Below are 115,343 nucleotides of genomic sequence, written 5' to 3' on the forward strand. Positions count from 1 at the left end.
CGCCCGGCGACGACATCGGCTGGAGCGTGCCGAGCGACGAGCTGTTCCAGTTCTGGTCCGACCAGTTGCAGGCGACCGACCTGACGCTGTACGGGCGCAAGCTGTGGCAGACGATGAGCTCCTACTGGCCGACCGGCGACCGGCGGCCCGACGCCACCCCGGCGGAGATCGAGTTCGCGCGCCGCTGGCGGGACATGTCGAAGGTGGTGTTCTCCTCGACGATCGACGAGGTCGACTGGAACACCCGCCTGGTCACCGGCGACGCGGTCGCCGAGATCACCCGGCTCAAGGCCGAGGAAGGCGGCCCGATGGACATCGGCGGCGCGACGCTCGCCGGGGCGGCCGTGCGGGCCGGGCTGATTGACGAGTACGTGCTGGCCACCGCGCCGGTCCTGGTGGGCGGCGGCACGCCGTTCTTCACCGCACTGGACAACTGGGTGAACCTCAACCTGGTGGAGACGCGGACGCTCCCCTGCGGCGTGGTCCTGACCAGGTACGAGACGAGGCGCTGAGCGCCCGTCCCCGGCGACCCGGGCTACCGCCCGAACCACCCACGAGTGAAGCCCTGAACGGCAGGTCTCATGGCAGTGGCACATCTGCCGTCCATCTGCCGAGTGCCGTGAGATTCTGCCGGGGCTTTGGGGACCCTGCATCGGCGAGGGGCCCGGGTCAGGGGCGGGCGTAGAAGTCGGGGGTGCCCATGATCCAGAGGCTGGCCTGCTTGATCCGCGTGCCCGGGCGGGGGGCCTCGATCATCTGGTCGTCGCCGATGTACAGACCGACGTGGTGGATGTCGGCCGCACGACCGGTGGAGCTCCAGAAGACCAGGTCCCCGGGACGCAGCTGACGGTAGGTGATCGGGGAGGACTGCGCGTACTGGTCGGCGGCGAAGTGGTTGAGCGGCTTGCCGCCCTGACGCCAGGCCATCATGGTCAGCCCCGAGCAGTCGTAGCCGCCCGGCCCCTCGCCGCCCCAGACGTAGGGCAGGCCGATCCTGGACTTCGCGAAGGCCACCGCGGCGGCGGCGCCCTCGGCCGACCAGGGCCGGGCGGGCGGCGGGGCGGCGGCGGGCGCGGCGGGCCCCTTCGCCGCCCCGGAGGCCTTCTCGGCAGCGGCCTTCTCGGCGGCCGCCCGATCGGCAGCCGACTTCTCCGCCGCGGCCCGCTCGGCGGCTGCCTGTTCCGCCGCGGCCCGCTCCGCGGCCTCCCGTTCCGCCGCGGCCTTCTCGGCAGCGGCGCGGGCGGCGGCCTCGGCCTCCCGGGCGGCGATCGCCTCCAGTGCCTCGCGCCGTTGCCGCTCCATCTCGACGGTGGTGTGCCGGGCGGCGGCGAGGTCGGCGAGCAGTTGCTCCCGCCGCAGTCCGACCGCGACGACCTGCTCCTGCTGCGCCGTCAGCCTGGCCTCGGCCCGCTCCCGGGCCGCGCCGACCTCAGCTGCGGCCCGGGCGGCGGTCTCGGTGGCGACCCGCGCGGCGCTGGACGCCCGGCCGGCGGCTTCCGCCGTCGAGACCGCCGCGTCGAGGATCTGCCGGGTCCGGTCGCTGGCGACACCGACCACGGCGGCCTGGTCCCCCGCCTCGCGCGGCCCCCGGGCACCGAGGAGCGCGTTGACGGCGGAGAGCCCGGCGCTGGTGCCCTGCCGGTACGTTTCGGCGGCCAACTGGGCGGCGCTCTCGGCGGCCTCGACCCGATCGGCCTCGGCCGCCGCGGCCCGGTCGACGGCGGCGGACTCCTCGACGCGGGCCCGGGTGAGGCCGAGCTGCGCGCCGTTGTAGGCCTCGACGGCCTGCTCTGCGGTGCGGCCGGCCTGGTCGAGTTCGCCCTTGGCCGCGGTGAGGCCGGCCTCGATGGCCGCGACCGAGCCGGCCCGGCGGTCGGCCTCGGCCCGGGACTCGTCGATCTCCTGGGCGGACGGGTACGCCCCCTCCCCCGGCCCGGCTGCTACGGGGGCGGCAGCGCCCGGTTCGGCGGAGGTGGCCGGCTCGGCTGGGGCGGCCGGCTCGGCTGGGGCGACCGTCGCCGCGGGAAGGAGACCGAGCAGGGCGGTGAGGGCAATCAGGAGGGTCGGCAGGATTCTGCGCGCCACGGGTCACCCCTTCGAACGGTCACGGGGGAGGACGGCCCGCCGTACCCGGCGGCGGCGGAACCACGCCCGTTCGGCGAGATCCGGCACCGGCCCGGCGACGGCCCGACGACCGGGCGGCCCGACGACCCCCGTCCGCCGATGACAGCCGGACGAACCATCCCATTGCGTGACAAGACGGTCACTGACCGCCATGTTCTCAAGCCGGGCGGCTTTCACACCTGAAGCCCGCACCCGCCGGCCGGGTGACTATCGGATGATCTGACCGGACATTGGCCCCGACCCGATGGCCTCGGACCTGCTCCAACGCAAGGTACACGCACTACCGGCGGATCCGTGGCGTGTGCGTCCGCAACCGGCGCGGGCGGTCGGGCCGGGCCTCCAGACCGGTCGGACGGGCCGCGTACGTCCGGCTGCGGCCGGCCCGGACGGTGCGCCGGCGCTGCCGCGCGCCGCCCTCCCGGCCCGGCGGGTCCACCGGAGCGCCGTACCCGCCGAAGCCGCCGGCCCCCCGGCCTCCGGCCCCGTGCTCCGCCGCGCCCGCCGCCGAGCGGCGGTCGGCCAGCCGGGCGGACCGGCGGGCCAGTGCCCGGGCGGTGTGCGCGTCGAGGTGGGCACTGGCCCGGGCGGCCATCCGCTCGGCCACCCGGTGCGCGGCGGGATGGTTCGCCGGCACCTTGTCGGGGGCGCCCGCGATCAGGTCGAAAAGCCAGGTGCGGGCGATGTCCGCACGCCGGTGCAGTCGGCGCTCGCGCCGGAGCGCACGCGCCCGTCGGCGCGGGCGCGTGGCGTAGCGCCAGCGCGCCCAAGGACTGCTCGGCCGCCCCAGCCGGATCGCACCGATCCAGGAGAGGCCCGGCACCATGATCCCGAGCAGACCGGTCCACACCTTGCCCTTGAGGAGGGTCACGATCGAGGCCAGCGCGTTGATCGAGATCACGGTGACCAGCCCCCACCTGGTCTCCTCGCCGGGGACCACACCCAGCGGCACGTACCCGATGAGCAGCAGGCCGGTGAAGAGGATCCCGAAGATCACCGCGTCCACCGACTTGCGGCCCTGCTCGCTCCAGTACACGTCGTCGAGGTGCAGGATCAGCGCGAACTCGTCCAGCACCAGACCGCAGCCGATGCCGAAGAGCAGCCCGAAGACGTCGATCCACGGGTGCCCGCCGTAGGTGGCGAACACCCCGATCCCCCCGGCCAGCAGGAAGCCGAGACCGAACACCATGTGGTGGATGTGGAGCCCACCGGGGGTCACGTTGCCGGGCCACCAGCGCACCTGGGCCCTGATCATCCGCACGCTGAACCGGATGAAGACGAAGGACGTGATGAACCCGACCAGCAGCAGGAGCAGCGGTTGCTTGTGCGTGGCGACGATGTGGTCGCGGTAGCCGTCCAGCAGTGTGGTCATGCGTCTTACCTTCGTTCCTGGTACTGCGTCCGCTCTGCCACGACATGGCCCGGGGGCCAACGGCGTCCGAACCCGTGCCCGTGGGGGCGTCAGAAGCCCCGCGTGCGCTTGGCCGCCCGCCGGGGGACGACCGGGGCCAGCGACGGCCGCTCGACACCGACCGGCAGCTTCATGAAGAGACGGGCGATCTCACCGCCCAGGTTCACCCCGATCGCCAGCGCCAGGGCGATCGCGGCGGCCCGGGTGATCTGGACCAGACCCCCGCTCGCGTGCCCCTGGGCGAAGGAGAGCATGCCGAGGTAGAGCGCCGAGCCGGGCATCAGCGGCCCGATCGCGGCGGTCACGTACGGCAGCGCGGAGCCGTTGCGGTAGCGGGCCATCAGCTGCCCGAAGAGGCCGACCAGGCCGGCCGCCACGCCGGTCGCGACGATCGGCGAGATGGCGGCGTTGTAGACCAGCACGCCGTAGCTGGCCCAGCCGATGCCGCTGTTCAGGGTGACCAGGGCGAGCGAGCGGCGGTCGGTCTGCAGCAGCATCGCGAAGGCCAGCGTCAGCACCAGCGCGGCGATCATCTGGACCGGCGGGTAGTTGACCCCGACCAGCGACTCGTCCGGCCGGAGCTTGGCCTGGAACCCGACCCCGAGGTACAGGATCAGCATCACGCCGATGACGATGCCCGCCACCAGGTAGATCACCTCCAGCAGCCGGGCCGCTGCGGTGATGTAGAAGCCGGTCAGACCGTCCTGGACGGCGGCGACCAGGGCCCGGCCGGGCAGCAGGGCGAACAGCCCACCGGTGATCACCACGGATCCCCGCAGGCCCAGGTCGTTGAAGGAGAGGATGAGGCCGGAGGCGGCGGCCGGCATCGCGGCCAGCACGAACTGGTAGAACTCCGGCAGCCCGCGGCGGGCGATCGTCGAGGCCATCCGGTCACCCAGCACGGCCGCGACGAAGGCGCTGATGAAGACCAGCCAGGCCTTGTCGTCGATCCGCCCGCCGACCAGGAAGGTCGCCGCGCCGGCCAGCAGACCGGTGTTCAGCGCGAGCAGCCAGGCCGGGTACGGGTGCCGGTTGCGGCGGATCAGCGCCAGCCTGCGGTACGCGTCGTTGACGCTCACCTTCTCGGCGGTGATGTCGGCGACCAGCTCGTACACCGCGTTGAGCCGGGTGTAGTCGGAGGTCCGGCGGCGGACCACGCGGTCGGCGGTGATCGGCGGCTCGACCAGCGACGGCTGGTGCGAGATGCCGATCAGGGTGAAGGTGACCTGCGGCTCGCAGCGGTCCAGCCGGTAGGCGTGCGCGATGCCGAGCATGGCCGCCTCGACGTCCTCGGCGGCCTCGCCGCTGGCGAGCAGCAGCTCGCCGATACGGAGCGTCAGGTCGAGGATGCGGGGGACGTTGCGGCCGGCGGAGGGGTGCAGCTCGCGGGCGGTCCGCTCGAAGGACGGGCGCTCGGACATCGGGATGCGCAGCAGGGTGCGCATCCGGTCCGGCCAGGGTGCCTCGCCCGGGGCTCCGGGCATGAGCGCGGGGACGGCGACGCCGGTGGGCGGCGTGTAGCCGGCGGCGCGCCACTCCTCGGGGGTGAGGGTGTCCTCGGCACCCGGACGCCGGCGGTACGCCGCGGCCCGCGGCTGGTCCGGCCCGGGGAGGGGCTCGGGTCCGGGCTCCGGCTCGGGAAGGGGCTCCGGCGCGGGCTCCGGTGCGGGCTCCGGCTCGGGCGTCAGCAGGCCCTTGGTCTCGGGGGCCGGCAGGAGGAACGGCACCAGCACGGTGTGCTCGGCGACGGGAGCGGGGTGACCGAGCAGTCCTTCCGTGGGCGGCGCCTCCGACGGGTGGACCGGCTGCGCCCCGGGCGCCGGACGGGCCTGCCGCTGGGGCCGGGCCGCTCGGCCGCCCCTGGCCCTCTTGCCGCCACCCGACCGGCCCCGCTTAGGCACTTCCACTCCTTGCCGCCCCTGACGGCGCCGGGCCACCCCGGGCCGCCGTTCGATCTCCGGATACACCTTGCCTGATCGAACTGCCGGACGCACATGTACGCGGCGGCGAGCACGGCCCCGCCCGGGCTCCTCCCCGGCGGGGTGGGCGCACGAGGCGGGGTGGTGCGGCGGCTGGCGGCGGGAGCGGCAGGGCGGCGGCGCGGCGGCGGCGGGTGCGCGGCCGGGCGCGGGGTGCTACCGGGCGCGGTGTCGGCCGCCGGCCGACACCGGCGGGGCGTGCTCGGCGGACCCGGCCTGCGCGGCGGACGGCACCGGCCCGGCCGACGGCCGGGACCGGCGGGCGCGGAGCAGTTCGACGGCCACGGGGACGACCGAGAACAGCACGATGCCGATCAGGATCGCCTCGATGTGCTCCCGGACGAACGGGATCTGCCCGAGGAAGTACCCGAGCACGGTGACGCCGCCGCCCCAGAGCACGCCGCCGATGACGTTGAAGAGGACGAAGGTGCGGTAGTTCATCCTGCTCACCCCGGCGACGATCGGGGTGAAGGTCCGGACGATCGGCACGAAGCGGGCCAGCACGATCGCCTTGGGCCCGTGCCGGTCGAAGAAGGCCGCCGCCTTCTCCACGTTCTCCTGCTTGAACAGCCGCGAGTCGGGGCGCCGGAACAGGCTCGGTCCGACCTTCCGGCCGAACAGGTAGCCGACCTGGTCCCCCGCCACCGCGGCGACCACGATCAGCGAGCAGACCAGCCAGAGCGGCTGCTGCAGGTAGGTGTCGCCGGCGACCAGCAGGCCGGCGGTGAAGAGCAGCGAGTCCCCGGGGAGGAAGAAGCCGATCAGCAGGCCGGACTCGGCGAAGACGATCGCGAGGATGCCGATCAGCTCGAAGGTGGAGATCAGGTAGGTCGGATCGAGCCAGGACGGGCCGAGGGCGAGGCTGGTCACGGGGCGGACTCCTGAAGGGTCGACTCTTGGCAATGAAACAGTAAAGCATTCACCAAGAACTCCCCCTACCGTCAGGTCCGCCCCGTGGCCGCAGGGGCTCCGGACTACAGCCCGTACCGCTCGATCACCTCCCGGTGCGCGGCGGTGTCCGCACCCGCCGCCTCGGCCAGCTCCAGCCAGGCCAGCGGGTGCGGCCAGGAGTCGGTGAACCGGTGCAGCAGCGCGTCGGCGTCGGCGGCGTGCGCGGTGGGCGGCACCGCGAGGGCCGCGTAGATCCCGGGCAGCACGGCGTCCTCGTCGGCCGGGTCGGTGATGGTGTACTGGTCGCCGCTGTACGCCCAGACCGCGTAGCCCTCGCCCCGCAGCTTCTCGCGCAGCTCGGCCCACGCCTCGTCGCCCGGCCAGCCGCCGTCCACCCAGTAGGTGGTGTAGCCGGCCGGGTCGAGCAGAGTGAGCAGGGCGAACACCGGCGGCCGGCCACGCCGCTCCTCCTCCGGGGCGGACTCGGCGGGCGGCTCCTCCAACGGGGCGGGGGCGAAGACCACCACGTCGCCGTGGTTGAGCGGCACCTCGTCACCGAGCACCGGGAGGATCCGGGCGGTGGCCGGCCCGGTCCGGACGGCGGGCAGGTCCGCGGTGGAGCCGTCCCGCCGACCGGCCCGGACGGTGACGATCTGCCACTCCTCGTCCACCGGGCCCTCGGGCTCGTCGAACTCGATGCCGAGCCGGGCGCCGGCGGAACGGACCACCGTCCAGTCCCGGTTGGCGGTGGCGGCGGTGATCAGGTGCCAGAGATCGGCCGGCCGGACCGTCCGGTGCAGCTCCTCCTCGGACGCGGTGTCCGCGGGCAGCGCATGGACCAGGAGGTCCTGGTAGAAGCGCTGCGCGGCGACGTGGTCGCCCAGCTCGGTGGCGGCGCCGGCGGCCAGCCGACGGGTGTTGACCCGGTCCGGCTGCGCCGCCAGGATCGCCTCGCACTGCTCCACCACCTCGGCCCAGCGCCCCTCGGCGGCGGCCCAGCGGGCCCGGACCCAGTGGCCGTCGGCCGGGCTGGTCTCCGCCAGCCGGTCGGCGAGCCGGCGCACTCCCTCGGCGTCGCCGGCCTCGATCAGGAAGGCGCCGAGCGTGCCGGGCAGTTCCTCGCCCGCCGGGTCGGCGTCCAGCTGCCGCCAGAGCAGGTCGGCGGCGGCCCTCGGGTGGCCGAGGCCGCCCAGCACCCCGGCCTGCAGGAGGACCAGCGCGGTGGCGCCGGACGGCTCGCCCCGGTACTGGTCCAGGGCGACGGAGAGCAGGTCGGCGCCGGTCTCGAACGGCACCCCGCCCTCGGCGAGGTGGCGGGGCAGGTCCTCCGCCGGGACCGGCAGCCCGGGACGGGGCAGCGCCTCGGCGGCCGCCCGGAGCTCCGCGACCTGCTCGGCGACGCCGTCCCGGCGGCGCAGCGCGCCGAGCTTGCGCTCGCCGGTGGCGGCGAGCGTGAGTGCGACCGTCCGGGCGCCGCGGGCCAGCGCCAGCCGTCCGGCGGCGAGCAGCAGGTCGACGCACGGCCGGTGCGAGCCGGTGCCGTCGAGGTAGCCGACCCAGCCGGCCAGCGTGATGCCCAGCTCGGCGTCGTTCTCCCGGGCGCCGGCGGCGACCAGCAGCTCGACGGTGGTGGTCCAGGCCGGCCGGAGGTCGGCGTGACGCTCCGCCTCGGCCGCGCCGGGCAGGAGGCCGGTGGCCTCGTCGGTGCGACCGAGCGAGGCCAGGGCGCGGGCCCGCAGCAGGGCGCCCCAGCGCCGGTCGCTCTCGTCGACCTCCCGGCCGCGGGCGCGCTCGGCCTGTTCGGCGGTGTCGAGGAGGGCGAGCACCTCCTCGTGCCGGCCGAGCAGGTGCAGGGTCCCGGCGCGGGCGTGGTGGAAGTGGAGCGAGAGCTGCTGGCCGGACGCACGCATCCGGCCGGCGGCGGCGTCCAGGTAGGTCAGCGCCTCGGCGGGGCGGCCGTCGTCCTCCATGGCGTCCGAGTACTCCCGGGAGAGGCAGTCGAAGCAGGCCCGGGCCGGCTCGATCCGCTCCAGGGTCTCGCTGAGCACGGCGAGCCGCTCGGGCACGTAGCCGGGGCCGTCGACCCGGGCGTGGCAGATCGCGAAGTCCTGCACCACGCAGACGGACTGCGGGCAGCCGGCCGTCTGCTCGCGGTGCGCGAACTCCAGCAGGTCGACCGCCTCGGGCAGCGCCTGTTCGCCCTGGTGCCGCTTGTTCAGCAGGTTCTGCATCCGCCAGTGCCGCAGGTAGACCTCGACCCAGGGCAGGTCGAGGGCCCGGGCGGCGGCGACGGCCTCGGGGTAGACGGCGTCGAGCTGCTCGTTCCGCCCCTCGTTGGCGTGGCCGGGGAGCTCGTAGATGGCGTCGGCCAGCCGGTGGTGGCCGGCCTCGGCCAGGCGGCGGTGGGTGTCGTGGACCCAGGCCCAGATGTCGGTGCTCATACCGCTTCCGTCTCCCCCTGCGGGTGGTGCGTCGTACTGGTGGGCAGTGTGGCGGTCGCCACTGACAAGTCGTTCACTGACGGTGCTTCCGCCGACGGGCCGAGCGCGGGCGCGGCGGGCGCGGCCGAGGCGGGTACGGCAGGCGGCGGGGTGCCGGCGGGATCCACCCGTCAGCCCTCCCCGGCGAGTCCGTCGAGGGTGTCCGGGACGGCGGGCAGGCCGGGCGGGACGGCCGCGGTCAGTGCGGAGACCGCGGTGCCGATCCCGCCGAGCGCGGCGGTGAGGTCGCCGGACGCGCCGCCCGGCGCGGCGCCGGACGAGGCGGCGGCCATGATCACCTTGAGCGAGCGGAGCAGCCCGGCGGCGGTGGCGCTGCCGGTGTGACCGGCCCGGTAGGCGGTGAGCAGGTCCTGGACGGCCGGGCAGGCCAGGTTGAGGTAGAGCCGGGCCTTGACCTCGCCGTCGGTGCGGGCGGTGAACGACCTGGCCAGCCGGAGCGCGGCGGACGGGATCCGGGCGTCGGCCTGGTCGTCCTCGATCCGGGCCTTCAGTTCGGCCTCCCGGTCCGGCACCAGGACGAGCGGCAGCCCGGCCGGGTCGAACCGGGCCGGGACGAGCTGCTCGCCCGGATCGGTGAGGGCGGCGGCCAGCCAGCCGCTCTCGTCCGCGGGGAGCGGGCGCTCCGGGTCGCGGAACAGCTCGCGGTTGCCGCTCTCGCTGCCGAGTTCGACCAGCCGGCAGTCCCGCAGCCCGGCGTAGCGGCGCAGGAAGGGCAGCACCGCGTAGCGGTCGCCGCGGGCGATCGGCACCTGCATGGCGCGGTAGAGCATCTCCTCGAAGCCACCGCCGGAGCCGAGCGCGACGTGCACCGCGCCCCCGCCGGCCGCCCGGAGCGCCCCGGCCGTGAGGTCGCCCTGGGAGGTGGGCACCGGGACGTCGTCGGCGAGCAGGGTGAACAGCCGCTCGTCGCAGAGCGCGGCGCCGAGCAGGTCCTGGCCGTGCCGGGCGAGGATCCGGCGCCAGACGGCCGGCCGCAGCCGGGCGGTCTCGTAGAGCCCGTCCACCACCGCGTCGGTGAGCGCCCGCTGGAGGGCGCGGTAGTGGTCGTCGCGCTGGAGGTCCTCGCGGCTGGCGGTCGGGGTCAGCCGGCTGGACTCGACCACCCCGCCGATGAACCCCGCCCAGCCGGGCAGCAGGTCGCGGGCGTCCTCGGTGAGCAGCATGCCGCGCAGGTAGACGGCGAGATCGCGGTTGTCGCTGCTGCCGTAGGTGCCGCCGTCCTGGACCCAGAGCAGGCCGACGGCGTCGGTGCCGCCCTCGGCGGGATCGCCGTCGACGGGACGGACCGGGAAGGCCGTGAGCGGTTCGAAGCGGCGGCCGAAGGCGGTGGCGAACCGCATCCGGGCGGCGTACCCGTCACCGCCGGCCGTCCTGCCGTCGGACCGGCCGGTCGCGCTCCCGCCGTCCGCGGCAGGGCCGCCGCCGCTGCCGTCCCCGCCGGCCGCGCCGTCCTGCCGCCAGGGCACCGGGACGTCGTTGACCGGCCGCTCGTCGTCGCCGACGTAGACCGGGACGGGCAGCAGTACGCAGTACCGGCCGAGCACCTCGCGGAGCGTGGACTCGTCGGCGAGGTGGGCGTGTTCGGCCTTCAGCGCGAGCTCGACCAGGGTGCCGGGCACCGGCCTGGCGGGCACCGGTTCGACGCTGTACTGCTCGCCGCCCCGGCTGCGGTAGCGGTGACCGCGTCGCGGTTCGCGGTGCGAGGTGGTGGTGACGGTGACCTCGTCGGCCACCGAGAAGGCGGAGAGGAAACCGAGGCCGAAGGCGCCGATCAGCTCCTGGTTGCCGGTGAGTTCGCGCAGCATCCGGGTGTAGCCGGTGCCGACGGTGGCCAGGTAGGCGTGGATCTCCGGTTCGGTCAGCCCGGCCCCGGTGTCCTCGATGCCGACGGTCCGGCGGCCGGCGTCCGCGCGCACCCGGATCAGCGGGCGGTGGCCGCCGGCCGGGTCCTCCAGCCGGCGCCGGGTGTGCGAGTCGTGGGCGTTCTGGACGAGTTCCCGCAGGGCGACCAGCGGGGTGGAGTAGAGGTGGGTGGCGAGGACGTTCACCAGTCCGCCGAGATCGACCTCGGTCGTACGCAGATCCTCGGCGGGGGCATGGTCGGGCGGGAGACCTTCAGACATGGGTCCCCAGTGTGCCAGTGCGACTATCCGGCGACCATTTCTTTCTAGGGAAAGGGGCCCGGTCAACCCCGAGTTGACATCCGGGCGTCAACGGATCGGTTCGACGCCCTTCCAACTATCGTCACCTGAAAGGAAGTTGAAGGACCGACCGGCAACCGTCGACGCCCTGACGAAGAGCGCGGAAATGCCCGTCAGATGACACCATCGGGCGAATTGCCACCCATTCGGTGGAGTTCGTCCGCGGTGCTGGTGAATGCTGGTCGTGCGACGTCAGGCAACGGCGCTTCGGAGCGGCCACTCCGGAACGCGCCACCATTCGCACTCCACCCTCAGGAGACCACCGTGTCCCGTATCCGCGCAGCCGCCGCCGTCACCGCCCTCGGGGCCTTCCTCCTCGCCGGCATCGGCACCGCCCACGCCGACAACGGCGCCGGCGCGGACCACCACTCCAACAGCAGCGTGGTGAACAACACCGGCTCCAACAACATCATCGGCAACGTCCACGGCAACGTGGTCACGACCCAGCAGACGGCCACCGGGTCCGGCGCCAGCAACCAGAACAACGGCCTCGCCGTGGCCGGCAACTCCGGGAACGTCGGCGCCCTGCAGGGCAACGGCAACCTCGCCGCCCTGATCGCCCCGCGCTTCGGCGGCTGATCGGCACTCCTCCCCCGGGCGCACCGGCCCGTGCCGAGGCCGGGTGCCCGCCCCCAGCACGGGGCGGGCACCCGGCCTCGGCCGTCGGGTCCCGAGCCCCGGCGCCCCGCCCGGCCCGACTCAGGGGCCGAGCCCCAGGACGGCCCGGCCCAGCCGCACCAGGCAGTCGTCGAGATCCGGACGCGCACCGGACGGACGGTTCCGCACACCGTCGTTGACCAGCGAGAACAGCGCGTGCACCCGAATCCGCGCGGTCACCGCGTCCTCCTCCGGTCGGACCCGGCCGAGCAGGTCGACCCAGGTCCGCAGGAAGTCCCGCCGGAAGTCGACCGCCGCCCGCCGGTCCGTCGGCGCCAGCCGCTCGGTCTCGCTCAGCATCACGCCCAGGTAGTCCCCGTTGCCCAGCGCGAAACCCACGTAGGCGGCCAGGCCCGCCGCCAGCTCCGCCTCCGGCCCGCCCGGTGCGGCCGCGATCGCGCCCCCCACCTCGTGCCACAACCGCTCCCGGCCGCGCACCAGCGCCACCGCCAGCAGTTGCGCCTTGCTGTCGAAGTGCCGGTACACGCTGGGGCCCGAGATGACCGCGGCGGCGCCGAGCAGGTCGGTGCTGACGTTGTCGAACCCGCGCCGGTGGAACAGCCGGACGGCCGCGGCCAGCAGCTCCTCCCGGCGCGGCTGCGGCCCCGCCCCGCCCGCGCCGCCGGGCGGACGGGGAGCAGCCGGCCACGGCCCGGCCGCGGCGGCGGCGTCCAGCCGGACCGCCAGCACCGCCCCGAGCAGGTCGCGGAGCAGCCGCTCGGCCCGGCGCGGCTGCGGGGCGGCCGACAGGTAGGACAGCCCGGCCCCGGCCGACAGTGCCGACCAGCAGATCACCTCGGCATCGCCGGCGGCGAGTTCGGGACGCCCGGCGCGGAGCACGACGACCATCCGCCCGACGACCGCACGGAGTTCACGGCGGAGCGCCACCCGCCGGTGCGGCGGCAGCAGTCGGGCGTCCCGCTGCACCAGCGTGCCCAGCGACCGGTGCCCGACCGCGACGGCGGCCAGCGCGGCGCTCAGGGAGGCCGTCGAGTCCGCGGCTCGGACCCCCTCGGCCAGGGCGCCGAGGCCCACCCGGACGGCGCGGTCGAGCAGTTCGGACTTGCTCCGGAAGTGCCGGTAGAGCGCGGGAGCGGTGATGCCCACCCCGGCGGCGACCTCCGCCATCGAGACCCGGTGGTAGCCGTCACGGTGGAACCGCTCCGCGGCCACGGCCAGGATCTGCGCCTGCCGGGCGCGGGCGGGCGGTCGTCGCACCACCACGGCCTCCCGCCCTCCACGCCTCCCCGCACTGCCCGGCGCCACTCCGGCCCGGCCGGTAGGTCTGTCTGTCTGTCTGTCTGTCTGTCTGTCTGACGGACGGACGGACGGACGGACGGACGGACGTTCGGACGGTCGTTCGACCTCGACCGGGGAGGCTAGCAGGGATTCACTTCCGGCCGCCCCCGGCCCCGCGCCTCCGGCCCCGGAAGCGGGCCGGACGCTCCCGTTCCGGCCCCACGCCGACCCTGGACAGTCGAAGCTACCGGGGATTAACTTGTGGGGCGATCACCGGGCCACCCGACCCATCGGCGCCCGGCTCCGCAGCATCCGGCCCACCGAAGGGAGCGCCGTCGTGCGCCGCACCGTGTTCACCGAGGACCACGAGGCCTTCCGGGAGACCATCCGGGACTTCATCGCCAACGAGGTCGTCCCCGTCTACGAGAGCTGGGAGGCCGCGGGCCACCCGCCGCGCGACTTCTACCGCAAGCTCGGCGAACTCGGCGTCTACGGCATCGAGGTGCCCGAGGAGTACGGCGGCGCCGGCGAGAGCGGGTTCAAGTTCCAGGCGGTGGTCGCCGAGGAGACCGCCCGGGCGGGCGTGAGCTTCGGCTCCTCCGGCGTGCACACCGGCCTCGTCCTCCCCTACCTGCTGGAGTACGCGACCGAGGAGCAGAAGGGCCGATGGCTGCCCGGCTTCGTCTCCGGCGACATCATGACCGCCATCGCCATGACCGAACCGGGAGCCGGCTCCGACCTCGCCGGGATCGCCACCACCGCCCGGCTCTCCGAGGACGGCACCCACTACGTCCTCAACGGCGCCAAGACCTTCATCACCGGCGGCGTCCTCGCCGACCTCGTCCTGGTGGTGTGCCGCACCGCGCCGTACGACCCGGAGAACCGCCGGGCCGGCCTCTCCATCCTCTGCGTGGACACCGACGCCCCCGGCTACAGCGTCGGCCGCAAGCTGGAGAAGATCGGCCTGCGCACCTCGGACACCGCCGAGTTGGCGTTCAGCGACGTCAAGGTGCCGGTGGAGAACCTGCTCGGCGAGGAGGGCCGGGCGTTCGCGTACCTGACCCACAACCTGGTCCAGGAGCGGCTGGCGATCGCGGTCGGCGCGTACGCGGCCGCCGCGGCGGCGGTGCGGTTCGCGGTGCAGTACGTCAAGGACCGCAAGGTGTTCGGCAAGGCGGTCGCCGAGTTCCAGAACACCAAGTTCACGCTGGCCGACTGCGAGGCCCAGGTGGTGGCGCAGCAGTCGATGGTCGACCGCGCGCTGGAGCTGTACCAGGACGGCGAGCTGACCGTCGCGGACGCGGCGGCGGCCAAGCTGTTCTGCACCGAGTCGGCGTCCGTCGTGATCGACAAGTGCCTTCAGCTGCACGGCGGTTACGGGTACATCCTGGAATACCCGATCGCCCGGCTCTACACGGACAACCGGGTCTTCCGGATCTACGGCGGGACCAGCGAGGTCATGCGCAGCATCGTCGCCAAGTCACTCGGGCTGTAGCCGGGCCGGGCCCGGCGGAACCGGGCGCAGGCCGGACACCCGGCCCGCCCGGCCCGCCCGGGCCGCGATCCACCCGGCCTGCCCGGCTCAGTTGGGCGAATGGTGCTCGGTGCGCCACGCCTCCCAGCCGGCCGCCGAGGCCACCTTGGCCTCGCGCAGCGCCCGTTGGGCCAGCGCGGTCGGCGGGGTCTCCAGACCCCGCACCCAGGTGCGGCCGGCCGTGGCCAGCGCCGCACACACCATCACCGCTCCGGCCGCCCCGAGCAGCGCGCCGATGCCCGTGAGCACCGCGCCGCCGGCCAGCAGCGAGCGGTTGACCTGGAATCCGCTGAGAAAACGCTCGTTGGTCACCATGCCTCCACCATGGGTGCAGCCGACGGCCTCCGCACCCCGAGTGGTCCCGTACGGTGACGACCCGGCGGCTCTCCGGGTGCGGGCGCCCGGCGCGTCCGCGACGCTGGGCCGGAGGGGACGGGCACTGCCCGGTCCCCCGGCACGCCCGCCGGACCCCGGCACGCCCGCCGCAGGAGGACGCGTGATGATCGATCTCGAACAGCTCGTCGCGGAGCACGCGGCGCTCGCCGCCGAGAGCCCGCACGGGCGCAGTGCCCACCTCGTGCTGCACGACGGCGTCCTGCGGCAGACCGTGATCGCGTTGACCGCCGGCACCGCACTGGACGAGCACAACGCGCCGACCGCCGCCAGCCTCCAGGTCCTCCGCGGCCGCGTCTCGCTGACCATCAGCGGACGGCGGGTGGAACTCTCGGCGGGCCAGCTGCACCCCGTGCCGCAGGAGCGGCACGGGCTGCTGGCCCACATCGACTCGGTGGTACTGCTGACGGCCGTCACCGTCTGACCACCGGCAGGACGGTCAGTCGGCAGGTCCGCCCGGGGCCGCGGCGGGGCCGTGCCGGCCCGGGCCTGCCCCGCCCCTGAGGACCGAACCGCCGACCAGCTCCAGTCCGCGCAGGAAGTCCCGGCCGCCGGGGGCGAGTTCCGGGGCGGCCAGCCACTGCCCGGCCATGCCCACCAGCAGGGCCTGGTAGAAGACGCCGCGGGCCATCTCCTCCTCGGTGTCCGGCACCTCGGTCAGCCCCTGGAACAGCGCGGACAGTCCGAGCCGTCCGCGCCGCTGCGCATCGGCGAGCGCGTCCCGCAGCTCCGGCACCCGCTCCACCTGCACCATCGCCTCGAACTGCGCGGCCCAGAGGCCGCGGTGCTCGGCGACGGTCTCCTTCACGCCGTCCCAGACGGCGACGAACCGCTCCTCCGGGTCGTCCGACGCGCTGTTGGCCCGTTCCACCACGGCGGCCAGCCGGGCACCCCACTCGCCCGTCGCCTCGATCAGCGCCGCGTTGAGCAGCGCCTCCTTGGAGCCGAAGTGGTAGCCGATGGCCGCCAGGCTGACGCCGCCCGCGGCGGCGATGTCCCGGGCGGTGGTGCGCCCGTAGCCCTTCTCGTACAGGCAGCGCTTGGCGCCGGCCATCAGGTCCTCGCGATTTCCCATGCCCCGATGCTACGTCCCTCCTGGACAGATGTCTTGCACGATTGTCTGGCTCGCTCGTCTTGCACAAGTGATTGAGACGAACGTACTAGACAAGCGTCTGACACGTCCGTACTGTCGTCCCCATGACCGCAACCACCGGCCGCGCAGGCCGCCGCGAATGGATCGGGCTCACCGTCCTCCTGCTCCCGACCCTCGTCCTGACCATGGACATGGGCGTGCTCTTCTTCGCCGTCCCCTACATCTCCACCACGCTGGCGCCGAGCGGCACCGAGCAGCTGTGGATCATGGACATGTACTCGTTCCTGCTCGCCGGGCTGCTCCTCACGATGGGAGCGCTGGGAGACCGGATCGGCCGCCGCCGGCTGCTGATGATCGGCGCCGCCGGTTTCATCGGCGCCTCGCTGCTCGCCGCCCACGCGGACGGCGCCGGCCAGTTGATCGCCGCCCGCGCCCTGCTCGGCGTGGCCGGGGCCACCGTGATGCCGTCGACCCTCGCGCTGATCCGGAACATGTTCCACGACCCCAAGCAGCGCCAGATCGCCCTCGGCGCCTGGGGCGGCATCCTCACCACCGGCGCCACCCTCGGCCCGGTCGCCGGCGGCCTGCTGCTGGACCACTTCTGGTGGGGCTCCGCCTTCCTGCTCGCCGTCCCGGTCATGGCCCTGGTCCTGCTGGCCGCGCCCGCCCTGCTGCCCGAGTACCGCTCCCCCCGGCACGGCCGCTTCGACCTGTCCGGTGCGGCGCTCTCGCTCGCGGCCGTGCTGCCGCTGGTCTACGGGGTCAAGACGATCGCGGTGGACGGCTGGAGCCCGCTCCCCGTCCTCGCCGTCCCCGCCGGTCTGCTCCTCGCCGGCGCCTTCTACCGGCGCCAGCGCACCGCCGCCAACCCGCTGCTCGACCTGAGCCTCTTCCGGATCCGCGCCTTCAGCGGGGCGATCGGCGTCAACACCGTCGCGATGTTCGCGATGATGGGCTTCACGCTCTTCACCTCCCAGTACCTGCAGCTGGTCAAGGGCATGAGCCCGCTGACCGCCTCGCTCTGGTCGCTCGTCCCCAGCGTGGGCGTCGGCGCGGCCGTCGGCGTGAGCTCGGCGCTGGCCGGCAAGGTCCGCCCGGCGGTCCTGATGGCCGGCGGCTTCCTGATCGGCGCGGCCGGCTTCGGGATGATGACGCAGGTCGGCGCGGACTCCCCGCTCGCCCTCGTCCTCACCGCGGCGGGCGTACTGGCCGCCGGCACCGTCGGCACCATGACCCTCACCGCCGAGATGGTGGTCACGGCCGCCCCCGTCGACCAGGCCGGCGCCGCCTCCGCCACCTCCGAGACCGCCGTCGAACTCGGCAGCTCCCTCGGCATCGCGCTGCTCGGCGCGGCCGGTGCCGCGGTCTACCGCTCCCGTCTGGAGGGCACCCTCCCCGACGGTCTGGACGGCGCCGCCGCCGACACCGCTCGGGACACCCTCGGCGGTGCGGTCACCGTGGCCGCCCGCCTCCCCGGCCGGCTCGGCACCGACCTCCTCGACACCGCCCGCGTCGCCTTCACCGACGGCCTGCACGTCGCCGCCGTGGTCGGCCTGCTCTTCGCGGTCGCCGCCTCCTTCCTCGCCTACCGCCTGATGCGTCACCTTCCGGCCCGCCCCGCCGTCTGACACCGCCGGCACCGACCCACCCGCACGCGCGTCATCAGGAGCCCCCGCCCGGTCACCCGGGACGGGGGCTCTCGCCGTCGCCGCACCCGCCGTCGCCGCGCCCGCCCCGGGGCCGGAGCCGGGGCCGGAGGCCGTCCGGGTGCACCCGGCCGAACGGATGTGCCAGGCTGCCGCCATGTCGGACGAGGTGAACCACGGTCGGGTACGGGCGAGTTACGACGCCGTCGCGGAGGAGTACCGGGAGCGGATCGGGGGCGAGCTCGCGTACAAGGTGATGGACCGGGCGCTGCTGGGAGCGGTGGTCGAGGAGGCCGCGGGCGGCGCGGTCGCGGATCTGGGCTGCGGCCCCGGACACGTCACCGGGTGGCTGGCCGAACACGGCGTGACGGCGGTGGGGGTGGACCTCTCGCCGGCCATGGTGGCGGTCGCACGGCGGGACCACCCCGGGGCGGATTTCCGGGTCGGGGACCTGCTGCGACTGCCGGCGGCCGACGGCGAGTTCGCCGCCGGGGTGGCGCTCTACTCCGTGATCCACCTGGAGGCGGCCGAGCTGCGGCCCGCCTTCCGGGAGATGCGGCGGGTGCTGCGGCCGTCCGGCGTGCTGCTGGTCGCGTTCCACCTCGGCAGCGAGGTGCGACGGCTGGACGAGTGGTGGGGGCACCCGGTCGACGTCGACTTCCACTTCCTGGATCCGGAGGCCGTCGCCGGGTTGCTGACCGAGGCCGGGTTCACGGTGACGGCCCGGCTGGAACGCGGCCCCTACCCGCTGGAGGCGGAGACCCGCCGGGGCTACCTGCTAGCCCGCCGCGACTGACCGGGGCCGATCGCGGGTGACCGGACCGGCCACCCGGGCCGGCCGTCGCCGGTTTCGGCCGTCGCCGCTGTCGGCCGCCGCCCGAGCTGCGGCGGGGCAGCGCCCGTCCTAGGGTCGGCGGGGAGCGCCCGCCACGGCCGCGCACGGTCGGGGCCACGGTCCGGAACCGGCCAACGTGCGGCGCGGAACGGAGGCCCGATGCCGCAGCCGGAGGAGCCGCCGGTCCGTCCACCGCACCGTCCGGCGGACGGAGGGTCCGCCGACGACCTGGACGACGGGCCGGGCGCCGACCTGGACGACGGACCGACCCCCACCGGAGCGGCGGGCGGCCAGGAGCCCGACTACCGGTTCACCCTGGCCAACGAGCGGACCTTCCTCGCCTGGATCCGCACCGCGCTCGGCCTGCTGGCCGGCGGCATCGCCGTGGACCAGCTCACCCCCGACGTCGCACCCGCACCGCTGCGGATCGCACTGGCCGTGATCTGCGCGCTCGGCGGGGCGGCACTCGGCGCCGCCGCGTACCGGCGGTGGGTGAAGGTCGAGGCGGCGATACGGACCGGCTCCCCGCTGCCGAGGACTCCGACGCTGCTCGTCCTCTCGGTCGGGGTGACCCTGGTGGCGGCGGTGTTCTGCGGGTTGATCATCGGCTACGCGGACTGACCGGACCGGCGCGTCCGGGCACGCCGGCGCGCCCCCACCACTGTCCCTGGGCCGTTCCCGCAACATCTGGTTTTTGACCAGCGTTTCCCGGCCGGTGTATACGTTCGCCGGTACGGCCAGGCATACTGGCCAGGTCGGGCGCTTTTGCCCAACTGTGACGGACGCCTCTAGACAAGAAGGGACCGGTGGCCAGGGATGCTGCGGAACGGTCTTGAGCCCTGGCACGTACTCGTGGTGCTGGCTGTCGTAATCCTGCTGTTCGGATCGAAGAAGCTGCCGGAGATGGCCCGCGGCCTCGGCAAGTCGATGCGAATCCTCAAGGCGGAGACGAAGGCGATGCGCGAGGACGACACCCCCGCCCCCGCCCCCGCCGCCGACGCCGCCCCGGGCACCGCGCAGAGCACTGCCGCACCGGCCCAGCCCGCGGCCCAGCCGGCGCAGCCCGCCGTCACGCCGACCCACGTGACCAAGGCCACCGAGCAGCCCCGGTCCACGACCACCGCCTGAGACCGGCCCCGTACCCGGGCCGTCCGAGCGTCGACGAAGCCCCCGCCATCACGGCGGGGGCTTCGTCGTGTCCGGGCCCCACCACCGGGCCCCACCACCTGGCCCGGGGCCGTCTGGCCCGAGTGGCCGACCCGACTGGCCGACCCTCTTGATCCGTTATCTCCTGAAATGCACCACCGGAGGAACGGAGTTGAGGGATGCCGACGAACGAGCCGGCCGACCGCCCCGGCGATCAGCCCGACCAGCAGCCCGCCGGCCGGCCCGCCCCACCCCCCGGCGACCGACAGCCCGACGCCCCTCCCCCGGGAGACCGGCAACCGGACGACCGGCCCCGCGGCGACCCGTCACCGGGCGTCCGGCCGCCCGGTGACCGGCCGCCCGGTGACCGGCACTCCGACGAGCTCGCCGAGCTGCGCGCCCGCCTCAGCGCCGTCGAGGACCACGACGCCCGGCTGACGGCCCGCCTGAAGGCGCAGGCCACCCAGCGGCACCACCGCGTCCGGTCGTCCTTCGCCGTCCTCCTCGTCCTGCTGGCCTGCGTGCTGACGCCGCTGAGCGTGGCCGCCGCCTGGACCAAGTCCCAGATCACCGACACCGACCGGTACGTCGCCACGATGGCGCCGCTCGCCCGGGACCCGGCGATCCAGGCGGCCGTCACCGACCGGGTGACCACCGAGATCATGAAGCACATCCCGGTCGAGTCGCTGCTGGAGTCGGTCGCGCCCGACGACCGGCCCCGTCTGAGCGCACTGCTCGGCCCCGTCAGCCAGGCGCTCACCAGCGGACTCACCGGATTCGTGCACGACCGCGTCGAGCAGCTGGTCGGGAGCGACGCCTTCGCCACCGTCTGGACGGAGATCAACCGCAACGCGCACGCGGCCGTCGAGAAGATGCTGACCGGGCACGGCGGCGGGGCCGTCGCGATCAAGGACGACACCGTGGTGCTGGACCTCGCGCCGCTGATCGACCGGGCGAAGACCCGACTGATCGACAGCGGTCTGTCGGTCGCCTCGAAGATCCCCGAGGTGCACACCGAGTACACCCTGGTCCAGTCGGACGCCATCCCCAAGGTCCGGACGGCCTTCCGGCTGCTGGACCTGGCCGGTTTCTGGCTGCCGGTGCTGACGGTGGCCTGCGCGGTCGCCGGTGTCCTGCTGGCCGTCCGACGGCGCAGGGCCGCCGTCACCGTCGCCCTGGGCATCGCCGGCGGCGCACTGGTCCTGGGCATCGGGCTCTCCGTCTTCCGGGCCGTCTACCTCGACAAACTGCCGGCCGGTGTCGACCAGGCGGCGGCCTCGGCGGTCTACGACGCGCTGGTGCGGTACCTGCGGTCGGCCGTCCGGGTGGTGATCGCGCTCGGTCTGCTGGTCGCCCTGGGTGCCTGGCTCAGCGGCCCCGGGCGCTGGGCCAGGACGGTGCGGGGCATGTGGGCGTCCGGGCTGGCCGCCGTCCGGCACAGCGCGGAGCGGGCCGGGCTCCGGTTCGGGCCGGTCGGCCGGTTCGTGCACCGGTGGAAGACGTGGCTCGGCTGGGTGGCGGTGGCCGGTGCGGCGCTGGCGTTCCTGTTCTGGAGCTACCCGACCGCCCTGGTGACCCTCTGTCTGGCGCTCGCGCTACTGGCGGTGCTCGCGGTCCTGGAGTTCCTGGACGAACCGGGCGGCGGCGCGGGACACCCGGCCTGAAGGAGGAGGCCCGGGATCGGCCTGAGGGACGATCACCCCGGCCGCCCACCGTCCTACGCTCGACACCGTGTGGGGAACGCGAGGGATCGGACTCCGGCTGCTGCGGCCCGCGCTCGTGGCGTCCGGGCTCGGCTATCTGCTGCTGGCGGGCGGGGCGGGCGGCCCGGGCCTGCTGGACGCCGTCGACCGGGCGGTGGGCGTGGGCGCGCTGGTGCTGGCCACGGTCGGCGGGCGGTGGCCGTTCGCCGTGGCGCTCGGTCAGTGCGCGCTGATGGCGCCGCTGGTGGCGCACCCCGTCCAGATCGAGGTCAAGGTCGGCGCCGCGGCGGCGTTCTTCGAGCTGGCCGTCCGCCAGTGGGGCCCCCGGGTCGGGTGGGCGGTCGGCGTCCTCCTCGCCGTGCAGCTGGCGCACGCCTGTACGGGGCTGCCCGGCGGCGTGGTGGGCGCGTGCTACCGGGCGGCGGTGGTCGGCGGCGTGCCGGTCCTGCTGGCCGGCTACATCCGCTCGGCCCAGCAGGCCACCCGGGCGGCCCAGGCGCGGGCCCGCGAGGCCGAACGGAACCGGGACCTCGCCGAATGGGGCGCCCGGATGGGCGAACGCGCCGCCATCGCGCGCGAGTTGCACGACATGGTGGCCCACCACCTGGCCTCGACGGTGCTGCGGGTCGGGATCGCCCGACACGTCCTGCCGTCCGCCGACCCCCGGATGACCGCCGTCCTGGACGACGTGCACGCCTCCGCCACCACCGCGCTGACCGACCTGCGGCGGCTGCTCACCGCGTTGCGCGAGCCCGACGCCGGACAGCTGGCCCCCCTGCTCGCCGACACCGCCAACCTGCCGGCCACCGTGCACGGCGTGGTCGAACGGTCCCGGCAGGCCGGCCTGCGGATCGACGCGGACATCGGCGGGCGGCTCGCGGAGCTGGACGCGCTCGGCGGCCTGACGGTGCTGCGGCTGGTGCAGGAGGGCCTGGCCAACGTCGCCAAACACGCCGGGCCCGCCGCCCGGGTACGGTTGCGGGCCACCACGGAGGGCGCCCGGGTGCGGCTGGAGCTGGAGAACGAACTACCGGACGACACGGCGGAGAAGGGGCGGACGGACATGAACGGCGGGCACGGGCTGCTCGGCATGCGCGAGCGGGTGGCGCTGGTCGGCGGGACGATCGAGACCGGACCGGTGCCGGGCGGATGGCGGCTGGCCGCCTCCTGGCCGTTCCCGGAGGGAGCCGGGGCTCCACCGGCACCGTCACCCGTACCGGCGCCGTCACCCGTACCGACCCCGGCGGCACCGCCCCGGGTCCGCGGAGGAGCCGCATGACCGGCATCCCGAACGGCCGCCCCGCGGCCACCGGCGCCGCGACCGCCGATCCCGCGCGCCCCGGCCCCACGGCCGTCGGCGGCCCCGCGACCATCGGCGTCCTGATCGTCGACGACCAGCAGCTCGTCCGGGCCGGTGTCCGGATGCTCTGCGAGTCCGCCCCCGACCTGACCGTGACCGGTGAGGCCGCCGACGGCGCCCACGCCGTCGAGCTGGCCCTGCGGCTCCGCCCGGACGTCGTGCTGATGGACCTGCACATGCCCGGCACCGACGGCATCACGGCCACCCGCGAACTCCATCGCCTGCTCCCCGCCACCCGGGTCGTCGTCCTCACCACCTTCGACGACGACGACCGCCTCTACCCGGCGCTCGCCGCGGGCGCCTGCGGGTTCCTCGCCAAGGACGTCGAACCGGCCGCCGTCCTGGACGCGGTGCGGCGGGCGGCGGTCGGGGAGAGCCCGTACAGCCCCGAGGTGCTGCGCCGGGTGGTGGCCCGGGCCGCCACGGACTGGACCGGCGAGGACGGCCGGCGGCAGCCGGTGGCCCGGTTCACCGGGCGCGAGCACGAGGTGCTGCGGCACATCGCGGGCGGGCTGTCGAACATCGAGATCGCCGAGCGGATGCACCTCGGAGTGACCACGGTGAAGACGCACGTCTCCAACCTGATGGCCAAGACCGGCAGCCCGAACCGGGTCCGGCTGGCGGTACTGGCGATCCGGCAGGGGCTGGCGGGCTGACCCGGACCACGCCCCACGCCCCACGCGCCACGCCCCCCGCCCCTCGGACGGAGCAGCCCGGCGGGCGGGCACCGGTCGGCGTGCGGCACGCTGGCGGGGATGTCCGCCGACCAGCCTCCACCGCAGCCACCGTCGCAACCGACCCCACGGCAGCCGCCCGTGCAGCCGCCCGGGGACCGCGTCGACCGACGGGCCTGGGGCCTGCTGCTGGGCTCGTTCACCCTGCTGATGATCGGCTACTTCACCCTGCCGCTGCGCACCCTCGGCGACGACCGGCCGGTGCTCAGCTGGTTGGTCTTCGCAGCCGCCCTCGTCCTGCTCTCCGCCCTCCTGCTCGCCAGGATCGCCGACATGCTGCGCGGCACCGGCCACCACCCGGGCGTCTGGCTGGTGTTCCTGATCTGCCTCGCGCTGACCGTCTTCGCCGGCAGCTACTACGTCCTCGCCGCCCATGCCGGCGAGTTCGACGGCCTGAACACCCGGCTCGACGCGCTCTACTTCACGATCGTCACCATGGCGACGGTCGGGTACGGGGACATCACCGCGGAGGGGCAGGGGCCGCGTCTGGTGGTGATCATGCAGATCGTCTACAACTTCGTCTTCCTGGCCGCGGCCGCCGGAGTGCTGAGCAGGCACATCCGCAGCGGCGTCGAACAGCGCGTGCGGCGGCACGGCCCGGGCTGACACCGCCGCGGCCACCCAGGCCCGGGGGCTCACCGCCGGCCCGGGGCTCAGCGGCGGCCGGGGCTCAACGGCTCGTGTCGATGACGCAGAACCTGTTGCCGTCCGGGTCCGCCAGGACCACGAAATCCGGGTCCTCCGGGTAGAGGTCCCAGTCCACCCGCTGCGCGCCGAGCCCCACCAGCCGCTCGACCTCGGCCGCCTGGTCCGCCGCGTCGTCGGCGTACAGGTCGAGGTGGACCCGGGGGTGCTCCTGGACGGCCGACTCGCTGCGCCCGAGCGCCACCTGGACACCCGCCCCGCCGGGCGCGACCAGGACCACCCAGCGGTCCCCGACCTCCTCGCCGCCCCGCGGCGCGTATCCCAGGGCCTCGCCCCAGAACGCCGCCGCCCGCCGTACGTCCGCCACTCCGAGCACCACCGAACCGATCTTCAGCATGCGGGCGATTTTGCCAAACGGTCGACCGATCGGGGGCCGGATCCGGCTAGCGTCGAGACATCCACCGACCCGAGGCGAGAGCCTCCACCGGAGAGAGGCATGCCATGAACCCGGTCGACCTGTTCCGCACGGCGTCCGCACTGCCGCAGGCCTGGAGTTCGCGCGCGCTGGGCGACGTGGGGACCGCCCGCGTCAAGGTCCTGCGGATGGACGGGACGGGGGTGGCGGAGGAGGTGCACGATGTCGCCGAGGTGCTGCTGGTCCTCGACGGCCGGTTGGAACTGACCGTCGAGGGCGCCGACCTGTCCGTGCGGCCGGGCGAGCTGTGCGTCGTGCCGGCCGGCGCACGCCACACGGTCCGGGAGGGGAGCCTGGGGACGCTCGTCATCGTGGAGTCGACCGCGGCATGACGGCGGGGTGCGCTCCGCCCCCGCCCACCCGTCGCGGCCTGCCGACGCCCGCTCCCCGAATCGTCATCGGACGATCACCACGCACCCCGGCCCTGCCGACCACCCCGTGTCGGCCCGTGTGGCCCGGCGCCCCCTCGTGGCGTCGAGGCGGCTCCTGCGGGACTTCGGGGCGAGGTCCCGGCCTGCTAGTCCTCCTCGTCGTCGGCGGTGGCGTTGAGGGAGGTGATCAGGGAGGAGAGCCGGGAGTTCCAGTTCTGGTAGGTCTGACCGTCGATGGCGTGCTTCCGGGCGAGGTCGCGGACGGTCTTCTGGGCGCCCTTCAACTCGCGGACGGCGCTGTCGGTCTGCCCCTCGTTGAGCCGGGCGGTGGCGTCGTCCAGCGTCCGGAGCAGGTCGACCTGACGGCTGCGGTCCTTCTCCACCTGGGTCTGGGCGATGCTCTGGCGCAGGGCGTTGATCTGGACCAGTGGAGCCGGGTTGTGCGGCGCCGGCGTGGTGGGGCGGGCACTGGTGGGCGTGCTGGTGGGTGTCGACGACGGGGTCGGGGTCGCGGTCGGCGTCTGGGTGGGCGCGGTCGGCGTCGGCGTGGTCGCCGTCGCGCTGGCGCTGACGCCGGGTCTGGCACCCGCGGCCGGGGCTCCCGGGTCGTCGAAGGCCGTGAGCGCGATCATCGCGGCGCCGGCGATCCCCACCAGGCCGAGGGCACCGAAGATCAGCGGCTTGCGCCGGTCCTCCTGGACGGGCTCGGGCATCGACCGCGGGGCCGGTACGGGCGCCATGACCGAGGTCGCGGCGGGCGGCCGGGGCGCCGGGGGCTGCGGCGGAAGGAACGCGGTGTGCTGCTGGTCCGCGACCGGGTAGGCCTGCGGCACGGGCACCGCCGCGAGGAGTTCCGTGGTCGGGTCGGCGACCATCAGCCCCGGTATGCAGGAGAGCAGTTCGGCGCGCGCGGAGGCCGCGTCGGCCGGCCGGTCGGCCGGGTTCTTGGCGAGCAGCCGCAGCACGGCGGCGTCCAGCGCGGGCGGCAGGCCCGGCCGCCGGGCCGAGGGCGGCAGCGGCAGTTCGCCGACGTGCTTGTAGGCGATCGCCACCGGCGTCTCGGCGACGAACGGCGGGGCACCGGTGAGCATTTCGGTCAGGACGCAGCCGATCGCGTACAGGTCGGTACGGCCGTCGAGGGGACTGGCGGTGGCCTGCTCGGGCGAGAGGTAGGCGGCGGTGCCGAGCACGGAGGCGGCCTGGGTGAGGTTGTGGGAGGAGCCGGCCCGGGCGATCCCGAAGTCGACGACCTTCACCCCGCCGTCGTCCGTGATCATGATGTTGCCGGGCTTGATGTCCCGGTGCACCAGGCCGGCGCCGTGCGCGACGGCCAGGCCCTCGCAGACCGCGGCCGCGATCCCGACCGCCTGCTCGACCGGCAGCCCGGGCCGCTGGGCCAGCAGTGCGGCCAGCGAGCAGCCCTGGACGAGCTCCATCACGATGTACGGCGAGCCCTGGTCGACCCCCGAGTCGAAGACCATGACGATCCTCGGGTGGACCAGCATGGCGGCGTGCTGCGCCTCGCGGCCGAACCGCTCGGCGAACCGCGGGTCGTCGGCGAGGCCCCCGTTGAGGACCTTGACCGCCACCTGGCGGCCCAGCACGTGGTCCACCCCGCGCCAGACGGTGGCCATGCCGCCGACGCCGAGCATCTCGACGAGTTCGTAACGCCCGTTCAGCGCCCGTCCGATCACCTGGAACTCCCCTCACGCGCCCTGTCCGGGGCCCGGACCGCCTCGTTCACCTGTGCACGATAGCCCCCGCGGGCGACGCGCCCGGGCGGCGGCAGCGGCCGGGGAAGTCCGGGAACACGGGGCGGCGGCGGTCCCGGCGGCCCGTCGGAGGGGGGAAGACGGCCGGGGAACCGGGCAGCGGATCCCCGGCCGCCGGCTCGTGGTCGTACCAGGTGACGGTCACGGTCGGGTCCAGGTGCGGAGCTGTGGAGCTGAGCAGTCGGCGGTGCGGGGGTGCCGGCCCGCCCTGACTGCGGGCGGGCGGGCCGGCGGGTGTCCGGCCCGGCCGGGCCGGGGGCGCGTCCGGGAGGTGCGCCCGCCGGTCCGGCCGGGGCCGGGCCGGGTGGGCGGCGGGCACGGGGGAGCCGACCGGCCACCCGGAGTCTTCGGGTGGAGCTGGGTACTGCGGCGGAACGGGTCACGCGGGTGGAACGGGTGGTGCCGGGTGGGGCGGTCCGGATGGGCGGCGGGCCCGGGGGGATTCGCTCACCGCCCACCCGGAGTTCTGGGTCACCTCTCGGACGAGGCGTCGTCGGACCGGGTGTCGGACCGGGTGTCGACCTTGTCGTCGGGTCGGCTGTCAGGTCGGCTGTCGGGTCGGCTGTCGGGGTCGGGTGTCGGACGGCCGGTGGCGGACCGGTCGGCCGGCGCGGACGCGGCCGTGGACGGGCCGCCCGGTGCGCCCGTGGACGGCGGGAGCGGTGCGGTCACGGGCGGGGTCACCGCGCCCGCGTCCGCCCTGCCCGTGTCGTTCCCCCCACCGGTACCACCGGCACCACCGTTGCCGCTGCCGCTGCCGGCACTGCCCCCGCGACCGTCCCCGGAACCTCCCGAGCCGCCCGAGCCGCCCGAGCCGCCCGAGCCGCCCGAGCGGCCGCCGCGGTCGCGGTCGTCGTCGGAGCCCTTGCCGGATCCGTTCCCGCCGGGCTGCGGACGCGAGGAGGGGTTGCCCCGGCGATCGTCCTCCGACTTCCGGAGCACGTCCGCGCAGTAGGCCTCCACCTTCTCCGGCCCGCCCGCCGCCGCGATGAGCGCGTCGAACTGCGGGTCCTTGACCAGCTGACGCGGCCGCTCGCCCTTGCCCGCCCGGTCCGTGAAGCGCTTGCAGAGGGCGGCCGACACGCCCTGACCCGGCAGGCCCCGGCCCTCCGCGTCCGGCGAGGCCGACGTACCCGGAACCGCAGGACGGCCGGCCCCGGCGGACGGGCCGAAGGCGGTGGGGCCTTCGGACGGGACGCCGGAGGAGGTGTCGGACGACCCCGCGGACGAACCTGCGGACGACCCGGCGGAGGGGGCTGCGGAGGATCCGGCCGACGACCCGGCGGACGGACCCGCGGTGAGCGGCACGGGCGACGGCGTACCGGTCGCCGCTCCGGGCCGCACCGCCGAGGAGGACGACGGGCCCGCGCCGGTCGGCGCGACCGGACTGCGGCGCGGCTCGTCCGCGCCGCCGCCCAGCGCCGACGGCAGGTTGCCCGTGCCCGCCGCGACCGCGACCCCGCCGAGCGCCGTGGCGCCGAGCACGACGGCAGCGGCCTTCGTACTGAAGGCCCTCGTCAGCGCGGCGGTCGCCATCGTTCGTCTCCGGACGGGTGCGGGTACGGCAGGTGCGGCGGGCACTGCCGGAACAGGTGCGAGACGGGCCTCCCGGAACGCGGCCAGGGCCGCGGCCTCCCCGGCCAGTTCACCCTGCGTCGCCGGAGCCGCCGCAGCGGCGAGCACGCGGGCGACCTGCCCCGTCCGCCCGTCCTCGGGCGGCCTGGGGCCGGTGCGCGCGGTTCCGCCGTCCGGTCCGGTGAGCGAGGCGCCCTGCCCGGCCGACGGGCCTCCCACGGCACCGGAGAGCAGCTGCTCGGCGGTGTCACGGTCGATCCGACGGGGTCGGTTGGTGCTCATCTCATGTCCTTCAGCGTCGCGGCCCGGCGTTCTGTCACACCCTGCGGAGAACTTTTTTCGACCGGCGTCCCGGCGCCCTCCCGGACAGCCCTGCCGGTGCCCCCGCCCGTCCGGGCGGCGGGGATCCCCGGTCCGGCCGGCCCCGGCACGAAGGGCTGCTCCAGCAGCTTGGCGAGCCGCCGCAGCCCCCGGTGCGCGGCCATCCGGACGCTGCCCGACCGCTTGCCCAGGACCCGGGCGGCGCTCTCGGCGTCCAGTTCCATCACCACCCGGAGCATCACGGCTTCGGCCTGGTCCCGCGGCAGGCGGGCGATCAGCGCCAGAGCGTCCGAGGTGCCGACCGCGGTGAGGGCCGCACCGGCGGTGTCGTCCCCTGCGGCGAGCTCGGCCAGGTACTCGAACGGCAGGTCCGCGACCGGCCGGCGGCGCCGGGACCGCAGGTGGTCCAGCGCCCGGTTGCGCGCGATGGTGGCGGCCCACCCCCGGAAGCCGTCCCCGTCGCCGGAGAACGAGCGCAGGTCCCGGGCGATCTGCAGCCAGGCCTCGGAGGCGATGTCCTCGGCGTCCTGGGCGCCCTCGGGCCGACCGCCGACCAGCACGCCCAGGTAGCGGAGCAGACCCGGCTGAACGCTCCGGAACAACAGCCGGTAGGCCTCCTCGTCCCCGTCCTGCGCGGCCCGTACGGCCTCGGTCAGATCGACGGGGGAGGTGGCCGCGCGCGCGGGCGGGCCGAGCGGCGGGCCTGACGTCGTCACCGGGACGGACCGGCCGACGTGCCTGTCGGTGCCCGCTCCGGGGCGTTCTGCACTCTGCACCCGCCACATCATGCGCCATCCGGGCGAACAGCCGGCCGTGGCGGAGTCGGACCGTTACGCGGGGCCCGGGAAACGGGCGGGCACGGGTCCGGCGGGCGGTCCGTGACCGCGGCCGGGGACGCCGGTCCGCCGGACCAAGGACATCCGGCCTTCGGGTCGAAGGTCCTGCCGCCCGCTGGCCTTGGCCCGCAGCGGTCGAAGCGTCCTCCTGCCTATGTTGTCAGTGGACGATCCATTCGGCCGGCCTCTCCCCGGCCCTCGGATCCCGACCTTCGGATCCGGCCTCCGAACCCGGCGGCCGGCCCCGGCCGCCCGCTTCGGGCGGCCCGAGTCCGGCAGCCCGCACCCGCCCACCGCGCCGCCACCCCCTTCGCCCCGGCCGCCCTCCCCGGCCGCCGAGCCCTGCCTCCCCGCTGCGGCCCCCGCCGGAGTCCCGACCCCTTCCGCCTCCCCACCGGCACCACCCGCCCGCCCGACACGACCGTTCAGGACCCGCCATGACGACCGCACACGAGCTCTACGAGCGCGGGCTGCGCGACCACCTCGCCCCCGCCCTCCGCCTCCTCGGTCTCACCGGACGGCTCCGGACCTTCAGCCTCCCCGACGAGACCCACTGGGCGCTGCTCGGCCTGGTCGAGCAGCGGACCGAGGACCGGCTCCGCTACACCTTCGACCTGAGCCTGGTCGGCCGCGCCGACTGGGCCGGGGCCGCCTTCCCCGGCCCGCGTCCGGACCCGCGCGCCGTCTACGGCATCGAGGTCTGGCGGGCCCGGATCGGCGAGCTGATGCCGGTCGGCGAGGACGTCTGGTGGGAGGTGCTGCCCGGGCCGCGCTGGCGGGTCGCGCTGGACGACTCGGTGGCCGCCGTCCGGCACTACGGCCTTCCCGAGCTGCGCCGCCGTGCCGAGCGCGACCGGGGCGGCGAAGTCGGCGAGACCTACCTCTCCCCCGCCGAACTGGAGCAGGTCAACGCGACCCTGCTGGCGGTCGCGGTCGCCCGGATCCAGCGCGCCGAGCTGGTCGACAAGGCACTCGTGCTCACGGGCGCGTGGACGAGGGCAGACGCGGCCGCCCGGACCGTCCTGCGGGGCGTCGCCCGGGGGTTCCTCTCGGCGGAGGACGAGCGCTTCCGCACCGTCCGCTGCCAGGACACGCTCGGGCGGCCGCTCTGGGACCTCGGCCCGGGCCTCGACCGGGGCACGGGCGGCGACGGCCGCCACCCGGAGCGGTGAGCCGACTCCCGCGCCGGTGAACAGCCCCGAAGGCAGCCTGCCGGTCGGCGCGGAGCCTCCGTCCGACCGCGGGGACCCGTCCCGCCGTCCCGTACTCCGGCCCGTCACTCTCGTCGATCACACCCCACCTGACGCCCCATCAGGCATACGATCGTCCGAACATCAGAGGAACCATCCGGACCCCCTGAGAGTCCATAGATAACGAGGGGGTAACGAGCCCCCGTTCGGGAAACGGGGAGCCAATGAGCCGGGCACACGCGCAGACCACCACCGAGGACCGCACCCTGGTCTGGGACGGCTGCCTCAACGTCCGCGACCTGGGCGGCCTCCGCACCACGACCGGCGCCCGCACCACCCGCCGCTCGATCACCCGGGCCGACAACCTGGACCGGCTCACCGCCGAGGGCTGGGACGCCCTCCTCGACCACGGCGTCCGCACCGTCGTCGACCTGCGCAACATCGAGGAGTACAAACCGCTCCTCCCGCTCCCGGAGGGCGTCGAGCTGATCCGCGTACCGCTGGACGAACTCGCCGGCCCCGCCTGGTGGGAGGCGTACGGACACCTCGACGGCACCCCCCTGGCGCTGCGCCCCTACCTGGACCACTGCCCGCACGCCGCAGCCGAGTTGATCACCACGATCGCCGGCGCCCGCCCCGGCGGCCTCGTCGTGCACTGCGGCGCCGGCCGCGACCGGACCGGCCTGGCCGCCCTGCTGCTGCTCGCCCTGGCCGGCGTCGAGCCCGTCGAGATCGTCGCCGACTACCTGCTGAGCGCGCCCAACGTCCGCCCGCTGTACGGCATGCTCGGCCTCCCGGACCAGTACCGCCGCATCGACGCGGTGCTCGCCGAAGCCGGCACCACCGCCGAGGACGCCCTGCACGCCACTCTCGACGACTTCGACCCCGCGCCGTACCTGCTGGCCGCAGGCGTCGACCCGTCCGACCTCACCGCCGCCCGGGACCGTCTGATCACCATCTGAATCTGACGCCCCGCCATCCCGGTCTGCTCTACCAGAGCCTGTCGATCTCACCGGGGTAGAGGCCGATCCGGGCACCGGCGAAGTCCGCCCGGTGCCGCCGGGCGCGCCCGGTCAGGAACGCCGCCATGGTCAGCTTGTCGAACCCCTCCCGATCGCTCGGGAAGGGCCGCTCGACCGTCCCGCCGACCAGCACCGCACCCGGGAGCAGCTCCCAGCCCGCCCCCTCGTAGAAGGTCCGGAGCTCCCGGTCGCAGGTGAAGAGCCCGAGATCCGCGCCGCTCTCCTCGATCGCCGCACGGGCCGCGACCACCAGCCGCCGCCCGTACCCGCGACCCCGCAGGGCCCGGTCGGTGACCACCGCACTCAGCCCGCTCGCCGCGTACGTCCGACCGGCGTGGTCCAGCGACGTGGAGAGCACGTCGAGCGCGGCCACCACCCGGTCGCCGTCCAGCAGCAGCATCGACCGCGGACGCAACACCGGGTCGTGCACCGGCTCGGCCGACGGGCCGGGCGGCCCGGGCCAGACCTGGTCCTGCAACTCGGCCACCTGGAGCTTCAGTTCGCGAGGCACCTCGGCCTCCGCCAGAGTGACCGTCCGCATCACCGCTCCTCCGATCGACCGGCCCGGACGCCGCTCTGGCAGACTCCGGGCGTGATTCTCCGCACCGCGACCCGCCAGGACCTGCCCGCCGTCATCGCCCTCCTCGTCGACGAGGAGGGCGTGACCGACCCTGCCGAGGTCCGGGTCGACGAAGCCTACGCCCGCGCCTTCGCGGAGGTGGACGCCGACGCCCGCAACGAGATGCTGGTGCTCGACGAGGGCGACGGCACGGTGATCGGCTACCTCCAGCTGACCTACATCCCCGGCCTCGGCCGGGGCGGCGCGGAACGCGCACTGATCGAGGGCGTCCGGGTGCGGGCCGACCGGCGGGGTGCGGGCCTCGGACACGAGCTGTTGACCGAGGCGGTCGCCCGGGCCCGCTCGCGCGGCTGCACCCTCGTCCAGCTGACCAGCGACAAGCGCCGCACCGGGGCGCACCGGTTCTATGCCTCGCTCGGCTTCGAACGCAGCCACGACGGGTTCAAGCTGGCCCTCTGAGCGGCGAGTTGCGCCCCTCGCGCCCCGTCGCCGAGCCATGACCGGGTCCGCGACCGGCCCCGATAATCGTTCGCGGCCGACCGGCGCCGCCGACGATACTGCCCGACATGGTGCACTTCTCCGACTTCGACACCCGCAACTACCCCACCGTGGACGTCAGGACCGGCTACGCCCAGTGGGTGGCCACGTACGAGCAGACCGTCGAGGACGCGATGGACCTCGCCGTACTCGACCGCCTCACCACTCCGGCCTGGCCGGAGGTCGGCCGCGCGGCCGACCTCGGCTGCGGCACCGGCCGCACGGGCGCCTGGCTGCGCGCCCGGGCCACGGACGGCCTGGTGCTCGACGGGGTGGACCTCACCCCCGAGATGCTCGCGGCGGCCCGGGAGCGGGGCGCCCACGACAGCCTCACCGAGGGCGACGTCGCCGCCACCGGCCTGGCGGAGGGCGGGTACGACCTGGTCATCTCCTCGCTGATCGACGAGCACCTCGCCGACCTCGGCCCGTACTACCGCGAGGCCTGGCGGCTGGCCCGTCCGGGCGGCCGCTGCGTGCTGGTGGGCCTGCACCCGTACTTCATCATGGCGGCCGGCATGCCGACCCACTTCACCGGTGAGGGAGGCGCCGACATCGCCATCACCACCCACGTCCACCTGGTGTCGGACCACCTCACCGCCGGCCTGGCGGCCGGCTGGACGCTGGTCGAGATGGCGGAGGCGGTCGTGGACGACGAGTGGATCGCGCTCAAGCCGAAGTGGGAGAAGTACCGCAGCCACCCGGTCTCGGCGGCGTACGTCTGGGAGAAGCGGGCCTGAGTCCCGGCGGAACCGGCGGGCGGGCAGCCGGGGCACACGGGCCGAGCAAGGTAGGTAGGCAGGTAGGACAGGCAGGCAGGTAGGTCGGGAAGACGGTCGGAGGACACAACTCGCAGGATCGTCAACCATCGGTTGACGATCCTGCAACGACAACCTAAGGTTGACGCTATGGAGAATCCGATCGTTCCCAAGACCACTCCGCTGCGTCTCGACGACCTGATCGACGCGATCAAGAAGATCCACACCGACGCGCTCGACCAGCTCGCCGACGCGGTCATCGCCGCCGACCACCTCGACGAGCTGGCCGACCACCTCATCGGCCACTTCGTCGACCAGGCCCGTCGCTCCGGGGCCTCCTGGACCGACATCGGCCACAGCATGGGCGTCAGCAAGCAGGCCGCCCAGAAGCGCTTCGTCCCCAGGGACCCGGCGACCCCCGCCGACCTCGACCCGAGCCAGGGATTCGGCCGGTTCACCGACCGGGCCCGCAAGGTCGTGATGGCGTCCCAGGAGGAGGCCCGTCGGGCCGGCAACGCCGAGATCGGTGCCGGACACCTGCTGCTCGGCCTGCTCGCCGAACCGGACGGCCTGGCCGTCCGGGCCCTCGCCGGCCAGGGCATCACCCCGGAGGCCGTCCGGACCGCGACGGCGGCGGTGCTGCCGGCCGCCGCCGCCGAGGTGCCGGCGCTCATCCCGTACGACGCCCAGGGCAAGAAGGCGCTGGAACTGACGTTCCGCGAAGCGCTGAAGCTCGGTCACAACTACGTCGGCACCGAGCACATCCTGCTGGCGCTGCTGGAGCTGGAGAACGGCGCCGGCGTGCTCAACGACCTCGGCGCCGGGAAGCCGGAGACCGAGGCCTTCATCACCGACCTCCTCGCCGCGTTCATCGCGTCGAGCGCCACCGACCAGGGGTGACCGGAGCGTTCCGGGGCCCCGGGGCGGGCGGGGCCCCGGAACCCCCGGTGCGCGGACTCAGAATCCCGACACGTTGGTGGTGATGATCCGCACGCGCCCGTCGGCCGCCGCCTCCACCGCCGCGCGGAGGCGCAACGACCGCGCCGGACCGAGCAGTTCGAGCGCCTCCTCGTCGTCGGCCCAGCGGTGGTCGTCCAGTTCACCGGCCGGGACGGTCACGGGGGTGCCGTCCGGGACGGTGCCGAAGTCGAAGAGGAAGTGCTGGGCCGGGTGGTCGAGTTCGTCCGATGCGTGGGTCCAGGAGATGGCCAGCAGGTCACCGGCCCGACGGACGATCCCGGTCTCCTCCTCCAGCTCACGGGCCGCGCACTCGACCGGCCCCTCACCGAGGTCGATCGTCCCGCCCGGGAACTGCCAGTACTCCCGGTACCCGGCCTTGACGATCAGGATCCGTCCGGACTCGTCCCGCAGGACGCACCCCGCCGCCGCGTAGATCCGGGGCAGTGACGCCAACCACTCTTCACGGGACTTCAACGGCTCGGCCGCCACGGCGGACCTCCTCCGGCTCAGGGGACGACTGCGCCCACTCTGCCATCCCGCCCCGCCGCAGGCAGCCTCAGACCGTCACGGGCGTTCGCGGACGCGGTCGGAGACGAGGCCGGCGGGAGCGGCCGGCAGGCGTGGCCGGCGGGAGCGGGCCTCGGGGGTCCGTGGTGGCCCGCCGTGGCCCGCCGTGGCCCGGAGCGCCGTTGCGGGTCAGCTCCGGGCCGCGAGGTGCTCCACCAGGCGGTCGAAGCTGGAGTTGAGGCCCGCCTCGGCCTCCGGGCCGAGGTACATCTCCGGGACGTCGCGCTGCTGCATGACCACCTTGGTGCGGCCCTCGCCCAGGTCGACGAAGGTGAGGCTGCCCGTCATCCCGATGCCGTCCTCGACGAACTCCAGCAGCTCGCCCTCCCGGATCGCCGTGATCGTGCCCCGGACCGGGTAGCGGTCGCCCGTCTCCTCGATCACCATCGTGCTGTCGAACCGCCCGCCGACCTTCGGCTCGATGGTCACGGTGTCCAGCGGCACGTGGGTGCCGACCGGACCCCAGAAGCGGACGAACTGCTCGGGCTCGACGTACGCCCGGAAGACGTCCGCCGGGGTGGCGGGCAGCTCGCGGATGATGGTCAGCTCGCCCAGGTTCTCGCTCATGTCGTTTCCTCTGCTGTGTTCCGCCGCGTTGTGCGGCTCGGTGTCGCGCTCTCGAAGGGGTAGACCGGACCACCGCACGGAACTCATCGCTCCTCGGCGAACTTCTTCGAGAATTTTCGGGAATCCTCCCGACCGGCCGATGAGCCGGGAGCGCAGCACCGGTCTCACCTACGTGAACACCCGACCCAGCACCGGACCCACGGCCGGACCGACCACCACGCGCCAGGTCACCTGTGACCTCGGCGCCCTGCCCGCCCCCGACCTCGCCGTCGTCGACGCCCTCGCCCGGCTCCGGCTCGCCGCCGCCCGGCAGGGCGTCGGTCTGTCCCTGCGGAACGCGAGCGGCCCTCTGCGGGAACTGCTCGCGTTCAGCGGGCTGGCCGCCGTCCTCCCCACCCAGGCACCTACCGACGCCCCCGGGACCACGGAGGCCACGGAGGCCGTGACCGCCACGGCCCCGCCCGGCGACCTCCCGTTCCTGGTCCCCGACCGGCTGCCCGGCCCGATCCCCGAACCGCAGCCCGGGCAGCTGACGGATCTGCCGCCGTGGCTACCGCCCGATCTCCCCGCCGATCTCCTGGCCGATCTCCTGACCGGCCTCCAGCCGGGGCGGCAGGCCGAACAGCGGGAAGAGCGTGTCGGTGTCGAGGAAGTTGGTGAGCCCCGCGATCCGGCCCGTTGAAACGTCCAGCACGATCAGTGCCCACGGCTCGTGGCCGCCCTCCGGGCTCGGCCGGTACTGCCCGAAGGCCGGGCTGCCGTTGGCCACCACCGGCACCAGCCGGGAGCCCCGGCAGCCGTGGCCCGGGCCGAGCATCCACTCGCGGATGTCCGTGTGCCCGGTCAGCCACAGCGCGTACGGCGGCATGTTGAGCGTGACGTCCTCGTGCAGCAGCGCGGCCAGCCCGTCCATGTCGTAGGCCTCGAAGGCGCTGACGTACCGGGCGAGCAGCGCGCGGTGGTCCTCGTCGAGCACGGGCGCCGGGCGGGCGGCGGCGGTGTCGGCGGCGAGGGTGGCGCGCGCCCGCTGGAGCGCGCTGTTCACCGAGGCGACGGTCACGCCGAGCAGTTCGGCGACCTCGCCGGCCTTCCAGGCGAGCACCTCGCGCAGGATCAGCACCGCCCGCTGGCGGGGCGCCAGCCGCTGGAGCACGGCGACGAAGGCCAGCCGCACCGACTCCCGCTGGGCGGCCACCTCGGCCGGGTCCCCGGTCTCGGGCACCACCCGGCCGTCCGGCGCCGGGCCGATCCAGGTGACCTCGGGCAGTTGGGCATCGGTCGCGGTGGCCACGGTGGACGGGCCGGCCAGGTCCATCGGACGGGCCCGGCCGTTGCGGCCGTTCAGCGCGTCGAAGCAGACGTTGGTGGCGATCCGGTACAGCCACGACCGCAGGGCCGCCCGGCCCTCGAAACCCCGGTACCCGCGCCAGGCCCGGACCATGGTCTCCTGCACCGCGTCCTCGGCCTCGAAGACGGAGCCGAGCATGCGGTAGCAGTATCCGGTCAACTCCGTCCGGTGCCGCTCCAGCTGGAGCTCGACCGGCTCCTCCGTCATCAGGTCGGCCATCGCCCTGCCCCCGTCCCACACCGCTTCCGGCCCTGCCGGTGATCGGCACGAACGTATCGCAGACCACCGACACCGGCCGTCGCGACCGGGGCGTCGACGGCTCCGGCCTCGCCGACGCTTCGGTCGCCCACCCCGAACGGACGGCGGCGGGGCGGGAGCCGTCGTGCGGCTCCCGCCCCGGTGGAGGACGGAACGGCCGACGAACCGACGCACGGTCGGCATCCGGCCGGCCCGTGACCGGCGCGCGCGGCCGAACGCGATCAGTGCGCGATCATTGCGCGATCAGTGCGCCGAGTGCTTCTCGGCCCCACGGTGCCGGTGGCCCTTGAGCTCGGCGTGCTGCGCGGGTGCGGATTGCACGAACCCCGTCCGGATGTCCCGGCCGCCGTGCCGGAAGGCCGCGTCACCTCCGTACGCGCCACCGGCTCCCGCCGCGGCGCCGGTGCGCGGGCTCGGTGGGGACGTCATCGGGGTCGTCGCCATGCCCCGGCGTTCCAGCAGCTCCTGGGTTCCCCTGCGGAGCTTGTCGGTGCTGCCCGGTGTTCGCTTGGTCATCGTCGGCCTCCCATCGGCGGTGGCCGGCCGGGTGTCGGCCGGAGGGACCGCACGGGCGTTATGTCCCGATTATGGCCGAGTTACACCTGGGAGTCCGTTCCGGTGTCCGGGCGGGGAACCGTCGGTACCGCCCCCCGGCGGCGGACCCTGAACCGCACACCCCGCACCACCGCCTCAGCCCATCACCTCGTGGACGTAGCACCAACGCCAGTCCTCACCCGGCTCGTACGAGCGGATCACCGGGTGGGAACTGTTGTGGAAGTGCGAGGTGGCGTGGCGCTGCGGCGAGAAGTCGCAGCAGCCGATGTGGCCGCAGTCCAGGCAGACCCGCAGATGCACCCAGTCCCGACGGCCCTCGGCGAGACAGTCGGAGCAGCCGTCCGCGGGCGGGAGGGGCGCGATGTCCCGGGGTGCGGCGGCGAGGTCTTCGCAGGCACTCATGGACGCAGAGTAGTGACGACCGCCCCGGACCGCGCCCCGAGACACGCTGCACTCCGCACCCGCCCCGCCGCGGACCGCCCCGGACACGGACACGGACCGCCGGCCGGTCCGCCACCCACCCGACCCCGCCTCCGACACCGGACCACGCCCGGCACCCCCGCCCGGCGGCCGACCCCGGCGTGGGAGCATGCCAACCGTGGTGGACGTGACGGGGAGAACGAACAGCGACACCGGTGGCACCCCCACCGCCGAGGGGCCCGACCAGGCGCCGACGAGCAGCGCCGGGGCCCCGCCCGACCTTCCGGGCATCGCGGGCACCGGCCGGGTCCGGCAGCCCGTGGCGCTGATCCGTCTGCTCGTCGGCCTGGGCGCGATCACCCTCACCCTCCTGCTCGCCGACTACGCCCGCGCGACCACCGGCGGCATCGCCGCCGACGTCGCCCAGGTCGCCGAGCTGGTACCGCCCCCGCTCGCCGGCATCGCCGCCGGACTCACCACCGCCGCCCTCCTGCTGGTCCCCGCCTACTCGGCGACCCGGCGGCTGCTCGGTGCGGTGCCCGGCCGCCGGCACGTCCTCCAGCACCTCGCCGACGGTCTGCTGGCCGCCGTCCTCGCGTACGGCGTCTCGCTCGTCATCGATCTCTGGATCGACGGCCCCGCCCCGTTCTCCCTGGTCTCCGCGCTGACCCAGCCCCTGCCCGGCGACGCCCTCGCCCGCACCGAACCGGTGTACGGCTACCTCGCTCCCGTCCTCGCCTTCCTCACCGCGTCCGGAGCGCGCGAACGACGGGTGCCCCGAGCCGTCCTCACCCTCTCCGGACTCGCCGGGCTCGCCGGCGGCTTCGCCACCCCGATCGCCCTGCTGCTCGGACTGCTGATCGGCTGGACGGCCGCCCACGGCACCCGCTACGCCGTCGGCACCCCGGACCCCCGGCCCCGGCCGGCGCAGCTCCTGCACACCCTGCGCGAGGCGGGCCTGCGCCCGGTCGCCGCCGTCCCGGCCGGCCCCGACCGCTACCTCGTCCACCAGGAGGCCGGCCGCCCCGACCTCGACGTCCAGGTGCTCGACCGGCAGGCGGTCACCGCCGCCCTGGTGCAACGGGCCTGGCGCCGGCTGCGCCTGCGCACCGCCCCGCACCCGCGGGCGCTGCGCTCGCTCCGCACCGGCCTGGAACACGAGGCACTGGTCTCGTACGCGGCCGTCGCCGCCGGGGTCCGCACCTGCCGGATCGCCGCCACCGCCGAACTCGGCCGGGACACCGCACTCGTCGCGTACGAGCGTCTGCCCGGCCGCACCCTCGACCTGCTCGCCGACGACGAGGTCACCGACGCGCTGCTCGTCGACGCCTGGCGCCAGCTCGCCCTGCTCCAGCGGCGCGAGATCTCCCACCGGGCGCTGGTCCCGTCCGCGCTGCTGGTCGACGGGGCCGGCTCGGTGCACCTGGTGGACTTCGCGGACGGCGACATCGCGGCGAGCGACCTCGTCCTGCGCTGTGACATCGCCCAGCTGCTCACCACCCTCGCGCTGCGCACCGGCGCCGAACGTTCGGTCCGGGCCGCGGTCGCGGTACTCGGCCCGGACGCGGTCGGCGCGGCCCTCCCGCTGCTGCAACCGATCGCCCTGTCCCGCAGCACCCGGCACGCCCTCAAGCAGTCCTCCGCCCTCGCCGACTGCACACCGGCCCCGGCGGCCGTCCCGCCCCAGCGCCCCGCGCCGGACACAGCGGGCACGCCCGGCGCGCCCGACACGGACGGCGCGCCCGCCGCGGCGACGCCTCCCGACCTGCTCGACGCCATCCGCACCGAGGTGCTCCGCACCCGGCCGCAGGCACCGGTCCGCCCGGTCAAGCTGGAGCGGCTGCGTCCCCGCACCCTCCTCGCGGTCGGCGGCGGCGTGGTGGCCGGCTGGCTGCTGCTGCCCCAGTTCTTCGCCACCGAACAGAACCCGATCGCCGCCGTCGTCGATGCCGATCCGCTCTGGCTCGTCCTCGCCCTGCTCGCCGCGGCCGCCAGCCACGTCATGTCGGCGATGGGGTTCGTCGGCTTCGTCCCGGAGCGGCTGGACTTCCGCAACGCGGTGCTCGCCCAGGTCGCCGGCTCGTTCGTGAAGCTGGTCTCCCCCGGCGGGGTGGGCGGCGTCGCCCTGAACATCCGCTTCCTCCAACGGGCCGGCATCCCGACCCCCCAGGCGGTGTCCAGCGTCGGCGTGGGCCAGCTCCTCGGCCTGGTGCTGCACCTGCTGCAGCTGGGCGCCTTCGTCTACCTGCTGGGGCTGGAACCCGGCGGCTCCGAGCTGGACGCCCTGCCCGCCGTGGTCGGCGGCCTCGTCGGGGCGGCCGTGCTGCTGGCCGGGGTGTCCACCGTGCCGCCGGCCCGGCGGTGGCTGGCCGCCAGGCTGCGTCCGCTGACCGCCGAGGTCCTGCCCCGGCTGCTGGAGCTGCTCCGCAACCCGGGGCGGCTGGCGGTCGGGATCACCGGCCAGCTGCTGGTCTCGATCTCGCTGGTCGCCTGCCTGTACTGCTGTGCCCGGGCGGTCGGGCGGGAGCCGGCCTTCGCCTCGGTCGCGGTGGTGTTCCTGATCGGCAACGCGGCCGGCAGCGCGGCGCCGACCCCGGGCGGGGCCGGCGTCGTGGACAGTGCGCTGGTGGCGCTGCTGGAGCACACCGCGTCGATGGAGGAGGGCGGGGCACTGGCCGCCGTCGCGCTCTACCGGCTGCTCACCCTCGTCCTGCCGGTGCTGCCCGGCTGGGCCGCGTTCACCTGGCTGCAGCGCCGCCGGGCCCTGTAGCACCGACCGCCGGGCCCGGCCGTCCCTGACCTCCGACCGGCGCCGGCCCGGCTTCCGGGCGCCCCGGCGCGCGCTCCGGTGAGCGCCTACTCCCGGTACTCGTCCTCGTCGAGCTGTACCACCCGGCTCTGCTCGGCGACGTCCGCGACGTCGGTGGCCGGGTCCGCGCCGAGTGCCCGGCGCTCCGCGAGCTCGTCGTACTCGTCCTCCTCCACCTCTTCGTCCGGCTCCACGGCCTCGGCGACCTCGTCCAGGTAGTCCTCGTGGTTCTGCGGCATGACGTCCGTCCTCGCTGCTCGGAGGCTCCCTCGGGTCCGGTGGGGGTACTGGAAGTATCCGCCGCCGGGCGCCCGGGCGCGACGCGCCGCCCGCCGACCGGCGTACGTCCGCGGCCGCTGCGGGCCCGCCCGGCGGTGGCGGATTGACCCGCGAAAGAGACCATTAAATGCACCATGAACGGGGTTCACCCGCTCCCTAGGCTCCTCGCCATGACGACGAACACGAACACGAACGCCGCGCAGACCCGGACCCAGGACCAGCCCCAGGACCAGGACCGGACCCGGACCCGGACCCACGAGGAGCACCCGCCTGCCGGCCGCCTCGACTACGCCCGCACCGTCCCCAAGGTCCTCCGCGCGATGATCGCCCTGGACGCCGCCGCCCGGGAGGGCCTCGCCCCGGCCCTGGTCGAGCTGGTCCACGTCCGCTCCTCCCAGCTCAACGGCTGCGCCTACGGCCTCGACATGCACGTCAAGGACGCCCGCAAGGCCGGTGAGAGCGACGAGCGGATCTACCTGCTCCCGGTCTGGCACGAGGCCCCGGAGGGTGTCTACAGCGACCGCGAGCGCGCCGCCCTGGCGCTGGCCGAGGAGATCACCCACATCGGCGGCGGCGTCTCCGACGCGGTGTACGGGCGGGCCGCCGCACTGTTCGAGGAGAAGGAACTCGCCCAGCTCATCTCGCTCTGCTTCACGATCAACGCCTGGAACCGGATCAACGTGGCCACCCGCAAGGCCCCGGGCACCCGGTAGCCGCCGGCCGCGCCACCGGCACCCCCGTCCTCGGGGAGAACGGGTCACAGGCCGCCGGGGGTACGATCGGTGCCGTACCAGCAGGGCTTACCCACACCTCCCGGTGGCCCCGAGGCCCATACGAACGACGGGGAAATCATGTCCGGCTCGCACTACTTCACCGGTGCACCCGAGGTCGCCAGCGAACGCCGCCCGATCACGGTCACCCTGCCGGACCTCACCCTGGAACTGACCACCGACGCGGGCGTCTTCTCCCGCACTCGGCTGGACCCGGGCACCCGGATCCTGCTGGAGCACGCGCCCCCGCCCCGGGTGCGCGGCCCGATCCTGGACATCGGCTGCGGCTACGGCCCGATCGCCCTGACCTGGGCCAGCCGGCGCAAACGGCTGCCGGTCTGGGCGGTCGACGTCAACACCCGCGCGCTGGAGCTGGTCCGGTTGAACGCCGAGGCGCTGCGGCTGGGCAACGTGCAGGCCGCACTGCCCGAGGAGGTCCCCGCCGACCAGCGGTTCGCGGCGATCTACTCCAACCCGCCGATCCGGATCGGCAAGACCGCGCTGCGCAGCCTGCTGGAGCAGTGGATCGGCCGGCTGACCCCGGACGGCTCGGCGTTCCTGGTGGTCCAGAAGCACCTGGGCTCGGACTCGTTGCAGCAGTGGCTGAACGACCAGGGCTACCCGACCACCCGCGTCACGTCGGTGAACGGGTTCCGGATTCTTGAAGCGCGGCCCCGCCCGACGGCGGGCGAGGGCCCCGAGAGTGGACGAGGTACGACGTCGTGAAGCAGCTCCGCGGGACCGAACTGAAGCGGCTGCACCGCCAGTGGCGGCGTGGCAACGAGTTCCGGCTCGCGATGATCCTCGAAAACCTGCAGTCGCCGTTCAACGTCGGCTCGATCGTGCGGACCGCCTCCGCGATGGGTGCGGAGAAGCTGTACCTCACCGGCGACACCCCGTCGGTGCGGTCGGCGGGTGCGCAGAAGGCCGCGATGGGTACCGACAAGTACCTGAAGGTCGAGTACTTCCCGACGATCGCCGAGGCCGTGGCCGCGGCGAAGGGCGACGGCTTCAAGGTCGTCGGGCTGGAGCTGGCGGACGAGGCGGTGCCGATGTTCGCCGCCGAGCTGACCCCGGCGGTGGCCTTCGTGCTGGGCCACGAGGACCGCGGTGTGACGGCGGACGCGCTGGCGCTCTGCGACCAGGTGGTGTTCGTGCCGCAGCTGGGCCGGGTCGGCTCGCTGAACGTCTCCGCCGCCGCGACGGTCGCCTGCTACGAGGCGCGCCGCCAGGGGTACGCGATCACCGGAGCCCCGGACGGCTCCGACGCGGGCGGTCCCGACGAGGGTGACCTCGGCGACGACTGACCGCCACGACCGACCCGCTCCGGCGGGGCACGACGACCGACCCGCCGCCGGCGGGAGGGGACGCCCCCTCCCGCCGGCGGCGTGCGTCAGACCTCGACGAGCACCTTGCCCCGGTTGCCCTCCCGGTCCACGTAGAGGCTCCGGTACGCCTTCGGGATCTCGTCGAACCCCTTGTGCACGGTCTGGTGGTAACGGATCTCCCCGTCCCGGACCAGCCCGCCCAGTTCCTGGTGCATCTGCGCCAACAGCGGCTCGGTGAACCACTCCTGGGCGAAGATCCCGCGGATCGTGGTGCGCGGGAACATGATGTACGGCAGCAACCGGGGTCCGGTGAGATCTCCGTTCACCGTGGTCGCCCACTGCCAGCACACGGCCACCTGGCTGTCCACGTTGAGCATGGTGAACACCGCGTCGGTGACCGTGCCGCCCAGGTTGTCGAAGTACCGGTCGACCCCGTCGGGCGCGGCGAGCGACAGCGCCTGACGGACCTTCTCGGCGTCGTCGGTCTGGTCGTAGAGGACCACCTCGTCGAAGCCCAGCCCCCGCAGGTACTCGGCCTTGCCCGGCGAGGCGGTGGTGCCGACCACCCGGCCGGCCCCGGACCGCTTGGCCAACTGGCCGACCAGGGTGCCGATCGAGCCGGACGCGCCGCTGATCACCACAGTGTCGCCGGGCCGCACCGCCATGAACCGGGTGAGCGTGCCCCACGCCGTCATCCCCGGCGCGCCCATGATGCCGAGGGCGGTGGAGACCGGCAGCCGCTCGTCGTACCAGGCCGGGTCGAGCCGCCGGTAGGCCGGGAAGACCATCGGGAAGGTCCCGGTCCTCCACAGCTCCTCGGCACCGTTGTGCACGACGTGGCTACGCCAGCCGCCGAACCCCTGCACGAGGTCGCCGACCCGGAACGCCGCCTCCGGCCCGGCCTCGATCACCTCCATGATCGAGTCGGCGCCCATGTGGTGGCCGATCGGTGTCTCCAGGGCGAGCCCGTTCTGGTACGGGTCGACCGAGACGTACCGCGTCCGGAAGAGCATCTCGTCCGGCCGGAGGTCGATCTCGACGTCCTCGACGACCTTCCGGTAGATCCGGTTGACGTCGGGCACCCCGTCCAGGTGTTCCCGGACCACCCACTTCTCGATCCTCATGCGAGGGCTCCTGTCTCCATGTTCTCGGTGTCCTTCGCGGCGTCACGCTTCCCCGGGGTCCCACCGGTCCCGCCCGTCCCGCCGGTCTCCCCGCCCTCGCCGCCCCCGTCGGCCGGCCCGGCCTGCCGCGGCGGCCCGCCGACCGGGATGACCCGGTGCGTCGGCAGGGGCGCGCTCAGATCGACCTCGGCCGCGAACTCCAGACCGTCGTCCCGGCAGATGAACTGCACGACGTGCCGGCCGGCGGCGGCCGCCCGGATCAGACCGCCGATGGTCGCCCAGACCCCGGAGAGGTAGAAGCCCGACAGCCCGGGCAGCACCGGACCGCTCTTCTTGATCTCCGCCTCGACCGTCTCGGCGCCCTCCACGAACGGGTTCCACCCCGGGAAGGTGCCGTCGTAGACGCCCGTGTAGCGGACCTGGGTCAGCGGGGTCGACACGTCGGCGACGGCCACCGCGTCCTTGAAACCCGGGAAGCGCTCGTCCAGGAAACCGGCGATGCCGTTGCGGACCCGCCGCTTGGCCGCCATGTACTCCCGGCCGTGCTTCACCGGCAGCGTGTGCAATTCCTCGCCGCGCCGGACCCGGGACGACTGCTCCGGCCCCTCGTGCAGTGCCCGCCACGGGGCGATGTCCGAGAAGTACGTCGCGAACACCACCGTCGACTCGCGCGGCGCCAGCTCCGGGTAGTGCCGGGTGCGGAACTGCACGTTCATCGAACGGCAGCGGATCCCGGTCAGCTCCCGCGCCTGCCCCTCCGTCAGCAGGTAGGTGGTGCAGGGATCGCCCTGCGGGAAGGGCCGGCGCAGCCCCAGGAAGAGGGAGACGTAGCCGGGCGACAGCTGGCCGGGCTCGTCGATCAGGGAGGTGTACAGCCGCCGGTAGGTGTCGTTGAGGTACCGGCCCTTGAGCAGCTTCATCACCGTGGTGTGGCCGTCCGCGGCGGAGACCACGATGTCGGCGCGGAACTCCCGGCCGTCACTGAGCCGTACTCCGACCGCACGGTCCTGCTCGACCAGGATCTCCTCGACCTTGGCGTTGTAGGTGATCTCGCCGCCCAGCTTGCGGTACCGCTCCTCGATCGACCGGGCCAGCCCGAGCGAACCGCCCTCGGGCACCCCTGCGGCCTGGTTGGCGTGCGAGGCCAGCTGGAAGTAGAACGGCAGCACCGGGAAGGCCGGGTGCTTCTCGTAGAGGATGAAGTTGAACGCCTCACGCAGCAGCGGGTCGCGGAACCGCAGCGCGAAGTCCGTCATCAGCACCGTGATCGACTTGCGGATGGTGTTGAAGTACGGGACGAACGAGGCCAGCATCCGCCAGCGCTCCAGCCTGCCCATCAGCCCGACGGGCTTGAGGAACGGGTAGACCGCGAGTGCCTTGCGGAAGGTCCGGATGCCGGCGCAGAACTCCCGGATCGGCGCGGCGTCGGCCGGGGAGAGGTCGAGCAGGTGCGCCTCCAACCGGTCCGGGTCGGAGTAGAAGTGGACCGCCCGGCCGTCCCTGCCCCGGACGATGTTGAACACGTCGAAGTGGCGCATCTCCTTGCCCTGGAGCGCGCCCAGTTCGAGCCAGATCTGGTACATCTCGTTGCCCGGTCCGTTGCCGAGCAGCCAGCTGATGCACCAGTCGAAGGTGAAGTCGCTGCGGTCCCATCCGGTGCACGAGCCACCGGGGATCTCGTGCATCTCGAAGACCTGCGTCCGGTAGCCGTTCATCCGGGCGTAGCACCCGGTGGAGAGGCCGCCGAGGCCGCCGCCGACGATGATCATCGTCTCCCGTCGGCGCTTGGCGTCCGGTTCCCGTGTCGTCATTCCAGCCTTCCTCGTCCGTACCGTTGGGTGCGTTGCCGTTGCGTTGCCGTTGTCGGAGGGTGCTCACCACGCGATCGGGAGCGCCTGCAGGCCGTTCACCATCGCGTCCTCCTTCCAGCGCAGTTCGCGCTCGGGGACGGCCGGCCTCAGACCGGGCAGCCGGGCCAGCACCCGCTCGATCGCCACCTGGAGCTCCAGCCGGGCCAGATGGGCGCCGATGCAGTAGTGCACGCCGTGGCCGAAGCCGATGTGCGGGTTGCCCGGGCGGTCCAGGACGAGGCGCTCCGGCTCCTCGAACACCTCCGGGTCGCGGTTGGCGGCGGCGGTGGCGATCATCACGGCCTCGCCGGCCCGGACGGTCACCCCGCCCAGCTCGACGTCGGCGGTGGCGTACCGGGGCAGGCTGAAGCCGGTGAGCAGCGGCACGTACCGCATCAGCTCCTCGACGGCCCTGGGGATCAGCTCGGGCTGCTCCCGCAGGCGCTGCATCTCCTCGGGGTTCACGAGCAGTTGGTAGAAGAAGTTGCCGATCTGGTTGGTGGTGGAGACGAAGCCCGCGATCAGCAGGTCACAGGCGATCGAGAGCAGTTCCTCCTCACCGATCAGTCGCTGCTCGCGGCAGGCCCGGACCAGCACGGTGAGCAGGTCGTCGCCCGGCTCCCGGCCGCGCAGCTCCAGCACGCCCGCCATGTAGTCGATGAACGCCTGGCCCTCGACCGCGAGCACCTCGCCGGGGGTGACGGCGGAGAGCACCGTCTCGGCCCAGCTCCAGAGCATCCGGTGGTCCTTGGCCGGGATGCCGAGCACCTCGCAGATGATGGTGGTCGGCATCGGGATGGCGAAGTCCTCGACCAGGTCGGCGGGGTGACCGGCGGCGATCATGCCGTCGATCAGCTCGTCCGCCAGCTCCCGGGCCCGCGCCCGCAGCCGCTCGACCCGGCGGGCGCTGAACTCCCGGGCCACCAGCGAACGGAGCCTGGTGTGGTCGGGCGGCTCGGTGGAGAACAGGCCGGCGCCGGTGCGGGCGACCGGGCGCATCCGGGGCTGGTCCCGGCCCATCGCGGCGGCGAGGCTGAACCGCGGGTCGGCCAGCACCGTCCGGACGTCCTCGTAGCGGGTGGCCAGCCAGGCGCCGTCGCCGTACGGCATCCGGATCCGGACCAGCGGCTTGTCGCGCAACTTCGCGTACGTGGGGTCGAGTTCGAGTCCGGTCGGCTCGAAGGGGTAGGACAGCGGCTGGTGCTGCCTGAGCATGAGGGGGTCCGCCTCTCGTGCGGGGGTAGCAGGGGTAGCGGGGGTAGCGGGGGCGCCGGGGACAGCGGGAGCGCCGGGAGTGGTGCTGCCGCGCGGCCGGCCGGGGGCGGGCAGGGCGGTACCGGTCTCAGGACACATGGACGTCGACTCCGGTGAGGATCGACCGGGCGAGCCCGGCGTTGTGGGCGATGAACTCGCGGTCGAGCATCTCGGCGTGGGTGCCGAAGCCCTTGAAGACCGCGGTCCGGGTGGCCGAACTCCCGTGCCAGGCACCGTGCCGGCCGGCCTCGTAGAGGGACACCTTCTCGTCGTCGGAGATCACGCTGAGCGCGGCCGCGACCACCCCGAGGTTCGGGGTGCGGCTGCAGAACCTCAGGTAGTCCCGCGCCTGTTCGCGGGTCTCCTGGGCGACCACGTCCGAACCGGTGTGCCGCCGGAGGTGCTCGGCCAGCTCGCGCTCGAAGGCCTGGACGTGCTCGTCGGCGAGGTCGAAGGACTCCGGGATCCGGTGCGAGTCCATGATCACCACGTTGGGCACCGCCCGGCCGCGCCGCTCCAGCTCCTTGGCCACCTCGAAGGCGAGATTGCCGCCGAGCGAGTAGCCGAGCAGGGCGCACGGCCCGTCCGGCTGGAGGGACTCGACCAGGTCCGCGTACCGGTCGACCTTGTCGTCCCCGGTCACGTAGTTGAACGCGACCATCCGGTACTCCGGCAGGTGGGCCGCGAACTGGCGGTAGACCAGTCCGTGGCCGCCGGCGGGCGGGAAGCAGAACAGCGTCTGCTGCTGCTCCCGGTTGAACCAGAGGTACGGCTGGGCTCCCTCGATCCGGCCGGTGATGATGGCCTCGACGGTCTTCGCCATCCCGTGCAGGGTGGTGACCTTGAAGAGCTGGCTGACCGGGATGCTGATGTTGAACTCGGCCTGCAGGCCGTGGATCAGCTCGATCAGCCGGATCGAGGACCCCCCGGACTCGAAGAAGTCGTGCTGCAACCCGGGCTCCTCGACGCCCAGCAGGGTCCGCCAGTGCTCGGCCATCCGGACCTCGTAGAGGGTGACCGGCGGCTCGACGGCCCGGTCCGCCGCATCCGCCCGGGGCGCCGGCAGCGCGGCGACGTCCACCTTGCCGTTGGCGGTGAGCGGCAGCGTGCACAGCTCGGTGAAGTGGGTCGGGATCATGAAGGTCGGCAGGTAGCCGGCCAGGTGGCGGCGGAGTTCGCGGCGGTCGAGCGTCCGCCCGGGCGCCGGCACGCAGTACGCGCAGAGCACGTGCTCGCCGCCGCGGTCGGGCCGGACGGTGACCACCGCCCGCTCCAGCTCCGGCCACTCGGCGAGTTGGGTCTCGATCTCCCCCAGCTCGATCCGGTGGCCGCGCACCTTGATCTGCGAGTCGGCCCGGCCGAGCAGGTGCACCCCGCCGTCCGCGTCCCAGCGGGCGAGGTCCCCCGTGCGGTAGAGCCGGACCGGCTCGGTGCCGTCCGCACCGCCGAGCGGGAGGACGGCGAACCGCCGGGCGGTCTGCTCCTCGTCGCCGACGTAGCCGAGCGCCACCCCGGAGCCGCCGATCCACAACTCCCCGGTGACGCCGGGCGGGACGGGCCGCCCGTGATCGTCGAGGAGGTAGAAGGCGCTGTTCGGGAACGGCCGCCCGATCGGGACCATCCGGCTCGGTTCGAAGCCGTCCGTCGGTCCCTCGAAGTAGGCACTGTCGATGGTGGCCTCGGTGAGGCCGTAGGAGTTGACCAGCCTGGTCTCCGGACCGCAGAGGGCCCGCAGCCGCTCGTACTCCTCGACCTTCCAGACGTCCGAGCCGACCACCAGCAGTCGCATGAACCCCAGGTCCAGGCCCGTCCGTTCGCAGTGGCCGACGACCGTGCGGACCACGGCGGGGACGAACTCGGCGGCGTCCACCCGCTCGGCGCGCATCACCGCGTGGAGCCGGGCCGTGTTGAACAGCAGCTCCCGGCCGACCAGCACCAGGGCGCCGCCCGAGCAGAGCGCGCGGACCACGTCCCCGGTGAAGACGTCGAAGGAGGGGCCGGCCATCTGGAGGTGGACCCTGACCTCGGTGTCCAGCCGGTACTCGGCCCGCCACGCCTGGTAGGCCGAGGCCAGGTTGCCGTGGCCGACGCGGACGGCCTTGGGCCTGCCGGTGGAGCCGGAGGTGTAGATCACGTACGCCGGATCGTCGGGGCCCACCGCCGCGTCGGTGAACTCACCCGGCTCACGGTCCTGCTCCTCGTCCAGTTCGTCGGTGGTGACCAGACGGGCGGGCAGTCGACCGAGCCGCTCCCGGTCGTCGCCGACCAGCAACCCGGCGCCCGCCCGCCCCACCATGTCCGCCAGCCGGTCCGCCGGGTGACCCGGGTCGAGCGGCAGGTAGGCGGCCCCGGTGCGGAGCACCGCGAGCAGGGCGACGATCAGCTCCGGCGACTTCTCCAGGCAGAGCGCCACCACCGTGCCGGGCCCGGCGCCCAGCGCGCGCAGCCGGGCCGCGGCCCGCCGGGAGCGCTCGGCCAGCTCGCCGTAGCTCAGCCGCACGGTCGGGCCGGACTCGGCGGGCGCCGCCACCGCGAGCGCCGCCGGATCGGCCGCCGCCGCACGCAGGATCAGCTCGTGCACCGGCTCCTCGTGGGCCACCTGCCGGTCCGCGCCGCTCCACCCCCGGAGCACCAGGGCGCGCTCCTCGCGGCCGAGCAGCTCCAGCCCGGTGGCCGCCCGCCCGGGGCCGGCCTCGGTCAGCCCCTCCAGGAGGTTCAGGTAGTGGCCGGACAACCGGGCCATCGTCTCCGGGAGGAAGAGGTCGGTGTTGTACTTGAAGACGCAGTGGAAGCGGTGCTCCGCCTCGTCCTCGTAGGCGGACAGGGTCAGGTCGAACTGGCCCTCCTCCTCGGGGAGTTCGATGTACTCCAGGCGATAGCCGTACTTCTCGGTGGCCACCTTGTGGTGGAGCAGGATGAACATCGCCTGGAAGACGGCGGAGCGGCTCGGGTCGTGCTGCAGCCCGAGCTTCTCCACCAGCAGCACGAACGGGTACTCCTGGTGGTCCAGCCCGCCGAGCACGGTGGTCCGCACCCGGTCCAGCAGCTCCGCCACGGTCGGTTCACCGGCCAGCGAGACGTGCAGCGGCAGCGGGTTGACGAAGTAGCCGTAGACGCCGGCGAACTCCTCGTCGGTGCGGCCGGTCACCGGGCTGCCGACGATGATGTCGTCCTGGCCCGCATAGGCGTGCAGCAGCAGGTAGTAGGCGCTGAGCAGCACCATGAAGACCGTGACGTTGTGCTCGCGGGCAAGCGCGTGCACCCGGGCGCTGAGCGCCTCGTCGAGGACGAAGAACTCGGAGGCGCCGTTGTGGGTCTGGACCGCCGGGCGGGGCTTGTCCGTGGGCAGGCTGAGGATCGGCACCTCGGCCGGCAGGTGGGAGCGCCAGTAGTCGAGCATCTTCGGCGCCTCGCGGCCCGCCAGGAAGGCGTTCTGCCGGTTGAGGAAGTCCAGGTACCGCGCGGTGACCGGCGGCAGCTCGGGCGCCCGGCCCTGCCGCAGCCCCTCGTAGACGGCGAGCAGTTCCTCGATGAAGGTGAAGGTGGAGATCGCGTCCGAGATGATGTGGTGGACGGCCTTCATGATCACCCAGCGGTCCGGGCCGCGCCGGAACAGCCGGAACCGCACCAGCGGATCGCGTTCCAGGTCGTACGGCCGGCGGTACTCGCGGACGATCAGCGCGTGGATCTCGTCCCAGGCCAGGTGCTCGACGTCGAAGACCCCGAAGTCCGGCTCCACCGCGGCCGAGATCCGCTGCACGGCCCGGCCGCCGTCGAGCACGAAGTTGGCCCGCAGGCCGGGGTGGCGCTCGACCATGGTCCGGAAGGCCACCGCCATCAGCTCGGGCTCCAGCTCCACCCGGACCTCGACCGCCCCGCCGATATTGTAGGCGAAGCCGTCCGGGTTGAGCTGCTTGAGGAACCACAGCGCCTTCTGGTTCTGGGTGAGCGGGTACGCCGTCTCGTCCTCGTGGCGCTCGACCGCGACCGAGCCGACGCCGACCGGGTCCTCGTCCAGCAGTTCGGCCAGCGACTCGTGCAGCCGGGCGACCAGTTCGCCCACCGGTGCGTTGCTCAGCAACGCCACCACCGGGAGGGTGGTGCCGAGTTCGGTGTTGAGCCGGGCCCGCAGCTCCATCGCGAGCAGCGAGTCCAGACCGAGGCCGCCGAGGCCGGCGCCGGGGTCGATCTGCTCGACGGGCGCGCGGAGCACGGTGGCGGCCAGGTGGACGAACCGCTCGCCGAGCAACACCAGCCGCTCGGCCTCGCCGGCGGCCCGCAGGGTGTCCAGGAGGCCCGCCCGCTCGGTCACCGGCACGGCCTCCCGGGCGCTCGCGGCCAGGTCCGCGACCAGCGGCGGCGGGGCCGGGTACCAGGAGAGGAAGACCGGCCAGTCGACCACGGTGGCGACCAGCAGCTGGGCCCGGTCCTGCCCGAGCACCCGCTCCAGCACGGCCATCCCGGTCTCCGGGGCCAGCGAGCTCATGCCGCGGCTGTTCCGGTAGTGGTCGATCAGGCCGAGCTCCTCGATCATGCCGGTGGCCCAGGGGCCCCAGTCGAGGCTCATCGCGGGCAGGCCGAGGGACCGGCGGTGGTGGGCCAGGGCGTCCAGGAAGGCGTTCCCGGCCGCGTAGTTGGTCTGACCGGCGGTGGTCAGCAGCGAGGCGATGGAGGCGAAGAGCACGAAGTGGTCGAGTGGTTCGCCGGCCAGCCGGCGGTGCAGGGCGAAGGCGCCCAGCACCTTGGGGGCGTGGACGGCGTCGAAGGTCCCGCGGTCCAGCTCGCCCACCAGGGTGTCCCGGACCTGCCCGGCGAGGTGGAAGACACCGCGGATCGGCGGCCGGTCCAGCCGGTGGTACTCCGCGAGCCAGTCGGCCAGCGCGGACTCGTCGGTGATGTCCAGCGGTGCCGGGACGGGCTCCGCGCCGAGCGCCTCCAGCTCGCGCAGGAAGGCCGCGCGCCGGCCGTCCGGGCTCGCCGGGTCGAGGTCGCGCCACAGCTCGCGCGGCGGCAGCGGGCTGCGGCCGACCAGGATCAGCCGCCGGGCGCCGCGCCGGACCAGGGTGCGGCAGAGCAGCCGGCCGAGCGCGCCGAACGCACCGGTCACCAGGTACGCGGCGTCCGGTCGGAGGCAGGGCGGAAGCGGACGGCTGAGCCCCTCGCTCGGGCGGAGCCGGCTGGTCAGCCGTCGGCCCGGACGCAGCGCGATCTCGTCCTCGTCCGCGAGCGCGAACTCGCGCAGCAGCGCGGCCGCCTCGGCGTCGACGGCGGTGGCGGTTGTGGTGGCGGTTGTGGTGGCGGCCGGACGGGTACCGGGGCCGGAGCCCGGACCGACGCCCGGACCGACGCCCGGACCGACGCCCGGACCGGTGATCGGACCGAGGTCGACCAGCTTGCCCGGGTGCCCGGGCAGCTCTTGGTGGCGAAGCACCCGGCCGATCCCCCAGGCAGGCGCACCGAGCGGTTCGACCGGCTCACCGGGGGCGGTGGCCTGCGCGGACCGGGTGACGATGTGCAGCCGGGTGTGCGGGAGTTCCGTAGCCAGCAGGGCGGCGAGCGTGACCAGGCTGTACGCGCCGGCACCGGTGTGACCGGCCACCGCGTCGTGATCGGCGGCGGCCAGCTCCGGCCGGTCGAGGTTCCAGAGGTGGACGACGGCCGCCGGGTCGGGCGCGCCTGCGGCCCGCCGGTCGGCCAGAAGTCGGGCGAGGTCGGCGGCGGAGCCCGGCTCGACGGTGGCCGGCCGGCCGTCGGCCGAGGGCCGGTAGCCGGTGGCCGGGAGAACCAGCTGGCAGCTGCCGCCGCGCGCGGCGATCTGCCGGGCCAGCGCCTCGGCGACGCCCTGACCGTCGGCGAACAGCAGCCAGTCGTCCGGGTGTTCGGCCAGGAGGTCGGGGGCCCCGGCAGCCTCCGGCAGCTCGATCCAGGCCGGTTCGACGAGCCAGCCGTCGATGGTGGCCAGGCCGACGGCGGTGGCCGCCTGCTCGATGTCGGCGGCCCGGAACCCGGTGACCCCGCCGAGCGGCGCGCCGTGCTCGTCGTGCACCGCGATGTCACCGACCAGCTCGAAGCCGGCGTCCCGGGTGACGGTCGCGTGCACCCAGAGCGGGCGGTCGCCGACCGCCTCCAGCCGGACCTCCTCGATGGCGACCGGCAGCCGGATCCCGCTCCCGGCACCGGTGCCCGCCACCAGCAGCTGGGGGGTCAGCAGGGTCTGGAAGAAGGCGTCCATCACCACCGGGTGCACCTGGTGGTCCGCGCCCTGCCCGGCGACCGCCGTCGTCGGCCGGACCCGGGCCAGCGCCTCGCCGGGGCCGAGCCAGACCTCGTCGATGCCCTGGAACGCCGGGCCGTAGTGGTAGCCGAGCCCGGCCAGCGCCGCGTAGCAGTCGGCCCCGGAGAGATGGCGGACGGCCCGTCCGCGGATCGCCGCGACGTCCAGCGGTGGGCCCGGTCGGCGCCGCTGGCCGGGACGGACGGTCCCGACGGCGTGCACGGTGCGCTCGGGGCCGCCCCCGCCCGGGGCGCCGTCCTCGCCGCCCGCGGCGACGCCTCCGGCTCCCGCACCGCCGGTCGCGATGGTGAAGCCCCCGTGCTCGGCGGAGAGGGTGAGCCGGACGGCGCGGCTCTCGTCGTCCGGGAGGAACAGCGCCTTGCGCAGCTCGATGCCGGCCAGCGCGGCGTCCGTGCCGCCGGTCAGCGCGCGGACCGCCTGGACGGCCATCTCCAGGTAGCCGGCGGCGGGGAAGAGCACCTCGCCCTGGATCCGGTGGTCCTCCAGGTAGGGCAGCGCCTCGGCGTCCAGCCTGGCCTCCCAGGCCGGTTCGGCGCCGGCCAGCCGGCGGCCGAGCAGCGGGTGGTCCAGCCGGCCCTGCCGGACCGCCTCGACCGACCGGGGCTCGACCCAGTGCCGGTCCCGTCGGAACGGGTAGCGCGGCAGGGGAACCGTCCGGCCGACGGGCTGGAGCACCGACCAGTCGACCTCGACACCGAGGTTGTGCAGGGCGGCCAGCGAGGCCGTGAAGGTCGCCTGCTCGTCCTCCTGGCGGCGGATCGAGGGCAGCGTGCGGACCTCGGGACGGTCGGCGCCCCCGGGGCGGGCCTCCACGGTCTCCTGGATCGAGCGGCCGAGCACCGGGTGCGGGCCGATCTCCAGGAAGAGGGCGTACCCGTCGTCGGCCAGCCGCTCGACCGCCTGCTGGAAGCGGACGCTGTCGCGGACGTTCTGCCACCAGTAGGCGGCGTCCAGCTCGGTGCCCCGCGCGGTGCCCTCACGTCCGGTGAGGTAGAGCGGCACCTGGGCCGGGCGGGGCTTGAGGTCGGCGAGCGACTCCAGCAGCTCGTCCTTGATGAGCTCCATCCGGGCGCTGTGGTAGGGCACTTCGACCGTCAGCGGGCGCACGAAGACCTGTTCGGCGGTGAGCGCGGCGGCCAGTTCGGCCAGCACCGTCTCGTCACCGGCGAGGGTGAGCGACGTGGGGCTGTTGATCGCGGCCACCGAGACCGCGTCACCGTACGGGCGGAGCCGGCGGACCGCCTCGGCCTCGGTGAGTGCGACGGCCAGCATGCCGCCCGTCCCGGCCAGCTTCTGCTGGAGCCGGCTGCGGTGGACCACCACCTTGACCGCGTCCGCCAGGTCGTAGACGCCGGCCTCGTGGAAGGCGGCGACCTCACCGGTCGAGTGACCGACGACGGCGTCCGGCCGGACGCCGCGACTGCGCCAGAGCGCGGCCAGACCGACCTGGACCGCGAAGTTGGCGGGCTGGGCGAGCCAGGTCTCGGCCATCCGGGAGTGCGCCTCGTCGGCGGCCAGCTCGTCGGTCAGGGACCAGCCGGTGAGTTCGGCGAGGTGCTCGGCGCAGCGCTCGACGGCCTCCCGGTAGACGGGTTCGGTGGCGAAGAGCCGACGGCCCATCGCCCACCACTGCGGGCCCATGCCGGTGAAGACCCAGGCCAGCCTCCGGTGCCGGGTCTCGCGGCGGTGGCCGGTGAGCACCCGGGGGTGGGGCTCGCCCCGCAGGTAGGCGCTGAACGCCTCGTCCAGCGAGGCACGGGCGGTGTGGCCCCGGGAGTCGTAGACCACGGAGAGCCGGGCGTCGTGGTGCTGGCGGCGGTGGGCCAGGGTGTGGCCGAGGTCGACCGGGCGGGCCGCGGTCCCGCCGCGGACGCCGGCCAGCTCGGCCTGCACGCCGGCGGCCAGCTCGGGCAGCGCGGCGGCCTCCCGGGCGGTGAGCGGCAGGACGGTCCAGACGGGCTGCCCGTCCGGCCCGGGCTGCGCGACCGGCACCGGCTGCGGGGAGGACTGCGGGAAGGACTGCGGGGAGGACTGCTCCGACGCCGGATGCTCCGGGGACGGCTCCCGCGACGACGGGAACGACGGCTGCGGGGCGGCCTCCAGCAGGACGTGCGCGTTGGTACCGCCGAACCCGAAGGAGTTGACCCCGGCGCGGGCCGGCCCCTCGTGCGCCGGCCAGGGAGTCGGCTCGGTGGGGATCTCGTACGGCAGGGTGGCCGGGTCGATCGCCGGGTTGAGCTGCTCCAGATTGATGTGCGGCGGGATCAGCCGGTGCTTGAGCGCCAGCGCGGACTTGATCAGCCCGGCCAGTCCGGACGCCGACTCGGTGTGCCCGATGTTGGTCTTCACCGAGCCGACGTAGCAGCGGTCGCCGGGGCGGCGGCCGACCGCCAGCGCCCTGGCCAGCGCGTTCGCCTCGATCGGGTCGCCGACCGGGGTGGACGTGCCGTGCGCCTCGACGTACTGCAGGCCGCCGGGGACGATCCCGGCCTCGGCGCAGACCCGCTCGATCAGCGCGACCTGCGCGTCCGGGTTGGGCACGGTGATGCCGTTGGTGCGGCCGTCCTGGTTGACGCCGCTGCCGATGATGACGGCGTGGACCGGGTCGCCGTCGCGGACCGCGTCGGAGAGCCGCTTGAGCGCGACCACCGCGACGCCCTCGGCCCGGACGTAGCCGTCGGCCGCCGCGTCGAAGGTGCGGGAGCGGCCCTGCGGGGAGAGGAACCCGCCCTTGGTCTCGGCGATCGTGTACTGCGGCGCGATGTGCAGCAGGGTGCCGCCGGCCAGGGCGAGATCGGTCTCACCGCGCAGCAGGCTCTGTGCGGCGAGGTGGACGGCGACCAGGGAGGAGGAGCAGGCGGTGTCGAGGGAGACGCTGGGGCCGCGGAAGTCGAAGCAGTGCGAGATCCGGTTCGACACCATCGTCATCATGGTGCCGGTGGCGGTGTGTGCGGCCAGGGTCTCGAAGGAGAGGTCCGAGAACTGGACGATCTTGTAGTCCAGCGTGAACGCGCCCACGTAGACGCCGACCTCACGGCCCGCCAGCTCGGCGGGCTTCTGCCCGCCGTCCTCCAGCGCCTCCCAGGCCACCTCCAACAACTTCCGCTGCTGCGGGTCCATGTGGTCGGCCTCACGGCCGCTGATGCCGAAGAAGGCCGGGTCGAACTCGTCGAAACCGTCGATGTAGCCGCCCCGGCCGCCGACCAACCGGCCCGGCTTGGCCTTGTCCCGGCTGCCCAGGGTCGCCACGTCGTACCGGCTGCGCGGGGTCGGCGTGATGCAGTCCTTGCCCTCCACGAGGTTCTGCCAGAACGACCGGTGGTCGCAGGCGCCGCCGGGCAGGCGGCAGCCGATCCCGATGATCGCGATCTTCTCCCGGTCCTCGCCGGCCGGGGAGGGGGAAGGGGCGGAGGCGGCCCGCGCGTGAGCAGCGGTACCGGCAGTGCCGGCGGGGTCGACGGGCGCGGAGAGGTCGGAAAGGTCAGAGAGGTCGGAGAGGTCGGCTGAATCAGGAGAGTCGGGGGATGCGGCGAAGCATGAATCCGTCATGGTCGAGTCCTTGAGTCGCTGCGTTCGCGCGCGGCACGAGTGTGGGAGAGCCGCACGGGCATGGGAACAGCGGCCGTGGCCCGGCTCCGGGCAGGCCGGGAGACGGGCCGGCCGAGAGGGACGGGCCGGAGGAGAGCCGGGATTGAGCGCGGACGGTCGGACGGGAACGGAGGGCCGGCCGGTCGAACCCCCGGGCCCCGGACCGACCGGACCTGCCGGCGCGACCCGGGCGGTCAGGTCGACTCGGTCGCCCCGGCGAGTCGGACGGGTCAGGTCGATCCGGTCGGGGAGTCGTCGGCACGCACCGGCCGACGCCAGGCTTGGAGGTGACTGGCGATCACTTCCCCGGTAGCGGGGAAGTCGGCCGGGTTCTGCAGCCCCACCTCGACCGGCCGTCGGCCGGGCCGCCAGGTGAAGCTACCGAAGGCGTGGTCCCAGACGGAGAGGTCGGAGCCGTAGTGTCCGGCCTCCGCCAGGTCGACGCTGTGGTGCAGCCGGTGTTGTTCGGGCCCGGCGAGGACGTGGTTGAGCAGACCGATCCGGACGTCGATGTTGGCGTGCACGAAGTAGCCCTGGGCGACCACGAACAGGCCCACGACGAACACCGTCTCCGCCGAGAACCCGGCCAGCGCCAGCGACACCTGGACCGCGCCCTGGGTGAGCACCACGTCCAGCAGGTGGTTGACGCCGTTGTTGGCGACGTTCACCTTGTCGGGCACGTGGTGCACGCCGTGCAGCCGCCAGAGCCGGGGGTTGGTGTGACACCACCGGTGGACGAGGTAGTTGGCCAGCGAGCCGAGCAGCATCGCCACCGGGATCTCGACCCAGAGCGGCAGGGCCGGATGCGGCGGCGCCAACCAGCCGACGAGCGTCGTCACGGGCACCTGGGACAGGGCTCCGCCGATCATCGTCAGCACGAAGTAGATGCCGTACCAACCCCACTCGCGCACACTGGGAGTCCACTCCGGTTCGTACGGAATCAACCATTCCAGAAGCGTCAGATAGGCGATGGTTCCGACCAGGAAGAGCTGACTCGCCCGGCCGAGATCCCAGCGCAGGCGCAGGGCCGCGACCGCTATCGCCACGAGGGCGACCAGCAGGGACGGGTAGGCGACATGGCGCAGCGCGGCCCGGATCTGCCCTCCCATGACGACCCCCTTTCGCAGTCCACCGTCGAACGCTCACCGAAAGTGTTCGTTCAGATACTAAGGGCGCCCAGAAGTCGATGCGAGGGATTTTAGAAAAGAATCACATGGCGTTCAATTTGTCTGATGATAAGCAAACAAACTATCCGCCAGAAAGGGTGAAGAATCGGCCAAGCGACCCTGATCAATCGATTAGCGAATCATCACTCCGGAGCGCTTCACACTCCGGACCACGGGCGCCGTCTCCAGCGCCACCACCCCCTCCAGACCGCCCAGCCGACCGGTCAGGTAGGCGTAGAACGCCTCCACGTCCCGGCAGACCAGCCCGGCCACGAGGTTCGTGGGGCCGGTCGTCGCGGCCACGAACCCCACCTCCGGATGCTCCGCCATCGCGCGCCCGACCGCGGCGAGCTTCCCCGGCGCCACGGTCAGCCAGCAGAACGCCTCGACCTCGAAGCCGAGCAGCCGGGTCTCCACGTCCACGTCGAAGAAGAGCAGCCCCGACCCGGTCAGCGCGGCCAGCCGGCGCCGCACCGTCGCCTCCGAACCCCCGGTCCGGGCCGCCAGCCCGGCCAGCGGCGCCCGCCCGTCGACCGCGAGCGCCGCCAGCAGCGCGCGGTCCAGCTCGTCCGGTACCACCGGTTCCACCGGCACCACCGGCACCGCAGCCGCCGCGGTCGCCTCCGCCTCCGTCGGCTGCGCCTGGCCCGCACGCAGCCGACGCACCTGGTCCGCGTCCAGTGCGGAGGTCCGCCCGCTCCACGCGACCGTCCCCCCGACGAACGTCCGCAGCAGGTAGTGCGCGCTGACGCCGAGCACCCGCGGCGTCCGGGGAAGCTTCCCCAGCAGGAGTTCCTCCCGGTCCGGCCGGACCTGCGAGCGGGTGTTGCAGACGATCTCGCCGCCCGACAGCAGACTGACCCAGGACGTGTCCGGCCGACGGGCCAGCGCCTCGGCGAGCGCCGACGCCGCGTCCGGGACGCACCGGATCCGGGTGAGCCAGTCGACCTCGCCGAGCCGCCGGGCGTCGGTCCGCCCGACCACCCGCACCACCCCGGCGGTCCGCAGCCGTTGGTAGCGGCGCGCGACCGTCTGGTCGGAGACCCCGAGCACCTCGGCGATCCGCCGGAAGGGCACCCGGCCGTCCACCTGCAGGGCGTGCAGCAACGCCCGGTCCAGCTCGTCCAGCGCCACGGTTTCCATCACCGGGACGGTAGTGGATGTCGAGATCCGCCGGAACGACCCCACGGGGCGGCGCGGACGGCGGCTCCGGACCGAGAGTGACGGTGCGCCGGGCCGCCCGGGCCGGCGCACGGACGAAGGAGTACGGGGATGCGGAAGTGGTGGCCGCTGATCGCGGTCAGCCTCGGGGTGTTCATGCTGCTGACCGACATCAGCATCGTGATCGTGGCACTGCCGGACATCGGCGCCGCGCTGGGCATGGACTTCGACGGCCTTCAATGGGTGATGGACGGCTACGCGCTCGCGCTGGCTGCCCTGCTCCTCGGCCTCGGCGCGCTCGCCGACCGGGTCGGCCGGCGGCGGGTGTACACGGCGGGCCTGGCGGTCTTCGCCGTCGCCTCGCTGGGCTGCGGGCTCGCCCCGAACGGCGGGGTGCTGATCGCGGCGCGGATCGTCCAGGCCACCGGCGGGGCCGCGATGTTCGCCACCGCGATGGCCCTGCTCAACCTCGCCTACCGGGGCCGGGACCGGGCGGTGGCGTTCGGCGTCTGGGGCGCCGTCAGCGGCGCCGCGGCCGCCACCGGGCCGGTCGCGGGCGGACTGCTCACCGAGTACCTGGGCTGGCGGTCCGTCTTCCTGGTCAATCTGCCGGTCGCGGTCGCCGCCGTGATCCTCACCCGCCGGACGCTGCCGGAGTCCCGGAACCCGGACGCGCACCGGATCGACCTGCCCGGCGCCGCCGCCTTCACCGTCGCGGCGGGCTCGGCCGTCCTGCTGCTGATCCGCGGCGGCGCGGACGGCTGGACCTCACCGTCCGTCCTCGGTGCGGCCGGGACGACCGCCGCCGCGCTCGCCGTGTTCCTGCTGGTCGAGCGCCGCAGTCCGCACCCCCTGCTGGACCTCGCGCTGTTCCGCAGCCCCGTCTTCACCGGGGTCATGCTCTGCGGCCTGGTCTACTCCGCCGCCGCGTTCTCCTACCTGCCGTACACCTCGCTCTGGCTCCAGTCGGTGCTCGGCCGGGGCCCGATGGCCGCAGGTCTCACGCTGCTGCCGATGAGCCTCGTCGCCTTCGCGGTCTCCGCCCTGGCCGGCCGCCGGCTCGCCGTCCTCCCCCCGGCGGTGCCGCTCGCCGGCGGGCTCGCCGTGATCGGCGCGGGCGCCCTACTCCAGTGCACCCTCGACGCCTCGTCCACCTGGACCGCGCTGCTTCCCGGCCTCGCCCTGACCGGGCTCGGCGTGGGCGCGGTCAGCCCGGTCCTGGCGGCCGGCGCGATGGCCGCCGTCCCGCCGGAGCGCGGCGGCATGGCGGGCGGCGCCCTCAACACGTTCCGCCAGCTGGGTCAGGCCCTCGGGATCGCGGTCCTCGGTCTCGTCCTCCACCAGGGGCTGCGGGCCTCGCTCGCCGACGGATCCACCGACGGATCCACCGGCGGATCCACCGGCGTCCCCGATCCGGAGGCCGCCGCCCGCGCCCTGAGCGCGGGTGCGCCGGTGCCCGGTATCTCCTCCGAGCTGGTCCGCGCCGCGTTCGCCACCGCGCTCGACCGCACCCTGCTGGTCGCCGCCCTCACCGCGCTGGTCGGCGCCGCAGTCGTCGCGGTCCTCCTCCGGGCCCGGCCGACCCCGGCCCGGCCTCCGGCGGACGGCCGACCCTCTGCGAACGGCCGGGCCACGGAGGAGCGGCCGAAGGGGACACTCGCCCAGCGATGACGGTCCGCCGCCTCGCCCGCGCCGGACGTCCGGAAGGAACGGAACGATCGGATCAGGACCGGCCCGAGCAGCTGGTCCGTCGCGAGGTTCGGATCGTCCCCGGCCCGGAACCCCGGTGTCCGGTGCGTCCGGGGCCGGGGGTCCTGGGCCGGGGCCCTGGCTCAGCCCCCGGAGGGGAGCCACTCCAGCGACTGGCCGTGCGGGCCGGTACGGGCGAGCGGCCGCTCGTTCAGGGCCAGGGTGAAGAGCAGGTGCTCGGTCGCGGGGACGTCCGGCAGACGGCGGTCCACCTCCGGAAGCACGCCCGGGCCCTCGTTGGAGATCCAGGGGCATGCCAGCTCACGCATCGTGGCGGCGAAGGACTCCCGCTCGTCGGGCGTCAGATAGGCGATGACCGCGCTGTGGAAGACCACCGGCGTCGCTCCCGCCGGGGCGGCCGCCACCAGCTCTCGAATCGTCCCGTTGAGGTCCCCGCGGACCAGCTCGGGCGGCTCGGCGCGGGCGATCCGCACGGCGCCCCGCAGCCGGGCCAGCCGCTGGTGCTGCTCGGGCCAGACCAGGGACTCCAGCCACCGGACGTCCTGCGGGTCGGTGACGTCCAGCGGGTTCAGGTCGACGCCGGCCCGCCACGCGATCTCGGGCAGCCGGACGGGCTCCGGGACGACCGCCCCGCCCCGGTCACCGCCGGGCGGGGCACCGGACCCGCTGCCCGTCGTGAGGCACTCCAGAACGACCGGGCTGTCGGCCGGACCGAGAGCCGTGACAACGTCGCCGTGTCGGTACAGGTAGCGGTACCGGTCCGGATACAGGCAGAGGCCCGCCGAGGCGCCGACCTCGATCAGGGCCAACGGCTGCGGCAACCGGGCGAGCACCGGGAGCAGGGCGGCGCACCGGCCCGGCTCGTTCGTCTGCGTCCGGCGCTCCAGGACGGTGGCGCGCACCCGGGGCCAGTGCCGGGCGGTCCAGTCACGGAAGGCGGACTCGTCGTCGATCGGGCCGCCCAGGAAGCGCACCGCGCCCAGCAGCAGGTTGGGCTGACGCTTGGGCGGCGGGAGTTCGTCGATCAGTGCGAGCAGACCCGTGTCGCCGGAGACGGCCGAGGAAAGCCGTTCGTAGGAGGGGGAGTTGCCCCGCGCCTCCATCGCCGCGAACTGCCGGTACCGCCCCGCCGTGTCCACTTCCCGCCACCCCTCCCGGACGATCGAGCCGACAGCATACGAGGAGCGCCCCGGAGTCCACCACGGGGCCTTCCGGCAGGCCGACGCCGGGCCGGGCCGCCGCCGGAGCCTCCCCCGCCCCCCGTACCGGCAGCTCGCGCGTCACCCGGCCGGGAGTGCCGCGCGGAACGGCCCGGGGTGCCCGATCGGCGGAGCGACGGCCTCGGTGACGCCCTGCTGCCCGAGGACGTCGCAGACCGACGCGAGCAGGGCCGTGTCGCAGTAGATGTGCAGTTCGGTGATCTTCGCCCACTTGATCCGCAGGACGTGCACGCCCTGGTTGGAGTAGTGGTTGCCCTCCCGGTCGGTGAGGTGATCCACCCACTCGACGAACGCCACGGTGTCCCAGGGCCAGCCCTTGGCGACGACCTTCCTCAGCTCGAAGCGCAGGTCGGGCATGACCTCGGCCAGCCTGTCGTACCAGCGCTGAATCTGCTCCGCGTCGTGCCGCCCGCCCGCCAGGGCGTGCGAGCCGGAGAACCAGTGCTCCGCGTCGGGGGCGAACTGCCGGACGATGGCCGGGTAGTTGCCGCGATTGACCTCGGCGAAGGAGTTGCGCAGGTTGCGCCGGACGATGGCGTGATACACGTTTCCACCCCTGCTCGACATGGTGACGACCCGTCATCGACTCTAGGACCTCCCGGCGGCCGACGGCGTCCCGCCCTCCCCGGGCCCGACGCGTTCCACAGCCGCGCAGGGGCGCAGGCGCCCACCGGCCCCGGGCTCCGGCTCCGACTCCGGCTTCCCGCGGCGGAGCGAGGCGGAGCTAGGCGGAGCGACCCGGAGGCACCCGCTCGGCTCAACCCGAATCGTGGTGCGCGGCCGTTGTTCGCAGACTCGATACAGGGGCGGACTCCAGGGTCGGACCCACACGGAAGAGGCATCCTCATGAGCAACGGTCTTCGCCACGTCCTCGCGGTGATCGCGGTGACGTCGGTCGGTCTCGGCCTGGCGTCCTGCGGCAGCGCCAAGGAGTCGACCGGCAGCACGTCCTCGGGCAGCGCGGCGTCGGGCGGGACGATCAAGATCGGCCTGCTGCTGCCGGAGACCAAGACGACCCGGTACGAGCAGTTCGACCGTCCGCTGATCGAGCAGAAGATCAAGGAGCTCGCGCCGAACGCGCAGATCGACTACTACAACGCCAACGAGAACGCGACCACCCAGCAGACCCAGGTCGACACCGCCCTCACCAAGGGCGACAAGGTGCTGATCCTGGACGCCGTGGACTCCAAGTCGATCCAGTCCTCCGTCCAGAAGGCGCACGACGCCGGCGTGAAGGTGATCGCCTACGACCGCCTGGCGCAGGGCCCGGTCGACGCCTACGTGTCGTTCGACAACAAGAAGGTCGGCGAGCTCCAGGGACAGGCCCTGGTGGAGGCCGTCGGCGACAAGGCGAACGCCGGGCAGATCATCATGATCAACGGCTCGCCCACCGACCCCAACGCGGCCGACTTCAAGGCGGGCGCGCACAGCGCGATCGACGGGAAGCTCCAGATCGGCAAGGAGTACGACACCCCGAACTGGGACCCGAACAACGCCAACCAGGAGGCCGCGGCGGCGATCACCGCGATCGGCGCCCCGAACGTCGTGGGCGTGTACTCGGCGAACGACGGCATGGCCGCCGGCATCGCGACCGCGCTCAAGGCCGCCGGCCTCAGCGTCCCGCTGACCGGCCAGGACGCCCAGCTCGACGGCGTCCAGCGGATCCTGGTGGGCACCCAGACCATGTCGATCTACAAGCCGTTCAAGCCGGAGACGGACGCCACGGCCCAGATCGCGGTCGCCTTCGCGCAGGGCAGGACGCCCGATCCCGCGCTGCTGCCGACCACCGTGACCAACGGCAGCGGCAACTCCGTGCCCGCCAACCTGATCACCCCGATCGTGCTGACCAAGGACAACATCAAGACCACGGTGGTCGCCGACGGCCTCTACACCCCGCAGCAGATCTGCACCGCCGACTACGCCGCCGCGTGCGCCGAGGCCGGCATCTCCTAGCAGCACGCCGCCCGGCCCACCCGGCCCGCCCGGCCCACCCGGCACCGGCCCCGGCCCCGACGCCCGGGGCCTGCACCCGGCCGCACCACACGGCCGGCCCCCCGAATCCGTAGACGCCCCGCCCCCGCCCGGGCGGGGCAAGGGAGTTGGTCACTGTGGCAGGTGAGACCGTCCTGGCCCTGCGCGGGGTCTCCAAACGGTTCGGCGCCGTGCAGGCGCTCACCGACATCGAACTGGAGGTGCACGCCGGCGAGGTGCTCGCCCTGGTCGGCGACAACGGCGCCGGCAAGTCGACCCTGGTCAAGGCGATCGCCGGGGTGCACCAGCCGGACGAGGGCGTCATCGAGTGGAACGGCAGGCCGGTCTCCATCCACCGGCCCCAGGACGCCCAACACCTGGGCGTCGCCACCGTCTACCAGGACCTCGCGCTCTGCGACAACCTCGACGTGGTCGCCAACCTCTTCCTCGGCCGGGAGATCCGGCGCTTCACCGTGCTCGACGAGGTCGAGATGGAGAAGCGCTCCCGCGAACTGCTGGACACGCTCTCCATCCGCATCCCCAGTGTCCGCATCCCGATCGCCTCGCTCTCCGGCGGCCAGCGCCAGGTGGTGGCGATCGCCCGCGCGCTGATCGGCTCGCCCAGGGTCGTGATCCTGGACGAGCCGACCGCCGCGCTCGGCGTCGAACAGACCGCCCAGGTGCTCGACCTCGTCGAGCGGCTGCGCGACAAGGGCCTCGGCGTGATCCTGATCAGCCACAACATGGCGGACGTCATGGCGGTCGCGGACACCGTCGCGGTGCTCCGCCTGGGCCGCAACAACGGCGTCTTCGAACGGCGCTCCACCACCCAGGAACAGATCATCTCGGCCATCACCGGTGCCACGGACAACGCCGTGACCCGTCGGCAGGCCCGTGGCACGGAGGGCACCCAGTGAGCGACGACACCCCGGGCGGCGAGCAGCGCCGCCACGTCCCGCTGCCCGAGGACAGCATGCCGAAGGGGGGCGTCAACGCACCCGTCCCGGTGGCGCCCGAGGCGACCCCCGCCGTCGACCCCAGGCTGATCGTCCGCCAGGAGGGCGTCAAGGGCTACCTGGGCGAGTTCCGCCGCCGCCTCGGCAGCGGCGAACTCGGCTCGCTGCCGGTCGTCCTGGCCCTGATCGTCATCTGGGCCGTGTTCGGCAGCCTCAACAGCAGCTTCCTCTCCGCGCAGAACCTCTCCAACCTGTCGCAGCAGATCGTCGGCACCGGCATGATCGCGATCGGCGTCGTCTTCGTCCTGCTGCTCGGCGAGATCGACCTGTCGGTCGGCTCGGTCAGCGGCCTGTGCGCGGCGATCTTCGCGGTCATGAACGTCACCCACGGCGTGAACCAGTGGGTGGCGCTGATCGTGGCCGTCGCCGGCGGCGCCGTCGTCGGCCTGATCCAGGGCCTGTTCTTCGCCAAGGTCGGCGTGCCCGCCTTCGTCGTCACCCTCGCCGGCAACCTCGGTTGGAACGGCGCCATGCTGCAGATCCTGGGCTCCAGCGGCACGGTCAACCTCTCCGGCAACGACATCGTCTCCAGGCTGTACAGCACCATCTACGGTCAGCAGGCCGCCGCGTACGGCGCGGCCCTGGTCGGCGTCGCCCTGTTCCTCCTCGCCACGCTGGTCGACACCCGCCGCCGCCAGCGCGCCGGAGTACCCTCCCGGCCGATCGTGGACATCGTGCTGCGCACCGCGGTCCTGGCCGTCATCGCCTTCCTGGCGGCCTACACGCTCAACCAGTACAAGGGGCTCCCGCTGGCCCTGCTGATCTTCCTGATCTTCATCGTGGTGCTGGACTTCGTGCTGCGCCGCACCCGGTACGGCCGCCAGGTGTTCGCCCTCGGCGGCAACATCGAGGGCGCCCGCCGCGCCGGCATCAACGTCTCCTGGATCCGGATCAGCGTCTTCGTCATCTGCTCGACGATGGCGGGCATCGGCGGCCTCTTCCTGGCCGCGCAGATCCAGTCGGCCAGCCAGACCTCCGGCGGCGGCAACCTGCTGATGAACGCCATCGCGGCGGCCGTCATCGGCGGCACCAGCCTCTTCGGCGGACGCGGCAAGACCTGGTCGGCCCTGCTCGGCGCGCTGGTGATCGGGTCGATCCAGTCCGGCATGAACATCCAGGGCCTCAGCAACGCCATCCAGTTCATGATCACCGGTGCGGTCCTGCTCGCCGCCGTCGTCATCGACTCCCTGGCCCGCCGCACCCAGCAGGCCGCCGGCCGCGCCTGACCCCGCACCACCCCGCGCACGCAGAAGCCCGGGTCGGATACATCCGCCCCGGGCTCCGTCCGAGCCGCCTGCGGGATTCGAACCCGCGACCTACGCATTACGAGACCACCAGCGATCGTGGCAGCTGGTCCCGTCTCGTGCTCCGCAGTGCCGTTTTGCCTGCTCAGAGCGCATGCGGCCATCCAGCTCCGTCCACCTGGTGTTACCTCGTCCGAAGGCGTCCGGCCACACACCGGCCGCACATGGCCATACCAAGGCAACCCGTTCGGCCCACACCCGGCATGTGGGCGTTCCACAACCGACACCCGTGAAGCTGACCGAGGCGGGGGCGAGGCCGAGTCTGGCGCGGACCTTGGGGTCGGCGTCAGCCCCGTACCGGGCGATCTGCGCGAGGGGCGGGCTCCCGCTGAGCGCCCGGGCCAGCAGCACGCCGAATGCGATAGGGACGCCCACGCGGCCAGCAAAGACCGGGCACGGCGATCAGTGTCTCGGAGTGCATCTCGATGGTCGAGCTCTCCGCGCCCCCTGGGCCGCGTGACATCCTCAGTCCCGCCTCCGCGGCGCCACGCAGGTCCGTTCAGTGAAGAACCAGACCCCTTTGGAGCAGGTGGCGCCCAGCACCCTGCCCTTCTCCCGAAGCCACGGATAGCGGCTTTGCAGCTCCACGAAGTTGTCGTTCGTCACGACCATCGCACCGGATTCGTCCGCGATGACCGCAACGAGGGCATCGCCCTTGCCCTCGGTACCAGCCGGCGGCTGGATGATGTCTCCCTTACTGAGGGCTGCCGCCACGGCTTCACGTTCCGCGTCTACAACCTTGTGCCGGAAGCTGGCGTCGACGACGACGTGAACGTCAGCCTCGGGGTACTTCTTGGCCAGTGCCGCCCGTGCAGACTGGAGCTGAGCGAAGCTCGGATGATCGTCGTCTTCGTAGACACCCGGGCGTACCGGTGAATGACCGATCCAGGCAAGGTTGGAGCCGTCGACGACCAGGGTGTGCGGGCCGCTGTCGAGCGTAACCGGCCGCGCCTTCAGCGGCGCGGGAACGGGGCGGACGCCTGCGATCGAGGCAATCGTCCGGAGGGGGCCCGGATTCGAGTTGCCCTTCAGCAGACGGTCCAACTCCTCCCGGACCTCGGGCGTGGGGCCGCCCGAACCGAAGCTCTCGACCTCTTGGTTGACCACGACCTCGCCCGTGTGCTCCAGGGTGGCCTTGACATGGAGCAGGCCGTTGGAGTCGTAGGTGTACTCCAAGTCGAAGCGGGACTCGTCGCGGACCCGTGGCGTGGGGTACGTGAGGGTGAGCTCGGTGAGCAGCACGTTGTCGCGGTGGGCGAGTTCCTTGTCAGGATCACCCTCCCAGATCTCCACTGACAGCTTTCGTGCGTGGTCCTGGTGCGGCGTGTAGCTCTTGCGCTCCTTCCAGGGCAGCGGCGAGTTCCTGGGGATGATCTGGCTGAACTGCTTGCGTCCCGAGGAGTCCTTGACGCTCGTGCCGAGTGCATGGCTGGTGGCGACCTGGATGACTCCTTCGGTCTCACCGGCGAGCACAGCCGCCGCAATCGACGCGCCGCGTGCGACCGCTGTCATCGGGTCGCACAGTTCGGTGGGCACGGGATCCGTCTGGAGTGCTTCGGCGACCGCGGCCCGCACACTGGGTATCTGGCTCGTACCGCCGATCATGAGGATCTCGTCCACGTCGAGCGGGGCCATGTGCAGGTCCTTCAGGCACTGCTCCACGGGTCCAAGGGCCCGGTCGACGAGGTCTCCGATCGCCTCCTCCAACTCGCCCTGGTGGATCTCGACGCCGACACCGTCAGGAGTGATCACCGTGACGAACGGCTGGGAGGAGAGCAGGATCTTGTTCCGCTCCACGTCCAGCCGGAACTGTCTCTCCTGCGCCGGAGTCCAGGCCCTTCGCGCGGGCGCTCGTTCGAGGACGAGTTCACGCAGCCGCCGGTCGATCTCCAAACCGCCAAGCTCCGTCACTCCGCGTGACGCACGCTCCTCGAAGAACCCATCCGTGTAGTCGAGCACGGTCACGTCAATGGTGCCGCCGCCCCAGTCGAAGACCAGGATCTGGGAATCCTCGCGGAAGTCGTGGACGTAGGAGATGGCAGCCGCTGTCGGTTCGTTGAGCAAGGCCTGGACCTCGATGCCGGCGAACCGTGCCGCTGCCCTGGTCCGGTACCGGGCTGCACCCGTTGCGTTCGCGGGCACAGTGATGACAGCGCGATCGATGTCAGTGAGGTTGTGCTGGGCGCCGTCCCGCATGGCGGTAAAGACACCCGCCGCGACGGTGGTCGCCGCGAAGCGCCTGCCCTGGATGGTCACGTACTCGTCGCTCTTGAGGAGTCGCTTGCAGGCTTCGGCCGCTTCCTCGGAGCGGAGCTTGGCCTCCCAGCCGAACAGCGGGCCACGACGGAGCGAGCTGACGCCCACGACAGAGGGGAAGAGCTGCTCGAAGCCCGGCCGCCGCCAGTCGGCGTCGATGTGGTGGGCATCAAGCGGCAACACCTCGGCGTCGTCGCCCTGCCACTGGGCCACGACGGAGTTGGTCGTACCGAAATCGATTCCTGTCGCCGTCACTTGGCCTCGTCTCCCACCGCATCCGCCGCACTGGTCCCGTCCTGCTCCGGCAGGGCCCTCCAGGTTGGGATTCGGCGCAGTTGACCGGCGAGCAGCAGCTTGTCCGTTGCTTGGTCCACGTAGGCCGGCCGGACGAGTTCGAAGCCCTCGCCTTCGCCCTCGACGACGACGAAGAGCTCCTGCTCGTCGGCCTCCTCTACCACCCGGACCCCCATGTCGATGAGGGAGGCGCGCACCGCTCGGCGGATGGCCTTCGCTCCCTGTTCAGGCGAGCTCGCGAGGATATCGGTCTCGACCAGCCGTGCGATGTGCTCGTCCCGAGTCCGGAACGCCTCAAGCACGCCCTGACGCAGCGCCGCGTTGACACTGGCGGGGGTGGGGCGGATATCCGGCGGAAGCTGCGAGATCAGTTCCGAAGCCCGCTCGGTGAAACGGGCGAGGAGCTGCGCCGGATGAAGGAGTTCCTCCGGCCTGAGGGTGCGCAGTTTCATGTCCGCCGCGAACTCCCTGTTCTCCTTGCGGTGTATCCGCCCCGTGGGCTTCTTGGGCTGTCCGGCCGCGTTCTGGCTGCTCTTGCGGTGTGCGGACTTGCTGCTCATGAAGTCGTCCTGTGGTCGTGATCGGGGCGCCGGGGCGCGGTCAGGAGGGTAGGTAGGAGGTCGGCGAGCGCACGGTCACGTACTGTAGCGAGGTCTACGGCGGCTCGGTGCGTGGTGCGACGCGGCATCGCGGCAGGGGGAGGCGCCAGGGATACCGGTCTCGCCGTCGGTAGTCGCAGGGATACGGGATCCAGCGGCAGTACGAAGAAGCCGGACCAGTCTTCGGTCCGCTCGGCCTGCTCGATCCGGCGTTTCGCCCAGTTGGCCCGCGCCGCCAGGTCGAGGTCGTCCCCGCCGGCCCGCCTGCGCTCGCGCCATCGGTGCTTCCACTGCTCACTCTTGTGCGGCAGCCCCAGCTCCAGATACGGATTGGCGGGCTGATCCCGATCATTGCGCTTGGTCCCCCGCCGGCGCTCCAGAAGAGTCAGGTTCTCCTCGACCCGTTGGTCGGTTCGGGCTACGCGCGCCAGCGAGACGTAGGCCAGGTCGAGGTTGTCATCGAGCAAGGCGAGGTAGGCGAACATGTTCCATGCCTCGGCCGCTTGCTCGGGCGGCCCGCCTTCATGATCGACAAGCTTGTCGACCTGTGCCTGGGCTTTCTTCCTCTCGCCCCGGCGGATGAGGTCGTAGGCGTGCCGCAGCGCCACGAGGGCATAGAACGGTCCACGCGCCGGATTTACTGCGGCCCTCGGCTCCCAAAGTGCGCACATCAGCCGCCACAGCCCCCGATCGGCAGGGATGTCCGGATCCCAGGAGCCCGTCGTGGCGCCGTCCCGCACCTTGCGCAGGCGAAGCAGCAACTCGCGAGGCAGCAGTTCCTCGAGTTCCTTGAGGACGTTCGTCTCACCATCCGTGACGCGCAGGAGCAGGTCGTAGAGGCTGCCTGGCGCCGGCTGGAGCGGCTCGCCCGACAGGAACGCCTCCCGCTCGCCGGGCTCGTCCCAGCCGAGCGAGCGGGCGAGAGCAGCATTCGCTTTCTCCGGTGCGAGCCTGGCGAGGAGGTAGCTCTGTTCGCCGACGTCCGCCCGCAGGGTCCACGGCTGGTGGCCGCGGTCCAATACGCCCGCCTCGATCAGGTCGTCGATGATGCCAAGAGGTGCCGAGGGCATGATTGCCCTCAGGTGGCGCGGGGTCAGCTCGCTCAGGTTCCTCCGAGCGAGGGCCTGCTGAAGCGCGAAGGCCCCGGTAGGGTCCTCCTCGGGGCGGAGGAGGCCGTTCGTGTCAAGGTCTACCGCCGGGTCCGCGCCCGCGATGAGCGCGAGACGGCGCTCACCAGCCGGAGAGAGCCAGGGCAGGCCGACTTCGTGGACGGCGGAGAGCACGGCGGCCGTCTGCGCGACGGCCCGGCCCGGTTCGGCGGCTTCGAGCAATTGCTTGACCGCGGGTAGAAGTTGAGGCGTCGGCTGTCCGTCCAGACACGCACGAATAGTGTCGGCGCCCCAGCGCAGGGTTTCGTCCTCTGTGTCGATGGACTCCAGCAGCTCCCGCAGCATGTCCTCGACACGCGCCACCGCCTCCGCGCCGAAGACCCCGGCCCTGCGCCATTTGCGCAATGCGAATCCGTCGACCACTTCCTCGGGACCGGTGGTCGCGGCAGAGCGGCGGGCGGACCGCCGTGCCCGCCAAGCCTCGACCATCTCAGCGCGCGTCATCGACTCCGTGAATGGCGGTTTCCCCGCGCCGGATCCGCCGCCGAGCCGATTGACCGAAACGTCTTCGCTCCCCATCCGACCGTTTGTCTCCCGTGTTCGAAACTCGCGTCGTATTTTGGCAGGTCCTCTCGCGGTGGCGGGAGGGGCCTCGTTAGCGCACGATGTGCCGCGCGCCCGGTCCCGCCCAGAGCCCGTCGGCGCGCCAGGCGAGGAGCACACTGAAGGCACCGTCGACCGCGTCGGCGACCCACGGCTCCACCGGTTCGCCGCCCAACACGACGACGAGGAACTCCACCTGGCCCTCCGTGCGCAGATGGGACACCTCCATGAGGTGGAGTACTGATTCTCGGATGGATGGGTATGTCCTGTCCTCGCTGCCCAGTACGTCGAAGAGCACGGTGCCGTCAGCGCGTGTGCACCATGCGTCCACGAAGGCGCTCTCCCCGACCTCCGGCGCGCTGTCGTAGAGGTCGGCGAGCAGGCGGTGCCGGAGCGATTCGTGGGACCGATCCGCTCGCGATGCCACCGTGCGCGCGAGCACCAGGCGCTCCAGGTCACTTCGCGTCTCCTCCGCCCCTTCCTCTTCGACGGGTTGGGGTGCCGGTTCGGCGGTGGACATGGTCGCCCTTCGGTCGGGGAAGGCCGGCGGTCTGCGGTAGTCCGTACCGGGTTCGCGCACGGTGATCAGGGTGTGGCCGTCGGGCGAGAGCCGCCACTGAAAGCGACTGCCTTCAACGACGACACAGGTCTCGACCAACTCGATGTCCGCGGTCCGCAGATCATCGGCAAGCGCTCCACGCATTGCTCGTACGAAGGCGTCATCGGCCACATCGCGAGTCTGCCCCAGCCGCTCGTATCCGGCGCAGGCCGAGGCGGTGGCGCGCACCGCTCCTGCGTCGACCAGACGGACCAGTTCCTCGTCACCGAGCGGCGGTCCGCTCTCCCGCTCCGGCGCGGTCAGCACCGATCTCCGCTTGGCCCGGGCCTCCTTGCCCACCCGGGACTCGACGCCCGCCTCGAACTGCGCGAAGCTCCGCTCCGCGTGCACGGCATCGTAGCCCGTGATCGTGTCGGCCTCGGGACTGAGCACCAGGCGGAATCCCCCGAGGTCCAGCACCCAGGTGCCGTCTGCGGCGCGCAGGTGCCGGGCCCGTTCGACGAATGGGACCAGCATGGCGTGCAACTCCACCGCCGCTTCGCGCAGGCTGCCCCGGTGTCGTGCGACGAAGGCCCCGCACGCCCCCGAGCTGACCCGTACGGCGGCACAGCGCCGCGCGTCGAGTTGGAGTCGGCCCTGCTCCCGCGCACCGGGGAGTGGAGCAAGCTGCCGGGGCCGGACCACGGCCGCCGGTTCAGCGGTGCGGAAGCCCCCACAGGGGGCCGTCCTGCACCACTTGTCCGCGTGGTGGGTGGAATGGGTGCATGGGGTGCCATCGGCGAAGTACCGGTTGCACTGGCTCGCCTCAGGATCCTCGGCAGAGCCCTCTATGTCACGCGAGGAGGGAGCAGGTGTGGCAGTTGGCGCAGGAAGCTGGTCCGGGCCGCCGATCTGCGGGGGCAGGGGCAAGGCGTGGACGATGGTCAGCGACTGGGTACACCGCGTCAGTGCGACATACAGATGCCTCAGGCCTACGGCTTCGTCTGCGACGATCGCGGCAGGCTCCACCGCGACGACGTGGTCGAATTCGAGGCCCTTCGCCTCGGCCGGGGTGAGGACGGCAAGGTTCCCGGGACTCTCCGGACCGAGCGCACGAATCATGTCGGCGGCCCATGTACCGCTCGGCGGCACGATCACGCCGATCGAGCGTTCATCCGCTCTGTCAGGCGCGCTCGTGCGCAGCCGCGTCACGACCTCGGCGGCCAGTGCGCCCACATCCGCCCCTTGGACCACATCGACGTCCGTGCCGGTAGCACGTACCGAGTCGGGCACTGCCACGCCGGGCGCGCAGTGCTCCCCCAGCCGGGCGACGAAGTCCATGACCTCTCCCGGCACGCGGAACCCCGTGAGCAGCTGCGTGGTCCGCCATCCGTCCCGGCCGGCGAGCACCTTCCCGAGTCCGTCCCAGTCCCGGTGAAGGTAGGGCCCGGTCGACTGTGCGAGGTCGCCGAGCACCGTCATCGAACCGCTGGGGCAGCGACGTGCCAGGGCCCTGGCCTCCATCGGCGTGACGTCCTGTGCTTCGTCGATGACCAGGTGCCCGTACACCTTTTGGGGGCGTCCGCCCAGTACGTACGCCAACTCGTCGAGAAGGACCAGGTCTTCGCGGCTCAGATCGCTCCGCGAGCGCGCCGTACGGCTACCTGGGCCAGCTCCGGGGCGGGGTGCGGTGAGCAGGTCCTGTTCGGCGGTCGACAGGATGCCCTCGGCGGCGCGGCCAAGGGTGGCCCCGCCGAAGAACAGGCCACGCAGCACGGCCTGGGCCGCCAGGTTGGGGCAGATCCGCTTGAGGAGGCGCACAACGGGGCGTGCCTTGGCCATCTCGGCGAAGTAGTCAATGTCGGCGGGGCCGGGCAGCAGTCCGACGTAGACATCGGTCAGATACTGCGTGATCCGCTGTACGCACCGCTCCCGCCGCACCTGGTAGGGGCTGTCGCCTGCCAGCGCGCCACCAGCGATCTCCGCTATCTCCTCCACAGGAACAACGACTTCGCGCCGGTTCAGTTCGAGGGTGAAGACCGGCCCGCCGACGAGTGCGGTCAACCGTTCCACCGAGCTTGTCGTCTCACAGTCGACGGCCCTGCGCAGCACCTCAGCCATCCGCGGATCAGCCTTCAACGCGGCGACCGGACCGGGGTCTCGGGGCAACTCTCCCGCCGACCAGAGCGCGGGCAGTTCGAGCATCGACACGTCGTCGCTGCCGAGTTCGGCCAGAGTGACGCCCACGTAGTCGAGGAATCCTCGGTTGGGGCCGATGACGAGGATTTCCTTTGCGGTCCGGTGCCGGTTGTCCAGCAGCCAGGTCACCCGGTGCAGGCCGACCGCCGTCTTGCCCGTGCCCGGCCCGCCCTGGATCACGAGCGCGCCTGCGGGCTCCTCCGCGACGAGCCGGAGCTGCTCCCGCTGGATGGTCTCGACGATGTCGTGCATCGAACCGTCGCGCGCGCGGTCCATCTCCTCGAGAAGTGGATCGCGCCACGCCGATTCCTCAGTCGCCGTGTCCGGTGCGGCGATGGGCACCACCGGTGGTTCCGCCTCCGATCCGTGGAGATCGAGATAGCGCTTCACCTCCTGCTGATCGCAGACAATCTGACGTAACAGCAGCACATGCCTCGGATCCTGTTCGCTGGTCAGCCGCCAATTGACCGCGGCCTGTGAACTCCAGGAGACCACGACGGGATTCCGCTGCTCGTCGCGCACCAGGCGGCGCCCGACGTAGAACGTCTCGCGGCCCTCACCCTCGTCGACGTCGGTCCTCATGAAGACGAGGGACTTGCCTCCGATGTCGAGGGACGCCAGCTCGCGCTCCCAGGCCCGCCTGGCGTCGATGGAGTCCTTGCCGCTGGCTGCGGCGTCGAGGCCGCTCAGCTCCGACGCCTCCTGCCGGGCCCGCTCCAGGCAGGAATACGCGTGGTCGACCGCGCGCTGCTCGGCAGCGAGCACGGCTGCGCGTCGAGTGCGCTTCGGCATCTTCGTTCTTCCCCTCCTTCATGTGCAACAGACCTGCAGCGCCTTCGCCTCCCCCGGCGCAACAGGCCAGTTCTCGTGAACGTGCTCGTCCACCGCTCACTGCGCAACGGAGGGATGCCATGGCTGATCAGACCAGGTCCTGGCGAAGGCGGCGGAGATAGGCGTCGATCTGCGCCAATCCGGGCCAGTCGCTTCCCCTAAGGCGGGAGGTTTCCGACCGGAGCCGCTCTCCGAGGTCCAGTGCCTTGGGGAGGCTTTCCGTCGTGGCATACAGACTCATCAACCGCGCGAGGGCATCGAGGTGGCGGTTGACGGCGTCCTCGTCGTCCTCGTCGGGCATGATCTCGCTGATCCGGTCGAAAGCTCGGATGGCAGCGGTAGCTTCGCCGAGTTCCATCCGGCACTGCGCTGCGTAGTACCAGCACAGTTGGGCCTGCTCATCACGGTCGCCGTAGCGGTCGGCGTAGTGGTGGGCAAGCGGCTCGAAGAGCGCGAGGGCCTCACGGTGGCTCCCGGCCAAGAACTTCACCTGGGCGAGGCTGAACTGCATATCTTCCCTGAGGTCCGGGTCAGCGGCCCTTGCGATGGCCTCGGCCAATGCGTCGGCAGCCTGGGTGAACTGGCCCTCCTTGGCCAGGCCCGCTGCCCGGGCGGAGACCGCGTCCGCCTCTTCTTCAGTCAGCGCGGCAGGGCCTGTCGCCGGCTCCTGCGACACCGCTACCGGTGAGGGCGTGAACGGTGTGGGAACCACGACTGTGGGTGTGTACGACGCGGCGCTACTTGGGCTGTGCGCCCGGCCCCCGAAGGGTCGCAGGAACGGCAGACGTGGGTCCAGGACTCCCCCGTCGACCCCTGTCGGGGTGCCGATGGAGGCGTAAACGAAGGGCAGGAGGGCGTCGTAGACCTCCATCGCGTCCACACGCTGCTCGGATTCCTTGGTGAGCATCGCCAGCAGGAGCTTCTCGATGTCGGCCGGCACGTCCGGTCGCAGGGTGCGGATGGGCGGAGGCGGGGTGTGAACGTGGTGCCACATGTGGGAGCGGCTGTCATCAGGGCTGAACGGCGGCTTGCCTGTGAGCAGTTCGTGGAGCACGCAGGCGAGGGCGTAGACGTCGGCGGCGGGGCCGACGGCGTTGGCCAGGCTCTGCTCGGGGGACATGTACGGCGGGGTACCCACGGTCATGCCGACCTGGGTGAGGCGGGGCAGGGTGCCGACCCCGCGCAGGGCGGCGACACCGAAGTCGAGGACCTTGACCACGCCTCCGGGGGTGAGCATCAGGTTGGACGGCTTGATGTCGCGGTGGACGACATCGCGACGGTGCACGGTGTCGAGGACGGAAGCGATCTGGGCACCGACGGCCGCGGCCCAGGAGACGGAAACCGTCTCGCAGTCGTAGTCGGTCTCGTCGATGAATGTCTGCAGTTCGCGCCCCTGCAGGAGCTGCATGACGACGAACAGCCGTCCGCTGGCCTCGTCGGTGCCGGTGTCGTAGACCGCTGGCACACCCAGGTGCTCGATGCCGGCGGTGATTTGGACCTCGCGCAGGAAACGGGCACGGCGGGTCTGCAGGGTCTCAGCAAAGGCTGCGCCATGGAACCCGGGCGGAGTCGGGCTCTCGGCCAGCATCATCTTCACAGCGACCCGGCGGTCCAGGCGTTCGTCGTAGGCCTGCCAGACCTCACCCATGCCGCCCGCGCCGATGGGCGTGTACAGCCGGTACCGACCCGCGATCACGCGGGCCGGTACGTCGGCGTCGAAGCTCGGCGTGCCACCCTGCACCATGCGAGGTGTCCCTTTCTGCGTGGCCGGAGCGTGACCACCCAGACCCGGTTCTTGTCATATTTGCTGCCGAGCTCAGGCTATGCGGACGGCGGCTCCGCCCGCTGGCTTCCGGTGGACTTGAGCTCGGCCGCACGCTGCTCGATTGCCCGACGCTCGGCCTCGCGTCGGACCGGGCGCCGGATGAGCTGGTACGCCTGCTGGGTCGCGACCTGCTTGAACAGACGGTTGACGTTGGCGTCATCGAAGTACCGAACCATCAGGGCGTCGTTGGACGCCGCCTGGTCGATGACGATCCGATCGAGGTCCTTCTCAAGTTCCCCCCCAAAGACGTCCTGCTCCTGGTTCAGGGCGATGGCTCGGAGTTCAGGGTCCTCGCTGACGGCGACCACAAGCTGGCCGAGCAGGATCTGGTCGGTGGTGGACAGCCCGGTTCCGTACTCGTCGTTGACAGACTGGATCACCTCGGCCAGTGACATCTCCTCCGCTTCGGCCACTGCTCCGGCGCCCTCGGGTGCCAGGCCAGGCAGGACCTGCGCGCCCGCTGCCTCCAAGCGCAGCTCAGGGTTGCCCGTCTGAGTGATGCGCATGTGACTTGGGGCGACAGTCCCTATGTCAGCACCGGCGCTGCGAACGGGCGCGGGCAGGCGGCGCAGCAGGAAGCGCCCGTACTGGTAGAGCCGTTCCAGCTCCAGGTTCTCGAAGCCGATCACGTGGGAGAGCCAGCCGTACGCCTTGGTGTAGGACTCCAGGGCGCGGCGGAACTCGGCGGCGGTGTCGGGTTCGGTGGCGTTGAGTGCGTTAAAGCGGTCCAGGGCCGGCTGGAGGTAGCCGTAGAGTCGGGCGTGGGCCTTCATGATGGCCGTGTCGGTCGCCGTTCCGCCCTGGAAGGCGGCGAAGTACGCCGTGACGAACGCGTCCATCTCGGCCTGCACCAGGAGCTGGTAGGCCATGACCTCGCGTTCGCGGTCGAACAGCAGGTTGGGGTCGGTGGGCTCGCTGATCGACGCCTCGTAGTACTGCTGGAACGCCTGTTGGATGTCCTCGGGCCGGTTGGCGAAGTCGAGGATGAACAGGTCCTCGGTGGTCTTGAGGGGGTGGGTGCGGTTAAGCCGGGACAGCGTCTGTACTGCGGCCAGCTTCACCAGGACCTTGTCGACGTACATGGTGGTCAGCAGCGGCTGGTCGAAGCCGGTCTGGTACTTCTCGGCGACGACGAGGATGCGGTGTTCGGGCTTCGGGACGGACGGCGGGTTCGGGTCGTCAGCGCGGGTGTACCCGAAGCGGGTGGGAAGCTCCCGCTCGGGGAAGCCATTGAGCTTGACCTCGGTGTACTCGATCCCGTCGACGGTCAGCGCCCCGGAGAACGCAACCAGGGTGCCGCAGTCGGTGAAGCCGCGCTGGTCGATATAGGCGCGCATGGCCTGGTACAGCCGTACGGCGTGGTCACGACCGGAGGTGACCACCATCGCCTTGGCCCGCCCGCCGAGGCGCGGGCTGGAGTGCGAGCGGAAGTGGTCAACGATGATCTTCGCCCGGGAGGCCATCGACGCTTCCGACATCAGCGCGGCCCGCACCAGCTTCGAGCGGGCTTTGCGCGGGTCCACCTGCTGCTCCGCCTCTTCGGCGGCGGCGTCCTGGAGCTTGAAGTACGTGGCGTAGGTGATGTAGTTGCCGAGCACGTCGAGGATGAAGCCTTCATCGATGGCCTGCCGCATCGAGTAGATGTGGAACGGCCCCTTCTCCTGCTCGCCCGAGGCGGGATTGACGTAAGGGGTGCCGAAGAGGTCGATCGTCTTCGCCTTGGGGGTGGCCGTGAACGCGAAGAAGGAAAGGTTCGGCTGCTTGCCGCGCGCCAGGGCCGCAGCCGTCAGCGGGTCGCCGTCCTCGTCCACCGCGTCCGAGCCGAGACGGCCCAGCGCCTTCTTCAGTGCCGCCGCGCTCTCTCCACCCTGCGAGGAGTGCGCCTCGTCGATGATCACCGCGTAACGCTGGCTGCCCAACCCCGCGACCTTGTCCAGGACGAAGGGGAACTTCTGCACCGTGGTGATCACGATCCGAGCCGTCGGCCCAGTCAGCGCCTCCGCGAGCTGCTGGGAGTTCTCGTCGATCCGCACGACCACGCCAGCCTTGTGGTCGAACTGGTAGATGGTGTCCTGAAGCTGCTTGTCCAGTACCCGCCGGTCGGTGATGACGATGACCTTGTCGAAGACCAGCTTGTTCGCCCCGAGACCGGAGGCGAGCGCGGCAGGGGCGATCTGGCCGGGGTCGTGGGAGGTGTGCAGGCTGGACAAGTGGTGCGCGAGCCAGGCGATGGTGTTGGATTTGCCCGAGCCGGCGGAGTGCTGGATCAGGTAGTTCTCCCCCGCCCCGTGGCGGCCCGCGTGCGCGATGAGCTTACGCACCGCATCCCACTGGTGGAACCGCGGGAAGATCAACGGCTGCGTGTGCGCACTACCGGGCTTGTGGGACGGTGCCCGGCCGGCCTTCGCGGCAGCATCCTCGACGTGCAGGAACCGCTGCAGCAGCTCCAGCCAGTTGTCCCGGGCCCACACCTCGTCGAAGAGATAGGAGGTGGGGTACTTCCCGTCGGTCGAGGGTGGGACGTTGCCCGCACCGCCGATCTGGCCCGGACCGCCGGAGCCGGTGTTGAAGGGGAGGAAGCGGGTGGCGTCGCTGGCGAGGCGGGTCGTCAGAAATGCCAGCGTCGGATCGACGGCAAAGTGGACCAGGCTGCGCTTGACGAAGAACAGTTCCTTCGGGTCGCGGTCGCGGCGGTACTGCCGCTTGGCGTCCTCGACGGTCTGGCCGGTCAGTCCGTTCTTCAACTCCACCGAGGCGACGGGCAGTCCGTTGATGAAGAAGGCTATGTCGAGGCTGTCGACCGGGCGCGCGGCGGAGTAGTGGAACTGGCGCACGAAGGTGAGACGGTTGGCGTCGTACTCGGCCAAGGCGTCGGCCGCGAGGGTGTGCGCGGGACGGAAGTACGCGAGCTGGATCTTCACGTTCCGGTCATTCACGCCCCGACGCAGCACATCCAACAGGCCGCGCGAGTCGATCTCCCGAGCCACCCGCTTGGCGAACCGGCCGATGGCCTGCTCTTCGTCCTCGCCGTAGGCGGCTTGGAGCGCCAGCCACGCGTCGTTCTGCGACGCGCCGAGGAACGCGGCCAGCTCGGAGGTGTCGATGCCGAGCGTGGGGTTGTAGGTGTTCGACAGCCCGCGCTGCCAACCGCTGCGCAGCAGCGCCGCTTCCACGGCGTTCTCAAATGCTTTCTCGGTGTATACGCGGGCGTCGTTCATCTGAAATCCCCCTCAGAGATCGCGGTCGTGCGCGGGGCGGGCGGTGGTGACGTCGAGCTGGCCGGTGACAGCGGCGGTGACGAGCGCTTGGCGGCGTTCGCCCAGGAGTGCGATCTGGCGCTTAACGGCGTCAGCTAGTCGGTCAATACGTTGATTCTGATCGCGAATATTCTTCAAGACCCGGCGCTGTTCCGCCAGGTCAGGAAGAGGAATGCGCAACATTTGAAGGTCAGGCACATAAATGGTCTTGTGGGTGGAGCCCATGGCAAGCCGCCCGAGGAGGTCTTGACGCATGGCGCGCAGGCACCACAGGAGGTAGTACGGATCCAGGAGGGGGCCACAAATCCACGTAGCAAAGTCCTGACTGGTCGCCATTTCTTCACCCATGACAGCCGAGTAGCCCGCCGATGCGGTTCGACAGAGAACCACCGTCCCGGGTGGGCAGAGCTCGGCGGAGCTGTTTTCCAAGCCGAGCTTGCTGATCTTTTCGCGGGTTTCAGTAATCTCTTCACGCCGATCGTCGCGAACCTGACTGACTTCACCCGTAGTGATCCACGGAATAGTGCAGTCGATCCACCACTCAGGACGAGACCTGCTCGGAGTGTGGCCGCTACCCATGCGTGCCACCAAGCCCAATCTCACTTCGCTCCAGTGGGCGGGAAGAGTGTTTGCCCATGCAAGCGCGGACGCTCGCTGATCGGGATGGTGAGCCCCGGTGACTGCGGCAATCACCCCGGCGGTTCTCCGCTCAATCAAGGTGGCAGAAACCCGTTGCTGGGTTTCGACCAGCCGGTCAATCCGCCCAGTTTCAACGTCAAGGAAGTTAGCAATTCGGCACTGCTCATCAAATCCCGGATACGCCCAGGGAGAGGAAAAGAACGCCCCAGAATCCAAGTTCTGAATACCGGTAGTCTGCTTGATTGCACTTTGCGTGAGGCCCTGCGCATAAGCAGTAGCCAGGGCGTAGGACAGAAATCGCGGATCCGTACGCTCAGCCGGAGTAACTCGAGCGCAGAAATTGGAGCAAACGGCAGCCTCTGCTCCCGTGAACAGTACGGCCATCCCTACAGGCTGCTTTTCTCCACCCCCAGACTTCTCAAGGATCAGGTCGCCCTCGCGAAGCAAATTCTTGCGCAACGATTTTGCATCGACGCTACGTAGGGGAGCACCGTCAAGCAGAGCCAGGCGTGCAGACCGATCAAAGTCCGCAGCCCGAACGCAGCGCACATCCGTGCCATCGCCCGCTGGATCGTCGCCCCACGTGCCGTTTGTCGTCGAGCTCGTGAGATTCTTAATCCGGCCTCGCGTCCAGTGCGACGGAGACTTGCCGACCCAATCTGTAACGGAACTTGTCACTGCGTGATCTCTCCCAGCAATGCCTGGATCTCGGACTCAAGTCCCTTCAATTCCGCGTCGATTTCCACGAGTGGCCTCGGTGGCGTGTAGACGTAAAAGTGGCGTGTGAAGGGAATCTCATACCCCATTTTGAACCGATCCATCTCTTTCGTCCTGGGGTTGCGGGTCTCCGCGATCCAGGCGTCCGGGACGTGGGGTAGCACCTCGCTGGCGAGGTATTCGTCGATGTCCTCGCCGAGCGGGACGTTCTCGTTGTCGCGCAGGTCGGGGTCGGGCTCGGGCTTGCCCTTAACAAGCTGGACCTCGCCTTCCGGATCGGTCACTCCCACGGCGTCACGCAGAGCCTTCTGGAACGGCGCGGCGGAGGGCCCCAGCACACCTCCGGCCACCATCGCCTTCCGCAAGGCGTCCCATGTCTCGGCCTTGGTGGACCACTGCGACCCCAGCAGCGGCTTGAGCGCGTCCAGCAGCAGCTCGACCGCCGCCTCGCCCCCGACTGCCTTCTTCACGGCGGCCGACGCGCCGAGCTGGGCAAGGCTGTCATCGGTCAGCTCGAAGCGGAGCTTGAGCGGCCGGTCCACTGCGATGCGCTGGTAGCCGAAGTCTCGGTTGGCGAAGACCTTCACCCGCGCGTGATCCGGATGGCCTTCGTCGCCAGCGATGCTGAGCGCGTCGCGGTAGGTCGCGCAGATGTGCCCGATCTGGGCCCGAGTCATCCTCTTGCGCTTCTCACCGAGGGACTTGCCCATCTTGGTCCACTGGTCGCGGGCGTCGAGCAAGATCACGCGGCCCTTGCGATCCGCAGGCTTGCGGTTGGTGACGATCCAGAAGTACGTGGAGATGCCGGTGTTGTAGAAGAGCTGGTCCGGGAGGGCGATGATCGCCTCCAGGTAGTCGTGCTCGATGATCCACCGGCGGATCTCTGATTCGCCAGACCCAGCGCCACCGGTGAACAACGGGGAGCCGTTGAAGACGATGGCAAGGCGGGTACCGCCTACCTCATCGCCTGCCGTGTCCTTCTTGAGCGGCTGCATCTTGCTCATCATGTGCTGCAGGAACAGCAGCGAACCGTCATTGATCCGGGGCAGGCCGGCTCCGAAGCGGCCGTCGTATCCGCGGTCCTCGTGCTCCTGACGTACGACCTTCTCGACCTTCTTCCACTCCACGCCGAAGGGCGGGTTGGCGAGCATGTAGTCGAAGGTCTCACCCTCGTGGCCGTCCTGGCTGAAGGAGTTGCCGAAGCGGATGTTCTTGGCGGTGTGGCCCTTCAGCAGCATGTCGGAGCGGCAGATCGCGTACGACTCGGCGTTCAGCTCCTGTCCGAACAGGTTGACGCGCACGCCCGGGTTCAGCTTGCGGATGTGTTCCTCAGCCGCCGAGAGCATGCCGCCAGTGCCGCAGGCCGGGTCGAGGATCTTGATGACCTGGCCCTGCTTGGTCAGCCGATCGTCGTCTGGGGCGAGCAGCAACTCGACCATCAGCTCGATGACCTCGCGCGGGGTGAAGTGCTCACCGGCGGTCTCGTTGGAGGCATCAGCGAACTTGCGGATCAGCTCCTCGAAGACGTAACCCATGTCGTGGTTGTCCACGGCCTCGAAGCTCAGATCCAGGCCGGCGAACTTGCGCACCACCTGGTAAAGCAGATCGGCGTTGTCCAGACGGTCGATCTGAAGGTGGAACTCGTAGCGATTGATGATCTCGGTGGCCTCCGAGGAGAACCCCCGGATGTAGTCCTTGAGATTCTTCGCCACGTTGGCCGCGTCGCTGCTGATCGTGTCGAAGGTCTGCTCGGAAAGGTTGTAAAACTTGAGCTTGGAGGCCGCCAGCAGCAGTCCGTCCTTGTTCTCACCCGTGTAGGAGGCCGCACGGTCCCACACCGCCTGGCGGGTCGGGGCCATGACGCAGTCCAACCGGCGCAGCACTGTCAGCGGCAGGATGACCTTTCCGTACTCCGAGCGCTTGTAGTCCCCGCGCAGCAGATCGGCCACCGACCAAATGAAGTCGGCCAGTTCCTGGTTCTTGCTCAACGTGTCCTGTCCTCTCGCCCCACTGCGGTGTCTCCATCGGTCGTCGTGCTCTGGTGTTCAGCGTCGCCGCTGCCCCGCGTCGGCGGCGGATCGAACGCGCCGCCGGTGAGGCCGTCGCGGGCCAGCCGCGCAGCCCGGCCTCCTATCCTGGCGAGTTCGGCAAGTTCGCGCTCGAACGCACCCAACGAGCGAAAGGCGTCGCCGTAGCGGTGCTGTCGTTCGACATCCATGCGGGGCAGGCGCGCCGCCTGCAGGTCCGCTCGGAACGTACCCGAAGAGGACGTGCTACGACGGGCATTCGCCGCGCTACTGGCGAAGCCGCGCACATAGTCAGGGTCCAACTGGTCACTGAGGGAGGTAAGTTCCTCACCATCCAGACTGACCAGGCCGGCGGCCAGCAGATCGCTCACCGCCATCGGAACGCCATCGTCCAGGCTGTCGACCCCACCTCGCAGCGGGAGGTCGGGAAGCAGCGCCTGCAGGCGACTCAGGCGCGCATCCAGTTCCTCGCGTAGCGCGGCGTACTCCATCGCGTAGTCGGGTTCCGGCTCGCGTACGTAGCGGCTGGGCGTGAGATCCACCTCGCTGTCCAGCAGATCGATCAACGGCACCTCCGCCTCTTGGTGCGGTTGCGGCTCCCACGGTCCGTCCGGGCTGTTGGTGCTGAGATCCACCATGCGTACGATCCCGGTCCCCCGCCCAGGGCCCGAGGGACGGCTCAGCAGCCACAGGTGCAGCGGAAGTGCGTGACCGGCAGCGAGGCCCGGCGGCAGAGCCACCACCGCGGTGACGCAGCCACGACGGACCAACTCCGCCCGGATTCTGCGGCCGGAGCGGCGATGGGCGACCGATGCCGGCAGGGCTACCACTGCTCGGCCCCCCGGGGCCGTGTGGTGGTAGCAGTGTTGAAGCCAAGCGAGTTCGCTCTCCCCGCGTGAGGGCACGCCCGCCTCCCAGCGCGGATCGATGAGCAACTGCTCGCGGCCCCAGTCGGCCACAGCGGTTGGCGGCTCGCACACAACCAGGTCCGCGCGGAGGTTGGGGAAGGCGTCTACCCGCAACGAGTCGCCCTCCACAATCTGAACCGACGCCGCCCCGGCGGCCGCCAGGGTCGCGCGCACTCGGGCAACCCGCGTCGCTTCCATCTGAGTGTCCTGCCCCTGCCTGCTCCCCACCGCACCGCCGCCCGCCGCGACTAGAAGCGAGCCAATGCCGCACGCCGGGTCGAAGACGGTGCCAGAGGTCTCACCAGCGAATTCTCGGACAGCACGAGCGAGCCGCAACGTCGAGGCCCCATCCAACGCGGCGCGCGCGGTGGACTCCAGCAACCGGGAAACGAGTGCGTCCATCACCTCAGTGGGCCTGCGGTCAGCAATCAGCCCGTCCACCGCTTCGCGGGCGGCCTGGTCGGTCAACTCGCCCGGAACGCCTCGGAGATGGTCCCCAACAGCAGCCAGCGCCCTGACCATCTCTTCACCGTAGGCGCCACGCAGCGCCTGCCAGAGCCGAACCTCCCCTGTGACCTCTCGCCCTTCGCGCTGATCTTCCAGCCACAGCCGTACCTCGGCGAGCGAGAACAGGGGACTCGCCGAGGTGCCGCCGGCGGGTGCGGGGAAGTCCGAGCGACGCCGACGCCAGTTGGACACCGCGGCGCGCGTCACGCCCGCCAACCGCGCGATCTCCGCAGCGGTCACCTTGGCATCGGATACCTCGTTTCCTCCAGTCATGCCACGATCGTACACCATAGTGCCATCCTTACCAAGTTACATTCAGTTGACGGCGCTAACATGCTCCTGTTCACTGGGGACCACGCGCCAGGCACATCGTCCGACGCGCCGCACAACGCCCAGCCCACCGGGACCACCGCGTCCGGAACATCTGGTCATGAGCGCGAACCACGCGGATCCAGGAGGCCGGCCCCGAGGGCGTCGACCTCTGACACCTCGACTCAAAGGAGCAGGACGTGACCGCCAAGGACAAGAACAGCACCGGCACCCGGAAGTCCACGCTGCACCGGCTCACCCTTCCCGACGGAGGCGAGGTAGAGCTCCGCGCCCTCGTACGTCCCCACTATCTCGACCGCCCCGGATACCAGGTCCGCGAGTTCGCCCGGGAAGGCGTCACGGGGCTGCTGGTGAACGGCGGTATCCCCCGGGAACGTGCGGACTGGTGCGCGGCCGTCGAGCGGATCACCGGCCTGGCAGTCAGCGAACGGAATCACTCCGCTGCGGGCCTGGTGCTCATGCGCACCGAGCGGGGTCTGTACGCCCTGAGTTATGGGGTCGGTCAGCACATGCTGGACCCGTACTACCGCGATGACGAGTTCGGCCTGGAGTTCGCCACCCGCTGCCTCGACGAGGACGGCATCATCAAGGTGCGCAACCAGATCATGGACGGACGGGGGCGTGTCGACGAGTACTCCGTCGCCCGGGGGAACGGATCGACGGCTTCGGGCTTGACCGGTTCGGCACCGTCGTCCGCCGCATCTGTGGAACGGTCAGCGGCATCCCGTTGGCTTCGCTGCCTTCTGGTACCTCCAAGCATGTTCGGGTCGAGTGTTCCGAGTCGACCATCAAGCTGCCGCTGGCCACCACCCCGGAGGAATTCCTCAACGATCTGCGCGCGATAGAGGAGGTCTGCTCGCGACCGGATCCGCTGCCCGAGCTGCGCTTTGTCGATCGGCTCCGAACGCTGGACAACCGCAGCCGCAAGGCGGTAGACGCCCAGGCAGTCCTTGAGGGCATGCTCGCCGACCCGAATCACCCGCGGCTCACGCTGGGGGTTCCGGAGAGCTGCCAGGAGGGCTTCGGGTCTGCCCAGGCGTTCCGGATCAGCTCGGGCAGCCGCAGCATCGACGTCACCGAACTGGACCTTCCTGCCCTCCTTGAGTTCGTCTCGGAGAAGCCCGAGGGAGAGCGGGGCAAGGCGTTCGGCCGGGTACGGGTCGTCATGTTCAGCGACGACGACCTGAAGACGCCGGCTGGCGCCGCGACCACGGGCAAGGAGTGGCTCGTCGCTGACGTCCCCGTGGGCACCAACCGGTACTTCTACGGCCACGGCAAGTGGTACGAGGTGGGAACCGGATTCCTCGAAACACTGGAGGAGGAGCTTCGGGAGCTGCTGGGCAAGCAGCCCAGCGTCCAGCTGCCTTCCTGGCCGAAGGGAGTGCCGGCCGCCAAGAGGCGGGATTCTCACGATGAGGACTGGTACAACAAGCAGGCCGCGAGCCAGGAGGGCTACCTCCTCTTCGACAAGAAGAACATCGTCACGGACAAGTTCAACGGTGGCGGGCTGGAGATCTGCGATGTCCTCGGCCCGGACAACCAGCTGATCTGCGTCAAGAAGGCCACCACCAGCGACGGCACCGCGCCGCTGAACCACCTGTTCGCCCAGGCCGTCACCGCCGTCGAGACCCTGCGCAGCGACGAAGCCATCCGCAGCGCCTTCCTCGGGCAGGTGGCCGACCGCACTCCCGACCACCGCCTCCTGAGCGACTTCGGGACGTTGAAGGTCGTCCTCGCGATCCTTCTCAAGGATGGCAAGGAAATCACCGTCGACTCGCTCTTCGCCTTCGCCCAGGTCTCCCTCCTCCAGGCGGCACGTCGCTTGCGAGCGATGAACGCGGAGGTTGAGGTCGTCGCAATCCGTCGCTGAGCCCGCCCCGGCGCTCCCCGAGAGCCGTAGCGCTGGTGTCAGCAATCGGATTGATCACGGCGATGCCCCTGGCCGGGATCACGTGCGGGGTTTGACCCCACTGTCGGATTCGCACAACGAACCAGCCAACGACCGCCCCCACCGGCACCTGCGCCACGACCGTCCGAACAGCACCGCTGCAGCCATGGCCGCACTTCGGCCGCACCTGGTCGCTGACGGGATGCCAGGCGCGACCGCTTCCATCACAAAGGTGCAGGTCAGCGAGTTGGGCAAGCCGATGCCACTCAGAGTCGACAACCCGTGACCTACGCACTCCGCGCGTGGGCTCGCAACCCTCGAATTGGCAGACATCCATGGTCAAAGCGACAAGAAAACCCCAGGTCAGAGGCCTGACCTGGGGTTCACCTTGGAGCCGCCTGCGGGATTCGAACCCGCGACCTACGCATTACGAGTGCGTTGCTCTGGCCAACTGAGCTAAGGCGGCAACGTTGCCGGTGGTGACGGCAACGCGGGCCAGTCTACACAGGTTTCGGCGGTGATCCGTACCGGGTCGAGGGGTGCCGTCAGGCGGAGGAGACGGCGAGCTTGGCGGCGAAGCCGGCGAAGAGGGCGGCGACGCCGCTGGTGAGGCCCGCGGAGAGGCGCTTGCGGCGGCGGAAGGCGGCGGCGAGCGTGGTGCCGGCGAAGATCAGGAGGGTGAGGTAGAGGACGCTGAAGGTCTGGAGGATCCCGCCGAGGAGGGCGAAGGAGAGGACGGGGCTGCCGTAGGAGGGGTCCACGAACTGGGTGAAGAAGGAGAGCAGGAAGAGGATGGCCTTGGGGTTCAGCAGGCTGATCACCAGGGCCCGGCGGAACGGGCGCTCGGTCGGCTCCGGGGCGGCGTCGGGGGCGGCGTCGGCGCCTGCGCGGTGCTCGCGCCAGAGCTGGCGGGCGGCGCGGAGCATGCCGATGCCTATCCAGAGCAGGTAGGCGGCGCCGCCGAACTTGACCACCGCGAAGACGGCCGGGTTGGCCTCCAGGAGGGAGGCGGCGCCCAGCGAGGTGAGGCTGATCAGTGTGAAGTCTCCGACGAAGACCCCGGCGGCGGCGGTGTACGCGGTCCGGACGCCCTTGCGGGCGGCGACGGAGAGGACGTAGAGGGAGTTGGGGCCGGGGAGGAGGATGATCACGAGGGCGCCGAGGACGTACGTCGCCAGGTCGTTGACTCCGAGCACGGTGGGCTCCGGTGGGGGTGACGGGGAGAGCGAGGGGCGCTCATCGTAACGTCGTACCGGAGGGTGGTTGAGGTGATTTCCCCCGCCCGTCCGACCCGTCCTGACACTCCCGCCCGGACCGCCTCACCGACCGCAGCGCTTCCCGTTCTCCGGTGCTTCGCCGCCCAGCAGGTAGCGGTTGACGGCGCCGTCCAGACAGGTGTCGTGGCGGCCGTACGCGGTGTGGCCGTCGCCGTCGTAGGTCAGCAGCCGACCGGACTCCAACTGCCCGGCCAGCGCCTGCGCCCAGGCGTACGGGGTGGCCGGGTCGCGGGTGGTGCCGACGACGACGATCGGCGTGGCGCCGGAGGCGCGGACGGTGTGCGGCGCGCCGGTGGGCCGGGCCGGCCAGTAGGTGCAGGTCAGCGCCATCCAGGCCATGTCGCGACCGAAGCGCGGCGAGGCCCGCTCGAAGTCCGGCACGGCGCGCGCGGCGTCGTCCGGACCGGCGAAGGGAGCGGGCAGGTCGAGGCAGTTCACGGCCATGTTGGCGAACATCAGGTTGGGGTACGAGCCGCCCGGCTCCCGGCCGTAGTAGTCGTCCGAGAGCTTCAGCAGGCCGGTGCCGTCGCCGGCCCGGGCGTCGGCCAGCGCGGTGCGCAGCCGGGGCCAGAGGAAGTCCGCGTACATGGCCTGGATGACGCCGGTGGTCGCCTGCGCCTCGGTGAGCCGGCGGCTGTCGGAGGTGGTCGGCAGCGGGTGGGCGTCGATCGCCGCGAACAGGGCGGCGAGTTGCTCGCCGGCCTTCTGCTCGGTCCGGCCGAGCGGGCAGTCCTCGCGCTTGACGCAGTCCTGGGCGAAGGCGGCCCAGGCGGTCTCGAAGCCGCCGGCCTGGGTGCGGTTGCCGGCCAGTGAGTCGAGCGAGGGGTCCATCGCGCCGTCGAGCACCATCCGCCCGGTCCGGCCGGGGAAGAGCCCCGCGTAGGTGGCACCGAGGAAGGTGCCGTACGACTTGCCGACGTAGTTGAGCCGCTCGTCGCCGAGCAGGGCCCGCAGCACGTCCAGGTCGCGGGCGGCCTCGACGGTGCTCAGGTGGCCGAGCCGGTCCCCGGCCTGCCGGCGGCAGCCCTCGGCGAACTCCTTGGCGGCGGCCACCAGGGCGTCGATCTCGGCCGGGTCGTCGGGAGTGATGTCGACGGCGGTGTAGGCGTCCATCCGCTCGCCGTCCAGGCAGGTCACCGGGGCGCTGCGGCCGACTCCGCGCGGGTCGACGCCGACCAGGTCGTACCGGGCGCGGACGCCGCTGTCGTAGGTGCGGGCGACGCCCTCGACGTACTCGACGGCGGAGGCACCGGGGCCGCCCGGGTTGAGCAGCAGCGAGCCGAGCCGGTCGCCGCGGGCGGCGCCCGCCGCCCCGGAGCCGGTGACGGCCGGGGCGCGGACCGCGGCCAGCGTGAGGTCTCCGCCGGCCGGGCGGTCGTAGTCCAGCGGCACCTTGAAGGTGGTGCACTCGTAGCCGTCGTCGCACGGCTGCCAGGCGAGTCGCTGCCCGTAGTAGGACGCGAGCGCGGCGGGGACGGCGGCGGGCAGCGGCTCCAGCGGCGCGGCCGCGGGGCGGGGGGCGCCCGCGAGCGCCGCTGCCGGCGCGGAGCCGGAAGCGGCGGCAGAGGCAGCGGCGGAGGCAGAACCGGAGGCGGGAGCGGACGGGGCAGACGCGGGCGCGTCACCGGCCGGCGGCACCGTGTCGGAGGAGGCCGCGCCGGGGGTGGTCGTCCCGGTCGGGGTGCAACCCCCCGCCACCAGTCCGACGGCCGCCAGCAGTGCGGCCGCGGCGACCACGCCCGCACGCCGTTCACGGTCGGCCCGCAGCTCGGCCGGCATAGGGGTCCCCCTCAGCTGATCGCGTCCGGTGGCTTCGGTGCCGTCCGGGTTCCGCCACCGGGTACCGGTGCCGCTCCGGGCACCGGTACCGGGAAGCGTAGTGCCCGCCCGGGCGGGTCAGGACGCCTTGGCGAGCGCCTCGCCGAGGTACTGCGCCGCCTGCCGGACCAGGCGCAGTCGGATCCGGTCCGCCGAGTAGTCCTGCGCGTTGTCGGAGATCCGTACCTCCGCGCGGGCGGCGGCTCCGGTGCCGGAGCGCAGCGTGGACTGCAGCTTGCGGGCCGCGTCCAGCCCGGCGGTGTCGGCCTTGCCCGCGGCGAGCAGCAGCTTGGGGGCGGCGGTGGCGGGCGCCTCGGCCCCGGTCCGGGCGAGTGCGGCGGTGTCGTACCGGCCGGAGACGGCGGCGGCCGCGCCGTAGAGGTCGGGGCGGGCGAGCCCGGCGGCCGCGGCGCAGGGCGCGCCGCCCTCCACACCCAGCGTGCCCCAGCCGGCCGGCCCGGGCGGCAGGGTACGGAAGGTGGCGGCGATGGTGGTGCGGAGCGCGGCGTCGTCGGCGACGGCCATCGGGGCGGCGGCGAGCAGGTCGCAGGGGTGCCCGGTGCCGATCGGTGCCTCGGGGGCGACCAGGATGAACGGGCGGGCCTTGGCGCCCTGGGCGGCGGAGGAGAGGCCCTCGAAGACGTCGGGGACCTCGGTGTCGGCGGTCTTCCCCGGGCCGGCGGCCTGCATCACGACGACCGGGAAGCGGGCGTTCGGGTCCTTCGCGTACTGGGCGGGCAGCCAGACCCGGACGTTCCGCGGGTGGCCGTCCGGGCCGGGGACGGCCGACTGCAGCAGCTCTCCGCCGCCCGGTCGGCCGACGCTGTCGAACCGGCTGACCACCGGCGGCGGGGCGGGCGCGCCGGCGGCTTCCGCAGGAACCGCAGCCACGGCGGGGGCCGCGGCGGCGGCCGGGGCGGCGGCAGGTGCTCCGCCCGCGGACTCCGGCGGCGCGGCCTGACGGTCCGCTCCCCCGCCGTCGGCCGACCGGTCGGCGGCGGACCCGGTCGGTGTGCCGACCCCGGCCAGGTCGCCGAAGGCGCCCAGGGCCGTGAGCAGGGTCAGCACGGTGACGCAGATCCCGCAGACCATCGCCCCGGCCGCCCGTACCAGCATCGGCCGCTGGTCGCCGGTCAGCTCGTACGTCTCGGCGGCCCGTAGATCGCGCCAGCGCAACAGCGCGCCGCGCGCCAGCCAGATCCCACCCCCCGCGGCGGCGAGCAGGGGAACGACCAGAAGCGAACCGACCATGGGACGCACCACCTCGGGGAGGGCCGGACGACCGGGCCCGGCGCCGTACGGGACGCGACGGCCCCGGGACCGGGGCTCAGTCGGCCCCCAGCGTGCAAGACGACCCGGCGGCCGCACGAGGCTGTGCCCGGCGCGTATCGCTCGTTCACTCGAAGGTGGGACGCCGGGTAGGCGGGAAGCCGTACCCGAGGGGTGGTCCGGGGCTCGGCGCAGCAGCTCCCGGGCCGGTGCCGGCGCACGGACCGGCAGGAACCCGCACGCATCTCAGGGCTTCCGCACGGCTCCCTGCTACGCGCGCGCGGGCCCGGAGGCTCACCCCGCCCGCAGGGCCACCGTCATCGCCTCGACGGCGAGCAGCGGGTCGACGTTCCGGTCCAGAGCGCGCCGACAGGCCAGCACGGCCTCGATCCGCCGCAGCGTCGACTCCGGCGGACCGGACTGGGCGACCCGCCCGAGCGCCTGCCGCTGGTCCTCGTTGGCCAGCGCTCCGGTCGAGCCGAGCTGGATCGCGAGGACGTCCCGGTAGAAGCCGAGCAGGTCGAGCAGCGCGACGCCCAGCGTCTCGCGGCGGGTACGGGTGGCGCGGCTCTTCTGCCGCTTCTCCAGTTCCTTGACCGCCCCGGCCATGCCGCGCGGTGTCTTGCTGCCCTCCGCCGCGCCGTACGCGGCCTTGAGGTCGTCGGTCTCCCGGGCGTCCTGGGTCTCGGCGAGCGCCTCGGCGTCGGCCTTGGCGGTGTCCACCAGGCGCTGCGCGGCGGCCAGGCAGCCGCCGATGTCGGCGACCTCCAGCGGGATCCTCAGCACCTCGTCGCGGCGGGTCCGGGCCTGCTCGTCGACGGCGAGGCGGCGCGACCGCTCGATGTCCCCCTGGCCGGCGAGTGCGGCCAGCCGGGCGGTCCCGGGCTCGACGCCGTCCCGGCGGACCAGCATGTCGGCGACGGCCTCGGCGGCAGGGGTGCGCAGCACCAGCATGCGGCAGCGGGACCGGATGGTCGGCAGCACGTCCTGCACGGAGGGCGCGCAGAGCAGCCAGACGGTGCGCGGGGACGGCTCCTCCACCCCCTTCAGCAGGGCGTTGGCGGCGGCCTCGGTGAGGCGGTGCGCGGCGTCGACGAGGATCACCGACCAGCGGCCGTTGGTCGGGTAGCTGGAGGCGCGCAGCACGAGGGCGCGCATGTCGCCGACACCGATCGACAGGCCGTCGGTCCGGACGTACTTCACGTCGGCGTGGCTGCCCGCGAGCACGGTGTGGCAGCCGTCGCAGAAGCCGCAGCCGGGCGTGCCGCCGAGCGCGAGGTCGGGGCTGGTGCACTGGAGGGCGGCGGCGAAGGAGCGGGCGGCCGTGATCTGGCCGGCCCCGGGCGGACCGGTGAACAGCCAGGCGTGCGTCATCAGCGAGGCGTTGCCGCCCGCCCCGGCCGCGGCTCCGCGTCCGGCGGCGACCGTCGCCCCGGCCGACCGGGCGGCGGCGGTCAGCTGCTCGACCACCCGGTCCTGGCCCACCAGGTCGTCCCAGACGGCCACTGCTGCTCCCAAGCTAGGTTCGGACCCCACCCCGGACGGCTCCGCCGTGCCGCGGACCGGTTGGCGGTAGCCGCAGCGGTACGGACCGCTGGTGGCGGCGGGGACCGGGATGTCGGACGGCGGCCCCGGCGCCGTCTCCGTCGTCGAGCATACGTGGCCGGTACGACGGCGGGCGGTGCTGCCGGAGCCTCGCCCCGGCAGCACCGCCCGCCGTCGGTGGTCCCTCGTGAGCCGTCCCGCGATGGGGGCCGGCCCCGCCGGTCGGCCCAGCCGGTCGGGCTCGCCGGTCAGCCCCGTCGGCCCCAGCGGCGGCCCTTGCCCTTGCCTTCGTCCTGGCCGCCCTGTCCGCCCTGGCCGTCCCGCCCGTCCGCGTCGTTCGGCGGAACGGGACCCGCAGGACCGGCCGGGGCGCCCTGGCCGGTGCCGTCGCCCCAGCGGGCCCACTCGTCCCGCGAGCCGAGCAGGGTGTCGGTGAGGCTCGGCAGGTCGTCCATCGGCGTCTCCTCCGCCCAGTCCGGCCTCGGCCGGGACTCCGTGGCGGGCGGCTGCTGCGGGTCGACCACCGGCAGCTCACGCGTACTGTCGACCGGCCGGTCCGCGGGGCGGTTCGCCGGCGGGGCGTCGGCGGGCCGCTCGTCCCGCCAGAGCCCCGGCGGCACCGCGTCGCCCCGCCGACCCGGCTCGACCCGGGGCAGGACGGCCGTCTCGTCCGCCGGAACCCGGGGCAGGACGGTGGTCTCGTCCGCCGGAACCCGAGGGAGGACGGTGGTCTCGTCCGCCGGAACACCCGGAGCGCCCGGGGTCCCCGGTACGACCGGAAGCTTCGCCGTCGCGGCGGCGTCGCCCGCCGGACCCGCGCCCACCGGACCGCCCGCCGCCTCAGCGGCGCGGACGGCGGCCCGACGGTCCCGCTCGGAGATCTCCTGCGTCGCGTCCTCGCCGCCACGCCCCTTCGGGGCCTGCGCCCCGGGATCCTTCACGATCCGCAGCTCGGTGGTCACCGCGTCGTCCGGCACGGCGGCGGAGCGGTCGGCCCGCTCCGCCGCCTCGGCCGCCGCAGCAGCAGCGGCCGCCAGCGCGGCGGCCTGCGCCAGCCGGGCCTCCTCGGCCCGCTGCAGCGCCTCCTCCGCCCGGCGGCGCTGCTCCTCCCGCGCCAGCTCGCGCTGCCGCTGGAGCTCCGCCTGGGCGGCCGCCTCCTCGGCGAGCCGCTTGCGTTCGGCGGCCTCGGCGGCCAGCCGGGCCTCCTCCTCGGCGCGCCGCCTGGCCTCCTCCTCGGCACGTCGGCGGGCTTCCTCCTCCGCGCGCTTGCGGGCCTCCTCGGCCGCCTTGCGCGCAGCCTCGGCGGCGACCCGTTCGGCCTCCTCCTTGGCGAGGCGCTCCTGCTCGGCCTGCTCGGCCCGGAGCTGCGCCAGCACCTCCTGGCGCTTCCGCTCGGCGGCCTCCTCCTCGGCGCGCTTGCGGGCCTCCTCGGCGGCGCGCCGCTCGGCCTCCTCCCGGGCGAGGCGCTCCTGCTCGGCCCGGGCGGCCTTCTCCTGCTCGGAGAGCGGCAGCTCCCGGTCGAGCCGGTGGCGGATCGCGGTGGTGACGAAGCCGGGCTGCTGGCTGCCGTCGACGACGAGGTAGCGCGCCGGGTCGGCGGCGGCCAGCGAGAGGAAGCCGGACCGGACCCGCTGGTGGAACTCGGTCGGCTCGGACTCCAGCCGGTCCAGCGCCTCGGTGAACCGCTCCCGGGCCCGGGTCGGGTCGACGTCCAGGACGACGGTCAGGTCGGGCAGCAGCCCGCCGGTCGCCCAGCGCGAGATCCGGGCCACCTCGGTGGCGGCCAGGTCGCGGCCGGCGCCCTGGTACGCGATCGAGGAGTCCATGTACCGGTCGGTGATGACGACCGCGCCGCGGGCCAGTGCGGGGCGGATGACGTTCTCGACGTGCTCGGCCCGGTCGGCCGCGTAGATCAGCGCCTCGGCGCGGTGCGAGAGGCCGGTGTTGCCGACGTCCAGGACGAGGCCGCGCAGCCGCTGCCCGACCGGGCTGCCGCCGGGTTCGCGGGTGAGCACCACCTCGTGGCCCTTGCCCCGGATCCACTCGGCGAGCGCCTGCGCCTGGGTGGACTTGCCGGCGCCGTCGCCGCCCTCCAGGGCGATGAAGAAGCCGGTGCCCGCCGTGCGGTGGGGGGCCGGGCCGGTGGCGCCGCGCAGGGCGTCCAGCAGGTCCTTGCCGAACGGGGCGGTGCCGCGCCGGTCGTCGGTCCGGAGCAGGACGACGGCCGCCAGCACCAGGGTGAGCAGTCCGGCGGTGGCGACCGCGAGGGCCGCGCCACCGTGGATGAAGGTGAACGAGCCGGGCTCGACCTCCCCGTACGCGATGTCCCCGTAGGCGGCGGCGATCAGCGGGACGACGATCAGTGCGGCGCCCACCACGACCCGCAGCACCGCGTACAGGTGTTCGGTGACCTTGGGGAGCCGGGCCTCCTCGACCTCCTGGGCGAGCAGTCCGCGCCCGGCGGTGATGACGATCCCGGCGGCCACCGCGGCCAGCACGGTGAGCAGCAGCACGAGCACGAAGTCCAGCACCAGGCCGGCCAGGATCAGCGCGACGCCCTCGGTCAGCAGGGCGAGCGCGAGCAGCCGGCGGCGGGAGAGCGAGGGCAGGGTCGCCCGGGTGAGCCGGACGCCCAGCGCGGGGGCGCCGGTGGCGGCGAGCACCAGCAGGCCGTAGCCGATCGGCCCGGCGCGGTGCTCGGCGGCGGTGAGCAGTGCCAGCGCGCAGACACCGGCCATCGCGGCGTACCCGGCGGCCACCGCGAAGGTGAAGTACGGGGCGGAGCCGGTGCGGCCCTTGGCCATGGCCGGGCCGGGGGTCGCGTCGGTCGGGGCGCGCAGGCCCTGCAGCGGGGAGTGCGGGGCCACCTTGACGGCGCCGCCGGGCAGCTCCTGGAAGTGGATCCGGACGGCCGAGACGGCGAACAGGGCCGCCGCGCCGACGGCGGCGAAGGTGGTCTGGTGGGCGCGCAGCCAGTCCGAGCCGAGCGCCGCGAAGATGTTGTTGAGCAGCGTGAGCGCGACGAGGGCGGCGGCGGCGAGCGGCACGGTGGCCCAGCCGGTGCGGTGGTCCAGGCTCCGGACGGTCGCCAGGTTGGCGGCGGACGGGCGGCGCTCGGCAGCGGGGGCGAAGGGGTTGGCGGGGGGCAGCAGGCCGGGCACGGCGGCGGCCTTGCCGATCGCCCAGACCCGTTCGGCGGCGCCGGTCACGAAGACGGTCGCGAGCAGCACCCAGGTCGCGGCGCCGGAGGGCTTCGGGCCGGAGCCCAGCCAGACGATCCACCACGGCGCGACACCGATCAGCACGGCACGCAGGGCGTCCGCGCCGAGCAGCGTCCAGCGTCGGTCGAGCCTGCCGCTGAGCAGCCCGTGCACCGGGCCGAGCAGGGCGGCGCCGACCAGCCCGGTGGCCGCCAGCCGGGCTGCGAAGACGGCGGCGACGGCGAAGGCGAGGCTGCGCGGCAGGTCACCGAACTGTCCGCCGAGTGCGGCGGCGATCACGGTGAGGGCGAGCAGGACCAGGAGTCCCAGGCGGTCGGCGGTGCCGCCGATCAGCTGGGTGGTCCAGAGCCGGCGGTACGGGCGCAGGCGCAGCAGCGCGCGGACCCGCTCGCCGGTGGTTCCGGCCGGCGCGACCTCGGCAAGGTCGGGCGTGCCGGCTCTCGCGGCCTCGGCGACGCTGGGGGTGGGCTGCTCCGCGCTCGTCATACCGTCAGCGTAGCGGTCGGCGCATGGCGCAAAAGAGGGGAGCGCAGCTCCGGACGGGCGCCATCGCAGGGTTGTGACAGAGTCCGCACACGCCCGTCGCGCGTTGCCCCCGAACGAACCGGGCCCGCGCCGCCGGAGCGGACGCGGGCCCGGTGCCGCCGATCGGGTGTCAGCCCTCGTCGGTGGCGGCGGCCTTGCTCGCGGTTGCCTTCTTGGCCGTCGTCGTCTTCTTGGCGGCGGTCTTGGTGGTGGCCTTCTTGGCCGCCGTCTTGGCCGCCGCCGTCTTGGTGGTGGTGGTCTTCGCCGCGGTCTTCTTGGCCACCGCCTTCTTGGCCGGGGCCTTCTTCGCCGTCTTCTTCACCGGTCCGCGCGCCCGCTTCTCGGCGAGCAGCTCGTAGCCGCGCTCGGGGGTGATGGTCTCGACCTCGTCGTCCTTGCGGAGCGTCGCGTTGGTCTCGCCGTCGGTCACGTACGGGCCGAAGCGGCCGTCCTTGACCACCACGGGGCGCTCGCTGACCGGGTCGGTGCCCAGCTCCTTCAGCGGCGGCGCGGCGGCGGCGCGGCCGCGCTGCTTGGGCTGGGCGTAGATCGCCAGCGCCTCCTCCAGCGTGACCGTGAACATCTGCTCCTCGCTGGTGAGCGAGCGGGAGTCGGTGCCGCGCTTGAGGTACGGGCCGTAGCGGCCGTTCTGCGCGGTGATCTCCACGCCCTCCGGGTCCGCACCGACCACGCGCGGCAGCGAGAGCAGCTTCAGCGCGTCGTCGAGGGTGACGGTGTCCAGCGACATCGACTGGAGCAGCGAGGCGGTCCGCGGCTTGACGGCGTTCTTGCCGGTCTTGGGCGTGCCCTCGGGCAGGATCTCGGTGACGTACGGCCCGTAGCGGCCGTCCTTGGCGACCAGCATGTTGCCGCTGACCGGGTCCGCGCCGAGCTCGTAGTCACCGCTGGGCCGGGCCAGCAGTTCCTCGGCCAGCTCGACGGTCAGCTCGTCCGGCGGCAGGTCGTCCGGGATGTCGGCGCGCTGGCCGGGCTCCCCCTCGACCTCGGAGGCGCGCTCGACGTAGGGGCCGTAGCGGCCGACCCGCAGGGTGATGGCGTCGCTGACCGGGAACGAGCTGATCTCCCGCGCGTCGATCGCGCCGAGGTCGGTGACCAGTTCCTTCAGACCGCCCAGGTGGTCGCCGTCGCCGTTGCCGGCCTCGGCGGCGCCGCCGGTGGCCGCGCCCTCACCGGCGGCCTCGCCGAAGTAGAAGCGCTTCAGCCACGGCACGGACTTCGCCTCGCCCGCCGCGATCCGGTCGAGGTCGTCCTCCATCTTCGCGGTGAAGTCGTAGTCGACCAGCCGGCCGAAGTGCTTCTCCAGCAGGTTGACCACGGCGAAGGAGAGGAACGACGGCACCAGCGCCGTCCCCTTCTTGAAGACGTACCGGCGGTTGATGATGGTGTCGATGATCGAGGCGTAGGTGGAGGGGCGGCCGATCTCCCGGTCCTCCAGCTCCTTGACCAGCGAGGCCTCGGTGTAGCGGGCCGGCGGCTTGGTGGCGTGCCCCTCGGGGTTGAGCTGCTCGGCGGCCAGCGGGTCGCCCTCGGTGACCTGCGGCAGCCGGCGCTCGCGGTCGTCCAGCTCGGCGTTCGGGTCGTCGGCGCCCTCGACGTAGGCCTTGAGGAAGCCGTGGAAGGTGATGATCTTGCCGGAGGCGGAGAACTCGACGTCCCGGCCGTCGGCGGACCGGCCGCCGACCTTCACGGTGACCGACTGGCCGACCGCGTCCTTCATCTGGGAGGCGACGGTGCGCATCCAGATCAGCTCGTAGAGCCGGAAGTCGTCGCCGGTCAGGCCGGTCTCGGCGGGCGTGCGGAACCGGTCGCCGGACGGGCGGACCGCCTCGTGCGCCTCCTGCGCGTTCTTCACCTTGGAGGCGTAGGTGCGCGGCGCGTCCGGCAGGTAGTCGGCCCCGTACAGCTGGGTGACCTGCACGCGGGCGGCGGTGACGGCGGTCTCCGACAGCGTGGTCGAGTCGGTACGCATATAGGTGATGAAGCCGTTCTCGTACAGCTTCTGGGCCACCTGCATGGTCCGCTTGGCACCGAAGCCAAGCTTGCGGCTGGCCTCCTGCTGGAGCGTGGTGGTGCGGAACGGCGCGTACGGCGAGCGGCGGTACGGCTTGGACTCGACGCCGCGCACCGAGAACGCCGTCTGCTCCAGGGCGGCGGCCAGCGTGCGGGCGGCCTGCTCGTCCAGGTGCAGGGTGCCGGTGCTGCCCGACTTCAGGCGACCGTCCTGGCCGAAGTCACGGCCGCTGGCGATCCGCTTGCCGTCCACGGAGGAGAGCCGGGCCCCGAAGGTCTCCGGGTTGGCCGCGTCCGCCGGGGTGCGCCCGGTGCCGAAGGTGCCGACCAGGTCCCAGTACGAGGCCGAGCGGAAGGCCATCCGCTCGCGCTCGCGCTCGACGACCAGCCGGGTCGCGACCGACTGCACGCGGCCCGCCGACAGCTTCGGCATGACCTTCTTCCAGAGCACCGGCGAGACCTCGAAGCCGTAGAGGCGGTCGAGGATGCGGCGGGTCTCCTGGGCGTCGACCAGGCGCTGGTTCAGCTCGCGCGGGTTGCGCACCGCCTCCTGGATGGCGGCCTTGGTGATCTCGTGGAACACCATCCGGTGCACCGGCACCTTGGGCTTGAGCACCTGCTGGAGGTGCCACGCGATGGCCTCGCCCTCGCGGTCCTCATCGGTGGCGAGGAAGAGCTCGTCGGACTCCGCGAGCAGCGACTTCAACTTGCTGACCTGGGACTTCTTGTCAGCGTTGACCACGTAGATGGGAGCGAAGTCGTGATCCACGTCCACGCCCAGGCGACGCACCTCGCCGGTGTACTTGTCCGGGACCTCGGCGGCCGTGCTCGGCAGGTCGCGGATGTGCCCGACGCTCGCCTCGACGATGTAGCCGGGGCCAAGGTAGCCCTTGATCGTCTTCGCCTTGGCCGGCGACTCGACAATGACGAGTCGCTGTCCGTGCGCGGTCTCGCTGCTCGGGGACACCTTCGCTCTTCTCTCCCGGTCGTTATGTGAGCTGGTCGGCGCTGGCAGCACGGGCTGCGCTCCGCCCGACCCCTCCACCGACCCGGGGCCGCCGCTGTACGACGACCCCACCAGCGGAGTGTGACCGTACCCCGGCCACCCTTGTCAAACGGACGGATCCTGCTTTTTCACCGGCAAGGCCGACCGACGCCACTCGAACGGTAACCCGACGACGGAGGATCGCGCCCTGCGGAGGGCGCTTCGGTGGGTTCCGAAGGATGGAATGACGGATTTCCAAATCTGTCAACAAAGAATCCGGTCGGCCTGCGCCGAGCCGACGGCAGGCGGGCGGCAGGGCCTGCGCGGACCGGCACGGGCCGGCGGGGACGCCGGCGGTACGGAACTCCGGACCGCGGCGGCCGGCCCGGAACGGCGCCCGGAACGGCGCCCGGGACGGGTCGCGGGCCGGGCCCCGGCGGTCTCGGGCCAGGTCGCGGCCCAGGTCGAGGTCCAGATCGCAGGCGGTCTCGGGCCGGTCTCAGGCCGAGGAGGCGGCCACCAGCAGGAGTCCCCCGGCCGACAGGCAAACCAGGCCGAGCGCCGCCCACAGCAGGTCGGCGACCACCGCCCGAGGGCCTTCCTCCGCCGCCAGCACCGCCAGCCCGGGGCGGCGCGGGTCGTAGGCGATGCGGACGGACGCGCCGGGCGACAGACCGGCCGGGCGGCGCAGCGGGGTACGGCCGCGCGGGCGGGTCAGCACCAGTTCGCCGATCCGGCCCGGCGCCGCCGTTGCGGCCGCCGCCGTCCCGGCCCGGACGGCGGCCGGCCCGGCGTGCCCGGCCTGCACGGACGCGGAGTAGGAGAGCAGTGGTGCGCTGTCGAGTCCGCCGTGCGGATCGGACTCGGCGACCACCGTGGCCACGGTCGGCACGCCCCGACGGCGCACCCGGTGGCGAAGGCGCACTTCGGCGGCGCACCAGAACAGGAGTGCGCCGCCGAAGAGGGCAAGTATCAGGCCCCCGACCGTCGCCGTCGTCGTCTCCACCCCGAGCCCCCAGCCTTGTCCACAGCCTGTGGACAGAGCCTCACAGTCGGGGGCCAACGGGGGACAGACACCCGGAGGCCGTCCGGCGAACCAGGGGATACGGAGAGGTGAATCGGACGACCGCAGATGGCCCGAAGCCGACCCGGAAGGACGCGGGGAACTCCAAGGGCCCCCGAACGACCCCGAGGGAGCGCGAGGGAGCACAAGGCATCGCGCTTGGTTGCGCGTGGCGGCGGGGCGTGAAACGACGGGACGTCGCGAAGGGCGCGATCAGGCCACGGGGCTGATGAACCCCTGCTCCGTGAGCATGCGCAGCGACTCCGGCACCCGGTCCCGCAGCACCACCCGGTCCTCGCCGAGCAACTGCGCGATCGCGTCCACGATCTCGCCCGCCGACAGCGTCCCGTCGCAGACGCCGACGAACCCGGCGCCCACCGTGTCCACCTTGGTGGCGCGCCGCATGCCCCGGTTGTGGCGCAGGACCACGTGCTCCGGGTCCTCCGCCCCGGGCGCACCGACCTGCTCCTGGACCACCTCGTCGGCCAGCACGTACCGGGCCGCCAGCAGGGCCGCGTCGTCGTGCGTCCGCAGGAAGTCCTGCCGGTCGAACCACTCCTCGATGTGCGGGCCGAGCGGCTGCTCGACCGGGTGCGGCCACTCCTCGACCCGGACGGTCGGCCGCTCGGCGCCACCCGCGCGCAGCGTGATCCAGCCGAAGCCGATTCCCTCGACCCGCCCGGCCTCGAACGCGTCCAGCCACTCCCCGTACCGGGCCTGGTAGTCGCCACCGGGACCGCGGTGGTCACCGCCGTCCCGCAGCCACAGCTCGGCGTACTGGGCGACGTCCTGCACCTCACGCTGGACGATCCAGGCGTCCAGCCCGGTGCCCGCGACCCAGCCGGACAGCCGGTCGTGCCAGTCCTCACCCTTGACGTGCTGCCAGTTGGCCAGCAGCTGGCAGTAGCCACCCGGTTCCAGCCGGGCGGCGGCGGAGCGGACCAGGCTGCGGCAGAGGTCGTCGCCGGCCATGCCGCCGTCCCGGTAGGTGAACCGGCCGGTCGGCGAGATCACGAACGGCGGGTTGGAGACGATCAGGTCGAACTTCCGCTCCCCGACCGGCTCGAAGAGGCTTCCCTCGGCGGTCTCGGCGTGGTCGAAACCGGACAGCGCCAGAGTGAGCTCGGTGAAGCGCAGCGCCCGCGCGTTGACGTCGGTCGCGGTGACCCGCTGGGCGTGCCGGGCCGCGTGAAGCGCCTGCACACCGGAGCCCGAGCCGAGGTCCAGCGCGGACCTGACCGGCCGGCGCACCGTGATGTTGGCCAGCGTGGTGGACGCGCCCCCCACACCGAGCACCAGGTCCTTGCGGGCCACCCCGTGCGCGGTCTCACCGGACCCGATCCCGCCGGCGCCGCCGACCGCACAACCCAGGTCGGAGACCACCCAGGCGTCCGCGCTCGGCAGACCGGCGACCTCGTCGGCGTACGGGCGGACGTCGACGGTGGCCCGCACCAGATCGCCGTCCGTCCGCAGCCAGCCGTCGGTCAGGCAGTCCTCGACGGGCAGCGCGGCGGCGGCCGCCCGGTACGGCACGGGCTGCTGCAGCAGGAAGAGCCGCACCAGCGTCTCCAGCGGGCTGCCGCCGCGGGTCGCCCGCAGCGCGGGCACCGCCTCGCTGCGGGCCAGCGCCGCGTACCCGGTGGGCCCGAGCAGGTCCAGGCAGCCGTCGGCGGTGTACGAGGCGGCGAGCAGGGCCTCGCGCAGTCTGGCGAGGCGGGTCGGGTCGAGAACGGGGCTACTGATCACCCCGACATTGTCCCCCGCCCGGTCGCCCCCGCTCCCCCCGGCAGCCCCTCGAAGGTCCCCCGAAAGCTCCTCAACGGCCCCGTGACGGATCCGTGCAGGTCCACGCGCCGACCCCGTGGCGGGGATCCGGGGCCGGGTCGGGCCCGGAGGGACGTCCCACCGGCCGGACAGCGATTCGAGCAGCGCGAACGCCCCCTCGGCAGGTCGGGCGAAGGGGCGGACGAGGGGGGCGGGCGAGGGGGCGGAACAGCGGGTCCGACGGCGACAACGGCTCGGTCGGGGATACCGGTGCGGATACGGATACCGGTGCGGGTGCGGGTGCGGGAGGTGCGGGTGCGGTCCGTCAGCTCGCCGAGGGGACGGGGGCGGAGGAAGGCTGAGCGGCGGCGGGATCCGTCGCGGCGGGGCTGCCCGCCGGGCTCGTACCGTCCGCCGTGCCGGGAGCCGGAGTACCGGGAGCCGCCGTGCCCGTGGCGCCCGCCGACGGAGCCGCGGCAGCCGTGCCCGGCTTGCAGCCCTCCTGCTTGGCCATCGCCGCACCCAGCTCGCCGCGCTGCAGCTTGCCCTGTGCCTGGGTGGAGAGCGAGGCCAGCTGCTGAATCTGGTCGGAGATGCTGCGGAGTCCGTCGGCGAACTTCCCCTGGTCGGTGTTGGGCAGCGCGTCCAGCTTCTTCTGGACCTCCAGGTACCCGTCGGCCGCCTTGGTGAGCTCGGCGACGGTGTCCTTCTGGAGAGTGGCCCCGTCGTCCACCTTCGGCGCTCCCGCGCCGTCGATGGCCGCAGCGATGTCCTGGTTGGTCTTGGCCAGCCGCCCGATGTCCGCCGAGAGACGCTTCTGGAGGTCGACCGGGACCTCGCCGGTCTTCACCTGGCCGGTGTCCGCCAGCGCGGCCTGCGCCTGGGCGATCGGGTCCTTGGCCCCGCCGCACACCTTCACCGCCCAGGAGTCCAGCTGCTTGCTGTTGTCGTCGCCGCAGCCGACGGCGCCGAACGCAAGCAGCGCGCCGAGCGCGGGTACGGCCAGCAGTCGCTTGTTCACCGGGAGAAGCCCTTTCGGTTTCGGTCGTCGAACAGCGAACCTACACGGCCGCCGCACGACCCCCGGTTCCCGCCCGTACGGGCCGCGCCCGTGCTCCGACCGTCGCCGGAAGGTCGGGACGGAGACAGTTCGAGGGCGCGCCGAAGGTACGACGAGGGCACGCAGCAGGGAGGAACTGCGAAGGAGGGCTGCCGCTCGAAGAGGCGTGGCGCCCCGGGTGCCCGACCACCGGTGACCGGGCAGCCGTCACCTCACGGCCCGCGAGCGACGACCTCCGGCGGGCCTGCCGGGACCAGCCGGTCAGCCCGTGAGCACGTCGGCCGGGACCGGCCAGCTCATCCGGATCAGACCGCCACCGGTGCCGCTGGTGACCTCAAGGTCCTCGACCAGGCCGGTGAGCACCGCGAGACCGAGCGTGTCCTCGTCCGGATCGACGCCTTCCGCCGAACCGGCGGCGGTCGGGACGGTGTCGAGGCCGGCCTCGTCCTCGACCTCGATGAGGAAACGCTTCTCCTGGTCGATGAGGGCCACCCGCACCGCGCCGGTGATGCCACCACGCTGGTGCAGACCGACCGCGCGGGAGCATGCCTCACCGACGGCGAGCCGCACCTCGTCGAGCACCGACTCGTCGACCCCGACTCGTCTGGCGACTGCCGCGGCGACCAGCCGGGCCGTACGGACGTGCTCGGGAAGCGCACTGAATCGAAGTTCGACGGTTGCCATCTCTCCCCCTCGGGGTGCTCCGACCGGGGCCGGGCATACGGCCGCTGCGGGCCGACGTCAGCCGGCCCCTGGGCGGACCGACGGGCCGGGGCCGCAACAGGGCCCCGGCTCCCGGCCGCGTTGAGAATCGGGCGGGCCGACCACGGAGGGCCGACCCGGCCGGATCGGTCGGGTCAGTCGGTCGCGTTGACCGCGTCGTCCACCGAGTTGTGGATCGGGAAGACCTTGGTCAGACCGGTGATGCGGAAGATCTTGAGGATGCGCTCCTGGTTGCAGACCAGTCGCAGCGAACCCTCGTGGGCGCGCACCCGCTTCAAGCCGCCCACCAGCACACCGAGCCCGGTGGAGTCCAGGAAGTCCACGCCCTCCATGTCGACGACGAGGTGGTAGCTGCCGTCGTTGACGAGCTCGACCAGCTGCTCACGCAGCTTCGGGGCGGTGTACACATCGATCTCGCCGCCAACCTCGACGACCGTGCGATCGCCGACTGTACGGGTCGACAGGGACAGGTCCACGGAACCTCCAGCACCTTGCCTTGCTACGTCATTGCGATCCTCGGCCGGACGGCCGCCACCGCATGGTCACAAGCCTCGGGCACGCCCAGCCAATGCGGCAAGCCTCGGCGCTGCGACCCCCGGCCGTACGGCCGACACGGCCACATTCAACCACTTGTGACCATGCCCGCACGATGGCTTGGGACGATTCTCCGTCACTCCGGTGACACACTGGGTCCTCATGCCGCCGCGTCACAGCCTGCCCGAGGCACTGCTCACGACCCTGTCCACCACCCGCGGGCGGTCGGACCGGCTCACCCATACGGAGCACCTTCCCGCCCGGGCCGCCCGCTATTCACCGTGGCCCGACCGGATCCGGCCCGAGATCGTCGAGTCCGCCCGGGCCCTGGGCGTGGAACACCCCTGGGCCCATCAGGCAGAAGCAATGAATCTGGCCAAATCCGGCCATACTGTGGTGATCGCCACAGGAACCGCCTCGGGCAAGTCCCTCGGCTACCTGGCCCCCGTCCTCTCCGATCTGCTGGACGGAACCGAAGCCCGCAACGGGCGCGGCGCCACCGCGCTCTACCTCGCCCCCACCAAGGCACTCGCCGCCGACCAGCGCCGCCGGGCCGCGGACCTCGCGCCGCCCCGGGTCCGGGCCGCCCTCTACGACGGCGACACCCCGCCCGAGGAACGCGAGTGGGTCCGCCAGTACGCCTCGTACGTGCTCACCAACCCGGACATGCTGCACCGCGGCATCCTGCCCGCCCACGCACGCTGGTCCTCCTTCCTCAAGACCCTGCGCTACGTCGTGATCGACGAGTGCCACAGCTACCGCGGCGTGTTCGGCTCGCACGTCGCCCAGGTGCTGCGGCGGCTGCGCCGGATCTGCGCCCGGTACGGATCCGAGCCCACCTTCCTCCTCGCCTCCGCCACCACCGCCGACCCGGCCGTCACCGCACGGCGACTCACCGGCCTGCCCGCCGACGCGGTCACCGAGGACGCCTCCCCGCGCGGGCCCGTGGTCTTCGGGCTCTGGGAGCCGCCGCTCACCGAGAACGTCGGCGAGCACGGGGCGCCGGTCCGCCGGACCGCCACCGCCGAGGCCGCCCACCTCCTCACCGACCTCGTCGAACGGGAGATCCGCACCGTCGTCTTCGTCCGCTCCCGCCGCTCCGCCGAGCTGGTCGCCCTGCAGACCCAGGACCAGCTCGGCCGCCCGCTCGCCGACCGGGTGGCCGCCTACCGCGGGGGCTACCTCGCCGACGAGCGCCGCGCCCTGGAACGCGATCTGCACTCCGGCCGGCTGCTCGGCCTCGCCTCCACCTCCGCACTGGAGCTCGGTGTCGACATCTCCGGCCTGGACGCCGTCCTGATGGCCGGCTACCCCGGCACCCGGGCCTCGCTCTGGCAGCAGGCCGGACGGGCCGGGCGCGAGGCCCAGGGCGCCCTCGCCGTCCTGATCGCCCGGGACGACCCGCTGGACACCTACCTGGTGCACCATCCGGAGGCGCTGTTCGCCACCCCGGTCGAGGCCACCGTGCTGGACCCCGACAATCCGCACGTCCTCGCCCCGCACCTGTGCGCGGCCGCCGCGGAGCTCCCGCTGACCGACACCGACCTGGAACTGTTCGGCCCCTCCGCCGGACCGCTGCTGCCGATACTGGAGCGACGCGGGCTGCTCCGCCGTCGCGGCGACGCCTGGTACTGGACCCGCCGCGAACGGGCCGCCGACGGCGTCGACCTGCGGGGCAACGGCGGCAGCCCGGTGCAGATCGTCGAGGCCCCGACCGGGCGGCTGCTCGGCACCGTGGACGCCTCCGCCGCCCACACCACCGTCCACACCGGCGCCGTCCACCTCCACCGGGGCCGCAGCTACCTCGTCCGGGAGTTCGACCTCGACAACTCGGTCGCGCTGGTCGAACCCGCCGACCCGCCCTACACGACCGCCGCCCGCGACATCACCTCCATCTCGGTGCTCTCCACCGACACCACCGTCGACTGGGGCGAGGGCCGGCTCAGCTTCGGCTCCGTCGAGGTGGTCAACCAGGTGGTCGGCTACCTCCGCAAGCGGATCTCCACCGGCGAGATCATGGGCGAGAGCAAGCTCGACCTGCCGCCGCGCACCCTGCGCACCCGCGCGGTCTGGTGGTCCGTCACCGAGGACCAGCTCCTCGACGCGGACATCCCGCTCGACCAGTTGCCCGGCGCCGCCCACGCCGCCGAGCACGCCTCGATCGGGCTGCTCCCGCTCTTCGCCACCTGCGACCGCTGGGACATCGGCGGCGTCTCGGTACCGCTCCACCCGGACACCGGACTGCCCACCGTCTTCGTCTACGACGGCCACCCCGGCGGTGCCGGATTCGCCGAGCGGGGCTTCCAGCGGGCCGTCCAGTGGCTGACGGCCACCCGGGAGGCGATCGCGGCCTGTGAGTGCGAACGCGGCTGCCCCTCCTGCGTGCAGTCGCCCAAGTGCGGCAACGGGAACGACCCGCTGGACAAGGCGGCGGCCGTCCGGATGCTGGACGTGCTGCTCGCAGGAGCGCCCGCCGTGCCGGCCGCGGAGCGGCTGGAACCGGCAGCGGCCACCGGGGAAGCGGACGGCTCCGAACCGGCGGAAGCGGCGGACGCGGCGGACGCGGTCGAACCGGCGGAAGCGGTCGAAGCGGAGCCTGAGGGACGGACGACCGCGGCCGGGGAGGTCGGGGGCGTCGGGGAGGCGTGCGAAGCCGGGGAAGCCGGAGGTTCATGAGCCCGTCCCCTCGGTCTGGGCGGCCGTCACCGCCGGGCCGGCCACCGCGGTGACGGCCTCGCCGACCGCGGCGCGCGCGTCCTCGTCCGTCGGGGCGACCTCCGCACGGATCGGGCCGGCCCGGGACCGGGCACGCGCCGGCCCGACCGGCAGGCGGACCGGCAGCCCGGTGACCGGCACCTCCGCCACCACGTCGACGGCATCGGCCTCCCGGTCCACCGTGCAGGAGACCACCGTGGCCGCCTGCACGGCCGCCACGGCCCGGGCCCGGTCGCAGCCGCCGTCCGCGTCCAGCAGCAGCCGGTCGGCCGCCGCGAGCGCCGCGAGGTCGGCGGCGGACTCCGCGCGGTGGCGGGCGCCGACCGCCACACCCACCGACAGCAGGACGGTGAACGCCGCGCAGCCCAACAGCGCGCACACGACCAGCCAGACCGTCGCCGACCCGCCGTCGTGCCCGCCGTCGCGGGCCCCCGCCCGACCGGAGCGGAACCGCAGCGCGCCGCGCGCCCGAGCCACGACACGCGTCAGCTCGGCCACGGGCCGGCACCTCCCTCCCCGCCCCGCAAGGTGTCCTCCCGCGCTGCCACGGCCGCCGCGCCCAGCCGGACCGAGAGCACGCTCCCGAGCCCGCCCGGTGCCGTGGACGGCGCGTCCACGGTGACCCGGACCGTGTCCGCCGCCAGGTCGATCCGGACCTCCGCCCCCGGCGGGGCGACCGCCCGCGCGATCCCGGCGGCATCCGTCTCGCCCCGCGCCGCCGCCCTGGCTCCTTCCCTCGCCGCATCCACGCACCGCACCTGGGCACCCGCCGCGAGTACGGCCCAGACCAGCATCGCGGCCAGCAGCACCAGCGCCGGCAGCGCGACAGCGGTTTCGGCGGTGACGAAGCCACCGTCGCCCCGCCGTCGGCGCCGCCCGTTCCGGCCGGTCGGGGCGAGCCGACCGGAACGGGTGGCACAGGGGCCGCAGCCGGCAGGAAGCAGCCGGGCACACCGCCCTGCGGACGGTGCCTCAGGTCGCATGGAGCGCACGGTCCAGGACGTCGGTGAGGGCTCCGATGACCGCCGGGCTGGTCACCACCTTGTAGAGCCCGGCAGCCAGCGCGCACGCCCCGAGCGTGCCGACCGCGTATTCCGCCGTGGTCATCCCGGCGTCCGAGCGGGCCCTCGCCCGGCCGGCCCGCCGGATCCGACGGATCGCCCAGCGGCCCCGTCGCCGCCCCATCCGCACCAGTCGGCCGAGCGAACTGCCGCTGTCGAAAACGGGCTTGAGCACTGCATCCATGGTTCTCTCCTTGGATCGATTCAGGTGTCGACCGGGCCGGGCGGAGCGGCCTCCACCGCGCCCTCCGCACACTGCGTCCGGTGCCGATCGATATGTTTGACGAAGCGTCACATTTGCTGCGTGAAGCGAGAGGTGAGCCCCACCACCACCGGGACCACACCCAGCAGGACGAAGGCCGGGAGGAAGCAGAGCCCGAGCGGCACGGTGGCCAGCACGCCGGCCCGGCGGACCCGCGTGTGCGCCGCCCGTACGGCCTCCGCTCGTTGGCCGCCCGCCAGTCCGGTGAGCGCCTCGGCCGCCGGGGTCCCGCTGAGGCTCGTCCGGACCAGGCAGCGGGCCAGCGGTGCCAATCGCGGATGCTCCTCGCCCAGTCGGCGCCAGCAGTGTTCCGGCGGCGCGCCCAGGGCGAGTTCCGCCGCCGCTGCCATCAGCCGGGGACCCATCGGGGCTCCCACGCTCCGGCCGACCGCTGCGACGGCCTCCGCCGGCGAGCCCGCCGAGCCGAGGCAGGCCGCCAACAGCTCCGCGGTGAGTGGCAGCTGTCGGACCAGCCGTTGTTCGTCCGACAGGGCTCGCCGCTCCGCCGGGGACCGGGCCCGCGGCAGCCGCCGGTACAACCCCGCCGCCACCAGTAGACCCACCACCGGGCCTGCCCCACCGCCGAGGAACGCCGCTGCGCCGATCCCCGCGGAGAGCGCCGCGACCCCCCGCCGAGCCCGCTCCGCCACGGCGGCTCCCCTGTTGGCGGGCTCCGCCCGACCACCGCCCGGCCACCGGCGGGCCGGGGCGTCTCCGGCCCTTGGCGGCCCCGCTGTCGGCACCCTGGCCGTTCGCCACTTCGCCGCCCGCCGCCGGGCCGTCCTTCGGACACGCCACCCGCTCAGCGGCAGCGCACCCGCCGCCATGGCCGGGCCCAGGACGGTCCAGTCCATCGCCCGCATCACGCCGACCTCACCTTCCCTGCGAACGATCCGCTCGACCGTCCCTCCCGAGGGCGGGTCCGGGTGATCCCGCACCGCCGGCCGGACCCGGGCTCCGGGCGGCCCGCGGCCGTCCGGCCGCGGAACGGACCCGTTTCCCGGGCGTCCTCCGACGCCGACCGGACGATGCGCGACGTCCAGGCCAGGCCGATCCCTTCCAGCGCCGCCCCTGCGACCAGGCAGGCCAGCCCGGCGGGTGTGTGGAGCAGGACGTCCACCGGTCGGGCGCCGATGGCCGCGCCGAGCAACAGCCCCACGAGCGGCAACCCGGCCAGGACCGCGACCGTGGCGCGCGGCGCCGCCAGCTCGGCGGCGATCTCCTCGGACAGCGCCCGTTCGACGCGCAGTGCCTCGGCCACCCCGTCCAGACCGGCCGCCAGGCCCGTTCCACCGTCGGAGGCCACCCGCCAGCAGGCGGCGATCGCAGCCGCTCCACGGCCTCCCGGCAACTCGGCTAGCAGCAGGAGTGCGGCGGGCACATCCGCGCCGTACCGGCCGGCCGCGAGCCGGGCGACCGGCTCCGCCCCGAGCCGGCCCAGCTCCGCCCGGTCTGCGGCGATCCGCGTGGTCACCACGTGCAGCGCCTGTTCGGGCGTCGCTCCGCTGCGCAACTCACCCGCCAGTCCGGCACAGAGCTCCACCACCGCGGCCGCCCGGCGTCCGGCCCCGGCCGCCGCCGCGCGCCGCAGCCGCCACCTCCGCAGCGGCAGGGCGGCCAGTGCGGCGGCCAGGGCCGGAACGGGCGAGACCGTCACCCATCCGGCCGCCAGTCCACCGGGCAGGAGCAGCAGTTCGGGTGCACCCCTGGCGGCCCGCCAGGACGCGCCCACCCGGCTGCCGAACGGCACGGCTCCACGCCGCCGGGGCCTACGCCCCCGCCCGTGACCGGCGGATCCCCGGGACCCGCCGGCCTCGCCGGACTCACCGGCCCGCCCGGCGAGCAGGTGCCCGGCCCGCCGTACACCCGCCAACTGCCGCTGCAGGCACCACCGGCCGGCCGCCGCCGCCCCGCAGAGGGCCGCCGCCCAACAGAGTTCGACCCGGTCAACCGTCACGTCCGCCACCAGCCTCTCGCCGAGTTCTCCCGTTCCAGGGACCGAGCAACAGCACCGCGCCCACCCCACACCCGCCCAGCAGCAGGACGAACGCCACCTGCACCGAGGCCGCCGTCACGGCGGCCCGCCCGCGAGCCGAACCCCCCGGTCGGCCAGCAACCGGGTCAACCGCTCCCAGCCGGCCCCCGGCACCGCGCCGCCGTCCGCCGTGAACGTCACCGCGGGGGTGGTGACGGCCAGCCCCTGCCGGTCGCCGGCCAAGGTGTGGATCTCGGCGATCCGTCGCCTCCCGGTGGCCGGCTCCCGCACGAGGTGCACCACCACGTCCAGCGCCGCGCGGAGTTGGCTGTGCACGGCCGCCCGGTCCAGCCCGGCCAGCGAACCGAGCGCCTCCAGCCGGACCGGGACGTCCGCCGCGGTGTTGGCGTGGACGGTCCCGGTGCCGCCTTCGTGGCCGGTGTTGAGGGCGGCCAGGAGATCCGACACCTCGGCCCCGCGCACCTCCCCGACCACCAGCCGGTCGGGCCGCATCCGCAGTGCCTGGCGGACCAGGTCCCGAAGGGTCAGCTCGCCCAGCCCCTCCTGGTTCGGCGGGCGACTCTGCAGCCGGACCACGTGCGGGTGGTCCGGACACAGCTCGGCGGAGTCCTCGGCGATGACGATCCGCTCCTCCGGACCGACCAGACCCAGCAACGCCGCCAGCAGCGTGGTCTTCCCCGTGCCGGTGCCGCCGCTGACCAGCATCGAGAGCCGGGCCCGCACGAGGCCCGCGAGCAGCTCCGCGCCGCGCGGCGGCACGGCCCCGCCGGTCACCAGCTCGTCGAGGGTGAAGGGCCTGGGGCGGCAGACCCGCAGCGAGATGTGGGTGCAGCCGGCCGCGATCGGCGGCAGCACCGCGTGCAGCCTGGTGCCGTCCGGCAGCCTGGCGTCCACCCAGGGCCGTGCGTCGTCGAGCCGCCGTCCGGCCGCCGTGGCCAGGCGGTGGGCCAGCCGCCGCACCGCACCGGCGTCCGCGAAACGGACGCCGGTCGCCCGGCGCAGGCCCCCGCCGCGGTCGACCCAGACCTCGTCCGGTCCGTTGACGAGGACGTCCGTGACGTCGGGCGCCGCCAGCAGCCGGTCCAGCGGGCCCGCACCCACCAGTTCGGCGCACAGCGAGCGCACGGTGTCGAGGACGTCGTCGCCGCCGAGCGGCGGCCGGGTGGCGCGCAGCGCGGCCGCGACGGAACCGGCGGTCGGGGCGGCCCCGGACTCGGCCAGCCGCAGCCGGACGGCGTCGACCAGCGCCGCCGCCCGCGCCTCCCGGGCCGTCCGTCCGTAGGGGTTCGGCTCGGGCGGCGGCCCGAGCGCGGGCACGCGCCCTGCGACGGGCACGCTCCGGAGCGACCGCTGTTCGTACGCGCCGGCGCGGCGGCCCGCGACGCCGTCAGAGCCTCCCGCTCTCCGCAGACGGACCATCAGTACACACCTCCCCCGACCGCCGGAACCGGCGGCAGCACCTCGTCCAGAAAGGTCTCGCAGAAGCGGGCGAGCGGGCCGCTCTCCCGGATGCCCGGCGGCACGCCCTGCTCGGTGTCGGCGGCCAGGCCGGGCTCCGGCTCCAGCACGCCGGCGAGCTGCAGCCGCAGTCCCTGCGCGATCTTCCGGGCCGGGATGCCGAAGGGCCCCACGGGCCGCACCACGACCCTGACGTCCTCGATCCGCATCCGGGCGGACGCGGAGACCCGGTCGGAGGCCGCCACCGCGCGCAGCTCGGCCGGCACCACCAACAGGGCCGTGTCGGACTGCTCCAGCGCCTGCCCGGCCGCCGGGTCGAGCCGCCGGGGAACGTCGACCACCACCAGGCCACCGCGGCGGCGGGCGGCGGCCAGCACGCTGCGCATGGCCTCGGGGGGCACGGCCAGCGTGTCGCTCCGGTCCCAGGACAGGCAGGACAGCGCGGTGAGCCGCTTGGGCGCGGGCAGCGCCCGGGTCAGCTCGGCGCCGCTCACCCGGCCGCGTGAGGCGGCCAGGTCCGGCCATCGCAGGCCGGCGGCCGTCTCGCTGCCGAGCAGGAGGTCGAGCCCGCCCCCCAACGGATCGCCGTCGACGAGGACGGTCCGCCGTCCGCGGCGGGCGGCGGTCACGGCGAGCGCGCACGCCAGGGTGGACGCGCCCGCGCCTCCCCTCCCGCCGAGCACCGCGACGGTGAGCGCAGGGGTGCCGACGCCCTCCACGGCGTCGGCGATCCGATCGAGCAGCCAGGCCTCCGCGTCGGGCAGGAAGAGCACGTGCTCGGCGCCGAGTTGGACGGCTCTGACCCAGACCCCCGGGTCATCGAGGTCCAGCCCCAGCAGCAGCACCCCGGCCCGACGGGGCAGACCGGCGCACTGCTCGGCCCGGTCGTCGCCGACCAGGACCAGCGACGATCCCTCCCAGAGCTCGCGCGGCGGCGACGTTCCCCGGAGCAGCCGCGGTTCGGTGCCGGCCGCCGCGCAGATCCGCAGCAGGTGCTCGGCCAGGCCGGGGTCCCCGGTGAGGACGAGCGGTCGGGTGGGCGCCGGACCGTTGGCGGTGGCGTGGTCGGTGGTGGGCTTCGACATGGCGGCTCCCCTGTGCGGGTGCCCGGCCGCACGGGGCGGGCCGGGCACACGTCCGGTCGGTGCGACAGCCGGCCGCGGGCCCGCAGCACGGACCCGGCGACCGCTGCCGACCCTCACGGTGGGCGGTGATCCGGATTCCGTCCGCCGGGTTCCGATTCCCTGTGGACAACTCGGGGGTTGTGGAGGAAAACGTTCACTCGGAAGGGGGGCTATTGAGCAAAGAATTGACGAAACGGGCTCACCGAGAAGAACCGGTATAGACCGCACCAAGGGGAAGCAACCGCTCCGGGCGCTGCTGCGGGAGCCGCCTCGACCGGCCATTCCGCGCGTTCGAGGGGCTGAGGGCAGCCATGATCAATGATCTACGGAGAGTGACCAAATCGCCCGAAGGGGCCCGTCGTCGACACCCCCCGTAGATGTCCGCCGGGCCGGCGGGCCGATTCCCCGGCAGTAGCCGTTCAAGCCCTGAAAATGGCCCCGGACGTGCGACGACCCCCGCCGGGGGGGAGAGCGGGGGTCGTCTATCCACGGCCCGACTCGGGGGGGAGGAGCCGGACCGGGTTAGCACGGTCGCGAACGATCCGTGACTTCCATGGTGTACCCGAGCGGCCAGAAACACAAACCCGCACGCCCACGAGTACACCGAATGGCGGGCCGTTTTGTGGTGCCCTCTATCCTCGGTTCCCGTGGACACCACCGAGAACGCCGACGAGTACGCCGACGAGTCCCCGGACTCCACCGCCGGAGCCGACGAAGCCCCGGGGAGCGACGGAGCGGCCGGGGCAGCCGGGGCGCCCGGGTCCGACGCGACACCCCTGACCGGCCCGCCGGCCGCCCCGGCGCGTCCGGCGGGCCCGCGGACCGCGGCCTTCTTCGATCTCGACAAGACCATCATCGCCAAGTCGAGCGCCCTCGCGTTCAGCCGCCCCTTCTACCAGGGTGGCCTGATCAACCGTCGGGCCGTCCTGCGAAGTGCGTACGCCCAGTTCGTCTTCCTGGTGGGCGGCGCGGACCACGACCAGATGGAGAAGATGCGCGAGTACCTCTCCGCACTCACCCGGGGCTGGAACGTTCAGCAGGTCCGCGAGATCGTCGCCGAGACCCTGCACAACCTGATCGACCCGATCATCTACGACGAGGCCGCCTCACTCATCGAGCAGCACCACGCGGCCGGTCGCGACGTCGTCATCGTCAGCAGCTCCGGCTCCGAGGTCGTCGAGCCGATCGGTGCGCTGCTCGGCGCCGACCACGTGATCGCCACCCGGCTGAAGATCGAGGACGGCTGCTACACCGGCGAGATCGAGTACTACGCCTACGCCGAGAACAAGGCCGCCGCCATCCGGGAGTTGGCCGAGCGCGAGGGCTACGACCTCGCCGAGTG

At 73.0% G+C, this 115,343-nt stretch carries 83 protein-coding genes, 1 tRNA gene and 2 pseudogenes (1 of these 86 running past the window's edge); 30 read left to right on the plus strand and 56 right to left on the minus strand.

The window, feature by feature from the left end:
- On the plus strand, positions 1-512 hold a 512-nt coding region (locus PUR56_RS38145; protein WP_329952335.1), incomplete at its 5' end, for a dihydrofolate reductase family protein.
- 157 nt (positions 513-669) lie between these two features.
- On the opposite strand, the gene PUR56_RS38150 is transcribed toward PUR56_RS38145, so the two are convergent.
- The 6 genes from PUR56_RS38150 to PUR56_RS38175 form a co-directional block, all read right to left on the minus strand.
- Entirely contained in the window at positions 670-2,085 is a 1,416-nt protein-coding gene (locus PUR56_RS38150; protein WP_329952336.1) for a C40 family peptidase, read from the minus strand.
- A 319-nt stretch (positions 2,086-2,404) separates the two neighbouring features.
- The gene (locus tag PUR56_RS38155; protein ID WP_329952337.1) at positions 2,405-3,493 is read right to left on the minus strand and encodes a hypothetical protein; all 1,089 of its coding nucleotides are present in this window, start codon (positions 3,491-3,493) and stop codon (positions 2,405-2,407) included.
- Between the two features lie 89 nt (positions 3,494-3,582).
- Positions 3,583-5,433 carry a threonine/serine ThrE exporter family protein gene (locus PUR56_RS38160; RefSeq protein WP_329952338.1) on the minus strand — a complete coding sequence of 617 codons (1,851 nt, stop codon included), beginning with the start codon at positions 5,431-5,433 and terminating at the stop codon, positions 3,583-3,585.
- Between the two features lie 234 nt (positions 5,434-5,667).
- Entirely contained in the window at positions 5,668-6,381 is a 714-nt protein-coding gene (locus tag PUR56_RS38165) for a DedA family protein (RefSeq protein WP_329952339.1), read from the minus strand.
- A gap of 104 nt (positions 6,382-6,485) precedes the next feature.
- Entirely contained in the window at positions 6,486-8,843 is a 2,358-nt protein-coding gene (locus PUR56_RS38170; RefSeq protein ID WP_329952340.1) for a hypothetical protein, read from the minus strand.
- 170 nt (positions 8,844-9,013) lie between these two features.
- Positions 9,014-11,026 (minus strand): ATP-binding protein, encoded by a 2,013-nt coding sequence (locus PUR56_RS38175; protein ID WP_329952341.1) that lies wholly within the window; start codon positions 11,024-11,026, stop codon positions 9,014-9,016.
- Between the two features lie 342 nt (positions 11,027-11,368).
- On the opposite strand from PUR56_RS38175, the gene PUR56_RS38180 reads away from it, so the two are divergent.
- Positions 11,369-11,683: a hypothetical protein gene (locus PUR56_RS38180; protein ID WP_329952342.1), complete on the plus strand. Its 315-nt coding sequence runs from the start codon at positions 11,369-11,371 to the stop codon at positions 11,681-11,683.
- A gap of 120 nt (positions 11,684-11,803) precedes the next feature.
- Here the strand turns inward: PUR56_RS38180 and PUR56_RS38185 are convergent, their stop codons facing one another.
- Positions 11,804-12,985 (minus strand): TetR/AcrR family transcriptional regulator, encoded by a 1,182-nt coding sequence (locus PUR56_RS38185; RefSeq protein WP_329952343.1) that lies wholly within the window; start codon positions 12,983-12,985, stop codon positions 11,804-11,806.
- 352 nt (positions 12,986-13,337) lie between these two features.
- Between PUR56_RS38185 and PUR56_RS38190 the strand changes: the two genes are divergently transcribed.
- Positions 13,338-14,495, plus strand: coding sequence for an acyl-CoA dehydrogenase family protein (locus tag PUR56_RS38190; RefSeq protein ID WP_329885633.1), 1,158 nt, complete (start codon positions 13,338-13,340; stop codon positions 14,493-14,495).
- An 87-nt stretch (positions 14,496-14,582) separates the two neighbouring features.
- Here the strand turns inward: PUR56_RS38190 and PUR56_RS38195 are convergent, their stop codons facing one another.
- A complete protein-coding gene (locus PUR56_RS38195) occupies positions 14,583-14,849 on the minus strand; it encodes a hypothetical protein (protein WP_329885634.1) in 267 nt (88 codons plus the stop codon).
- Positions 14,850-15,033: 184 nt separating this feature from the next.
- Here PUR56_RS38195 and PUR56_RS38200 point away from each other — a divergent pair, with 184 nt between their 5' ends.
- Positions 15,034-15,351 (plus strand): cupin, encoded by a 318-nt coding sequence (locus tag PUR56_RS38200; RefSeq protein WP_329885635.1) that lies wholly within the window; start codon positions 15,034-15,036, stop codon positions 15,349-15,351.
- Positions 15,352-15,366: 15 nt separating this feature from the next.
- On the opposite strand, the gene PUR56_RS38205 is transcribed toward PUR56_RS38200, so the two are convergent.
- Positions 15,367-16,002, minus strand: a complete 636-nt coding sequence (locus PUR56_RS38205; protein WP_329952344.1) for a TetR/AcrR family transcriptional regulator — start codon at positions 16,000-16,002, stop codon at positions 15,367-15,369.
- Positions 16,003-16,124: 122 nt separating this feature from the next.
- Between PUR56_RS38205 and PUR56_RS38210 the strand changes: the two genes are divergently transcribed.
- The 8 genes from PUR56_RS38210 (at position 16,125) to PUR56_RS38245 (ending at position 24,050) form a co-directional block, all read left to right on the plus strand.
- Positions 16,125-17,648 carry an MFS transporter gene (locus PUR56_RS38210; RefSeq protein WP_329952345.1) on the plus strand — a complete coding sequence of 508 codons (1,524 nt, stop codon included), beginning with the start codon at positions 16,125-16,127 and terminating at the stop codon, positions 17,646-17,648.
- 175 nt (positions 17,649-17,823) lie between these two features.
- The gene (locus PUR56_RS38215) at positions 17,824-18,462 is read left to right on the plus strand and encodes a class I SAM-dependent methyltransferase (RefSeq protein WP_329952346.1); all 639 of its coding nucleotides are present in this window, start codon (positions 17,824-17,826) and stop codon (positions 18,460-18,462) included.
- Positions 18,463-18,660: 198 nt separating this feature from the next.
- A complete protein-coding gene (locus tag PUR56_RS38220; RefSeq protein WP_329952347.1) occupies positions 18,661-19,122 on the plus strand; it encodes a YidH family protein in 462 nt (153 codons plus the stop codon).
- 195 nt (positions 19,123-19,317) lie between these two features.
- Positions 19,318-19,629: a Sec-independent protein translocase subunit TatA gene (tatA, locus tag PUR56_RS38225; RefSeq protein ID WP_329952348.1), complete on the plus strand. Its 312-nt coding sequence runs from the start codon at positions 19,318-19,320 to the stop codon at positions 19,627-19,629.
- Between the two features lie 197 nt (positions 19,630-19,826).
- Positions 19,827-21,311 carry a hypothetical protein gene (locus PUR56_RS38230; protein ID WP_329885641.1) on the plus strand — a complete coding sequence of 495 codons (1,485 nt, stop codon included), beginning with the start codon at positions 19,827-19,829 and terminating at the stop codon, positions 21,309-21,311.
- A 67-nt stretch (positions 21,312-21,378) separates the two neighbouring features.
- Positions 21,379-22,629: a sensor histidine kinase gene (locus PUR56_RS38235; RefSeq protein WP_329952349.1), complete on the plus strand. Its 1,251-nt coding sequence runs from the start codon at positions 21,379-21,381 to the stop codon at positions 22,627-22,629.
- A complete protein-coding gene (locus tag PUR56_RS38240) occupies positions 22,626-23,366 on the plus strand; it encodes a response regulator transcription factor (protein WP_329952350.1) in 741 nt (246 codons plus the stop codon). Before PUR56_RS38235 ends, PUR56_RS38240 begins: the two co-directional genes overlap by 4 nt.
- Before the next feature lie 159 nt (positions 23,367-23,525).
- Positions 23,526-24,050: a potassium channel family protein gene (locus PUR56_RS38245; RefSeq protein ID WP_329885644.1), complete on the plus strand. Its 525-nt coding sequence runs from the start codon at positions 23,526-23,528 to the stop codon at positions 24,048-24,050.
- Between the two features lie 64 nt (positions 24,051-24,114).
- Here PUR56_RS38245 and PUR56_RS38250 read toward each other — a convergent pair whose 3' ends face one another.
- Entirely contained in the window at positions 24,115-24,486 is a 372-nt protein-coding gene (locus PUR56_RS38250) for a VOC family protein (RefSeq protein ID WP_329952351.1), read from the minus strand.
- Between the two features lie 104 nt (positions 24,487-24,590).
- Between PUR56_RS38250 and PUR56_RS38255 the strand changes: the two genes are divergently transcribed.
- Positions 24,591-24,896: a cupin domain-containing protein gene (locus PUR56_RS38255; protein WP_329952352.1), complete on the plus strand. Its 306-nt coding sequence runs from the start codon at positions 24,591-24,593 to the stop codon at positions 24,894-24,896.
- 185 nt (positions 24,897-25,081) lie between these two features.
- Here PUR56_RS38255 and PUR56_RS38260 read toward each other — a convergent pair whose 3' ends face one another.
- The 3 genes from PUR56_RS38260 to PUR56_RS38270 all read right to left on the minus strand — a co-directional run bounded on the left by PUR56_RS38260 (position 25,082) and on the right by PUR56_RS38270 (position 29,388).
- Positions 25,082-26,629, minus strand: a complete 1,548-nt coding sequence (locus PUR56_RS38260; protein ID WP_329952353.1) for a protein kinase domain-containing protein — start codon at positions 26,627-26,629, stop codon at positions 25,082-25,084.
- 549 nt (positions 26,630-27,178) lie between these two features.
- Complete coding sequence (locus tag PUR56_RS38265) at positions 27,179-28,564, minus strand: hypothetical protein (RefSeq protein ID WP_329952354.1); 1,386 nt, start codon at positions 28,562-28,564, stop codon at positions 27,179-27,181.
- Entirely contained in the window at positions 28,561-29,388 is an 828-nt protein-coding gene (locus PUR56_RS38270; RefSeq protein WP_329952402.1) for an RNA polymerase sigma factor, read from the minus strand. The genes PUR56_RS38265 and PUR56_RS38270 overlap by 4 nt, the downstream gene beginning before the upstream one ends.
- 488 nt (positions 29,389-29,876) lie before the next feature.
- On the opposite strand from PUR56_RS38270, the gene PUR56_RS38275 reads away from it, so the two are divergent.
- On the plus strand, positions 29,877-30,611 hold the full coding sequence (locus PUR56_RS38275; protein WP_329952355.1) for a hypothetical protein: 735 nt from the start codon (positions 29,877-29,879) through the stop codon (positions 30,609-30,611).
- A gap of 242 nt (positions 30,612-30,853) precedes the next feature.
- Positions 30,854-31,591 carry a tyrosine-protein phosphatase gene (locus PUR56_RS38280; RefSeq protein ID WP_329952356.1) on the plus strand — a complete coding sequence of 246 codons (738 nt, stop codon included), beginning with the start codon at positions 30,854-30,856 and terminating at the stop codon, positions 31,589-31,591.
- Between the two features lie 28 nt (positions 31,592-31,619).
- Here the strand turns inward: PUR56_RS38280 and PUR56_RS38285 are convergent, their stop codons facing one another.
- The gene (locus PUR56_RS38285) at positions 31,620-32,192 is read right to left on the minus strand and encodes a GNAT family N-acetyltransferase (RefSeq protein ID WP_329952357.1); all 573 of its coding nucleotides are present in this window, start codon (positions 32,190-32,192) and stop codon (positions 31,620-31,622) included.
- Positions 32,193-32,243: 51 nt separating this feature from the next.
- Here PUR56_RS38285 and PUR56_RS38290 point away from each other — a divergent pair, with 51 nt between their 5' ends.
- The 3 genes from PUR56_RS38290 (at position 32,244) to PUR56_RS38300 (ending at position 34,423) form a co-directional block, all read left to right on the plus strand.
- Positions 32,244-32,690 carry a GNAT family N-acetyltransferase gene (locus PUR56_RS38290; protein ID WP_329952358.1) on the plus strand — a complete coding sequence of 149 codons (447 nt, stop codon included), beginning with the start codon at positions 32,244-32,246 and terminating at the stop codon, positions 32,688-32,690.
- A gap of 107 nt (positions 32,691-32,797) precedes the next feature.
- Positions 32,798-33,505 (plus strand): class I SAM-dependent DNA methyltransferase, encoded by a 708-nt coding sequence (locus PUR56_RS38295; RefSeq protein WP_329952359.1) that lies wholly within the window; start codon positions 32,798-32,800, stop codon positions 33,503-33,505.
- 168 nt (positions 33,506-33,673) lie between these two features.
- Positions 33,674-34,423: a Clp protease N-terminal domain-containing protein gene (locus tag PUR56_RS38300; protein WP_329952360.1), complete on the plus strand. Its 750-nt coding sequence runs from the start codon at positions 33,674-33,676 to the stop codon at positions 34,421-34,423.
- A 57-nt stretch (positions 34,424-34,480) separates the two neighbouring features.
- Here PUR56_RS38300 and PUR56_RS38305 read toward each other — a convergent pair whose 3' ends face one another.
- Together PUR56_RS38305 and PUR56_RS38310 are read right to left on the minus strand one after the other, a co-directional pair.
- On the minus strand, positions 34,481-34,972 hold the full coding sequence (locus tag PUR56_RS38305; RefSeq protein ID WP_329952361.1) for an NUDIX hydrolase: 492 nt from the start codon (positions 34,970-34,972) through the stop codon (positions 34,481-34,483).
- A gap of 207 nt (positions 34,973-35,179) precedes the next feature.
- A complete protein-coding gene (locus tag PUR56_RS38310) occupies positions 35,180-35,617 on the minus strand; it encodes an SRPBCC family protein (RefSeq protein WP_329952362.1) in 438 nt (145 codons plus the stop codon).
- A 139-nt stretch (positions 35,618-35,756) separates the two neighbouring features.
- Here PUR56_RS38310 and PUR56_RS38315 point away from each other — a divergent pair.
- Positions 35,757-35,984, plus strand: a pseudogene (locus PUR56_RS38315) (STAS domain-containing protein); the annotation flags it as partial.
- 183 nt (positions 35,985-36,167) lie between these two features.
- Here PUR56_RS38315 and PUR56_RS38320 read toward each other — a convergent pair.
- From PUR56_RS38320 to PUR56_RS38330, 3 genes are all read right to left on the minus strand, one after another.
- Positions 36,168-37,184 (minus strand): sigma-70 family RNA polymerase sigma factor, encoded by a 1,017-nt coding sequence (locus tag PUR56_RS38320; protein ID WP_329952363.1) that lies wholly within the window; start codon positions 37,182-37,184, stop codon positions 36,168-36,170.
- Positions 37,185-37,466: 282 nt separating this feature from the next.
- A complete protein-coding gene (locus tag PUR56_RS38325; protein WP_329952364.1) occupies positions 37,467-37,739 on the minus strand; it encodes a hypothetical protein in 273 nt (90 codons plus the stop codon).
- A gap of 174 nt (positions 37,740-37,913) precedes the next feature.
- Positions 37,914-38,180: a UBP-type zinc finger domain-containing protein gene (locus PUR56_RS38330; RefSeq protein WP_329952365.1), complete on the minus strand. Its 267-nt coding sequence runs from the start codon at positions 38,178-38,180 to the stop codon at positions 37,914-37,916.
- A gap of 205 nt (positions 38,181-38,385) precedes the next feature.
- Between PUR56_RS38330 and PUR56_RS38335 the strand changes: the two genes are divergently transcribed.
- Positions 38,386-40,968, plus strand: coding sequence for a lysylphosphatidylglycerol synthase domain-containing protein (locus PUR56_RS38335; protein ID WP_329952366.1), 2,583 nt, complete (start codon positions 38,386-38,388; stop codon positions 40,966-40,968).
- Between the two features lie 86 nt (positions 40,969-41,054).
- Here the strand turns inward: PUR56_RS38335 and PUR56_RS38340 are convergent, their stop codons facing one another.
- Complete coding sequence (locus tag PUR56_RS38340; RefSeq protein WP_329885660.1) at positions 41,055-41,246, minus strand: hypothetical protein; 192 nt, start codon at positions 41,244-41,246, stop codon at positions 41,055-41,057.
- A gap of 210 nt (positions 41,247-41,456) precedes the next feature.
- On the opposite strand from PUR56_RS38340, the gene PUR56_RS38345 reads away from it, so the two are divergent.
- The 3 genes from PUR56_RS38345 (at position 41,457) to PUR56_RS38355 (ending at position 43,363) form a co-directional block, all read left to right on the plus strand.
- Entirely contained in the window at positions 41,457-41,999 is a 543-nt protein-coding gene (locus PUR56_RS38345) for a carboxymuconolactone decarboxylase family protein (protein WP_329952367.1), read from the plus strand.
- Between the two features lie 138 nt (positions 42,000-42,137).
- Positions 42,138-42,782 carry a class I SAM-dependent methyltransferase gene (locus tag PUR56_RS38350; protein ID WP_329885662.1) on the plus strand — a complete coding sequence of 215 codons (645 nt, stop codon included), beginning with the start codon at positions 42,138-42,140 and terminating at the stop codon, positions 42,780-42,782.
- Positions 42,779-43,363, plus strand: a complete 585-nt coding sequence (locus PUR56_RS38355; protein WP_329885663.1) for a TrmH family RNA methyltransferase — start codon at positions 42,779-42,781, stop codon at positions 43,361-43,363. The genes PUR56_RS38350 and PUR56_RS38355 overlap by 4 nt, the downstream gene beginning before the upstream one ends.
- 86 nt (positions 43,364-43,449) lie before the next feature.
- Here PUR56_RS38355 and PUR56_RS38360 read toward each other — a convergent pair whose 3' ends face one another.
- The 6 genes from PUR56_RS38360 to PUR56_RS38385 all read right to left on the minus strand — a co-directional run bounded on the left by PUR56_RS38360 (position 43,450) and on the right by PUR56_RS38385 (position 59,804).
- Positions 43,450-44,508, minus strand: a complete 1,059-nt coding sequence (locus tag PUR56_RS38360) for an MDR family NADP-dependent oxidoreductase (RefSeq protein WP_329885664.1) — start codon at positions 44,506-44,508, stop codon at positions 43,450-43,452.
- Positions 44,505-46,319 carry a phytoene desaturase family protein gene (locus PUR56_RS38365; RefSeq protein WP_329952368.1) on the minus strand — a complete coding sequence of 605 codons (1,815 nt, stop codon included), beginning with the start codon at positions 46,317-46,319 and terminating at the stop codon, positions 44,505-44,507. Before PUR56_RS38365 ends, PUR56_RS38360 begins: the two co-directional genes overlap by 4 nt.
- A 63-nt stretch (positions 46,320-46,382) precedes the next feature.
- Complete coding sequence (locus PUR56_RS38370; RefSeq protein WP_329952369.1) at positions 46,383-47,573, minus strand: cytochrome P450; 1,191 nt, start codon at positions 47,571-47,573, stop codon at positions 46,383-46,385.
- A 127-nt stretch (positions 47,574-47,700) separates the two neighbouring features.
- Entirely contained in the window at positions 47,701-57,456 is a 9,756-nt protein-coding gene (locus PUR56_RS38375; protein WP_329952370.1) for a non-ribosomal peptide synthetase/type I polyketide synthase, read from the minus strand.
- Positions 57,457-57,725: 269 nt separating this feature from the next.
- A complete protein-coding gene (locus PUR56_RS38380) occupies positions 57,726-58,604 on the minus strand; it encodes a sterol desaturase family protein (RefSeq protein ID WP_329952371.1) in 879 nt (292 codons plus the stop codon).
- 189 nt (positions 58,605-58,793) lie between these two features.
- Positions 58,794-59,804, minus strand: a complete 1,011-nt coding sequence (locus PUR56_RS38385) for an Lrp/AsnC family transcriptional regulator (RefSeq protein ID WP_329952372.1) — start codon at positions 59,802-59,804, stop codon at positions 58,794-58,796.
- Positions 59,805-59,933: 129 nt separating this feature from the next.
- On the opposite strand from PUR56_RS38385, the gene PUR56_RS38390 reads away from it, so the two are divergent.
- On the plus strand, positions 59,934-61,493 hold the full coding sequence (locus tag PUR56_RS38390) for an MFS transporter (RefSeq protein ID WP_329952373.1): 1,560 nt from the start codon (positions 59,934-59,936) through the stop codon (positions 61,491-61,493).
- A gap of 161 nt (positions 61,494-61,654) precedes the next feature.
- Here the strand turns inward: PUR56_RS38390 and PUR56_RS38395 are convergent, their stop codons facing one another.
- A complete protein-coding gene (locus tag PUR56_RS38395) occupies positions 61,655-62,671 on the minus strand; it encodes a DUF2332 domain-containing protein (protein ID WP_329952374.1) in 1,017 nt (338 codons plus the stop codon).
- 141 nt (positions 62,672-62,812) lie between these two features.
- Entirely contained in the window at positions 62,813-63,298 is a 486-nt protein-coding gene (locus tag PUR56_RS38400; RefSeq protein ID WP_329952375.1) for a nuclear transport factor 2 family protein, read from the minus strand.
- Positions 63,299-63,598: 300 nt separating this feature from the next.
- Between PUR56_RS38400 and PUR56_RS38405 the strand changes: the two genes are divergently transcribed.
- The 3 genes from PUR56_RS38405 (at position 63,599) to PUR56_RS38415 (ending at position 66,965) form a co-directional block, all read left to right on the plus strand.
- On the plus strand, positions 63,599-64,705 hold the full coding sequence (locus PUR56_RS38405) for a sugar ABC transporter substrate-binding protein (protein WP_329952376.1): 1,107 nt from the start codon (positions 63,599-63,601) through the stop codon (positions 64,703-64,705).
- A gap of 155 nt (positions 64,706-64,860) precedes the next feature.
- Complete coding sequence (locus tag PUR56_RS38410) at positions 64,861-65,640, plus strand: ATP-binding cassette domain-containing protein (protein WP_380357017.1); 780 nt, start codon at positions 64,861-64,863, stop codon at positions 65,638-65,640.
- Between the two features lie 56 nt (positions 65,641-65,696).
- Entirely contained in the window at positions 65,697-66,965 is a 1,269-nt protein-coding gene (locus PUR56_RS38415) for a sugar ABC transporter permease (protein WP_329885754.1), read from the plus strand.
- 543 nt (positions 66,966-67,508) lie between these two features.
- Here PUR56_RS38415 and PUR56_RS38420 read toward each other — a convergent pair.
- From PUR56_RS38420 to PUR56_RS38460, 9 genes are all read right to left on the minus strand, one after another.
- Complete coding sequence (locus PUR56_RS38420) at positions 67,509-69,512, minus strand: Hsp70 family protein (RefSeq protein WP_329952377.1); 2,004 nt, start codon at positions 69,510-69,512, stop codon at positions 67,509-67,511.
- Between the two features lie 38 nt (positions 69,513-69,550).
- On the minus strand, positions 69,551-70,153 hold the full coding sequence (locus PUR56_RS38425) for a hypothetical protein (RefSeq protein WP_329952378.1): 603 nt from the start codon (positions 70,151-70,153) through the stop codon (positions 69,551-69,553).
- A complete protein-coding gene (locus PUR56_RS38430; protein ID WP_329952379.1) occupies positions 70,150-71,880 on the minus strand; it encodes a hypothetical protein in 1,731 nt (576 codons plus the stop codon). Before PUR56_RS38430 ends, PUR56_RS38425 begins: the two co-directional genes overlap by 4 nt.
- A gap of 76 nt (positions 71,881-71,956) precedes the next feature.
- Positions 71,957-75,433 carry a UvrD-helicase domain-containing protein gene (locus PUR56_RS38435; protein WP_329952380.1) on the minus strand — a complete coding sequence of 1,159 codons (3,477 nt, stop codon included), beginning with the start codon at positions 75,431-75,433 and terminating at the stop codon, positions 71,957-71,959.
- A gap of 127 nt (positions 75,434-75,560) precedes the next feature.
- A complete protein-coding gene (locus tag PUR56_RS38440; protein WP_329952381.1) occupies positions 75,561-77,216 on the minus strand; it encodes a serine/threonine-protein kinase in 1,656 nt (551 codons plus the stop codon).
- A gap of 77 nt (positions 77,217-77,293) precedes the next feature.
- A complete protein-coding gene (locus PUR56_RS38445) occupies positions 77,294-80,515 on the minus strand; it encodes a type I restriction endonuclease subunit R (RefSeq protein ID WP_329952382.1) in 3,222 nt (1,073 codons plus the stop codon).
- A gap of 12 nt (positions 80,516-80,527) precedes the next feature.
- Positions 80,528-81,652: a restriction endonuclease subunit S gene (locus PUR56_RS38450; RefSeq protein WP_329952383.1), complete on the minus strand. Its 1,125-nt coding sequence runs from the start codon at positions 81,650-81,652 to the stop codon at positions 80,528-80,530.
- Between the two features lie 215 nt (positions 81,653-81,867).
- Entirely contained in the window at positions 81,868-83,898 is a 2,031-nt protein-coding gene (locus tag PUR56_RS38455; protein ID WP_329952384.1) for a type I restriction-modification system subunit M, read from the minus strand.
- On the minus strand, positions 83,895-85,643 hold the full coding sequence (locus PUR56_RS38460) for an N-6 DNA methylase (RefSeq protein ID WP_329952385.1): 1,749 nt from the start codon (positions 85,641-85,643) through the stop codon (positions 83,895-83,897). Before PUR56_RS38460 ends, PUR56_RS38455 begins: the two co-directional genes overlap by 4 nt.
- Positions 85,644-86,032: 389 nt before the next feature.
- On the opposite strand from PUR56_RS38460, the pseudogene PUR56_RS38465 reads away from it, so the two are divergent.
- Positions 86,033-87,552: pseudogene (locus tag PUR56_RS38465) on the plus strand (DUF6119 family protein).
- Positions 87,553-87,959: 407 nt separating this feature from the next.
- Here the strand turns inward: PUR56_RS38465 and PUR56_RS38470 are convergent.
- The 12 genes from PUR56_RS38470 to bldG form a co-directional block, all read right to left on the minus strand.
- Positions 87,960-88,036: transfer RNA gene (locus PUR56_RS38470), tRNA-Thr, on the minus strand.
- 79 nt (positions 88,037-88,115) lie between these two features.
- Complete coding sequence (leuE, locus tag PUR56_RS38475) at positions 88,116-88,766, minus strand: leucine efflux protein LeuE (protein WP_329885756.1); 651 nt, start codon at positions 88,764-88,766, stop codon at positions 88,116-88,118.
- 123 nt (positions 88,767-88,889) lie between these two features.
- Positions 88,890-90,626, minus strand: a complete 1,737-nt coding sequence (locus tag PUR56_RS38480; RefSeq protein WP_329952386.1) for an alpha/beta hydrolase — start codon at positions 90,624-90,626, stop codon at positions 88,890-88,892.
- Positions 90,627-90,743: 117 nt separating this feature from the next.
- Positions 90,744-91,916: a hypothetical protein gene (locus PUR56_RS38485; protein WP_329952387.1), complete on the minus strand. Its 1,173-nt coding sequence runs from the start codon at positions 91,914-91,916 to the stop codon at positions 90,744-90,746.
- Positions 91,917-92,228: 312 nt separating this feature from the next.
- Positions 92,229-93,440 (minus strand): DNA polymerase III subunit delta', encoded by a 1,212-nt coding sequence (locus PUR56_RS38490; protein ID WP_329952403.1) that lies wholly within the window; start codon positions 93,438-93,440, stop codon positions 92,229-92,231.
- 287 nt (positions 93,441-93,727) lie between these two features.
- A complete protein-coding gene (gene tmk / locus PUR56_RS38495) occupies positions 93,728-97,186 on the minus strand; it encodes a dTMP kinase (protein ID WP_329952388.1) in 3,459 nt (1,152 codons plus the stop codon).
- A 169-nt stretch (positions 97,187-97,355) separates the two neighbouring features.
- Positions 97,356-100,223 (minus strand): type I DNA topoisomerase, encoded by a 2,868-nt coding sequence (gene topA, locus PUR56_RS38500; protein ID WP_329952389.1) that lies wholly within the window; start codon positions 100,221-100,223, stop codon positions 97,356-97,358.
- A gap of 517 nt (positions 100,224-100,740) precedes the next feature.
- Complete coding sequence (locus PUR56_RS38505) at positions 100,741-101,247, minus strand: DUF3592 domain-containing protein (RefSeq protein ID WP_329952390.1); 507 nt, start codon at positions 101,245-101,247, stop codon at positions 100,741-100,743.
- Positions 101,248-101,517: 270 nt separating this feature from the next.
- Entirely contained in the window at positions 101,518-103,050 is a 1,533-nt protein-coding gene (locus PUR56_RS38510; protein WP_329952391.1) for a DUF7059 domain-containing protein, read from the minus strand.
- Between the two features lie 343 nt (positions 103,051-103,393).
- The gene (locus PUR56_RS38515) at positions 103,394-104,089 is read right to left on the minus strand and encodes a hypothetical protein (RefSeq protein WP_329885692.1); all 696 of its coding nucleotides are present in this window, start codon (positions 104,087-104,089) and stop codon (positions 103,394-103,396) included.
- A gap of 300 nt (positions 104,090-104,389) precedes the next feature.
- The gene (locus PUR56_RS38520; RefSeq protein ID WP_329885693.1) at positions 104,390-104,812 is read right to left on the minus strand and encodes an ATP-binding protein; all 423 of its coding nucleotides are present in this window, start codon (positions 104,810-104,812) and stop codon (positions 104,390-104,392) included.
- A gap of 173 nt (positions 104,813-104,985) precedes the next feature.
- The gene (bldG, locus tag PUR56_RS38525; RefSeq protein ID WP_327678470.1) at positions 104,986-105,327 is read right to left on the minus strand and encodes an anti-sigma factor antagonist BldG; all 342 of its coding nucleotides are present in this window, start codon (positions 105,325-105,327) and stop codon (positions 104,986-104,988) included.
- Between the two features lie 220 nt (positions 105,328-105,547).
- On the opposite strand from bldG, the gene PUR56_RS38530 reads away from it, so the two are divergent.
- The gene (locus PUR56_RS38530; protein ID WP_329952392.1) at positions 105,548-108,061 is read left to right on the plus strand and encodes a DEAD/DEAH box helicase; all 2,514 of its coding nucleotides are present in this window, start codon (positions 105,548-105,550) and stop codon (positions 108,059-108,061) included.
- On the opposite strand, the gene PUR56_RS38535 is transcribed toward PUR56_RS38530, so the two are convergent.
- The 7 genes from PUR56_RS38535 to ssd form a co-directional block, all read right to left on the minus strand.
- A complete protein-coding gene (locus PUR56_RS38535) occupies positions 108,056-108,598 on the minus strand; it encodes an Rv3654c family TadE-like protein (RefSeq protein WP_329952393.1) in 543 nt (180 codons plus the stop codon). The genes PUR56_RS38530 and PUR56_RS38535 overlap by 6 nt on opposite strands.
- Positions 108,586-109,083, minus strand: coding sequence for a TadE family type IV pilus minor pilin (locus tag PUR56_RS38540; RefSeq protein WP_329952394.1), 498 nt, complete (start codon positions 109,081-109,083; stop codon positions 108,586-108,588). The genes PUR56_RS38535 and PUR56_RS38540 overlap by 13 nt, the downstream gene beginning before the upstream one ends.
- Positions 109,073-109,345, minus strand: coding sequence for a DUF4244 domain-containing protein (locus PUR56_RS38545; RefSeq protein ID WP_329952395.1), 273 nt, complete (start codon positions 109,343-109,345; stop codon positions 109,073-109,075). Before PUR56_RS38545 ends, PUR56_RS38540 begins: the two co-directional genes overlap by 11 nt.
- A gap of 107 nt (positions 109,346-109,452) precedes the next feature.
- Positions 109,453-110,073: a type II secretion system F family protein gene (locus tag PUR56_RS38550; RefSeq protein WP_329952396.1), complete on the minus strand. Its 621-nt coding sequence runs from the start codon at positions 110,071-110,073 to the stop codon at positions 109,453-109,455.
- Between the two features lie 212 nt (positions 110,074-110,285).
- On the minus strand, positions 110,286-111,173 hold the full coding sequence (locus PUR56_RS38555) for a type II secretion system F family protein (protein ID WP_329952397.1): 888 nt from the start codon (positions 111,171-111,173) through the stop codon (positions 110,286-110,288).
- Positions 111,174-111,494: 321 nt separating this feature from the next.
- Positions 111,495-112,754, minus strand: a complete 1,260-nt coding sequence (locus PUR56_RS38560) for a TadA family conjugal transfer-associated ATPase (RefSeq protein ID WP_443034619.1) — start codon at positions 112,752-112,754, stop codon at positions 111,495-111,497.
- 83 nt (positions 112,755-112,837) lie between these two features.
- Complete coding sequence (gene ssd, locus PUR56_RS38565) at positions 112,838-113,962, minus strand: septum site-determining protein Ssd (protein WP_329952398.1); 1,125 nt, start codon at positions 113,960-113,962, stop codon at positions 112,838-112,840.
- A gap of 815 nt (positions 113,963-114,777) precedes the next feature.
- On the opposite strand from ssd, the gene PUR56_RS38570 reads away from it, so the two are divergent.
- Positions 114,778-115,343, plus strand: partial view of an HAD family hydrolase gene (locus PUR56_RS38570; protein ID WP_329952405.1) — the 5' portion only. The gene runs 271 nt beyond the window's last position; only the first 566 of its 837 coding nucleotides appear in the window; the start codon lies at positions 114,778-114,780; its stop codon lies off the right edge, out of view.

The organism is Streptomyces sp. BE303, from assembly GCF_036290945.1.
GTDB lineage: Bacteria > Actinomycetota > Actinomycetes > Streptomycetales > Streptomycetaceae > Kitasatospora.

Bases quoted from the DNA above. Each gene is read 5' to 3' on its own strand.
- PUR56_RS38170 (WP_329952340.1), bottom strand. From the start codon at position 8,843: ATGAGCACCGACATCTGGGCCTGGGTCCACGACACCCACCGCCGCCTG.
- PUR56_RS38345 (WP_329952367.1), top strand. From the start codon at position 41,457: ATGACGACGAACACGAACACGAACGCCGCGCAGACCCGGACCCAGGAC.
- PUR56_RS38415 (WP_329885754.1), top strand. From the start codon at position 65,697: ATGCCGAAGGGGGGCGTCAACGCACCCGTCCCGGTGGCGCCCGAGGCG.
- PUR56_RS38485 (WP_329952387.1), bottom strand. From the start codon at position 91,916: ATGGTCGGTTCGCTTCTGGTCGTTCCCCTGCTCGCCGCCGCGGGGGGT.
- PUR56_RS38390 (WP_329952373.1), top strand. From the start codon at position 59,934: ATGCGGAAGTGGTGGCCGCTGATCGCGGTCAGCCTCGGGGTGTTCATG.
- PUR56_RS38265 (WP_329952354.1), bottom strand. From the start codon at position 28,564: ATGAGCACCAACCGACCCCGTCGGATCGACCGTGACACCGCCGAGCAG.
- PUR56_RS38435 (WP_329952380.1), bottom strand. From the start codon at position 75,433: ATGCCGAAGCGCACTCGACGCGCAGCCGTGCTCGCTGCCGAGCAGCGC.
- PUR56_RS38375 (WP_329952370.1), bottom strand. From the start codon at position 57,456: ATGACGGATTCATGCTTCGCCGCATCCCCCGACTCTCCTGATTCAGCC.
- PUR56_RS38380 (WP_329952371.1), bottom strand. From the start codon at position 58,604: ATGGGAGGGCAGATCCGGGCCGCGCTGCGCCATGTCGCCTACCCGTCC.
- PUR56_RS38275 (WP_329952355.1), top strand. From the start codon at position 29,877: ATGACGACCGCACACGAGCTCTACGAGCGCGGGCTGCGCGACCACCTC.
- PUR56_RS38330 (WP_329952365.1), bottom strand. From the start codon at position 38,180: ATGAGTGCCTGCGAAGACCTCGCCGCCGCACCCCGGGACATCGCGCCC.
- PUR56_RS38320 (WP_329952363.1), bottom strand. From the start codon at position 37,184: ATGGCCGACCTGATGACGGAGGAGCCGGTCGAGCTCCAGCTGGAGCGG.
- PUR56_RS38250 (WP_329952351.1), bottom strand. From the start codon at position 24,486: ATGCTGAAGATCGGTTCGGTGGTGCTCGGAGTGGCGGACGTACGGCGG.
- PUR56_RS38440 (WP_329952381.1), bottom strand. From the start codon at position 77,216: ATGGTGCAGGGTGGCACGCCGAGCTTCGACGCCGACGTACCGGCCCGC.
- PUR56_RS38215 (WP_329952346.1), top strand. From the start codon at position 17,824: ATGTCGGACGAGGTGAACCACGGTCGGGTACGGGCGAGTTACGACGCC.
- PUR56_RS38240 (WP_329952350.1), top strand. From the start codon at position 22,626: ATGACCGGCATCCCGAACGGCCGCCCCGCGGCCACCGGCGCCGCGACC.
- PUR56_RS38295 (WP_329952359.1), top strand. From the start codon at position 32,798: ATGGTGCACTTCTCCGACTTCGACACCCGCAACTACCCCACCGTGGAC.
- PUR56_RS38200 (WP_329885635.1), top strand. From the start codon at position 15,034: ATGATCGATCTCGAACAGCTCGTCGCGGAGCACGCGGCGCTCGCCGCC.
- PUR56_RS38230 (WP_329885641.1), top strand. From the start codon at position 19,827: ATGCCGACGAACGAGCCGGCCGACCGCCCCGGCGATCAGCCCGACCAG.
- PUR56_RS38175 (WP_329952341.1), bottom strand. From the start codon at position 11,026: ATGTCTGAAGGTCTCCCGCCCGACCATGCCCCCGCCGAGGATCTGCGT.
- PUR56_RS38540 (WP_329952394.1), bottom strand. From the start codon at position 109,083: ATGCGACCTGAGGCACCGTCCGCAGGGCGGTGTGCCCGGCTGCTTCCT.
- tmk (WP_329952388.1), bottom strand. From the start codon at position 97,186: ATGACGAGCGCGGAGCAGCCCACCCCCAGCGTCGCCGAGGCCGCGAGA.
- PUR56_RS38430 (WP_329952379.1), bottom strand. From the start codon at position 71,880: ATGGGGAGCGAAGACGTTTCGGTCAATCGGCTCGGCGGCGGATCCGGC.
- PUR56_RS38280 (WP_329952356.1), top strand. From the start codon at position 30,854: ATGAGCCGGGCACACGCGCAGACCACCACCGAGGACCGCACCCTGGTC.
- PUR56_RS38325 (WP_329952364.1), bottom strand. From the start codon at position 37,739: ATGACCAAGCGAACACCGGGCAGCACCGACAAGCTCCGCAGGGGAACC.
- ssd (WP_329952398.1), bottom strand. From the start codon at position 113,962: ATGTCGAAGCCCACCACCGACCACGCCACCGCCAACGGTCCGGCGCCC.
- PUR56_RS38300 (WP_329952360.1), top strand. From the start codon at position 33,674: ATGGAGAATCCGATCGTTCCCAAGACCACTCCGCTGCGTCTCGACGAC.
- PUR56_RS38460 (WP_329952385.1), bottom strand. From the start codon at position 85,643: ATGGTGTACGATCGTGGCATGACTGGAGGAAACGAGGTATCCGATGCC.
- PUR56_RS38445 (WP_329952382.1), bottom strand. From the start codon at position 80,515: ATGAACGACGCCCGCGTATACACCGAGAAAGCATTTGAGAACGCCGTG.
- tatA (WP_329952348.1), top strand. From the start codon at position 19,318: ATGCTGCGGAACGGTCTTGAGCCCTGGCACGTACTCGTGGTGCTGGCT.
- PUR56_RS38220 (WP_329952347.1), top strand. From the start codon at position 18,661: ATGCCGCAGCCGGAGGAGCCGCCGGTCCGTCCACCGCACCGTCCGGCG.
- PUR56_RS38285 (WP_329952357.1), bottom strand. From the start codon at position 32,192: ATGCGGACGGTCACTCTGGCGGAGGCCGAGGTGCCTCGCGAACTGAAG.
- PUR56_RS38270 (WP_329952402.1), bottom strand. From the start codon at position 29,388: ATGTGGCGGGTGCAGAGTGCAGAACGCCCCGGAGCGGGCACCGACAGG.
- PUR56_RS38425 (WP_329952378.1), bottom strand. From the start codon at position 70,153: ATGAGCAGCAAGTCCGCACACCGCAAGAGCAGCCAGAACGCGGCCGGA.
- PUR56_RS38480 (WP_329952386.1), bottom strand. From the start codon at position 90,626: ATGCCGGCCGAGCTGCGGGCCGACCGTGAACGGCGTGCGGGCGTGGTC.
- PUR56_RS38545 (WP_329952395.1), bottom strand. From the start codon at position 109,345: ATGGATGCAGTGCTCAAGCCCGTTTTCGACAGCGGCAGTTCGCTCGGC.
- PUR56_RS38205 (WP_329952344.1), bottom strand. From the start codon at position 16,002: ATGGGAAATCGCGAGGACCTGATGGCCGGCGCCAAGCGCTGCCTGTAC.
- PUR56_RS38385 (WP_329952372.1), bottom strand. From the start codon at position 59,804: ATGGAAACCGTGGCGCTGGACGAGCTGGACCGGGCGTTGCTGCACGCC.
- PUR56_RS38370 (WP_329952369.1), bottom strand. From the start codon at position 47,573: ATGCTCAGGCAGCACCAGCCGCTGTCCTACCCCTTCGAGCCGACCGGA.
- PUR56_RS38405 (WP_329952376.1), top strand. From the start codon at position 63,599: ATGAGCAACGGTCTTCGCCACGTCCTCGCGGTGATCGCGGTGACGTCG.
- PUR56_RS38310 (WP_329952362.1), bottom strand. From the start codon at position 35,617: ATGAGCGAGAACCTGGGCGAGCTGACCATCATCCGCGAGCTGCCCGCC.
- PUR56_RS38350 (WP_329885662.1), top strand. From the start codon at position 42,138: ATGTCCGGCTCGCACTACTTCACCGGTGCACCCGAGGTCGCCAGCGAA.
- PUR56_RS38360 (WP_329885664.1), bottom strand. From the start codon at position 44,508: ATGAGGATCGAGAAGTGGGTGGTCCGGGAACACCTGGACGGGGTGCCC.
- PUR56_RS38210 (WP_329952345.1), top strand. From the start codon at position 16,125: ATGACCGCAACCACCGGCCGCGCAGGCCGCCGCGAATGGATCGGGCTC.
- PUR56_RS38520 (WP_329885693.1), bottom strand. From the start codon at position 104,812: ATGGCAACCGTCGAACTTCGATTCAGTGCGCTTCCCGAGCACGTCCGT.
- PUR56_RS38530 (WP_329952392.1), top strand. From the start codon at position 105,548: ATGCCGCCGCGTCACAGCCTGCCCGAGGCACTGCTCACGACCCTGTCC.
- PUR56_RS38195 (WP_329885634.1), bottom strand. From the start codon at position 14,849: ATGGTGACCAACGAGCGTTTTCTCAGCGGATTCCAGGTCAACCGCTCG.
- PUR56_RS38255 (WP_329952352.1), top strand. From the start codon at position 24,591: ATGAACCCGGTCGACCTGTTCCGCACGGCGTCCGCACTGCCGCAGGCC.
- PUR56_RS38365 (WP_329952368.1), bottom strand. From the start codon at position 46,319: ATGACGACACGGGAACCGGACGCCAAGCGCCGACGGGAGACGATGATC.
- PUR56_RS38155 (WP_329952337.1), bottom strand. From the start codon at position 3,493: ATGACCACACTGCTGGACGGCTACCGCGACCACATCGTCGCCACGCAC.
- PUR56_RS38340 (WP_329885660.1), bottom strand. From the start codon at position 41,246: ATGCCGCAGAACCACGAGGACTACCTGGACGAGGTCGCCGAGGCCGTG.